Here is a 109,556-nt window from a genome sequence, read left to right on the forward strand (position 1 = left end):
GTTGCGGGTTTTTTAATGCGTGCTTACTAACGGAGTGAAGACTAACTATCAGTGAGTTCTGATAACGCGTTTTCGATGGCCGCTGCTCTGCGCTTCTCTTGTTCTTCTCGAATATCTTTACCTTTAAAACCATCGGCAATGATTGCTTTGACTTCAACTTGAAGTGCCGCTTTATAGGCTGCTTCAAAACGAGCCTTTTGAGGGTAAGGCTGATCTTGTAACCCTTTACGGCCAGCGTGGTCAGCTTGGCAGCAAAGCAAGATGTCGTTAAGTCGATCTGGTTTGCGCCAAACATCGAACTTGTTGAGAACTTTAAGGAAGGTGGTTGGCTTTAACTCACCTGCACGATGGATATTAGAATGCTGCTCGCACACTAACAGCGCAAGATCTCTGAACTCATTAGGTACTCTGACTCGTTCACATAGCTTTTTGATGATCTTAACACCGGTGTGGCAGTGCATTTTGTGGCTTGGCCACTCACTTTTAGGTGTAACGCCTTTACCTAAGTCATGCACTTGAGCAGCAAAGCGTACTGGTAACGATGGGCTTAATAGCGCTGCTTGTTGAGCAACCATCAGCGTGTGAATCCCGGTGTCGATTTCAGGGTGCCATTTTTCAGGTTGAGGGACACCAAATAGAGCGTCAATCTCTGGCAAAACAACCGCTAATGCACCACACTCTTTCAACACTGAAAGGAACACTTCTGGATGTGGCGTACTAAGTGATTTGTGCCACTCTTGCCAAACTCGTTCGGCTGTAAGGTGTGCCAGTTCTCCTGATTCAACGATGGTCGCCATCATGGTCATGGTTTCAGGTGCAATCGTAAAGTTTAGGTGCTGAAGCTTGGCAGCGAAACGGGCAACACGCAGCACACGCAGTGGATCTTCAACAAAGGCATCGGATACGTGTCTAAGAATACGATCGGAGAGATCTCTCTGGCCATGGTAAGGATCGTGAAGGTTGCCTTCATCATCTTGTGCGATGGCGTTAATGGTTAGATCTCGGCGCATCAGATCTTCTTCCAAACTCACGTCTGGAGCGAAGTAACATTCGAAGCCTGTGTAACCAGAGCCTGATTTTCTCTCGGTGCGAGCCAGTGCGTGCTCTTCCTTGGTTTTTGGATGCAGGAATACCGGGAAGTCTTTACCCACCGCAGTGAAGCCAAGGCTTTCCATCTGTTGAGGCGTACTGCCGACCACGACCCAATCTTTATCATAGCTATCAATATTGAGTAGCTTATCGCGCACTGCCCCACCGACTAGATAGCGCTGTAGCCCATTCTCTTCTGGTAGGCTATCGTATATTTGCAACTTATCACCTCGAAATGTTTTATCACTGCTGGACTTTACGGCAAGCAATGGTACTTTCCATTAATCGTAATTATAGGGCAGCACATGTATAAGGAATATTTTGGCTTCGTTGAGATGCCATTTTCGATTGTACCAAATTCTCGCTATTTGTTTTTGAGTCAACGCCATCAAGAAGCGATGCAGAACCTACAAGCCGGTTTAGGCGAAGGTGGGGGCTTTGCAATGCTCACTGGTGAGGTGGGTACAGGGAAAACAACGGTTGCTAAGGCGATGTTGTCTTCTTTGGATCGTCATACTCAGGCTGGCCTTATACTTAACCCTACGTTTTCCAATACGGATTTACTTGAAGCTATCTGCGATGAGTTTGAGGTCGAGTATCCAGAACAAGCATCCTTGAAGCAGCTGAGTCAGGCGATTCACTACTTCTTATTGGATAGCCATGCAGAGGGCATTCAAACCTTATTGGTGATAGACGAAGCTCAACACCTTGCTGCCGATGTGTTGGAGCAGCTTCGCCTTTTAACTAATTTGGAAACCGACAGTCGTAAGCTATTAAAAGTATTGTTGGTTGGTCAACCTGAATTACAACAGCATTTGCAGACCACACAACTGCGTCAATTGGCGCAGCGTATTACAGGGCGTTATCATTTATTGCCTCTCAATATTGAAGAGACCGGTAAGTACATCGCGTTTCGTCTGGAGACGGCAGGTGGCGAGCAGATGTTGTTCTCGAATCGCTCCGTTAAGCTGATCGCCCAATATACTCATGGTATTCCAAGGCTCATTAACTTGGTGTGCGACAAGGCCCTACAGTTAGCTTTTCATGATGGAGAGCAAACACCGAGCAATGAAACGGTCAATAAAGCCTGCCAGCAGGTGATGGCGTTTCAAGCCGAGGTTTACCATGTCGATAAACCTCGCGCAGCGAGCGCGATACCAAAGCTCGTTCAGTACGCTGGTGCAGCTACCTTGAGTGTCGCACTTGCGATGGCAACTTTTAACTTTGCCCCAACGTACATAGATTCATGGTTAACAACCGAGCCTTCAAATGAAGCCCAAACAGTAAGCTCAGCCAAGATGCAGCGGTCGTTAGTGGTGGATATGCCTAAGGCTGTTGCTGAGCCAGAAACAGACAAGTTCGCGCTGCCACCACATATTCAACAACACTTGATGCAAGGGACTAACCGCTCGCTGGCTATCAAGGATTTATACACCCTTTGGGGATACCAGTCTTCATTGCGAGACGGTTTATGTCTAAGCGAGCCGCAAAGTGTTTTCGTATGTGAACAGCAACAATCTAGCTTGGATGATTTACTTGAGTTAGGCGTTCCTGTGGTGTTGAACTTAGACATAGAACAAGAATCTGTGTTTGCGGTGCTTTATGGCGTATCACAAGATTCTGTCGAACTACTGGTTAACGAAAAACTCTTAGTCATGCCGAAGCAATCTCTAGAGCAGATCTGGCAGGGTGATTATGTCGCGATTTGGAAACAGCCGCTGCGAGAGACGCTGAAAGAGGGTTACCAAGGTGAAGCTGTGGCTTTGCTTGATTTGTTGCTTTCTGAGGTGTTGGGAGAGGTTGTGTCTGGTAGTGATGTATTTGATTACGAATTAAAAATGAAGGTTGAAGCGTTTCAAACTTGGCAAAGTATGTCGGTCGACGGCATCGCAGGTCAACGAACATTAGCAAGGTTGCAAAGATTAGCTCAGCTTGATTCTCCGAAGTTGATGTCATTAAGTGGAGGGGCAAGCTAATGTCACGCATTATGCACGAGCTGAATCAGTCTTCGGTTACACAATCATCTATCAATAAACCTAGCTTTAAAGGCTACCAAAATCATCATGTGCCGAACTCGGCAAAGGGCATCAGTAACAAACGTGGTTCGTCGTTAGCCATGGGGTTACTTCTTTTGCTTGTGCCTTCTTTGTTGGTAGGCGGTACCTTGGTTTATCAATCATACAATCAACATCAAACTGCGCCTCAGCTATTATCCGCGACGCTTCCTAATACACAAACACAGCCAGTTATTGAATCTCAAATTTCTGATGTGGATACTGCAGACTTGAATGCTGTGGAAGAGGTTAAAGATGACCCCTTGTTTGTGGTTCGTCCTGCGCCAGTTAGCCAAACTTTGAAAGCTCTGCCACGTCAAGAGATGTATGCACAGGTTGACTCTGAAAGTACAAATGTCGCAGGCGGATCTATTGTGCCTTTGGCTAGCTCAGAGAGCATTGCTCGAACGTCAGAGGAATCAGAACTGTCACTGGCTCAGCCTGAGGTTCAGCCTGGTGTAAGCAATGAAAACACTGCTCTGCAATCGGATAGTGATTTGCTGCAAGGGCTAGATCTCAGTGAGTTACCACCTGATTTAGCATTGAAGCTTGAATCTATCATGGGTGAGCAACAAAGCGCTCCTGAGCCGATGGACTCTAGACCTGCAGGGCAAAGAGGTTCTCAGGTCATTGAATTGGAAACGCACACTAATAGCTTATCAGGAGTGCTACCTAAGTTAGACCTACAAACTCATATGTACTCGAGTAGCGAAACCAAGCGTTGGGTAAAAGTGAACGGCCAAGAAGTGGCTCAAGGAGATTGGATTGGACAAGACATTCAATTACTTGAGATTAAGCCACAATCGGTAATCATAGAGTTCAATCAGCAGAAGATAGAAATCCCAGCTCTGTACGAATGGAAAGGCTAGCGAGTTCTATAAGTATTTAGATAACAGACAAATAAAAAGGAGCACCTAGGTGCTCCTTTTTGATATTCGATACTGAATTTACTGTACCTGATACAAGCGTTAAGTCTACGCCCAACCGTTTGGTGACTTTCTGCGACGAGGCATGATGTGTGGCAGAACCAGGCCAAGAAGTAGACCAATACCCGCAACACCACCACCGTACATGAAGTACTTTAATAGTAGGTCGTCTTTTTGAGTGTCTAGCTTAGCGCGTAGTTCACGGTTCTCTGTTTGAGAGCTCGTCAGCTGCTGGCTAATTTCACTGTAGTTCTGTTCTAGTTCAGCAATCTGCTTGTTACGAGAATCTAGAGAGCTTGCTAGGCCAGCTTTTTCGCTGTCAGCACTCTGACGAGCGTTCGCTAGCTTGCCTTTAACTTCTGTCAGCTCTTTCTCTAGCTTAGGCATGCGCAGTGCCATACTTTCTTTTGTGCTTACAAACTTGCTTTCAACCCAACCTTTACGGCCACGGTTGTCTTGAATTTGGGTGTAACCTGTACTCTTGTTAGTTTGTAGGTATGTAATCTTTTCACCAGCATCAACACTACCTATGATACGGAAGGTGTTGTTTGGGCCAGAATGCATATAAGTAAATAGTTTGTCAGCAATATAACGGTCTTGTGCAAAGGCAGCTGGAGCCGCAAGCATTGCGAACAAAACTAAGCTAATCAGTTTTTTCACAGTAAATCCCTTAACGATTCAAATTGGGTAGGCGTATGAGTCAGCCTCAATCAGCAAATAATATTTAGTTTCTTTATGCGGTGCAACAAAGAAGGGAGGCAAAGCCTCCCTTTCTGTGCGTTTGAGTCAATAATGACATGGCATTTACATATCGTTACTGAAGCTCACACTATTCTGACGCTAGTATTCACTAACGCAGTCGCGATTACATAGTAAACGCAGCTTGAATTCCGTAGAAGAACACAACAGCAAGTAGAGCACCTGCAGGCAGTGTCACAATCCAAGAAGCCACGATATTACGTACAACGCCTAAGTTTAGTGCTGCGATACCACGGGCAAAACCAACACCTAATACTGCACCAACTAGTGTCTGTGTAGTAGAGATTGGAAGGCCAGTACCTGAAGCTAGTACAACCGTACATGCAGTTGCAAGTTGTGCAGCAAAGCCACGGCTTGGTGTTAATTCTGTAATACCAGTACCAACGGTTGCCATTACTTTATGACCCATTGTTGCAAGACCAACAACGATACCGAAACCACCTAGAGGAAGAATCCACCATGCGATAGTACTCTTACCTGTGATTTCACCCATGTGCTCAACGGTTGATACAACAGCAGACAGTGGACCAATCGCGTTCGCAACGTCGTTTGAACCGTGTGCAAATGCCATCGCACAAGCGGTGATAACCATTAGTACCGAGAAGATGCCTTCAACACCGGCAAAGCCGTGGTCTTCTTCGCGGTTAGCAAATTTCTTCTGGATGTATAGGTAACCGCCGATCATAACAAGCGCAGAAACGCCAGCAGCCCAAACCCATGCTTCAGTGTTGCTTAGGTGAAGACCAACGTGTTTAAGACCTTTCTTGATGGTTACAAGTGCAATCACCATCGTTGTGATGAACATGTATACCGGTACAAAGCGCTTCGCGTTGAATAGCGGGTTCTCTGTATCAAAAATCAGTCGTTGAGCACTTACAAATATCACGTAAGCGAAGAAGCCGGAAATAACGGGTGTGATAATCCAACTGCCCACAATACCTTGAACACTGTTCCAGTCTACAGCTTCAGTACCTACAGAAATACAAGCAAAACCGATGATTGCACCGATGATTGAGTGAGTCGTAGAAACCGGCCAGCCCATGTAAGAAGCTAGAAGTAGCCATGTACCAGCAGCAAGAAGTGCTGACATCATGCCGTACACAAGTACATCTGGTTGATGAGCGAATAGAGACGTTTCGATAACACCTTTACGGATCGTGTCTGTTACTTCGCCGCCCGCAAGGTAAGCACCTGCGAATTCAAAGATCATTGCGATAATGATCGCTTGTTTAACGGTTAGAGCTTTAGAGCCTACTGAGGTGCCCATTGCGTTCGCAACGTCATTTGCACCAATACCAATAGCCATCAAGAAACCGAAAGCTGCTGCAACAATAATCAGGACAGTGCCGTAGTTAGCAAGGATATCCATCGTAATACCTAGTTGTTTGATAACAAGCGGAACAAATTTAGACGCAAAAAACCGCTCAGCGAGAGAAATACTCAGCGCATAAGTGGTTTGTTCAAAAAATGCTCTTCGTTATATGGTTAACGTATGATTTAAGATCGAGAAAGCATTACTTCAAGACGAGCGCCTACACGCTGTGCTTGATCTGCAATACCACCAACCCATTCAAGAATTTTGTATAAGAACATGATATCAACTGGATTCAGATCGCCTTCAATCGCCATTAGTTGTTGGCGTAGTTCGATCTGCATCGCATCCGTGTCATCTTCAATTACATCTAATTGATGAATCATTTCGGCAACGAGTGTTACTTCACGGCCTTTAAAGCCAGTCTCAAGTAATTCGTCTAATTCATTGATTACGTTTTGTGCTTGGTTCGCTGCATCTAGACAACGTTTAACGTAAGCGATGAAGTTTTCTTGCATAGGAGCAGGAATGACAAGTTGACGACCATATACACGGCCAGCAATGTCTTTCGCTAGGTTTGCGAGTTTGTCTTGTTGCGTTAATAGCTCCAACATATCGGTGCGATCAACTGGCATAAACAAACCACGAGGAAGTTTAAGGCGAATTTCACGTTTTAGTACGTCAGCTTCTTTCTCAAGGTGAGAAATTTGAGCTCGAATTTCTGATGCTTTTTCCCAGTCACCTTTTGAAGAAACTTCAAAGAAATTAACTAGGTGAGAACAACATTCGTTCACGCATACTACGTGACGCTGCAAAGGTTTAATTGGGGACTTTGCAAATAACCCCATAATTGTATTTACTGGCATGGTCATCCAACCTAATAAATAATAACCTTAAAACAACATACACCATATTCATGGTGAAATGTTAAGCGATGGCTACAAAGTCGCGCATGTTAACCTAATCAATCTCTCATTAAAACTGTTTTAGATCATCATAAGGGCGATATTTCTGACTTGCCGACTTTTCAAATTGGCAATATCCTGTCCCTATCTTCACAGAAAGGTATAACTATGGAAACCGAGATAGAACTGAAGTTTTTTGTTTCTCCTGAATTTTCAGAGACTTTACGCAATAAAATTGCTGAAACTAAAGTACTTCAGCACAGTTGTCGTGAGCTAGGTAACATCTACTTTGACACCGCTGACAACTGGCTACGTAAGCACGATACCGGCTTACGCATTCGACGCTTTGATGACGTATTTGTACAAACCGTAAAGACAGCGGGTCGTGTGGTTGCTGGCCTGCATCAAAGGCCTGAATACAATGCAGAACATGACAGCAACGAACCTAAGCTAGCCCTGCACCCAGAGGATATCTGGCCGGCAGGTAAAGACATAGAAACGTTGCAAGCTGAGTTGACTCCTCTGTTCTCTACCAACTTCACGCGCGAGCAGTGGTTGATTGGTATGCCTGATGGCAGTCAAGTCGAGGTCGCATTCGACCAGGGCTTCGTTGAGTCAGGTGACCTGCAAGAACCGATTTGCGAAGTCGAATTAGAACTTAAATCTGGTCAAACGGATGCGCTATTTACATTGTCTCGCCAATTCTGCGAACAAGGTGGCATGCGTTTGGGCAATCTAAGCAAAGCTGCTAAGGGTTACCGCCTTGCTCAAGGTTATCAAGGAGATGAAGTTACTCCTTTGACTTTAGTTGATACTGATAAAAGTGATACCGTTGAATCGTGTTTCATTCAATCTTTAGAGCACGCTCTCGCTCATTGGCACTATCATGAGCAGATCTTCACCGAGCGCCAATCTATTGAAGCGTTACATGAGATCAGTCACTCACTCAGTTTTATTCGTCAAACCTTTACTATCTACGGTGGCATTGTCCCAAGACGTGCGAGTGCTATTTTACGTCAAGAGTTGAAGTGGCTTGAGCAAGAGCTCGACTGGCTGAAAAGCTATGACCATTTCGAAGACTTGCTGGAAGATAAAGGCCATGTACTACGTAAACTCGATGCACGTAAGTTCTTAGTGGCTGAGCTTAAAGAGATGCAAGAGCAACTGCCAGATCGTGAAGAGCTGCTTACCTTGTTGAGCTCTGCTCGTTACACTGGTTTATTGTTAGATCTGAGCCGCTGGATCTTGTCTCGTGGCTGGCAACCTTTCTTAGATGAGAAAGCGCGTGAACAAATGGGTCGTGGTATCGAATGGTTTTCCGTGCAGCAACTCGATCGCACATGGGCTGACTTGATGGAAGCTTTCCCGCCAGAACGAGTGATGACCAGCCAAGCGTATATTGAACAGCAATACCGTTTGATGCGTAATCTGTATTCTGGTGTTGGCTTCGCGAGTTTATATGATGACGCTGAACGAAACAGCTTCCGCTTGCCATGGGCCGATATGGTGCAAGGTATTGATGACTTGCTGGCACTTAAAACATTAGAGCCTTTGACTGAGAAGTTGGAAGGCGACGAGAAGGTTCAGCTAGAGCGTTGGTTGGCTCGTCAAGAAGTATCTATTCTGCATGCGATGGAACAGACACGCCAAATCAGTGTTGAGGTTGAGCCATACTGGCAAGACTAAACTCAACACCTGTATCAATATAAGTATGAATTTGAAAATAGGGCTCCGGCCCTATTTTTTTGTTTGTTGCTCAAGCTTTTCGAGTCGCTCTAAGATCTTCTGTTGTTGCTCAATGATCTTCTCAAGGTGCTTCTCTTTGTTTTCCGCGCGTTGATTCTCATGATGAGTTGGAGAGGTGATCAAAGAAGTAATCAAGCCTGAAATCATACCAAACACACCCACACCGCAAATGATCACCAGAGAGGCAACTAATTTTCCTGAGCTCGTGACGGGATAATGATCGCCATATCCCACGGTACTGATGGTCACGAAAGCCCACCATAACGCATCTTGTCCAGTGGTGATGTTGGCGTTGGGATCTTTGTGCTCTAACAGCAGTATTGTCCCAGCTCCTATGGTCAGGAGAATGATCAGCAGCAATATAATCGAGGCGAGGGTGGTCTCTTTACGATTGCGAAATAGCTCTCTTAACACTCGTTTACCCGAACGAAGAACAAGAATTACACGTAAGATCTGAAAAATGCGAGCGAAACGAAGTGGTTCGATCATTGGGATGCTTGCTAAGAAATCGATCCAGTGTACTTTTAGATATTCTTTTTTGTTTTGTGATCTGAATAGATCAATTGTGAGCTGAAAAAGAAAAACACTACAGATTATAAAATCGAGGCCGATAAGGACTTGTTTCGATTCTTTGTCGATCGGTACGAACAATAAGCCTGAGATCACAAATAACGCTAAGAAAGAGAGAATCAGTGACAATAAGCTCATCGGCTTGGTGGCGTCTTTGGTATTATTCAACATTCATACGAGGCTCAAAATAAATCGCGAACTTTGACTGACATAGCCACCTCGCGGATATAGAAGCCATCAATATATAAGAATTAATGGAGAACTGACAATGACTAAACTGTCATTCAAGCCGTGGGAAAGGATAATCTCTGACGTTCGTCTCGTTCCAAAAATGGTCATGTTGATGATATTCAGTACAATCCTGATCATTTCGAAGCAGCTATGGGACGCAAGTACGTTTTACGATTCATTGCTTGCTGTAACCAACAATGCGCAAGTCGCACAACAGCATTACGAGACTTACTTAGTTCAAGTGGCTTGGCAAACAGCCTTGATGATTATTGTGTTTGTGGTTCTTCTATTAGCAGCGGCGCGCGTTATGCTGCGCCAGACTCAATACCTTAATGACGCCATTAAAACCATGGCCGACAAGAACTTATCAGTGCCGATTCAAATGGATTGTAAAGATGAATATGGCGATGTGGCACGCGAACTTGAAAAAACTCGCGTTCAACTGAACGACATGATCAAAACTCAGGTGGCCTCTTCTGATGAACTGTTTGCTCTGACGGAAGTGATGACCATCAGCATGTCTGAAACCAAAGAATCAGCTCAAGAAGAGTTCAATGAGATTGATCAGCTGGCAACAGCAATGAGTGAGATGACCTCTACGGTACAAACTGTTGCTGAGCATGCGCAAAGCGCTTCTTCATTGACGGAACAGGCATCAGGCCAAGCTCTTACTGGTCAGAAGTTCGTTCAAGGGTCTGTTTCTAAGATGAGTGAGTTATCTTCAGATATCGCAGCATCTGCAGCAGCGGTAAACCAAGTTGAAGAGCGCGTTGACTCAATTGGCAGTGTGGTTGGTACTATCCAAGGCATTTCAGAACAAACAAACCTATTAGCATTGAACGCTGCGATTGAAGCGGCGCGTGCAGGTGAAGCAGGTCGTGGTTTTGCGGTTGTTGCCGATGAGGTTCGTAACCTTGCACAGCGTACTCAGCAAGCGACTGTCGAGATTCAAGACATGATCAGTCACCTACAAAGCAGTGCTAATTCTGCGGTAGAGCTGATGGAGAAGAGTGTTGTTGAAGCGGCTGAAGGTGTGGACCTTGTGACCAATGCAGGCTCTGAGCTTGATGGTATCGTAAGCCAAGTAAACCAAATTAATGATATGAACTTCCAGATCGCGACCGCTGCAGGTCAACAGAGCAGCGTTGCAGAAGAGATGAGTGTCAACCTGACCAATGTTCGTGAGCTTGTCGAAGCTTCAGTTGTGGTTGTTGGTGAGCTGTTGGAGACCTCTCAGCTTATGGAAAGCAACGCACAAGAACTCGACGGTAAGATTAAGCAATTTAAGGTTTAGTCATGTTCTCTAAATCCTTATTGCTAGAGCCTGTTTTCTAGAGAGAAAGGCCTAACTCGCTAAGTTAACCGATAAAACGCCCACATTGCTAATGTGGGCGTTTTTTATTGGCGTAACTTTGGTATAACTTATCTTTAGTTTTATGAAGACTCGAACCGATAACCCGAACGTTCGTCGCGCAGCTTATACAAGGAAGAAACATGCCATTGCCTTCTCAACTCGTCACTCACTCACAGTCTGCTTTTGAGCAATTACTAGAGCATCAAAGTGAAGCCATCAATACTTGGTCTGAGCCACAGACTGAGGAGCTTAAACGTGTACTCGGTTTAAGCTGTTTTATTGGTGATTGCCTGCAGCGTGATACGGTTTTATGCGGTGACTTACCTGATATGTTGGCATGTGCAGAGCGTGCTGAAGGGTACCGAGAGCGACTGGCTGGATTACTTTCTGGTTGTGCTGATGAAATGAGTGGTCAGCGCGTGCTGCGTCAATTCCGCAATCGAGAAATGACCTATATTGCTTGGCGTGATTTTATGGGCTCATGGGAGTTAGAACAGAGCTTAAGTCACCTATCGATGTTAGCTGAGGCAATGATCTTCGAGACCTATCAATGGCAGTACGATATTTGTTGTAAAGAGTGGGGCATACCATGCAATGAACAGGGTGAAGCGCAGCCGATGCTGATCATTGGCATGGGTAAGCTAGGGGGCGGTGAGCTCAACTTCTCTTCTGATATCGACCTGATTTTTACCTATCCTGAAAATGGCGAGACACAAGGCGCTAGACGCAGTATTGCCAATGCGCAGTTCTTCACACGCTTGGGGCAACGTATTATCAAGGCACTTGACCAGCAAACCTTTGATGGATTCTGTTATCGAGTCGACATGCGTCTGCGTCCATTTGGTGAGAGTGGTCCACTTGTGATGAGCTATGCGGCACTGGAAGATTACTACCAAGAGCAAGGTCGCGATTGGGAACGCTACGCGATGGTGAAAGCGCGAGTGATGGGCAGCGAAATGTACCCTGAATACCAAGAGCTCCGTCAGATGCTGCGCCCATTTGTATTCCGTCGTTATATCGATTTCAGTGCGATTCAATCTTTGCGTCGTATGAAGTCGATGATAAGCAGTGAAGTACGTCGTCGTGGATTATCAAACAACATCAAGCTGGGGTCTGGTGGGATTCGCGAAGTGGAATTTATTGCACAAGTATTCCAATTGATTCGTGGTGGCCGTGAACCTAGCCTTCGTGGTCGAGGGTTACTGGAAACCTTAAGCGCGATTGAATCACTTCACCTGTTAGAGGCAGAAGAGGTAGGGCACTTACGTGAGGCTTATCTGTTTTTGCGTCGCCTTGAGAACCTGTTACAAGCAATGGCCGACAAGCAAACTCAAACCTTACCTGACGGTGAATTCGAACAGTTGCAACTCGCTGTCGCAATGCAATTCACTGATTGGGATAGTTTGATTGAGGCAACTCGTGCTCATATGGCCAATGTACATACCGTGTTCGAAGATCTGATTGGGGTTGATGAAGATGACGCCAACCCGATCGCGAGTCACTTTAGTGAACTGTGGGATATGGCCCATAAGCCAGATGTGATTGAACATGTTCTGGAGCATGATATTGCGATTGCTAACCCACCGAAAGCCGCGAAAACGATTATTCAATTTAAAGCCGATTTGGCTAAGAAGACCCTTGGCCCACGCGGCCGTGAAGTCCTCAATCGATTGATGCCGAAAGTGTTTCAAGCACTGTACACTGCTAAGGATGCCGAGTTTGGTTTGTCTCGAGTACTGCATCTACTGCATAAAATCGTTACCCGTACCACTTACCTTGAACTACTAGATGAGCACCCTGCCGCGTTGACTCAGCTTGTACGCCTATGTACCGCTAGCCCGATGATCTCCGAGCAATTGGGTCGTTACCCAATTCTGTTAGATGAACTTATCGACCCTCAGCAACTCTACAACCCAGTGCCTTTGGAGTCGTATAAAACAGAGCTGCGTGATTACCTAGCCCGTATCCCTGAAGATGATATGGAGCAACAGATGGAAGGCCTGCGCCAGTTTAAGCAGACCTGTATCCTGAGAATTGCAGCCGCGGATATAGCGGGCGCTCTACCTGTCATGAAGGTCAGTGATCACTTGACCTACTTAGCCGAAGCGATTGTTGAGGCGGGGGTCAATCAAGCTTGGTTACAAGTATCGGCCAAGTTTGGTGAGCCGACTCATGTTAAAGATCGCGAAGGTCGCGGTTTTGCGGTTGTTGGTTACGGTAAGGTCGGTGGTTGGGAGCTTGGCTACAACTCAGACCTAGACATTGTGTTTATGCACGACTGTCCGGTACACATCTATACTGATGGTAAGAAAGAGATCGATGGACGCCAATTTTATCTAAGGTTGGCTCAGCGTATTATTCATATTTTCTCGACCAGAACCGCTTCTGGCATTCTGTACGAAGTCGACACTCGTCTGCGCCCTTCTGGTGCATCTGGCCTGTTGGTGAGTCCAACCGATGCCTTTGATGAGTATCAGCACAATGACGCGTGGACTTGGGAACACCAAGCTTTGACTCGCGCTCGTATGATCTATGGTGACGACTTATTGGCCTCAGCATTTAACAAGACTCGCCATGAGGTTCTGTGCTTGGCGCGTGATGAGGCAACACTCAAAAAGTCAGTTGTAGATATGCGTGAAAAGATGCGCGGCCATTTAGGCGGCAAAAAAAACGATCGATTCATGCTCAAACAAGATGCGGGTGGTATTACCGATATCGAATTTTTGGCGCAATATTTAGTCCTTCGGTACAGCAATGAGAAGCCAAAGCTTACTCGTTGGTGTGATAATGTACGAATCTTTGAAAGCCTGCTGTCACAAGGGATTATGGACGAGCAACAAGGCATGGCATTAACCCATGCTTATACAACGTTAAGAGATGAAATCCACCACCGCAATCTACTCAATCTTGATGCGGATGTGGCAATTAATAAGTTTGAAATGGAAAGAGAACACGTGGTTCGAGCATGGAAGCAGTGGATGGAAGCGTAGCTTGTCTTTTGCTTAGCTATCACAGTGCCTATCGAGGTAGGCTTTACTCATTTTTCTAAGGTTTAGCCACTGTAATCAGTGTGCTAGACTCTAGCCAGATTCGATTTTTGGAGCTCAACAATGAAACCAATTCTACCTGACTACAGCCAATCAGGTGTTCTTATTGTCGGTGACGTCATGCTTGATCGTTACTGGTATGGTCCAACTGGCCGTATTTCACCAGAAGCACCTGTACCCGTTGTAAAAGTAGAAAATAACGAAGAGCGTCCAGGTGGTGCTGCCAACGTTGCAATGAACATTGCCTCTCTTGGTGGTCATGCTCATGTTGTTGGTTTAACTGGTAAAGATGAACCCGCCGAGGTGTTAAAAAATACTTTGGGCGCACTAAAGGTTAAGTGTGATTTCGTTGAGTTAGAAGACTATCCAACCATCACAAAACTACGAGTGATGAGCCGTGGTCAGCAGTTGATTCGTCTTGATTTTGAAGACAAATTTGAAAACACTAATCCAGAGCTTATTCTGTCTCGCATGGAGCAAGCACTGCCAAATGTCCGTTCGGTTATCTTGTCAGATTATGCGAAGGGTGCATTAGAGCATGTACAGAGCTTCATTCAAAAAGCACGCGCAGCGAATGTTCCAGTATTCATCGATCCAAAAGGCGCGGATTTAGAGCGCTACCGTGGTGCGACTTTGCTTACGCCAAATATGGCGGAGTTCGAGCTAGTTGCAGGTAAAGTTAAATCAGAAGAAGACCTTATCGAGAAGGGCATTGCCTTGATCGAAAAATATGATTTTGAAGCTTTGTTGGTGACTCGCAGCGAGAACGGTATGACTCTGCTGCGTAAAGGTCAGGCACCGTTCCACTTACCGACTCAAGCCAAGGAAGTGTACGATGTCACAGGTGCCGGCGATACGGTTATCTCTGTCCTTGCAGCTTCTGTTGCTGCTGGTAAACCTCTGGATGAAGCGTGTGCATTAGCGAATGCGGCTGCTGGTGTAGTTGTTGGTAAGCTAGGTACATCGACACTGTCTACGATAGAATTAGCGGAAGCGATTCACGGTAGCCAAGATACAGACTACGGCGTTATCTCTGAAGCAGCACTGGTTGAAGCGGTGAAGCGTGCTCGTGCGAAAGGCGAGAAAGTGGTTATGACCAATGGCTGCTTTGATATTCTGCACGCTGGGCATGTTTCTTACATGAATCATGCTGCTGAGTTGGGCGATCGTTTGATCGTTGCGGTTAATACTGATGAATCAGTAAAACGTTTGAAAGGTCCAGGTCGTCCTGTGAATCCAACTGATCGTCGTATGGCGGTATTGGCTGGCTTAGGTGCGGTTGATTGGGTTGTACCATTCTCTGAAGATACTCCTCAACGTTTAATCTCTGAGGTATTGCCAAGCATTCTTGTTAAAGGCGGTGATTACAAACCTGAAGAGATCGCTGGTGGTGCGGAAGTGATTGCTGCTGGTGGTGAAGTGAAAGTACTTAATTTTGAAGATGGTTGCTCTACCACTGAAATCATTAAAGCGATTAAAGGTGGCCGAGGCTAACCTTCGGTCTTTTAGCTTCTATGCTAGCTTTTGAATAGATAATAAAAATGCCGCTCAATGAGCGGCATTTTTGTAACTTAAGTAATTCTGAATTACTTACTTGCTACTTTTAGACCTGCGTTTACATCAACGATGTCTTGTTCGCTTAGCGTACCAACCGCTTGGCGAAGCTGAAGTACACTTAGGATATAGTTGTAACGAGCATCTGAAAGGTTTTTGTTCGCATCGTATAGACGACGAGTTGAATCTAGTACGTCAACGATAGTACGAGTACCCACATCAAAACCTGCTTCTGTCGCTTCTAGAGCTGATTGAGCAGAAACTACAGATTGTTCGTAAGCGCGTAGCGCACCGATCGAAGCACTGATGTTGTTGTTGAACGCACGTACGTCTTTTACAACGCTACGGTAAGTCGCTTCTAGATCTTCACTTGCTGCAACGTAGTTGTATTCAGCCTGTTTAGTCAATGAAGTTGTGTTGCCACCCGTGTATAGAGGTACAACTAAGTTCAAACCAATGTTTAGGTTGTCTTGGTCGTAATCTTGGGTGCTGTTTGATTGATCTGAAAGAGCGTAGCTACCATCTAGTGTTAAGCTTGGTAGGTGACCAGAGCTTGCTAGAGAGATGTTGTCTTTTGCTACGTCTTGAGAGATACGTGCAGCCAATAAGCTAAGGTTCTTTTGTTCTGCTTGTTCAACAAGCGCAACAGCAGACTCAGAAGATTTGCTTGCTGAGAAACGATCAGTATCTAGGATGCTTAGGTTAGAGTGTTCCTGACCTGTAATCTCACGTAGACCTTCGTAGCTATTCGTTAGGTCGTTCTCTGCAAGAACTTCATCAGCCAAAACGCCATCGTACTGAGCTTGCGCATCATGTACATCGGTGATTGCTGAAAGACCTACTTCAAAACGCTGTTTAGTTTGCTCTAGTTGACGAGCAACTGCTGCTTTCTCTGCACGAACAAATTCTAGGTTATCTTGAGCGCGAAGTACTTCGAAATATGCTGTCGCAACACGAAGAATCAAGGCTTGTTGTTCTGCCGCGTAAGCTGAATCAGATTGACGAGCGGTTTTCTCTGCCGTATCTAGTGTGATCCATGAAGAGCGCTGATAAAGCTCTTGGCTGAAGCCGATAGCAGCTCCCCAAGTGTTGTTATCAATGCTTGAATTACCAACACCTGATGTATCTCGATCACCACGATTAATGTCGTAGTTTGCTGTTAGGTTAATTTGTGGTAGCAAATCACTACGGCTTGACGTTACTGCTTCAAAAGCGGCATCGCGCTGCGCTGCTGAACGAAGAAGTTGTGGATCGTTCTGTTTTGCTTGGTCGTAAACTTCAGCTAGCGTATCAGCAAAAGCTGACGAACTCAGGCTGCCAATTGCTGCACTGATAAATAGTGGAAGCAGTTTTTTCATTTTCCTATTCCTGCCTTTTATGGAATTTTCTTTAAAAGAGTTTAACCCAGTTTGGTGGTAATTTACTCGAAACTTTGCACTTTTTTACAGTTAACTGTCCACTTGTGCAATATTTATTTTTTAAAACTTAACTTTAATTATAAATTTTATATAAAAAGTTGAACCTTATCCTTGGTAGTTAACTCGGACAATGAGTAAACTATAAAGATCACTTAGTGAGGTACCAAATGCAACAGTATGACAATCAACGACATGAGTTTACTCCGCAAGATGTGGAAATAGTCTCAAAAGAGACGCTGTTTCGTGGTTTTTTCAAAATGGTTAAGTACACATTTAAACATAGACTGTTTGAGGGCGGCTGGAGCCAACCAATAGAGCGTGAGATGTTTGAGCGTGGACATGCTGCTGCTTTGCTACCTTATGATCCTGTGCGTGACGAAGTTGTGATCGTCGAACAGATCCGTGTCGGTGCTCTAGAGCATGAGACCCCATGGCAATACGAAATTGTTGCTGGGATCATTGATACCGATGAATCACCACAAGATGTCGCTCGTCGTGAAGCGATGGAAGAAGCCGGGGTCGAAGTCGGATCTGTGTTGCCTATTACTTCGTATTACCCTTCATCTGGTGGTTGCTCAGAAAAGCTTGACGTCTTTGTTGGCTGTGTTGATGCAACGACAGCCAAAGGGGTACACGGATTGGACTACGAAGGTGAAGACATTCGCGTACAAGTGATGAGTCGTGAAACTGCTTATCAGTTGGTAAAAGACGGTGTGTTTGAAAATGGAGCCACGATCATTGCGCTACAGTGGCTACAATTGAACTACCAAGAATTACAGTCAGAGTGGATAGATTAACGTCATGCCAAATATAGCAGTCAAGAAACCGTATCATGTTGATCTTGCTGAATTGATGCGAGTTTACGAGACGAACTATGCCAAACTGAACGCTTTGTTACCGGTTGGGCATGAAGTTGGTGACGTTCGCTGTTACCAAGCCGTTAATATGGTGTATCAATTGACAGTGAATGAGGTCACAAAATACACCACATTAATAGATATATGTCAGAGTGACGCGATGCCAGTGTTTCCTTTGCCAAAAATGTCTGTCAGGCTATACCACGACGCTCGAGTTGCAGAAGTGTGCGCTAGCGGGGATTTTTCAAGAGTCAAAGCGAAATATGACTATCCCAACACTAAGCTTCTGCAAAAGGACGAGAAATTTCAATTGAATAAATTTCTTGGGGAATGGTTAACGTTTTGTTTAAAAACGGGTATCAGCCGAACCCCAATTACCTTTTAATTGAGCCTATTTATCAACACTTTTAAAGTCTAAACAGTAACGTATCTGGATTTGTTATTTTGGAATTATCACACACTTCAAAATTTGATGAGAGCACTATTAAGCTTGTGCAGCTAACGGACACGCATTTGTTTGCGCCGAGCAATGGCAGCTTATTAAGCATCAACACTCAAGATAGCTTTCGTGCTGTAGTCGATGGCATTGTTAGTCAGGGTTTTGACTATCAAGCGATTTTAGCAACCGGTGATATCTCTCAAGATCACAGTGCTGAGTCGTACCAGAAATTTGAGTCAGGGATTCAACCTTTGGAAAAGTCATGCTATTGGCTGCCAGGGAACCATGACTTTAAGCCTAATATGGGCAGTGTTTTACCATCACCACAAATACAGTGTGTTGAGCATGTCTTGCTAGGCGATAACTGGCAGATGGTGATGCTAGACTCGCAGGTGGTTGGTGTGCCTCATGGTCGCCTTAGCGATCAACAGCTTGATCTGTTAGAACAAAAGCTGACGGAATTCCCTGAACGTAATACTTTGGTTCTATTGCATCACCATCCATTGCTGGTTGGCAGTGCATGGTTGGATCAGCATAACCTAAAAGACGCCGATCAATTTTGGGATGTGGTTCAACAGCACACCAATGTCAAAGCAGTATTGTGTGGTCACGTTCATCAAGACATGAATCGAGATCATTATGGTGTACAAGTCATGGCAACACCGTCGACTTGTGTGCAATTCAAACCTAACTCAGATGACTTCGCGGTAGATACTTTGTCTCCGGGCTGGAGAGAGATTGAATTACATCAAGACGGAACGGTCAGCACGCAAGTTCGTCGTTTGCCTCATGGGCAGTTCTTGCCTGATTTTGAAGCCGCTGGTTATTAATGAAGGTTGTTATTGATGTTAGGCTCTAATCAGCAAGCGACTAAGCCATCGCTGCTTCTCTATATTCACGGGTTTAACAGTTCATCACGTTCCCATAAAGCGAATGTGATGGCAGATTACTGTGCGGAGCATCGCGCTGATATTAAAGTCGTAACGCCTCAACTGCCGAGTTTCCCTCAGCAAGCGGCACTTCATTTGCAACAGCTGGTGGAGCAATACAAAGAGCAATATCAGATAGCGTTGGTCGGTAGCTCACTAGGTGGCTATCTTTCAACATGGCTGAATAGCCACTATGGTTTTAAAGCGGTGGTTGTAAACCCTGCAGTGAAGCCGTATGAGCTTCTTGCTGACTATTTAGGTGAACAAGTAAACCCATACACAGATGAACGATATGTACTGGAAACAAAACATATTGATGAACTGAAGGCGTTAGAGGTTTCGGCTATCGCTAAGCCGAGCGACTTCTGGTTACTTCAGCAAACGGAAGACGAAGTTCTGGATTACCGACAAGCGGTAGAGAAGTACCAAGGTGCAACACAGACAGTAGAAGAGGGCGGGGATCATAGCTTTGTTGATTTTGAACGCTACCCACAACAAATCATCACCTTTCTAAATCTTTAATCTGTTCCACCAACCAAGTGATTCTCTCTTGTTTGCCTGTTATTTCATCTATCAATGGTGAAATATCATAGTTTGATGTCTTAGTTTTTGAACTAGCTTGACATCATTACTCAGCTTCCAGACTATATTCCCCAATACTTCGCTCGTTCGCTCTACTATGACGGTTCATAGTAATGATTCTGCTTTAGTGAAACTGGAGCCAGCGAACTGACGCAAACTTTTTGAGTAAACTCCGTATTATGACTGAACAATATAATGCAAAAGACCTCGAGGTACTTGAAGGTCTCGATCCTGTGCGACACCGCCCAGGAATGTATACCGAGACAGAAAGACCTAACCACCTTGCCCAAGAAGTCATTGATAACTCGGTCGATGAAGCACTAGCGGGACACGCTAAGAAAATCAAAGTTGTGCTTCATGCAGACCAATCGTTAGAAGTTACCGATGACGGCCGTGGTATGCCTGTCGATATTCACCCAGAAAAAGGGATCTCAGGTGTTGAGCTGATTTTAACAAAGCTCCACTCTGGTGGTAAATTCTCGAACAACAACTACAAGTTCTCTGGTGGTCTGCACGGTGTAGGTATCTCGGTAGTAAACGCGCTGTCAAAACGTGTTGAAGTGACCGTACGCCGAGAAGGTCAGGTTCACGAGATCGCACTTGAAGGCGGTCATGCAGTAACAGAGCTTACTGTAACGGGCACTTGTGGTCATCGTAACAGTGGTACATCAGTACATTTCTGGCCTGATCCTAAGTACTTTGATAGCCCTAAATTCTCGACACTTCGTCTGATTAACAATCTACGTGCAAAAGCAGTGCTTTGCCCAGGTTTAGAAATTACCTTTATCGACAAAGTCGGTGGCGAAGAGCATAAATGGTTCTATGAAGATGGCCTAAAAGATTACCTTGCCGAAGGCGTGAAAGGTTATACCTTACTGCCTGAAGAACCTTATGTTGGCGAATTCGTTGCTGAAACCGAAATGGCAAACTGGGCGATCATCTGGCAGCCAGAAGGCGGTGATATGATCACCGAGAGTTATGTGAACTTAGTACCGACTAAACAAGGTGGTACACACGTAAACGGTCTTCGCCAAGGTTTGCTTGATGCAATGCGTGAGTTCTGTGAATTCCGGAACTTGTTACCACGCGGCGTTAAGCTAACGGGCGACGATATTTTCGATCGCTGTTCGTACGTACTATCGGTGAAGATGCAAGATCCGCAGTTTGCAGGTCAAACAAAAGAACGCTTGTCTTCGCGTCAAACCGCTGCGTTTGTTTCTGGTGTGGTAAAAGATGCCTTTAGCCTGTGGCTGAACGAAAAGCCACAACTGGCAGAACAGTTGGCAGAAGCTTGTATTGCGAATGCCCACCGCCGTATGCGCGCAAGCAAAAAGGTTGTGCGTAAGAAAATCGCCTCAGGCCCAGCACTGCCGGGTAAGCTAACGGATTGTTCGGTTCAAGATTTAAGCCGTACTGAAATCTTCTTCGTGGAAGGGGACTCGGCGGGTGGTTCTGCTAAACAAGCGCGTGACCGTGAGTTCCAAGCGGTGATGCCACTTCGCGGTAAGATCCTAAATACGTGGGAAGTGTCGGCAGACCAAGTATTGGCTTCGCAAGAAGTGCACGATATCTCGGTAGCTCTGGGTATCGACCCGGACAACGATGACTTATCAGGCCTGCGTTACGGTAAGATCTGTATTCTTGCCGATGCGGACTCGGATGGTCTTCATATCGCGACACTGTTATGTGCATTGTTTACTCGCCATTTCCATGCTTTGGTTGAAGCGGGCCATATCTATGTGGCAATGCCTCCTCTGTATCGTATCGATTGCGGTAAAGAAGTGTTCTACGCACTCGATGACGCAGAGAAAGACGGTGTGCTTGAGCGACTATCGCAGAAGAAAGCTAAGATCAACGTGCAACGATTCAAAGGTCTGGGTGAAATGAACCCACTTCAGTTGCGTGAAACCACCATGGATCCAAACACTCGTCGCCTTGTTCAGTTAACGATTGATGACAGCGAAGCGACTAACGAGATGATGGACATGCTGCTTGGTAAGAAACGTGCAGATGATCGCCGTACATGGCTACAGACTAACGGTGATATGGCCGAGGTATAATGGATGTCTAACGAAATTACATATGATGGCGTTGAACAGCTGCCAATGCGCAAGTTCACCGAAGATGCCTACTTAAATTACTCAATGTACGTGATCATGGATCGTGCATTGCCGTATATCGGTGATGGCTTGAAGCCAGTACAGCGTCGTATTATCTACGCGATGTCTGAGCTGGGCTTATCGGCTGCATCGAAATACAAAAAATCAGCACGTACCGTTGGTGACGTATTAGGTAAGTATCACCCACACGGTGACTCTGCTTGTTACGAAGCGATGGTATTGATGGCGCAGCCGTTCTCTTACCGCTACCCATTGGTAGATGGTCAAGGTAACTGGGGGGCTCCTGATGATCCGAAATCGTTCGCTGCAATGCGTTATACCGAAGCAAAACTGTCTAAGTTTGCTGAAGTTCTGCTGGGCGAGTTAGGTCAAGGCACTGTTGACTGGCAACCAAACTTTGATGGCACGATGAAAGAGCCTCAAATGTTGCCTGCTCGTCTTCCACATATCCTGCTTAACGGTATCACGGGTATCGCGGTAGGTATGGCGACCGATATTCCACCACACAACGTGCGTGAAGTCGCTAATGCAGCCATTCACCTAATTGATACGCCTAAGTCTGAGCTTTCAGATGTGATGGGTTTCATTCAAGGTCCAGATTACCCGACAGAAGCTGAGATTATCTCTCCGAAATCGGATATCGAAAAGATCTACCGTACTGGACGTGGCAGCATCAAGATGCGCGCGGTTTGGCACAAGGAAGGCTCTGATATTGTTATCACGGCTCTGCCTCATCAAGTGTCAGGTGCAAAGTTACTTGAGCAAATTGCTAACCAGATGCGCGCTAAGAAGCTGCCAATGGTTGACGACTTGCGCGATGAATCTGATCACGAGAACCCAACGCGTATCGTTGTTGTTCCTCGTTCGAATCGTATCGATTGTGATCAATTGATGAGTCACCTGTTCGCGTCGACGGATCTAGAGAAAAACTTCCGCGTTAACTTGAACATGATTGGTTTGGATAACCGTCCTCAGGTTAAAGGCTTAGTTCAAATCCTGAAAGAGTGGATCGAGTTCCGCCGCACAACCGTTCGTCGTCGTTTGCAGTACCGTTTAGATAAAGTACTGGCACGTTTGCACATCTTAGAAGGCTTACTTGCTGCTTATCTTAATATCGATGAAGTGATTGAGATCATTCGTACAGAAGACGAACCATGTCCTGTTCTAATGAGCCGTTTCAACATTTCTGAAGTTCAAGCTAATGCGATTCTTGATATTAAACTTCGTAACTTAGCTAAGTTAGAAGAGTTTAAAATCCGAGCTGAGCAAGAAGAGCTTGAAGCTGAACGTGAAAAGCTTGAAAAGCTACTCGGTTCAGAGCGTCGCTTGAATACGCTGATCAAGAAAGAAATCCAAGCAGATGCGGATAAATACGGCGATGATCGTCGTTCACCTCTGATTGAGCGTGCTGAAGCGAAAGCGCTAACAGAGCGTGACTTAGTACCAAGCGAACCAATCACAGTTGTGTTGTCTGAAAAAGGTTGGATTCGTCATGCCAAAGGGCATGAGGTTGATGCTGAAGGCTTGAACTATAAATCAGGTGATAAATTCCTAGCGAGCGCTAAGGGTAAGAGTAATCAACAAGCGGTGTTCCTTGGCAGTGATGGCCGAAGCTACTCCCTTGAATCACACTCATTACCGTCGGCACGTAGCCAAGGTGAGCCAATTACAGGCCGCTTGAACGTCAGCCCTGGTACTTCTATTCGCCAAGTGGTGATGGGAGAGAATGAGCAATTATGGTTAGTCGGTTCTGATGCTGGTTATGGCTTTGTTTGTAAGGGTAGCGATCTGCTGTCTAAGAACAAGAGCGGTAAAGCGTTGGTTAACTTGCCACAAGCTTCTGAAGTGATGATGCCAAGCCCTATTGCTGACTTGGACAGTAACCAGATTCTGGCGATTACTAACCAAGGCCGTATGTTGTTGTTCCCTATTAAAGACCTACCTCAGTTGAGCAAGGGTAAAGGCAACAAGATCATCAACATCCCTTCGGCGAAAGCAAAAGAGCGTGAAGAGTTTGTCTCGCACTTGATGGCTATCCCAGAGAATGCGACGCTGACTATCTACGCCGGTAAACGCAAGCTTGGCTTGAAACCAGCAGATCTTGAAAACTTCCGTGGTGAACGTGGTCGCCGTGGTGGCCTACTACCAAGAGGTTTACAGCGAGTGACTCGCATCGATATCGAAGAGCCAAGTGAATCGTAGAGATACCTGATACTATCTTTAGATAAAAGAAAACCCAGCCTGTGAGCTGGGTTTTTTGTATTTGTTTATTAGCAGCTTAAATCTAGCAGCTTGAACCACTGCTAACAGCGTTTGTTCTACAGGCGAGTATCTTCAGCAATTGTCACTTTGAGGGTTTTGTTTTCACCTTGGCGTAAGATTCCCACATCAATCTCGGTACCTGGACGCAAATCAGTAACAGTATCCATCACACTCTGACGACCATTTACCTGGTTATTATTGATACTGACAATAATGTCTTGAGCTTCAAAACCGGCATCCGCAGCGGGGCCATTTGGATCGATACCTAACACAACAATACCGCCGATATTCTTAGTACCCAACATGCGTGAGGTGACAGAGTTGATGTCTTGTCCATCGATACCGATATAACCACGAATTACACGGCCATCGGCGATGATCTTCTCCATGATTTTATTAGCAAGCGGATAGGGGATAGCGAATGAGATCCCATAGGTTTCCATGTCGGTAGCTTGTTGGAAAGAGGCGGTATTGATACCGACTAGCTCACCTTGTGAATTCACCAGTGCACCACCTGAGTTACCTTCATTGATTGCTGCATCGGTCTGGATAAAGGCTTGATGACCATCAGCACTGATCGAAGAGCGGCCAGTTGCAGAGATGATACCAAAGGTTGTTGTTTGACCTAGGTTATATGGATTACCTATCGCCAGTACCACATCACCAACATTGGCTTTGTAGCTTGGGTTTAATGGGATTACTGGTAGGTTGTCACCGCTGACTCTCAGTATCGCGATATCGGTGCGTTTGTCTGAGCCGACAAGTTGCGCTGCTGCTACTCGGCCATCTTGAAGGGCCACAACTATTTGGTCTGCTTGAGCCACAACATGGAAGTTGGTAATGATGTAGCCTTTCTCGCTAACAATCACCCCAGACCCCAAACCTTGAGTCAGTAGCTTGTTACGATCATCTTCGGCGTATTTACGGCTATAAATATTAACCACAGCAGGTGCCGCGCGGCGTACTGCTTGATTGAATGAAATCTGAAGAGAGCCAATATTGTCGACTTTAGGGTTAGTGACATCTGCAACAATAGCTGGTCTTAAGCTTGGAAAAGCGAGAAGAATCAGAGCCGCTGAAACGAGTCCAAGGGAAATAGAACGAAATAGAAAGGACAGCATGTTTCCCTCTTCAACAAGTAAGGTGTGAAGCCTCCGTAGATGGATGACTGACTTGATTACTAGTGAAGCATAGCATTTTGATTCATCTAAAGAAAAGGGAGACTGAGTAAGTTTAAAGCAAACTTACCGAGCCTCCCTGTTATTACGTTGACGTATGACTATCTAATAACGAGGTAGATAGTTCTGTCGCCACGTTGGATATTTAGCGCTAGTACGCCCGGCTGTTTCTCAAGAATATCTCTAAATTCAGCAAGGTTCTTAACGGTTTGGCGATTGACGCCAATAATGATGTCGTCTTTGAGAAGTTGATAAGCTTCTGCTGGTGAGCCTTGAGCCACACTTGACACTTTCACGCCCGTTGCTGAGTCGCTGTCTGTTGTGTTGGTGAGCTCTGCACCAGCTAAGCCTTCATGCAGTTTTTCAGCTTGTGTCTTGCTGTTGGTTGATTCACCCAGAGTCACATCAAAGGTTTTGTTCTTGCCGTCGCGAACCACGCCCAGTTCGATTTCTTTACCTGCACCGAGTGTAGCGACTTTAGCTCTTAATTCACTGAAAGTATCAATACGTTTACCATTAATAGAGACAATAATGTCACCCGCTTTCAGGCCTGCATCATCGGCTGCACTGTCCGGCACGACTTGGCTAACGAAGGCGCCTTTACTTGATTCATAACCGAGTGCTTCTGCTAGTTCTGAGGTGATCTCTCCACCTTGAACGCCCAGCATGCCGCGTTTTACTTCACCGAAATCGAGAATTTGTTCTGTCAGGTTTTTCATCATATTGGATGGGATTGCAAAGCCGATACCGACATTACCTCCGTTAGGGCCAAGAATGGCAGTATTGATACCAATCAGTTCACCGTTGAGGTTAACTAGCGCACCACCAGAGTTACCGCTGTTGATTGCCGCATCGGTCTGAATGAAGTTCTCAAAGTTCTCTAGATTCAGGCCGCTACGACCAAGCGCAGAAACAATACCTGATGTCACGGTTTGACCAAGTCCAAATGGGTTACCAATTGCGACACTAAAATCACCAACTCTTAACTTGTCTGAGTCTGCCACTTTTATCTGAGTAAGGTTCTTGGCTTCTTCTAGTTTAAGCAGCGCGATATCCGACATCTGGTCGCCACCGATAAGTTCGGCATCGTATTCTCGACCATCATGAAGTTTTACTTTGATATCGTCAGCACCATTAATCACATGGTAGTTAGTCACGATATGGCCTTTCTTGGCATCAATGATCACACCAGAGCCTAATCCGCGGAATGGGCGCTCTCGTGTTTGTTCTGGACCAAAAAAGAATTGGAATTGTTCAGGGATTTGCTGGCGTTGTACCTGTTTGCCTTCTACGGCAATACTAACCACAGCGGGGGTCACTTGTTCAAGCATAGGCGCGAGGCTTGGTAATTGTTCATTACCCACACTTAATGGTAGTGCGGCCGTTGCTTGAATGGGGGTGATGATTGAACTTAAGCTTAAAGTCAGTACTGATAAAGCAAGCAAAGGTTTTTTCATCATAAACTCCTCTCTAGTTAAGGTCTTACCCCTCTCACTACGTGTAATAAGTATGAGAAGTTTCAAATGACCTGAGTGAAAGTTATGACTCAAAAACCTTTGTAAAGTTCACAGAAGTGTTAAATGTTTATGATGCTTTTGCTGTCACTACATCAGGAGCATCAATGATCTCTTTCTTCTGTTCTGTAAATAAACCGGTTGCGCCATTCGCGTAATCTTTCGGTTGTTCCTCAAGTGTCGCTTCTTTAATTGAAGGCTTATCTTGTGATTTGTCCGAATGAGCGGCGGCTGTTTTTACAAACGGGTTGTCTTGCTCTGGCAGGTTAGGAATCAGCTCTGAGCTTGTTTTTTCCATGTGTTGGTACAGTTTCGTGTAGTCCTTACCTAAGGTGTCCAACATTTCTGCTGATTTCGCAAAGTGGTCAGCCAGCTCTTGTCGCTGCTGTTCTAGGGCAAACTTTGCGCTATCTAATTCTTTCTGTACGTTCTTTTGTTTTTTGTATTCAGGTGTCATAAGACGAGAAATGGCGACCCCTAAAATAACTCCGACTAGTAAACCGGCAACGGCATACATCCAAGGCATAACAGCTCCTTATTATTGTTTTTTAACATGTTTGTTACTGCTTAGTTACACGTGATACGGCTCCATGGTACTATGAGAAAGCCGCAGTATAAAGAGAAATGCGTGTGCGCTAGTTAGCAGTTTGATGCTGCATTATTCACCACGTTACGTTATTTCTCGTACTGTTTGGGCTCATTTTTATTTGCTGTCTGATATCGCTTTCATTGTGGAAATGTCGTCATGAATCCCATTAAAAAATACGAACAAGATATAAAAGAACATGGATTTCAAAGAGATCCAGCACAAGAGCAAGCAGTTAAGTCTTTAGATGAACTCTTTCATCAATTCCAAGATTACATGAATACGCCTATTCCTCAACTAACTCGATTCCAGAAATTATTGGGCAAAAAACCAGAATTGCCACAGCCACCGAAAGGTCTCTATTTCTGGGGAGGCGTAGGGCGCGGTAAAACTTATCTAATGGATACGTTCTACGACGCCTTACCGACCACTAAAAAAATGCGGGTTCACTTTCATCGCTTTATGTATCGAGTTCATGATGAACTAAAGGCGCTAGGTAATGTTAGCGATCCATTGCCTTTAGTGGCAGACAAGTTGAAGGAAGAAGCGGACATTATCTGTTTCGACGAATTCTTTGTTTCAGACATCACTGATGCGATGATCCTAGGAACTTTGTTCCAAGAGTTGTTCGCTCGCAACGTTATCTTGGTCGCGACCTCTAATATTCCCCCTGCGGATCTATATCGTAACGGGTTACAGAGAGCGCGTTTCTTACCTGCCATTAAGCTTATTCAAGACAACTGCCACATTCTTAATGTTGATAGCGGTATTGATTATCGTCTGCGTACTTTAGAGCAGGCAGAGATTTACCATTACCCGCTAGATAGCCAAGCGAATATCAATCTCGAAAAGTATTACGCTCAGCTCGTAGGTGAAGATAAAGAGAAGCTTAAGCAGATTGAGGTTAATCACCGTCAATTAGAAGTAGTCGAAGCGAGTGATGGTGTGTTGCATGGTACTTTTGCTCAGCTTTGTCAGTCGGCTCGTAGCCAGAACGACTATATTGAGTTGTCTCGGGTTTATCACACGGTTCTATTGGCGGATGTATTGCAAATGGGGGCGACTTCAGATGATGCTGCAAGGCGCTTCATTGCATTAGTTGATGAGTTCTATGAGCGCAATGTGAAACTGATTATTTCAGCGCAAGTGGAGCTAGAAAAGCTATACACCCATGGTCAGCTAGAGTTTGAATTTAAACGTTGTCAATCGCGCTTAATTGAAATGCAGAGCCATGAATATTTGGCAAAAGAACACTTAAGTTAGCTTTGATTATCTCGAATAAGAAATAGAATTAAAAAAATCGTGATTTTGTTCAAAAAGAGGTGATTTTTTCTTCGCTCTTCTCTATAATCCTGCGACCTACCGTTACTGCGGGCCTCTAGCGATGAGTAAAATCACGTTATGCCAAGAGTTTTCCAACACTCGAAGGGGTGATGAATGGTAACTCTTAGACAGTGGGAATACGCGAGTATTCCTTAAGTGTAAATTTTTTAAATAGGTAATTATTAGCATGAAAACTTTCGTTGCTAAACCAGAAACTGTAAAACGCGACTGGTATGTTGTAGACGCTGAAGGCAAAACTCTTGGCCGTCTAGCAAGTGAAATCGCTTCTCGCCTACGCGGCAAGCACAAAGCAGAATACACTCCTCACGTAGACACTGGTGATTACATCATCGTTGTTAACGCTGAGAAAGTTGCTGTAACTGGTAACAAAGCTAAGGGTAAGGTTTACTACCGTCACTCTGAGTTCCCAGGTGGTCTTAAAACTATCACTTTTGAAAAGCTAATTGCTAAGAAACCAGAAATGGTTCTAGAACTAGCAGTTAAAGGTATGCTTCCACGTGGTCCTCTAGGCCGCGCGATGTACCGTAAGCTTAAAGTGTACGCTGGTACTGAGCACAACCATGTTGCTCAACAGCCACAAGTACTAGACATCTAAGGGGATTATGAAAATGGCAGAGAATCAATACTACGGCACTGGTCGTCGCAAAAGCTCAGCAGCTCGTGTTTTCATCAAACCAGGCTCTGGTGAGATCGTAATCAACAAGCGTAGCCTTGATGTTTACTTCGGTCGTCCAACTTCTCGTATGGTTGTTAAGCAACCTCTTGAGCTAGTTGAACTAACTGAGAAACTTGACCTTTACATCACTGTTTCTGGTGGTGGTATTTCTGGTCAAGCTGGCGCAATCCGCCACGGTATCACTCGCGCTCTTATGGAGTACGATGAAACTCTACGTCCTGCTCTACGTGCAGCTGGCTACGTTACTCGTGACGCTCGTTGCGTTGAACGTAAGAAAGTTGGTCTACGTAAAGCACGTCGTAAACCTCAATTCTCTAAGCGTTAATTTTTCTTTACGAAAAAGTACACGCTCCCAGTTTTACGACTGGAATTGTGGTTCAAAGCTCGGCTATATGCCGGGCTTTTTGTTTTTATATCCCCTCTAAACGCTTTCCCTCCCTCGTTTTATTTCTAAATTCTTATATTTTGAAAGCTTTTGTAACCCAATGTGCGCTTTGCCTCATGATTGTTACAAAAAGGTAGCTTTATCTTGTCAAAAAGTAGGGTTTTATTTATCATTTGCCGTCAATAAATAGAACTAAATACATATTTTGTTAGCCATGCTCTTTAATCGGAATTATTTCAATCCATAAGGAGCAAATGGGAGAATGTTTGGATGAGCAACGCGCCTTTAAATAACGGTCGCAGGCGTTTCTTAACCGCAACAACAGCCGTTGTTGGTGGTTTAGGAGCAGCTGCTGTAGCCGTGCCTTTTATTAAATCATGGAATCCGAGTGCCAAGGCGAAAGCTGCGGGCGCGCCGGTGGAAGTGGAAGTCAGTAAGTTAGAACCGGGACAAATGGTTCGTGTCGAGTGGCAAGGTAAACCTGTATGGGTTGTACGCCGTGCTGAGTCGGTACTAGAGAACCTAAAAGCGATCGGTGGTCAACTTCGTGACCCTCAATCTGAAGCTGAACAACAACCTGAATACGCGCAGAACGAGTTCCGTTCAATTAAGCCTGAATTCTTCGTTGCTGTTGGTTTCTGTACGCACTTAGGTTGTTCTCCAACTTACCTGCCGGATTCTTTTGCAGAGCAAGTTCAGGGTGTTAAGTCTGGTTTCTTCTGTCCTTGTCATGGTTCAAAGTTTGATATGGCAGGTCGAGTATTCCAAGGCGTACCAGCTCCATTGAATCTTGTTGTACCAAAGCATATGTATTTGAGTGACACTAAGATCATGATCGGTGTGGACGAGGGAGACGCGTAATGCAAGGATTGCTTGATTGGGTAGAGAAACGTCTACCCGCGATGAATGCTTATAAAAAGCATTTATCTGAATACCCAATGCCTAAGAACTTTAACTTTTGGTACCTTTTCGGTTCTTTAGCAATGTTGGTACTGGTTAACCAAATTCTTACGGGTATTTGGCTAACAATGAACTACGTACCGTCAGGTGAGGGTGCATTTGCTTCTGTTGAATACATCATGCGTGATGTGGAATACGGTTGGTTACTGCGTTACATGCACTCAACGGGTGCTTCGGCATTCTTCGTTGTTATCTACCTGCATATGTTCCGTGGCCTAATCTACGGTTCTTACCAAAAACCTCGTGAGCTACTTTGGATCTTCGGTATGTTGATCTTCTTAGTGCTTATGGCTGAGGCTTTCATGGGTTACCTACTACCATGGGGTCAAATGTCTTACTGGGGTGCTCAGGTAATCATTTCTTTGTTTGGTGCGATTCCTGTTATTGGTGATGACCTAACGCTTTGGATCCGTGGTGACTACATCATATCTGGTGCAACGCTGAACCGTTTCTTCGCACTGCACGTTATCGCTCTACCAATCGTACTTCTGCTACTTATCGTACTTCACGTACTAGCACTGCACGAAGTGGGTTCGAACAACCCAGATGGTATCGAGACTAAGCTTCCTAAAGGTACAATGGGCGACGATTACAAAACTCAGTTCCCATTCCATAAGGATTACACTAAGAAATACGACATCATCGACTCTATTCCTTTCCACCCATACGGGACGGTGAAAGACATGGTAGGTGTTGCTGGTTTCCTATTCTTGTTCTGTTACGTGCTGTTCTTTAACCCAGAAATGGGTGGATACTTCCTTGAGCCGCCTAACTTTGAAGCCGCGAATCCGCTGAAAACACCTGAGCATATTGCTCCAGTTTGGTACTTCACGCCGTTCTACGCTGTACTTCGTGCTGTTCCTGATAAGCTGCTAGGTGTAGTAGCAATGGGTGCATCTATTGTTGTGTTATTCCTATTGCCATGGTTCGACCGTTGTAAAGTGCGCTCTTACCGTTACCGTAGCAAACTGCATTTGATTAACATCATCCAATTCACAATAAGCTTTATTGCGCTTGGTGTACTTGGTGCGCTTCCAGCAACGCCAACATACACGCTACTGGCTCAAATCTTTAGCTTAGGTTATTTCATGTTCTTCGTTCTACTGTGGTTCTACAGTAAAAATGAAGCGACGAAACCATTACCAGAAAGGGTGACATTCAAATGAAAAAGTGGATTGTAATTTTATTTGCTATGTTGCCGTCATTGGCGATGGCAGCGGGTGCAAACGTACCATTAGACAAAGCGAACAATGACTTAACAGACAAAGCTTCATTGCAAAATGGCGCTAAGATGTTCATGAACTACTGTTTCGCTTGTCACTCAACGCAGTACCAGCGTTATGAACGTGTTGCGAATGATTTAGAGATCCCTGTTGATCTAATGAAGGAAAACCTGATTTTCGACCCAGAGGCGAAAATTGGTAGCTTGATGGTTAACGCTATGCCTTCTGAGCAAGCGGCAAGTTGGTTTGGTGCTCCGCCACCTGACCTAACTTTGGTTGCTCGTGTTCGTGGCGCAGATTGGCTGTACACTTACCTTCGTACATTCTATGAAGATCCGTCTCGTCCGTTTGGCGTGAACAACATTGTTTTCCCAAGTGTAGGTATGCCGCACGTTCTTGAAGAGCTACAAGGTATCCCAACACCAATCTACGATACGCATATGGTAGATGGCGAGGAAGTGACGGTTGTTGTTGGTACTGAAACTGACGGTTCTGGTGAACTAAGTGCTGGTGAATACGACGAAGCGGTTCGTGACCTTGTTAACTTTTTGGTTTACTCGGGCGACCCAGTTCAACTTGAGCGTCACGCTATGGGTTGGTGGGTAATGGCCTTCTTAGTAATATTCACTATCATCGTGATTTTGCTGAAGAAAGAGTATTGGCGTGATGTGCACTAATTGTGCTATAATACCGTGCTAATTCCCAAATTATGTTAATGTTCAATGGAGGCTTTAGGCCTCCATTGTTTTTATTTAAAGTGTACTGGAGGGCTCCATGGCTGTAGCTGCCAATAAACGTTCTGTAATGACTCTTTTCTCAAGTGCTTCTGATATGTATAGCCATCAGGTGCGCATCGTTCTTGCTGAAAAAGGCGTAAGTGTTGAAGTTGAGTTGGTTGATGAAAAAAATCTACCAGCAGAGCTTGTTGAACTGAACCCGTACAAATCAGTACCTACTCTTGTTGATCGTGAGCTTGCTCTATATGACTCAAAGATCATCATGGAATACCTAGATGAGCGTTTCCCTCATCCACCATTGATGCCTGTATACCCGGTTGCTCGTGGTAACAGTCGTCTAATGATGTACCGCATTGAGCGTAACTGGTATTCAGTTGCAGAGAAGATCGTTAAAGGCAATGCTGAAGAATCTGAAGCAGCTCGCGTTAAACTGCGCAACGACCTACTGACTCTTGCTCCTATCTTCGCTGAGTATGAATACTTCATGAGCGAAGAGTTTAGCCTAATTGATTGTTACCTAGCTCCGCTACTATGGCGTTTACCTGAGCTTGGTATCGAACTAATTGGTCCTGGTTCTAAAGAGCTTAAGATTTACATGAACCGCGTATTCGAACGTGATTCATTCCTAGCTTCTCTAACTGAAGCTGAGCGTGAGATGCGACTTGTTCGCTAAGCGTTTATGGATATTTCTAATATGACTCCACGCCGACCATATATGCTTCGTGCATTTTATGAATGGCTGGTTGATAACGAATTAACTCCACACCTTGTTGTTGAAGCAACATTGCCGGGTGTGCGAGTTCCAGAAGAGTTTGTTCAAGATGGTCAGATCATTCTGAACATCGCGCCTCGTGCGGTTGGACAACTTGAACTGGGTAACGAAGCTGTGACGTTTAGTGCTCGCTTTAGTGGTCGTCCACACTCTGTGATCGTTCCGCTTTACGCAGTACAAGCGATTTATGCTCGTGAAAATGGTGCTGGTACCATGTTTGAACCTGAAGAGGCTTACATGGAAGCGTTTGAAGAAGGGATTGAAGAAAGTCCTTTTGAAGAACCAGAAAAAGGCCCATCTTTGAGCGTAGCAACGGCAGACGTAGATGCTGAAGAGCCTGACTCAGATCCTGAGCCACCTCGTCCAGCGAAAGGTCGCCCAAGCCTTCGTGTTATCAAATAACGTTAGTTAAATAACGAATCAAATAAAAAAGCAGCGACTCGTCGCTGCTTTTTCTTTTCTGGTAAATAGCATTTAATTGACTGACTTAAGGCTAGTTAACAGCCGTCTCTTCTTCACCATATTCAAATGCTCGAATGACCTGCTTTACGCCAGATATGTTACGCGCAACTTCTGTTGCGATATCAGCATGCTCTCGAGTGACCAGTCCAAGCAGGAATACTTCTGAGTCCTCAGTAATTACTTTTACTTTGATGCCGTTAAGCTCAGCATTAGCAAGCAGAGCTGACTTCACCTTAGTCGTAATCCAGCTGTCTTTGCTAATCGCGCTAACCGATAATGGCTCTTTCACTCGAATCTGGTTATGTATGCTTTCGACACCGGTTACTTCTTTGGCTTGGCTCTCAAAAGCACGACGTTCAGCGTCTGTTTTTGCTTGCCCCATTAACACCACAGAGCCGCGGTAAGAACTTGCAGTGACACGCACGCTACCACGGTAGGGTTGTTTATTAGTGATAGCTGCAACTTCAAATTCGATATTGTTGTCGTTCCAAATTTCTTTGGTGGTTCGCGTGTCAGTGACTAGATTTGCTGTGGTTGCCGCACCAGCAATGAAAATGCCAGCACAGCCAGACAGAGACAGTGTAAGTAGCGAAACACTAATCAGCTTAAACAGCCTCATAGAGGTTAATGATTTCATTGTGATGCTCCGTATATCACTCTTCGTGAGCAGGGAAGAGTACTTGATCGATTAGGTCACATAGGCAGTGTAGCGTCACCATATGTACTTCATGAATGCGCGCTGTACGGTGTGAAGGAATACGAATTTCTACATCGTGTTCACCAAGCAGACCTGCCATCTCGCCACCATCTTTACCGGTAAAGGCAATGATTGTCATGTCGCGCGTTACCGCCGCTTCCATTGCCTTGATGATATTCTTGCTGTTACCGCTAGTCGAGATAGCCAACAGAATATCGCCAGTTTGACCAAACGCACGCACTTGCTTAGAGAAGATCTCTTCATAGTGGTAGTCGTTAGCCACAGCTGTGAGCGTAGTGTTGTCTGCTGTGAGTGCCATCGCTGGAAGGCTAGGGCGCTCTGTTTCAAATCGGTTGAGTAGGCACGATACAAATTGCTGAGCATTCGACGCTGAACCACCATTACCACAACAAAGAATTTTGTTTCCGTTAAGCAAGGTCGCAACCATTGCTTGAGCGGCATGCGTGATTGCGTCAGGCAGAGCTTCTGCAGCCGCAATTTGGATTTGAATACTTTCTGTGAAACTTTCTTTAATGCTGTCTAGCATGTTTATCCTTGGGTAATCGCGTTTTGAATCCAGTCTATATTGTCATTCGGCCCTTCAATGGCAACAATATCAAACCTGAAATCTGTAGAGTGCACCGACAAGCCTTGCTGCATCAGCCAAACATTGGCTGTTTTGAGTAGCTTCTGTGACTTCTTGGCAGTCACCATTTCAGCGGCATGTCCGTAGCGGGTTTGCTTGCGGTATTTTACTTCAGCAAACACAACCGTATTGTTATGGCGCATTATAAGATCAATCTCACCACATTTTGCTATGAAGTTTTGTTCTATTAACGATAAACCGTGGTTAATCAGATAAGATTTTGCCACGGTCTCGTATTTATCACCCACTTGTTTGTGGGTGATTGTTGGTTTGGATAGGAAATTTCGACTAAAAAGCCCCATGCTCCGCCCAGCTGATTTCACGTTGAACCACACAGTTGTTATCGATGGTTAACACGCCGGTTTCACCTGGAATGCTGTAACCCTGTACGGCTTTCATCTGTGGCAGTGCATCCATTAGGTAGTATGCATCCATTCCCAGTGCTTGCAGACGCTTTTGGCCGTTTGAGTGTGCAGGCCATAGGTCGTTGAGCTCTTGATTAAGCTCGTTTTTATTCTCAACCAATAGTGGGATATCGCTGTAGAACACACCGGTTAGGTCTTCATACTGCTTATCACCGCTGTTGCTGCGTGAGTTTGAGAATAGAGCTGGTTGGCTTGCATCTGGGTTGATTGCAACTTCAATGAAGGGCTTGATGAGCGTTAGCTCTGAGTTCTTAGCCACAATGTAGACAGAATCGATATCACGACGGCTGCGTGGCTCAGTTTCAAGGTCTAGGTTAAGTAGTCCATCCATTTGAGCGATACGCTGTTGGCTCTCTTGCAAGCCGAATACCTGATTCACATTGCGTTGTAGTTGGCGTTTGTCAGAGAACAAGCTGATAGCAACATCGTTGCTGCTGTATTTTTTCCACTCTTCTTTAAACGCTTGCTCAACACGCTCACCTAAGCGTCCTCTTGGCGCAAGGATAAGCGGGTACTTGTAACCTTGAGTAAATAGGTGTTTCGCTGCCTGAGCGACTTCTTGCTCTGGCGATAGAGCGAGATAACAAATATTGGTATCAGGTTCTAGTTGCGTTGGAATGTTCAGAGCTAAAGCTGGAATCGAGTTCTCGTGGTTTTTCTGCGCTTGCTGAAGCTTAGTGATGTTGGTCTTAATCAGCGGGCCAACGATGAAATCAACGTTGTTCTCTTCCAGTGTCGCTTTAATCTCAGCCGCACTTTGCAGGTTGGTATCCATTACCGTCAGCGTTGCATCTTCTTCGCGCTCTTTGTCATTCATCATCGCAAAGATGAAACCGTCACGTACAAGTTGTGCTTGCTTGCCGTACTTGCCGGTTAGAGGCAGTAATAGTGCAGTGCTGGTTGGCTTGCTGATCTCTAGCGCTAAGATGTCCGTGATCGCCTGAGGTGTATATGTCGCTGCTGGGTGCTGAGGATTCTCAGCTAGCCAATCAGACAGGGTTTCCTGTAGGTTTGGAAGGTTCGAGTTCAGCGTCTTCATGTAAATCGCCAGCTGTAACCAACCTTCAAGAACGTCTTCCGTAGGCGACGTCTTAAGCTCTAGAATCTCATATTGAGAGTAGCTATTTAGGTTCTGCCAAATACGGTCAGCAGCTTGCTGTTGGAGCTCGTCGTCAGCGTCTAGATATTCTGAATAAAGAACTAACTCGCGGCTCGCCTCAAAATACTCGCTTTGCATTTCAGAAATGTTCGCGCGTAGCTCGTGATAATCTTTCCACTGCTCGTTCGGAAGTTTCCACCAAGGCTGGAAGTTCAGTTGGCTATAAGCTTGCTCCGGCTGCGAGTTGTTCACTAGCAGTTGAGCGCGCGCTAATTGCCATTCCGCTTGTTGCGTTTCGCTCAGCTCTTGTTTTGCTAAGCGTTTGATCAGCAGAGTTGCTTGATCGGTTTTTCCAGCTTGCACAGAAGCCTTAAGCGCCATGATTAACCAGTCGTTTTGTAGACTTCCTTTGCTACTATCCGCCTGCATCATGTAACTTTCAGTTGATTGCACTGGATCTAGTGTAATATCTACGCTCGTTGGTGTTTGAGGACCTGAAGAACAAGCCGCCAATGTAATTGCTAATGCAATTGGAGTTAGTAAGCGTGGTACACTGAGTCTCTTATGGTTCATCGTTGCCATGAGTTCTTTAAATTCCGTATAAATTTGTATCTATATTAATCGTTGAAGTGATGGTAAACAAATGACAGATAACAAAACCTTGCTCACAGAGAGCCCAACTCTCTACATTGTGCCAACCCCAATCGGAAATTTGGGAGATATCACTCAAAGAGCAATTGAAATTTTATCAAGTGTCGATGTTATTGCAGCCGAAGACACACGCCACACGGGTAAGCTGCTTGCTCACTTCAATATATCAACCAGAACGTTCGCTTTACATGATCATAATGAACAAACTAAAGCGCAAGTTCTAGTCGAAAGGTTATTAGAAGGTCAGTCTATCGCATTAGTCTCTGATGCGGGTACTCCTTTAATTAGTGACCCAGGTTACCATCTTGTCTCACAATGTCGTCAAGCGGGTGTGAGAGTTGTGCCACTTCCTGGTGCTTGTGCTGTTATTACTGCATTGAGTGCTTCAGGTTTACCGTCTGATCGTTTCAGCTTTGAAGGCTTCTTACCGCCGAAGAGCAAAGGCCGTAAAGACAAGTTCTTAGAGATCGCAAAGGCAGAACGCACCTGTATCTTCTACGAGTCACCGCACCGCATCTCAGATTCTCTACAAGATATGCTTGAGATCTTAGGCCCAGACCGCGAAGTTGTGTTGGCGCGTGAGTTGACTAAGACATTCGAAACTATTCAAGGATTGCCATTGGGTGAGCTGATTGATTGGATTGAAGAGGATTCGAACCGTAAGCGCGGTGAGATGGTGTTATTGATTCATGGTCACCGTGAAGAAGCGAGCACAGAACTGCCAGACGAAGCGACTCGCACGCTGGGTATCCTAACCAAAGAATTACCCCTTAAAAAAGCGGCTGCAATGACAGCAGAAATCTATAACTTGAAAAAGAACGCTTTATACAAATGGGGCCTAGAGCATCTAGACAACTAGATACCTATTTATAGAGTAGATAGCCTTTGTTGAAAAAGCTTGTGAGGAATGATGGTGTTGCCGTCATTCCTCTTTTTTTGTCTTAATTGTGTAAAATTCCCGCAGTTGCTTAGAGGTTTGCACCATATTTGTGATCTCGCTAGACACTGCTCCCTAATCTCTATACAATCCGCCCTCGGAGTTGAACGGGTAATCGCTGCTTTGCTGATGTCCTTCGGGAGACTGACGTTGAGGTCCTTCGGGAAACTGACGTTGAAGTCCTTCGGGAGACTGGTAGAGGGGAGGAACGTCCGGGCTCCATAGAGCAGGGTGCCAGATAACGTCTGGGGGGCGCGAGCCCACGACAAGTGCAGCAGAGAGAAGACCGCCGATGGCCTCATTTCTTCGGAAGGGGCACAGGTAAGGCTGAAAGGGTGCGGTAAGAGCGCACCGTGCGACTGGCAACAGTTCGTAGCAAGGTAAACTCCACCCGGAGCAAGATCAAATAGGCCCTCACATTGCGTTGCTCGCGTATGGGGGCGGGTAGATTGCTTGAGCCTGTGAGCGATTGCAGGCCTAGACGAATGGTTACCGCCGCGCAAGCGGAACAGAACCCGGCGTATGTGTCAACTCCACCTATATAAAGAACCCATCATTACTTAACGGTAGTGATGGGTTTTTTGCTTTATATTGACGTAAATTATTTAGATTTCCTTAGAATCCTTCACCCTGATATGAGCTTGGGTCAAAAATTCCCAAAGCCTATACACAATATGGTGGAGATACGGCGTGAAATCAGTACACTAAAACGTTAATAGAACAAATTATTGCCGCACTAATGGCTCAATCCACTCACTGAGAAGACTATGACAGAAGCATTCAAACATATTTCAGTATTGCTTAACGAATCTATTGACGGACTTGCGATCAAACCTGACGGTACCTACATCGATGGTACTTTTGGCCGTGGTGGTCACAGCCGTACAATCCTGTCTAAACTGGGCGAGAATGGACGACTCTTTAGTATCGACCGCGATCCACAAGCGATTGCAGAAGCGCAAAAGATCGATGACCCTCGCTTTACGATTATTCACGGCCCATTCTCAGGTATGGCTGAATATGCAGAGCGTTATGACTTAGTCGGTCAAGTGGATGGTGTTTTACTGGATTTAGGTGTTTCTTCACCACAGTTGGATGACGCTGAGCGTGGCTTTAGCTTCATGAAAGACGGCCCGCTTGATATGCGTATGGACCCAACAACTGGCATTCCTGTGTCTCAGTGGCTACTTGAAGCCGATCTTGATGACATCACATGGGTTATTCGTGAGTTCGGTGAAGACAAACACGCTCGTCGTATCGCGAAGGGCATTATTGCTTATCAAGAGAATGAAGAGAACGAACCACTAACGCGCACTGGTCAACTGGCTAAGCTTATCTCGGATGTGGCTCCAAAAAGCTTCAAAGAGAAAAAGCACCCAGCAACACGTGCTTTCCAAGCCTTCCGTATCTACATCAACAGCGAACTTGAAGAGATCGATACAGCCCTAAAAGGCGCAGCAAGCATTCTTGCTCCTGAAGGCCGTTTGTCGGTTATCAGCTTCCATTCACTTGAAGACCGTATGGTGAAGCGCTTTATCCGTAAAGAGAGCCAAGGCCCGCAAGTACCACATGGCCTGCCACTAACAGAAGAGCAGATCAAAGCGCTAGGCAGTGCTGATCTTAAACCTGTTGGTAAAGCGATCAAACCATCGAAAGGCGAAGTGGATGAGAATACTCGTTCGCGCAGTTCAGTACTACGAATCGCAGAAAAGCTATAGTCAATGAAGACCTCCAAGCCTAACTTAGCCAAGATAATATTTTTTGATTTGATCTCCGTGGGCAAGGTCCCGTTGGTGCTTCTTATCTGTATCTTCGCGAGTGCCATGGGGGTCGTTCTTACGACACATATGTCACGTCAGGCGATCACGCAAAAAGACACGGCGTTGGTGGAGCGAGAACAGCTTGATGATGAGTGGCGAAATTTAATGCTTGAAGAGACGGCTCTAGCTGAACACAGCCGCGTTCAAGCATCGGCAAAAAGAGAGCTAGACATGAAACGTCCAGACTCTGACAAAGAAGTTGTGATCACACTGAAATGACCGGTAAAAAGGAAAAAGCACCCGCAAAACCCGTTAAGAAATCAACGAAAGAGCGTGTGAAGAGCGAAAAGGATTCGGATCCAATTCTGATTAAATGGCGTTTCAACGTCGTTATTGCTTTCGTGTTTCTTGCCTTTGCTGCACTTGTTGGCCGTGTGGCTTACATTCAAATTATTGAACCAGATAACTTAATTCGTCAGGGCGACCTTCGCTCGGTACGTGTTAAGGCAATTCCTTCTGCTCGCGGTATTATCTCAGACCGCAATGGCGAGCCGCTTGCTGTGAGTGTTCCAGTTGAGGCGGTATGGGCCGATCCAAAAACGATTTTCGATAAAAATGGTATGGCTCAAATTGATCGTTGGTACGCGCTAGCCGATGTACTTGGCTTAGAGCGACAGTCGATGATCGACAAGATCTCTAGCAACAAATCCCGTCGATTTATTTACCTGCAAAGACAAGTTAGCCCTGCAATGGCTAAGTATATCCGTGAGCTTAAGCTGGTGGGTGTTGGCCTGAAAGCGGAATCTCGACGTTACTACCCTGCAGGCGAAGTCAGTGCACATCTTATCGGTGTGACAGGAATAGATGGGCACGGTCTAGAAGGCGTTGAGCGCAGCTATGACAAATGGCTTACGGGCGAGGCGGGTAAGCGGACGATTCGTAAAGACCGTTACGGACGTGTTGTTGAAAACATTGCTTTAGAAGAACGTGAAGAAGGCAAACCACTCGAGCTAACGATCGATCAACGATTGCAAGCGATCGCTTACCGAGCGATTAAACAGGCGGTGGCCGATCATAAGGCGACTTCTGGCTCTGCGATTTTGTTGGATGTAAAAACCGGCGCTGTATTGGCGATGGTTAACGCCCCTTCTTATAACCCGAACAATCGTGCTGACTTACAAAGCTTTAAGATGCGTAACCGCGTACTTACCGATGCGATGGAGCCCGGCTCTACCGTGAAACCTTTTGTGGTTTTGGCAGCGTTAGAGAATGGTACTGCTGATCCCGATATCGTTATTGATACCGGCAACGGCATCATGCAGATCGGTGGTAGCCGTGTACGAGACTCTTCTAAAGTGGGTAAGGCTGATTTAGCTTTAATCCTTAAGAAGTCGAGTAACATCGGTGTGGCGAAATTAGCACTTAACATGCCACTTGAAGCCTTGCTTGGAATGTACAGCTCGGTTGGTCTTGGCGAGATGTCTGGGTTAAATCTAATTGGTGAAACCAGTGGCATTTTCCCGAATCGTCGTCGTTGGTCTAAGTTTGAAATTGCAACATTATCATTCGGTTATGGCTTGTCAGTTACGCCGATGCAGTTAGCGCATGCTTATGCGACGCTAGCCAACAAAGGCATGTATGAACCGATTCATATTATTAAGAGTAACGACCAAGACTTTTCTAAGCAGATCATCAAGCGTGAAAACGCGGAGCTGGTGTTGAATATGCTAGAGGGGGTGACTCAAAAAGGCGGTACGGCAACAAGAGCCGCAGTCCCAGGTTACCGAGTTGCAGCCAAAACTGGTACATCTCGTAAGGCTGAAGCGGGCGGATACAGTGATGAATACATTGCAATTACCGCAGGTTTTGCCCCTGTTAGTGACCCAAGAGTCGCGCTGGTTGTTGTGGTTAACGAACCTCAAGGTGACCTTTACTATGGCGGTTCAGTCGCAGCTCCCGTTTTTTCTGAAATCATGAAGGGGGCACTGCAAATTCTCAATGTCCCTGCTGATGAAAACAAATTTCAAGAATAGAGCCAATCAGGATTCAATATGAGTAATAGCCTCACGCTGTCATCTTTACTTTCTCTTTGGGGAGACTTCAGTTCTTCTGAGCTAGATGCGATTGCTGTTGAGCAATTGGAGTTGGATAGCCGTGCGATCAAGGACGGTGATATCTTTGTTGCCATTGTTGGACATGCCGTTGATGGTCGTCGCTTTATCGACAAAGCTATCGCTCAAGGTGCGAAAGCCGTCATTGCACAAGCGGGTGATGATAAAGCTCATGGCTTGGTTGAGTGGTTGAATGCAGTTCCTGTTGTTTATGTGGCAGAGCTAAACTCAATTCTCTCTAAACTGGCTGGTCGAGTTTATTCTTCTCAAGCGACCAAACTAATTGGTGTTACTGGCACCAATGGCAAAACTACCATCACTCAATTGATTGCTCAGTGGCTAGACCTAGTCGGTCAACGCTCAGCAGTAATGGGCACCACAGGTAATGGTTTCTTAGATAATCTAAAAATAGCGGCTAACACCACAGGCAGTGCGATTGAAATACAGCGCACGCTGAGTGAGTTGGCTGAAGAAAAAGCCGTTTATACTGCGATAGAAATCTCTTCTCATGGTTTGGTGCAAGGTCGCGTTAAAGCCTTGGACTTTGAAGTGGGTGTATTCACTAACTTGAGCCGTGATCATCTTGATTACCATGGCACGATGGAAGAGTACGCTTTGGCTAAGAAGAGCCTGTTTACTGAGCATAAATGCAAGCACGCTGTGATCAATGTGGATGACAAAGTCGGCAAAGCGTGGATGTCAGATTTGTCCAATGCGATAGCTGTTTCATTACTTCCTCTGTCTGGTTACCAACAGTCGGTATGGGCATCTGATGTCGCTTATGCAGAAACAGGTATTCAGATGTCTTTCGATGGTAGCTGGGGGCAAGGTCAGCTTTCGGTTCCTTTAATTGGTCAATTCAACGCATCAAACGTATTGGTTGCTTTCGCGACTCTGCTGTCATTGGGCATCGACAAGCAAACCTTGGTCGACACTGCATCTCAACTTCAACCGGTTATTGGTCGCATGGAATTGTTCCAAGTACCAAACAAAGCAAAAGTCGTTGTCGATTACGCGCACACACCAGATGCTCTAGAAAAAGCATTAGCAGCATTGCGAGTTCACTGCTCTGGAAAATTGTGGGCTATCTTTGGCTGCGGTGGTGACCGTGACACTGGTAAGCGCCCAATGATGGCGGTAACGGCTGAGCAGTTCGCCGACAAAATTATTATTTCAGATGACAATCCTCGCAGCGAAGATCCTGCTTTGATTGTTAAAGACATGCTAGCTGGCTTAAGCGAACCTGAATCTGCATTCGTCGAACACGATCGCTATCAAGCGGTTAAGTTTGCCCTAGAACAGGCTGGCAGTAATGACATTATTCTTTTGGCTGGTAAAGGCCATGAGGATTACCAAGTATTGAAAGACAAAACGGTACATTACTCAGACCGAGAGTCTGCGCTTCAACTTTTAGGTATTTCATAATGATTGATGTATCACTCGAACAGATTTGTTCAGCGGTCAGCGGTGAATTGATTGAGGATGCTAACTCAAACAATGCCGTAATTAATGCCGTTTCTACCGACACTCGCACCGTTGAAGAAGGCGCATTGTTTGTCGCTATCGTCGGAGAACGCTTCGATGCGCATGACTTTTGTCATCAAGCGGTTGAGGCAAATGCGAGCGCGTTGTTAGTCGAACGAAAACTTGACCTAAATATTACTCAAGTTGTTGTTGAAGACACTAAACTTGCTTTAGGTCAGCTAAGTGCTTGGATCCACAAACAATGTGACGTGCCAACCATGGCGATAACAGGAAGTTGTGGCAAAACGACCGTCAAAGAGATGGTCGCGAGTATTCTACAACAACGTGGCAAAGTGCTGTTTACAGCGGGTAACTTCAATAATGATATTGGAGTACCACTAACATTGCTGCGCAGTGAACCCAATGACGACTATGCTGTGATAGAACTGGGCGCGAACCACATTGGTGAAATTGCCTATACCACCCAGCTTGTGAAACCACTGGTGGCATTAGTTAATAACGTCGCAGCGGCGCATCTAGAGGGCTTTGGCTCAATTGATGGTGTTAAACAAGCGAAAGGTGAAATCTTTCAGGGGCTTGCTGCTGGTGATACTGCTATTGTTAATCTAGAAAGCAACGGTGGCGACTTTTGGAATGAAGTACTTGCAGATAAAACGGTACTGACATTTTCAGAAAGCGACAACACGGCGGATTACTTTGCTAAGAATATTCGCATTAATGAGCAGGGCGAAGCTTGTTTTGAGATGCAAACACCGCAAGGCGCTATGCCTGTTGAGCTTGGCATTATTGGTCAGCATAACGTAGCGAATGCGTTGGCTGCAGCAGCGTTGAGTATCCAATTTGGTGCCACGCTTGAAGAAGTAAAAAATGGTTTAGCGAATCTTATCTCTGTCAAAGGGCGAGTTGAGGTTCAACAATTAAGTCAGAATATCAAGCTGATAGATGACAGTTATAACGCCAGCGTACCCGCGATGAAGGCGGCAGCTAAACTACTGTCTAGCTTCAAAGGTCAGCGTTGGTTGATTTTAGGCAATATGGCTGAATTAGGCGACGAAAGCCTTGCACTTCACCGTCAAGTCGGTGAATATGCTGCCCCATTCGCTTTTGAGCATGTACTCACTTACGGTGATGATACCAAGGTGATTAGTGAGGTCTGTAATGGTACCCACTTTGCAACGCATCAAGCGATGATCGCGCACATAGAGCAGCACTTAAGCTTGCCAGAAAACGCGCCACATACCTTGTTGGTAAAAGGCGCGAATAGTGCAGGAATGAGTAAAATAGCCGCTGCTTTAAAGGAGAACTTTTCATGATAATTTGGCTTGCAGAGCTACTACAGCCACACTTTTCTTTTTTCCGTTTGTTCGAATACTTATCGTTTCGTGCAATCGCGAGTATTTTGACGGCTTTATGTCTGTCGTTGTGGATGGGACCTCGTTTAATTGAGCGTCTGCAAATGCTACAAATTGGCCAAGTTGTTCGTAACGACGGTCCTGAATCTCACTTTAGCAAACGTGGTACACCAACCATGGGCGGCGTGATGATCCTAGCTGCCATTATTATTACGGTATTAATGTGGGCTGATCTTTCTAATCCTTACGTTTGGGCGGTATTGGTTGTGCTTGGCGGTTACGGTGCGGTTGGCTTTGTTGATGACTACCGTAAAGTGGTTCGTAAAAACACTGATGGCTTGATCGCTCGCTGGAAGTACTTCTGGCAATCAGCGATTGCATTGGTTGTGGCGTTTGCTCTGTATGCTCACGGACACGATACTGCGGCAACCCAACTGGTTGTTCCTTTCTTTAAAGATGTGATGCCACAATTAGGTTTATTGTACATCGTACTGACTTATTTTGTTATTGTGGGTACCAGTAACGCGGTAAACCTAACAGACGGCCTAGATGGTTTGGCGATTATGCCGACGGTTATGGTTGCTGCTGGTTTTGCTGTGATTGCATGGGCGACAGGTAACGTTAACTTCGCGGCATATCTACACATTCCATACATCCCGTACACTTCTGAGCTTGTGGTTGTATGTACTGCTATCGTCGGTGCAGGCCTAGGTTTCCTATGGTTCAACACCTACCCAGCTCAAGTATTCATGGGCGATGTTGGTTCGCTAGCACTGGGCGGTGCATTGGGTGTGATTGCTGTGTTAGTTCGCCAAGAGTTGGTACTGGTTATCATGGGCGGTGTATTTGTAATGGAGACCCTGTCAGTGATTCTGCAGGTGGGCTCTTACAAATTGCGTGGTCAGCGTATTTTCCGCATGGCACCGATTCACCACCACTATGAACTGAAAGGTTGGCCAGAGCCGCGTGTTATCGTGCGTTTTTGGATCATCTCAATGGTATTAGTACTGGTTGGCCTAGCGACACTGAAAGTTCGTTAATCCTGTGTGAGCCTCTGAGTAGGGGCTCTTTAAAACTATTAAGAGCATCTTGTTTAAATGGAACGTTGGCAAAATATTCAAAATGTAGTGGTTGTGGGGCTCGGTATTACCGGGCTCTCTGTCGTTAAACATCTCGTAAAATATCAGCCTCATACGCATGTGAAGGTAATTGATACGCGAGAGCTACCACCAGGAAAGGAATCTTTACCTGAATCGGTAGAGCTGCATTCTGGAAGTTGGAATAGCCAATGGTTAGCGGAAGCTGATTTGGTGGTAGCTAACCCAGGTATCGCACTCGCGACCCCTGAAATACAAGATGTTATTCAAGCGGGAACCCCGGTTGTTGGCGATGTTGAACTATTTGGCTGGGCGGTAGACAAACCCGTTGTAGCTATCACGGGTTCTAACGGCAAGAGCACTGTGACCGACCTTACTGGCGTACTTGCAAAGGCTGCAGGTTTGAATGTCGGTGTGGGTGGCAACATCGGTATTCCTGCCTTAGATCTTCTAGAGCTTGATGCTGATTTATATGTTCTTGAGCTTTCAAGCTTTCAGTTAGAAACAACATCAAGCCTAAACTTAGCAGCAGCAGCATTTCTGAATCTGTCAGAAGACCATATGGATCGCTACCAAGGCATGGCCGATTACCGCGATGCCAAGCTAAGAATCTTTAATAATGCTCAATATGCGATTGTAAACCGCGACGACAAAGAGACGTATCCAGACCACAACATGTCATTAGTAACATTCGGACTCGATGACCAAGAGTTTGGTGTCGCGACAGTTGACGGCATTGAATGGCTCATGGACAACGGTAAGCCTGTACTTGCTACCCAAGATTTAACATTGGTTGGACGTCACAATGTGGCAAATGCGTTAGTCTCGCTTGCACTGCTTAAACAAGTCGGTATTGATTACAGCAAAAGCCTTGAAGCCTTGAAGGCCTACAATGGTTTGACGCATCGTTGCCAAGTGGTGGCTGACAAGCGCGAAATCAAATGGGTTAATGACTCAAAAGCGACCAACGTAGCCAGTACATTAGCGGCTCTGTCGGGTTTAGAGTGCCAAGGTACTTTGTATCTTCTGGTTGGTGGGGTTGGTAAAGGTGCCGACTTCAGTGAGCTTAAGCCTGTGTTGTCGCAACTAGAGCGCGTTCAATTGTGTTGTTTTGGTGAAGATGCCGCGCAATTTATGCCGTTGCACCCATCGTCTGAGACGTTTGAAACTATGCGTGACATTATTGAGAGTATCTCGAAGCAGTTAGTTGCCGGTGATATGGTGATGTTGTCCCCAGCGTGTGCCAGCTTCGATCAATTTAATAACTTCATGGCAAGAGGTGATGCGTTCACTGAACTTGCTCATGAGTATGCCTAACGTGTTGAAGGACTAACATTCAGTGCAAAGAGTGAAAGTGATTAATCAATCCATTTGGCAATGGCTTAACCGTGCCACACCAGAGGCGCTTTACGATCGTCAATTGGTATGGATTGCTCTTGGACTGATGCTGACGGGCTTAGTGATGGTAACGTCGGCTTCGTTTCCTATCAGTGCTCGTTTAACCGATCAGCCGTTTCACTTTATGTTCCGTCATGCCATCTTCCTTGTGTTGGCGTTAGGTGTCTCCAGCGTCATATTGCAAATCCCGATGCAGCGCTGGTTTCAATACAGTATGTATCTACTGGGCTTGTCCTTCTTCTTGCTGATTGTGGTATTAGCCGTCGGTAAGTCGGTTAATGGCGCATCGCGTTGGATCCCTTTAGGGCTATTTAACTTACAACCTGCTGAAGTCGCCAAGTTATCGCTGTTTATCTTTATGGCGGGCTACTTGGTTCGTAAACAAGACGAAGTGAGAAAAACCTTCTTCGGTGGTTTTGCAAAACCCATCATGGTGTTCGGCGCTTTTGCCGTGCTGCTGCTGGGCCAGCCCGATTTAGGTACAGTGGTCGTAATGCTAGTTACCCTGTTTGGCATGCTGTTCATTGCGGGAGCCAAGCTTTCACAGTTTATCGCCTTGATGGTGGCAGGTATTGCCGCGGTCGTCGGTTTGATTGTTATAGAACCTTATCGTGTTCGACGTGTTACCTCATTCTGGGAACCTTGGAACGACCCGTTCGGCAGTGGTTACCAGCTAACTCAGTCATTGATGGCGTTCGGCCGTGGTGATTGGATGGGGCAAGGGCTGGGTAACTCAATTCAGAAACTCGAATACCTACCGGAAGCGCACACCGATTTTGTATTTGCTGTGTTGGCAGAAGAATTGGGTTTTGTTGGCGTAACCTTAGTGTTGATGCTGATCTTTAGCTTGGTTTTTAAAGCCATTCTTATTGGTAAAAAGGCTTTTGAAAACGACCAAGTATTCAGTGGTTATCTGGCATTTGGTATTGGTATTTGGTTTGCATTTCAGACGCTTGTTAATGTGGGGGCTGCTTCAGGTATCGTCCCAACCAAAGGCTTAACCTTACCGCTGATCAGTTATGGTGGTTCAAGTCTTATCGTGATGTCGGTGGCGGTGTCTATGCTACTGCGTATCGATCACGAATGCCGAATGCAGCAGAAAGAACAAGCCGATAATCAAAACGAATTAGTAGAATAAGAATCTAACGTTATGAAACAAAACAAAAAACTTTTAGTGATGGCTGGTGGTACTGGCGGTCACGTTTTTCCAGGGTTAGCGGTAGCTAAAAAGCTTCAGCAACAAGGTTGGGAAATTCGCTGGTTAGGAACAGCAGATAGAATGGAAGCGGATTTAGTGCCAAAGCATGGCATTGAGATCGACTTCATCAAGGTGAAAGGCCTGCGTGGTCAAGGCATTAGCAAGTTAATTAAAGCGCCGTTTCAGATTATTAATGCCATACTTCAAGCAAGACAGCACATTAAAGCTTGGCAGCCTGATGTGGTACTTGGCATGGGTGGTTACGTAAGTGGCCCGGGTGGTATCGCGGCATGGTTGTCCGGCATTCCAGTGGTTCTGCATGAACAAAATGCAGTGGCAGGTTTAACTAACCAGTGGCTGTCTAAGATTGCCAAAAAGGTTTTCCAAGCCTTCCCTGGTGCATTTCCTACTGCAGAAGTAGTGGGTAACCCAGTACGTGAAGATGTGGTTGCCTTAGCTGAACCAGAGCAACGCATAGCAGAGCGTGACGGTGACATCCGTATCTTGGTTATGGGCGGTAGTCAGGGTGCAAAAATCCTCAACGATACCTTGCCAGTGACGATGGCTCAGCTTGGCGAAGGCTTCACAGTGATGCACCAAGCGGGTAAGAACAATCAACAACAAGTGATTGAACAATATAAATCACACTCTGTAGATAATGTTCAAGTGACTGAATTTATTGATGATGTGGCGCAAGCTTATGAGTGGGCAGATCTATTAGTGTGTCGCTCAGGAGCATTAACTGTATCTGAAGTCTCTGCGGCGGGTGTAGGTTCTATCTTCGTTCCGTTTATGCACAAAGACAGACAACAAGCACTGAACGCCGATCACTTGGTTGAGTGTGGCGCAGCGCTAATGATTGAACAGCCTCAACTGACGGCTGATAAGCTAGCGAACACCATCGCCGAGCTTGATAGAAATGAATTAAAAATGATGGCTACAAAAGCGCGTCAAGCTGCCAAGCTTGATGCTGATGTGACCGTCGCTGAAGCGATTAAAGCTTTAGCAAAATAATGAGATTGAATTGATGACGATTGAACATACCCAAGACTTAGCGCAAATCCGTGCAATGGTGCCAGAGATGCGCCGTGTTAAATCTATCCACTTCATTGGTATTGGTGGGGCCGGCATGAGCGGGATCGCTGAAGTCCTGTTGAATGAAGGCTACCAGATCACGGGTTCTGATATTGCTCAAAACCCAGTGACCGATCGTTTAGTTAGCAAGGGTGCGACCGTTTATATCGGTCACCAAGCGAGTAACGTTGCCGACGCAAGTGTGGTGGTGGTTTCAACCGCTATCAACGAAGAAAACCCAGAAATTATTGCAGCTCGTGAAGCGCGCACACCTATCGTTCGCCGTGCCGAAATGCTGGCTGAGCTGATGCGTTTTCGTCACGGCATTGCTGTGGCAGGTACGCACGGTAAGACAACCACGACTGCGCTAGTGACACAGATTTACTCGGAAGCAGGACTAGATCCAACCTTCGTAAACGGTGGTTTGGTGAAAAGTGCAGGTACTAACGCACGTTTAGGCTCAAGCCGTATTCTTATCGCTGAAGCCGATGAGAGTGATGCGTCATTCTTACATCTGCAACCGATGGTTAGTATCGTGACTAACATTGAAGCGGATCATATGGATACTTATGGCGGTGATTTTGAAACGCTAAAGCAGACGTTTATTGATTTCTTACACAACCTGCCATTCTACGGTCAGGCTGTGATGTGTGTTGATGATCCAGTCGTGCGCGAGCTTATCCCTCAGGTAAGTCGCCAAGTGATTACTTACGGTTTCTCAGAAGATGCGGATATCCGTATTGAGAACTACGTACAAGAAGGTCAACAAGGTAAGTTCACGGTGGTACGTGAAGGCAAAGCGAACTTAGATATTACGTTGAATATTCCAGGTCGCCACAACGCACTGAATGCATCAGCGGCGATTGCGGTTGCAACAGAAGATGACATCTGCGATGAAGCGATTCTAAAAGCGATGGCGGGAACCGAAGGCACAGGTCGCCGTTTCGATCACCTAGGTGAGTATGAAACGGGTAAAGGCGTGGCGATGTTGGTCGATGATTACGGTCATCACCCAACCGAAGTGGATGTGACGATTCAAGCGGCTCGCAGTGGCTGGACTGACAAACGCCTTGTAATGATCTTTCAACCGCACCGTTACAGCCGAACACGCGATCTTTATGATGATTTTGCGAACGTTCTTGAACAGGTTGATGTCCTAATTCTGTTAGATGTTTATTCTGCAGGTGAGAAACCCATTGCAGGGGCTGACGGACGTTCATTAAGTCGAACCATTCGCGGGCGTGGTAAGATAGATCCAATCTTTGTTGCCGATATCAACGCACTGCCATCGGCTTTAGCCAACGTAATTCAAGGCGGTGACCTTGTTTTAACGCAGGGTGCAGGCGATGTTGGTCGAGTGGCGAAGCAGTTGGAATCGTTACAGTTAGACATTAATAAAATGCAGAACGCGTAACAGAATAGCGTCTACATACTGTGGTCGATCGCTCGTTTCTTGCGATTGACCTAAAATTGACCAAAAATCTTATTATCAACGTTTGATAGTTTGATTTTGCTCAGTATAATTCATAGGTTAAAGTAAGTGCTTTTACCTCTATTACGAAGATAGGGAATAGAATTGCGAACCAACGACAGGGAATGCGGGCTTTGGTAGAAAGTACTTTTAGCGAAAACCGCCACCTATTCAGTTTACCGTCGCTCAAGAAACACGCTTTAGGCGGGTCTTTTTTTGTCATGGTATTGCTATTCATTGGGTTTCTTTTCTATACCACACTGACTTGGATGTGGGACGATCAGCGATTGCCTCTCTCCAAAATAGTACTTCAAGGCGACTTAACTTACGTAACCGCTGGTGATGTCCAACATGCCTTTGGCGAGTTAGAGCATATTGGAACATTCATGTCGCAAGACATCGGTGTGTTGCAAGACAGTTTAGAAGCGTTACCTTGGGTTTCAGTGGTCTCCATTCGTAAGCAGTGGCCAGACACAATAAAAGTATTTTTGACTGAGTACCATGCAGCAGCAATCTGGAACGGCAACATGCTGTTGAATGACGATGGTCAGGTGTTTAATGGTGATATCGGCCTGTTGAAGGGCGATAGAGTTAAGCTTTACGGCCCAGACGGCACCAGCCAAGAAGTGATAGAAAAGTGGCGACAGATAACCCCTTTGATTAACAGTCTAGGGTTAACCGTTACCTCACTCGTTCTCAATGAACGTCGCGCTTGGCAAATAATCCTAGATAACGGTATCCGTTTAGAACTAGGTAAAGATTCTTTAGATGAGCGTGTTGAACGCTTCATTTCGCTTTACAACGAACTTGGTAGTAAAGCGAATCAAGTGAGCTACATCGACCTCAGGTATGATACGGGAGCCGCTGTAGGCTGGTTTCCAGAGCAAGAGTTAGAAGAGAGCACAGATGACTAAGACCGCAGATGACAACATAATCGTTGGTCTTGATATAGGCACTGCGACCATATCAGCTCTGGTTGGTGAAATATTGCCTGATGGTCAAATCAATATCATTGGTTCTGGGCAAAGCCCATCCAGAGGTATGGATAAAGGTGGTGTAAACGACCTAGAGTCGGTAGTTAAGTCGGTTCAGCGAGCTATTGATCAAGCAGAGTTGATGGCGGAATGCCAAATCAGCAATGTATTTATCTCGCTATCGGGTAAACATATCGCAAGCCGAATTGAAAAAGGCATGGGCACTATCTCTGATGAAGAGGTGTCTCAAGACGATATGGATCGAGCGATCCATACCGCGAAATCAATTAAAATTGGTGATGAGCAGAGAATTCTGCACGTGATCCCACAAGAATTTACCATTGATTATCAAGAGGGGATTAAGAACCCACTTGGCTTATCTGGTGTTCGAATGGAAGTCAGTGTTCACCTAATTTCTTGCCATAGCGACATGGCGAGAAACATTATTAAAGCTGTTGAGCGATGTGGTCTCACAGTAGAACAAATCGTGTTTTCAGGACTTGCCTCAAGCAATGCGGTAATTACTGAAGACGAGAGAGAGCTTGGAGTCTGTGTTGTAGATATCGGTGCAGGTACGATGGACATTTCCATTTGGACTGGCGGCGCATTGCGACACACAGAAGTCTTTTCCTACGCAGGAAATGCAGTAACCAGTGATATTGCCTTCGCTTTCGGCACGCCAGTGAGCGATGCTGAAGAGATAAAAGTAAACCATGGTTGCGCTCTGAGTGAACTCGTAAGCAAGGATGACTCTGTTAACGTCCCTAGTGTTGGTGGTCGCCCATCGAGAAGTTTGCAAAGACAAACTTTGTCGGAAGTGATTGAACCACGTTACACTGAACTTATGGGTCTCGTTAACCAAACTATTGATACGGTTCAATTACAGCTACGCGATGAAGGTATTAAACACCACCTTGCAGCTGGCGTCGTTCTCACTGGTGGAGCGGCACAAATTGACGGATTGGTAGAGTGTGCGGAACGTGTTTTCCGCAATCAAGTTCGAGTTGGTAAGCCGTTAGAAGTTAGTGGCTTAACTGACTATGTTAAAGAGCCGTATCATTCTACGGCGGTTGGTTTACTTCATTACGCAAGAGATTGTCAGATCAGTGATGAAGGTGATTACAGCGAACCTAAGCGTTCAGCACCTTCTATGTCTGGTTTATTTGGTAAATTGCGTAATTGGATACAAAAAGAGTTTTAACCTGAGTTGCAGGAAAAAACGGAGATAACACATGTTTGAACCGATGATGGAAATGTCTGACGATGCAGTAATTAAAGTCGTTGGAGTTGGTGGCGGTGGCGGTAACGCTGTTGAGCACATGGTACGTGAATCAATCGAAGGTGTAGAATTCATCAGTGTTAACACTGATGCACAAGCACTTCGTAAAACGAGCGTGAGCAGCGTGATCCAAATTGGTGGTGATATCACTAAAGGTTTGGGCGCTGGTGCAAACCCACAAGTTGGCCGTGATGCAGCTCTCGAAGATCGAGAAAGAATTAAAGAAGTTCTAACTGGCGCCGATATGGTATTTATCGCAGCTGGTATGGGCGGTGGTACTGGTACAGGTGCTGCTCCAGTTATTGCTGAAGTTGCGAAAGAGTTGGGTGTGCTAACGGTTGCTGTTGTAACTAAGCCATTTAGCTTTGAAGGCAAAAAGCGTTTAGCGTTTGCTGAGCAAGGTATTGAAGAGCTTTCTAAGCATGTGGATTCTTTAATTACGATTCCAAATGAGAAGCTACTTAAAGTACTTGGCCGCGGCGTAACTCTGCTAGAAGCTTTCGCAAGTGCAAATGATGTACTTAAAAACGCTGTACAAGGTATCGCTGAGCTAATTACTCGCCCTGGTATGATTAACGTCGATTTCGCGGATGTTCGTACCGTAATGTCTGAGATGGGTCATGCAATGATGGGTAGCGGTATCGCAAAAGGTGAAGACCGTGCTGAAGAAGCTGCTGAAACGGCAATTTCTAGCCCACTACTAGAAGACATCGACCTAGCTGGTGCGCGTGGCGTTCTTGTGAACATCACTGCAGGCCTAGATATGCGTCTAGATGAGTTCGAAACAGTAGGTAATACAGTTAAGGCATTCGCATCTGATAACGCAACAGTTGTGATTGGTACTTCTCTAGACCCTGATATGACGGATGAAATCCGTGTAACTGTTGTTGCAACAGGTATCGGTACAGAGAAAAAACCAGACATTACATTAGTTGCTGGTGGTAAAGCTAAGGTTGCACCAACTCCTCAACCACAGGTAGCGGCTCAGACTGCACCAAAAGTGGAAGAGAAAGTGGCACAGCCATTGCAAGAAAAAACTGAGGTTAAACCTCAAGTTAAGCCGCAGCCAACAACGTCTCCTGTTTCTTCAGGTACAGGCGCTAGCCAAAGTGCAGCACCTAAGGCTGAGAAAGAGAGTGGATACTTAGATATTCCAGCATTCTTACGACGTCAGGCTGATTAACAAATACCCAAAATTTGACTATCGTCGAATTAATGGTAAAATTCGCGGTCGGTAAATACTGACCGTGATTTGTAGCACTGATAACGAGGCAAGCAGATGATCAGACAACGTACTCTGAAAGAAATTGTGAAAACAACTGGTGTGGGTCTCCACTCTGGTCGTAAAGTCACACTTACTCTTCGCCCGGCAGCTGCAAATACAGGCATTGTTTATCGTCGTACAGATGTAAATCCACCTGTAGATTTCCCAGCTGATCCAGCGTCAGTTCGTGACACTATGCTATGTACAGCTCTTGTTAATGACGAAGGCGTACGTATCTCTACAGTGGAACACCTTAACGCAGCTCTAGCGGGTATGGGCATCGACAACATTATTGTTGAAGTAGATGCTCCTGAGATCCCAATTATGGATGGTAGCGCAAGCCCATTCGTATACTTGCTACAGCAAGCGGGTGTAGAAACACTGAATGCAGCGAAGCGTTTTATTCGTATCAAAAAGCCTATCCGTTTTGAAGATGGCGATAAGTGGGCAGAGTTTGTTCCATTTAACGGCTTCCGTATGGACTTTGAGATCGACTTTAACCACCCAGCAATTGAATCTGATGAGCAACGTTTGTTGTTTGATTTCTCTTCACAAGGCTTTGTGAAAGAAATCTCTCGCGCTCGTACTTTCGGCTTCATGCGCGATATTGAGTATCTACAATCTCAAAACCTAGTACTTGGCGGTAGCTTCGATAACGCTATCGTTCTAGACGAATACCGAATTCTTAATGAAGAAGGTCTACGTTTTGACAATGAGTTCGTAACTCACAAAGTACTGGATGCGATTGGTGACCTTTACATGTGTGGACACGCTATTATTGGTGAGTTCCGTGCATACAAATCAGGTCACGGCCTAAACAACCAACTACTACGTGCAGTACTTGCTGACGCAGAAGCTTGGGAATGGGCAACATTCGAAGAAGAAGTAGGCTCTCCTGTTGCATTTGCTGAGCCAGGAATGGTTCTAGCGTAATTGTTGTTTACAACAATATAAGATTTCGAAAACCAGGTCATTGACCTGGTTTTTTTGTATCTATTTTCCAGATACAGTGTCGTCAACATCCGAAAGTTGACTACCAATGGGCTACAGTCTGGCTAATTCGTCAGCAATTAGAAAGAAAAGTTCCAAGCACATCAAACAAATGGGGTTATAAATGGTCGTTGGTGTGATAATTACTTACACTAAAGGGCATTAATTTTAACTCAAGCCTTGAAAACTCTACTCTCAAGTACAATATCAAAGATACTAGATTTATCTCAGTATCCTTGGTTAGTAACTGAAGACTAGTTCATAGCTAGTAGAGACTGACGGCATTTAAAATAGATCGCGGACGATCTGAGAACGAAGAGATTCCAAGCACATGATTACTAAGCTGCTGACAAAGGTAATTGGCAGTCGCAATGACAGAACACTGCGCCGCCTTAGAAAAATTGTAAAAGAAATTAATAACTACGAACCAACGTTTGAAGCACTTTCAGACGAAGAGCTAAAAGCAAAAACGGTTGAGTTTCGTGAGCGCTTAGATAAAGGTGAATCGCTAGACCAGCTTCTACCGGAAGCATTTGCTACGGTACGTGAAGCGTCTAAGCGTGTTTACGGCATGCGTCACTTTGACGTGCAAATGATTGGCGGCATGGTTCTAAATGCTGGCCAAATTGCAGAAATGCGTACTGGTGAAGGTAAGACTCTTACAGCAACCTTACCAGCTTATCTTAACGCCCTACCTAGCAAAGGTGTTCACGTAGTAACGGTGAACGACTACCTAGCGAAGCGTGATGCGGAAACAAACCGCCCATTATTTGAATTCCTTGGTATGACGGTTGGCGTGAACGTGCCAAACATGGCTCCGCCAGAGAAAAAAGAAGCGTACCAAGCTGACATCCTATACGGAACAAACAACGAGTTTGGTTTCGATTACCTACGTGACAACATGGCTTTCCGTGCTGAAGATCGTGTTCAACGTGAACGCTTCTTCGCTGTTGTCGATGAAGTTGACTCAATCTTAATCGATGAAGCTCGTACTCCACTTATTATCTCTGGCCCAGCTGAAGATAGTTCAGATCTTTACACGCGTATTAACACGTTGATTCCTAACCTTGAGCGCCAAGATAAAGAAGATTCTGAAGAGTACCGTGGTGAAGGTCATTACACCATGGACGAGAAATCGAAGCAGGTTCACCTGACTGAAAACGGTCAAGAATTTGTAGAAGAGCTAATGGTGAAAAACGGTCTGATGGAAGAGGGTGACACGCTTTACTCTCCAACAAATATCAGCCTATTGCACCATGTTAATGCAGCGCTGCGTGCACACGTATTGTTTGAGAAAGACGTCGATTACATCGTTACTGAAGAAGGCGAAGTGGTTATCGTTGATGAACATACTGGTCGTACTATGCCAGGTCGTCGTTGGTCTGAAGGTTTACACCAAGCTGTTGAAGCTAAAGAAGGAGTGAAGATTCAGAATGAAAACCAGACGCTAGCATCGATTACATTCCAGAACTTCTTCCGTCTATACGAAAAACTGTCAGGTATGACAGGTACTGCCGATACTGAAGCTTTCGAATTCCAGTCTATCTACGGCCTAGAAACAGTGGTTATCCCAACCAACAAACCTATGGTGCGTAACGATATGCCAGATGTGGTTTATCGTACTGAAGAAGACAAGTTCAACGCGATCATTGAAGACATCAAAGACCGTGTCGCAGCTGGTCAGCCATCACTGGTTGGTACGGTTTCTATCGAGAAGTCTGAACTACTGTCTAATGCACTGAAAAAAGCAAAAATTAAGCACAGCGTTCTAAATGCTAAGTTCCACGAAATGGAAGCAGAGATCGTTGCACAAGCTGGTATGCCGAGTGCGGTAACTATCGCAACTAACATGGCCGGTCGTGGTACCGATATCGTGTTAGGTGGTAGCTGGCAGGCACAAGTTGAGAAGCTAGAGAATCCAACCAAAGAGCAGATCGAGAAGATCAAAGCTGATTGGAGAGTAATCCACGATAAAGTACTTGAGTCAGGTGGTCTGCACATCATAGGTACTGAACGTCATGAATCTCGCCGTATCGATAACCAGCTACGTGGTCGTTCTGGTCGTCAAGGTGATGCGGGTTCTTCTCGTTTCTACCTATCAATGGAAGATTCTCTGCTACGTATCTTTACATCGGATCGTATGGCTGGTCTTATCCAAAGTGGTATGGACGAAGGCGAAGCGATCGAATCTAAGATGCTTTCTCGCTCAATTGAAAAAGCACAACGTAAAGTTGAAGGTCGTAACTTCGATATCCGTAAGCAGCTTCTTGAGTACGATGATGTAGCCAATGACCAACGTAAAGTGGTTTATGAGCTTCGTGACGAACTGATGAGTTCTGACGACATCAGTGAGATGATCGAACACAACCGTGAAGATGTACTGGCATCAGTCATTGATGAATACATCGCACCTCAGTCTCTTGAAGACATGTGGGATATCGCGGGTCTACAAGATCGTCTGAAGAATGACTTTGATCTAGACTTTGATATTCAAGGTTGGTTAGACGAAGACGACAAGCTTTATGAAGAAGCTTTGCGTGAGCGTATTCTTGGCATGGCGGTTGATTCGTACAAACAGAAAGAAGAAGTGGTTGGTGCTCAAGTACTGCGTAACTTCGAGAAATCTGTGATGCTACAAACGCTAGACGGTCTTTGGAAAGAGCATTTGGCTGCGATGGATCACCTTCGTCAAGGTATCCACCTGCGTGGTTATGCTCAGAAGAACCCGAAACAAGAGTACAAGCGCGAGTCGTTTGAACTGTTTGAAGGCCTACTAGATGTACTAAAAACAGACGTTGTTACCATCCTTTCTAAAGTTCGCGTTCAGCAACAAGAAGAAGTTGAAAAGATGGAAGCTCAACGTCAAGCTCAAGCTGAAGAAGCGGCGCGTCGTGCACAGGCACAACATGCAACGGCTGAAAACCAGCTAGGTGACAATGAAGCTGAAGCGGCATCTCCACAAACGGTAGTACGTGATGAGCGTAAAGTGGGTCGTAACGAGCCATGTCCATGTGGAAGTGGCAAGAAGTACAAGCAGTGTCACGGTAAAATCGCGTAAGTTTAATGAATCGTTGTTGTAGCGCATGATAGCTGCGTTGGTGGTACTCACTTACAGTCGTAAGCTCTGTGCCACCGCCTTGCTCTCAAGCACTACAACTTAGCTTCATAAAACTGATAAATAGAATATAAAGAGTCGCTTAGGCGGCTCTTTTTGTATGTAAATTTCGTGGCTTACTTTGTTACGCAAGGAAGTCGTCATTCCCTATAGCGAGGAACGAGCGTAGTAGGGAATCTCGTTTAGTTAGGCTCACGTTGTTTTATATCCCCAACTCAGTCGTTCCTCCTTCTGGAGGATGACGTATTCAGGGACTATGTGAGTTAAGCGTTTTATTAAGGAACACCAACACATGAAAAGAATCCATATTGTAGCTGGCATTATCTTTAACCAAGATAAGTCACAGGTATTTATCACTAAACGTCCGGACGACAAACACAAGGGCGGTTTTTGGGAGTTCCCTGGTGGCAAGGTTGAAGTGGGCGAAACCATTGAACAAGCTATGACTCGTGAGCTTGATGAAGAGATTGGCATCAAGGTGACAGAACAGTCTCTGTTTGAGCACCTTGAGTTTGATTACACCGATAAGTCGCTTAAGTTCGACTTCATCCTTGTGACTGACTTTGAGGAACAACCTTATGGCAAAGAAGGTCAACAAGGTGAATGGGTAAGCCTAGAATCATTGAATCAATACGCTTTCCCAGAGGCAAATGTGCCAATTTTAGAGCGAGTGATAAAAGAGTTTTCGTAATTGCTAGCCTGAGTTTGAGATTGTTGTTAGTTTAAAGAGATTAATCGATTGAACGTTGCTGCAAGAGATAAGCGGCAACCGTAACCAAAACAATGGAGATATTCGCAGTGGTAAGAATTGCAATTGCAGGAGCAGCGGGCCGCATGGGTCGCAACTTGGTGAAAGCCGCTCATCATAATTCAGAAGCAAGTGTTGGTGCTGGCTCGGAACGTCCAGAGTCATCTTTGGTCGGCGTAGATGTCGGTGAGTTATGCGGTGAAGGTCGTTTTGATGTTGCTCTAGTCGATGACCTGTCTAAAGCCATCGAAGAGTTTGACGTGATCGTCGATTTTACAGCCCCTGTTAGCACATTAGCGAATATTGAACTTTGTAAACGTCACGGTAAAAAACTGATTATCGGTACGACGGGTTTCTCTGAAGAAGAGAAGCAGGTGATTGATGCTGCTTCAAAAGAGATGGCTATCGTAATGGCACCTAACTACAGCGTTGGTGTGAACCTGGTCTTTAAGCTGCTAGAGAAGGCCGCTAAAGTGATGGGCGATTACTGTGATGTCGAGATCGTTGAGGCGCACCACCGCCATAAAGTCGATGCACCTTCTGGTACTGCGATTGGTATGGGCGAAGCGATTGCTGGTGCGATGGGCAACGAGCTGAACGATGTAGCTGTATGGTCACGCGAAGGTATTACTGGCGAGCGTACTAAAGATGAGATTGGTTTCGCGACGATTCGTGCCGGTGACATTATTGGTGAACACACCGCTATGTTTGCTGATATCGGTGAGCGAGTGGAAATTACCCATAAAGCCACTGATCGAATGACTTTCGCTAATGGCGCAATCAAGGCTGCAGTCTGGTTAAATGATAAACCAGCCGGCTTTTATACCATGACTGATGTCCTAGGTTTGAATGACCTGTAAATAGATATTTATGCGCTGGCAATTGCCGGCGCTTTCTTTATTTGATACATTTCCCTTCGTAATATCCCTTTTACAAACCTCCCTATAGTTTCTTCTTATCGTCGATTTTCTCTTATTTAACTGTCTTTTTTAATGCTTATAATGTGTTTTTTGTTTTAGGTCTTTAAATTACGATCTTTTCTCTTTGTATTTATCGATTGCGTTTTGTTGCTGATATTTTTATTACTCTATGGTTGGCTAAAATGAGGGGTGAAAATTAGAAAATCGTAATATTCGGCCGAAATGAGCATGAAAGTTGAACTTTTGAAGCTTTGATGGCATAAATTGAATTAGTCCTTACAAATGTTTAATTTCTTTTGCGTTAAATGTTGACACGTATCACGCACATCACTAAAATACCGCCAATTTGTCTAATTTCCATAAACACGCAGTTTCTGGTGTTGCAGGAAGGTAGATTTGCAAATTAAATCAATTTTAATGCATTTTTATTTCTGGAGGTTGTCTTGAAGAAGTCAGCACTACTCGTCCTAGAAGATGGGACAGTATTTCACGGTGAAGCCATTGGCGCTGTAGGTTCTGCAGTTGGTGAAGTCGTTTTTAATACCTCGATGACGGGGTACCAAGAAATCCTCACTGATCCTTCCTATTCTCAACAAATCGTTACCCTTACTTACCCTCACATTGGCAATACCGGAACCAATTCCGAAGACGAAGAATCCTCTTCAATCCACGCTCAAGGCCTTGTGATTCGCGATCTCCCTCTAATCGCTTCTAACTTCCGTAATGAACAATCCCTTTCTGATTACCTTAAGTCGCAAAACGTTGTTGGTATCGCTGATATCGATACTCGTAAACTGACGCGTATTCTTCGTGAAAAAGGCGCTCAGAACGGTTGTATCGTAGCGGGTAACAATTTAGACGAAGCTTTGGCTCTAGCTAAAGCAAAAGAATTTCCTGGCCTGAAAGGTATGGACCTTGCGAAAGAAGTTACAACAAAAGAAGCGTATCAATGGAAACAAGGTTCGTGGACGCTTACGGGTGGACTTCCTGAAGCAAAAGCAGACTCTGAATTGCCATACCACGTTGTTGCTTATGACTTCGGTGCAAAACGAAACATCCTACGAATGCTTGTTGACCGCGGCTGCCGCCTAACGGTTGTTCCTGCTGAAACTTCTGCTGAAGAAGTACTAGCTCTGAACCCAGACGGTGTTTTCCTTTCAAATGGCCCTGGTGACCCAGAACCATGTACTTACGCAATTGAAGCGACAAAAGTGTTCCTAGAAAAAGGCTTACCAATCTTCGGTATTTGTCTAGGTCACCAGATTCTTGCTCTTGCGTCAGGCGCTAAGACAGTGAAGATGAAGTTTGGTCACCACGGTGCAAACCACCCGGTTAAAGATTTAGATCGTGATGTTGTGATGATTACTTCGCAAAACCACGGCTTTGCTGCTGACGAAGAAACCCTTCCAGAGACACTACGTGCAACGCACAAATCACTATTTGATGGTTCTCTACAAGGTATTCACCGTACAGACAAACCAGCATTCAGCTTCCAAGGTCACCCTGAAGCAAGCCCAGGTCCAGAAGACGCAGCGCCGTTATTCGACCACTTTATTGAACTAATCAAACAGCACACAGCGTAATTCGGAGTAGTAGACAATGCCAAAACGTACTGACATTAAAAGTATTCTTATTCTAGGTGCTGGCCCGATCGTTATCGGCCAAGCATGTGAGTTCGATTACTCTGGTGCTCAAGCTTGTAAAGCGCTTCGCGAAGAAGGTTACCGAGTTATTCTTGTAAACTCGAACCCAGCGACAATCATGACTGACCCAGATATGGCCGATGCAACTTACATCGAACCTATCCAATGGGAAGTTGTGCGTAATATCATCGCTAAAGAGAAGCCTGATGCAGTTCTACCTACTATGGGTGGCCAAACTGCATTGAACTGTGCTCTAGACCTAGAAAAGCACGGTGTTCTTGAAGAGTTCGGTGTTGAAATGATTGGTGCAACGGCTGACGCTATCGATAAAGCAGAAGACCGTTCACGCTTCGATAAAGCAATGAAAGCAATTGGCCTTGAGTGTCCAACTGCTGATACAGCGAAAACGATGGAAGAAGCTTACAAAGTTTTAGACATGGTTGGCTTCCCTTGTATCATTCGTCCATCGTTCACGATGGGTGGTACTGGTGGCGGTATCGCTTACAACAAAGAAGAATTTGAAGAAATCTGTCGTCGTGGTTTGGACCTATCTCCAACTAATGAACTTCTTATCGATGAATCACTTATCGGTTGGAAAGAGTACGAGATGGAAGTGGTTCGTGACAAAAACGACAACTGCATCATCGTATGTGCGATTGAAAACTTCGACCCAATGGGTATTCACACAGGTGACTCAATCACTGTGGCTCCAGCTCAAACGCTGACAGATAAAGAATACCAACTAATGCGTAACGCATCTCTAGCAGTATTGCGTGAGATTGGTGTTGAAACAGGTGGTTCAAACGTACAGTTTGGTATCAACCCGAAAGATGGCCGTATGGTTATCATCGAGATGAACCCACGTGTATCTCGCTCTTCAGCACTAGCTTCTAAAGCAACAGGTTTCCCAATCGCTAAGATTGCAGCGAAACTGGCTGTTGGCTTCACGCTAGACGAGCTAATGAATGACATCACTGGCGGCGCAACGCCAGCATCATTCGAACCAACAATCGACTACGTAGTAACTAAGATTCCTCGTTTTAACTTCGAGAAATTTGCAGGTGCTAACGACCGTCTAACGACGCAAATGAAGTCTGTTGGTGAAGTTATGGCTATCGGCCGTAACCAACAAGAATCTCTACAAAAAGCACTTCGCGGCCTAGAAGTTGGCGCGACTGGTTTTGACGAAATGGTAGACCTAGATGCACCAGATGCTCTAACGACTATCCGTCACGAACTGAAAGAAGCTGGCGCAGAGCGTATTTGGTACATCGCTGACGCATTCCGTGCTGGTATGTCGGTAGATGGTGTATTCAACCTAACGCAAATCGACCGTTGGTTCCTAGTTCAAATCGAAGACATCGTTAAGCTAGAGCAAGAACTTAAAGCGAAAGGCTTTGCTGGTCTGAACAAAGACGAGCTAAACAAGCTTAAGCGTAAAGGTTTTGCTGATGCGCGCCTATCTAAGATTCTAGGTGTAGCGGAAAGCGAAATCCGTCGTCTGCGTGACCAGTACGATATCCACCCAGTGTACAAGCGTGTAGATACATGTGCGGCTGAGTTCTCTTCTGATACAGCTTACATGTACTCTTCTTACGATGACGAGTGTGAAGCGAACCCAACAGACAAAGACAAGATCATGATTCTAGGCGGCGGTCCAAACCGTATCGGCCAAGGTATTGAATTTGACTACTGTTGTGTACATGCATCACTAGCACTACGTGAAGATGGTTACGAAACTATCATGGTTAACTGTAACCCTGAGACAGTTTCTACAGACTACGATACATCTGACCGTCTGTACTTCGAACCAGTAACTCTGGAAGACGTACTAGCAATCGCACGTGTAGAGAAGCCAAAAGGCGTTATCGTTCAGTACGGTGGTCAAACACCACTTAAACTGGCTCGTGCTCTTGAAGCTGCTGGTGTACCAATCATCGGTACTAGCCCAGACGCAATCGACCGTGCAGAAGACCGTGAGCGTTTCCAAGTTGCTGTAGACCGCCTAGGCCTACTTCAGCCAGAGAACGCGACAGTAACAACGATGGAGCAAGCGGTTGAGAAATCTCGCGAAATCGGCTTCCCACTGGTTGTACGTCCTTCTTACGTACTTGGTGGTCGTGCGATGGAAATCGTATACGACGAGCAAGATCTACGTCGCTACTTCAACGAAGCAGTTAGCGTATCAAACGAATCTCCAGTACTACTTGATAGCTTCCTAGACGACGCTGTTGAAGTCGACGTTGATGCGATTTGTGACGGTGAACGCGTTGTTATAGGCGGTATCATGGAGCATATCGAGCAAGCGGGTGTTCACTCAGGTGACTCAGCATGTTCTCTTCCTGCATACACGCTAAGCCAAGAAATCCAAGACGTAATGCGCGAGCAAGTTGAAAAGCTAGCGTTTGAGTTGGGTGTTCGTGGTCTGATGAACACGCAGTTTGCTGTTAAGAACAATGAAGTGTACCTAATCGAGGTTAACCCTCGTGCAGCACGTACGGTTCCATTCGTATCTAAAGCAACTGGCGCGCCAATCGCTAAGATTGCAGCTCGTGTAATGGCAGGTCAATCTCTAGAGTCTCAAGGCTTTACGAAAGAAATCATCCCACCTTACTATTCAGTGAAAGAAGTTGTACTTCCATTCAACAAGTTCCCTGGTGTTGACCCACTGTTAGGCCCAGAAATGCGCTCTACTGGTGAAGTTATGGGTGTTGGCGCCACATTCGCAGAAGCATACTCTAAAGCTGAATTGGGTTGTGGTCACATCTACCCTGAAGGCGGTCGTGCATTGCTTTCTGTTCGCGAAGGCGACAAAGAGCGTGTTGTTGACCTAGCATCTAAGCTATCTAAGCTTGGTTACCAGCTAGACGCAACTCACGGTACTGCGGTTATCCTTGGTGAAGCGGGTATCAACCCACGTTTAGTAAACAAGGTACACGAAGGTCGTCCTCACATTCTTGACCGTATCAAGAATAACGAGTACACGTATATCGTGAACACTGCAGCTGGCCGTCAAGCGATTGAAGATTCTAAAGTTCTTCGTCGTGGAGCACTTGCTGAGAAAGTGAACTACACGACTACGCTAAACGCTGCATTCGCGACTTGTATGGCGCACACTGCAGACGCGAAAACTTCAGTAACTTCAGTTCAAGAGCTACACGCTCAGGTTAAAGCTTCTCAAGCTTAATCACCTAAAGTGTATCGCTGTTAAGCGGATATAAATGCTCAAAGCCCACTCTTCGGAGTGGGCTTTTTTATGCCTATTAGATAGCATGAGTTAAATGATGAAAATTAGGAATAGGTTAGAATCTTGTGTTTCGTTATTGCTCGTCTGGCGTGAGTGGTAACTTGTCGCTACACAGGACTTTAAGGCGTTGGGTATATGGAAATCACTCTAGAAATATTGGCTATCTTGTTTGTTGTTGCAACGGCAGCAGGCTTTATTGATGCAATGGCTGGCGGCGGTGGGTTATTGACTCTACCGGCATTGCTAGCGGCTGGAGTTCCACCAACGCAGGCACTGGCAACCAATAAACTCCAAAGCTCCTTCGGCAGCTTCTCTGCGAGTTGGTATTTCGTGCGCAATGGTATCGTTAGTATTAAGGAGATGCGCCTCGCTATCTTTTGTACCTTTATTGGTTCTGCAATTGGTGCCGAGCTAGTCCAACACATTGATGCGAGCTTACTGACCAGTGTTATCCCGTTGCTGCTCATCGCTATCTCTCTCTATTTCCTGTTAGCCCCCCCAACTAGAGCATCTGAAGGAAAACAGAAGATCTCTGAGGCGATGTTTGCTCTGTGTGTTGGTGGCGGTGTGGGTTTCTATGATGGCTTTTTTGGCCCAGGAACAGGTTCTATCTTCACCGTCTGCTTTGTTGCGATTGGTCACTTCTCGTTAGTCGATGCAACGGCGCGCACTAAGGTACTTAACTTTACCTCGAATATCGCGGCCTTAATTTTCTTTATTTTGGCTGGTTTGCCAATTTGGGAGTTAGGATTAGTGATGGCGGTTGGTGGCTTTATGGGCGCTCAGCTTGGCGCTAAAGTAGTAGTGACAAAAGGGCAGAAATGGATTCGCCCTCTTGTGATCGTGATGTCGATGCTAATGGCGTCTAAACTGCTTTGGGAACAGCATCAACAATGGATTCTATCAGTGTTTTAACTCGCGGAGACTGGTAGCTATTCGGTCTGACACAGATATGAATTGGTCGAATTAAACCTGTTAATTCGTGGAAGCTAAACAGGTATTGAGACTTAATATTGAGTGTTTTTACGATTGAGAGTGGGATTAAGGCTGGTCCAGTCCCACCCAATGCAAGTTGCGCTGCTGCGGTGTAGGCATCCATCTCCATCAAGGGTTTAATTCCAAACTTTTCTAACACTGAGAGCTGATAAGAGTTGGCAGGGTTGGTCATATCGTTGGTAATCACCAATGGAGGAAGCTCCGTTAACGGCGACTTACTCACTATGTAAAACGGCTCATCAAATAGATGAAAGGTCATCAACCCATGATGCGGTGGCAACAAGCCAGCACACAACCCCAAGGTCGCCTTGCCAGATTGCACTCGCTCTATGATTCTTGGCGTGTGGTTGGTGGTTATTGTGATGTATTTATCTTGCTGGATAAATTGGCCCATCATCTCACCTAAATAACCGGCTATCAGAGACTTAGAGCTGTCTAGGGTGATGAGAGTGGTATCTTCCAACTCTTGCTGTTCATAAATAAGCCCGCGAAGTTCATTGAATGTAGGGCCAATACTCTCGATTAATGCAAGCGCATCTGGCGTGAGTTTTATCTGTCGGCCACTCGGCTCAATGAGCTTTTTACCTAGCTTCTTTTCTAAATTCGCAATCCGTTTACTGACCGCTGATTGGCTGATATAAAGCAAACTGCCTGTGCGGCTCATGGTCTTTGCTTTACTCAATACCAGTAGAGTTTCGATTCCTTCGAGTAGCATTGGGGTATATTCATGAAAGTTGGGAATGATTGAATCAAGTTACCTGAAACGACATTCATTCTCTAGTCTTGAGCTCATAGATATCAAACAAGCTAGGAGTTTTGAAGCTAGCCCGTCAGTTAATTAGTCAGTTACTTAGGTTCTCTTAACTAGGCTCGCGATGCGTTGGCCGAAATAGAAAGCAGTCTGAAGATCGTTGCTGTTGATGTGATTACTGGTGCTATCTGCCATCTCATCTTCACTGGCGACCAAACCAATGCTTGATCCTGTGCGATTCAAACCTAAGTTATCAATGTGCTTTGAGATATCAAGCCCTGCCCAAATCATGCCATGCTGACAAGCCAGAGTGAAAAAGCTCAACAAGGTTTGTTGTTGCTCACCGTTAAGGCTGCCGCCAGTGGTAAAGCCTGCTGCGAGTTTATTTCGCCACGCTTTCTTACAGTAGCTATCACTGCTTGCATCCATAAAACTCTTAAACTGCGCGGCTGGTGAACCCATGTAAGTCGGGGATCCAAAGATAATGGCGTCACAGTTATCTAATGACTTGAGCTTATCGTCATTGTCATACCTTCCTTCGACCACTTCAGAAGATAGCACTTCGACAAGGAGTACTGAGTTAGGTTGTTGAGTGTTAATACCTTCAGCGATTGTCTCTGCAACTTGCTTAGTTGCTCCATTCTTAGAGAAGAAAACAATGCCCACTTTACCAATACCCATCTTGAACTCCCGTTTGCCAATGTTAGTAAATAAAATCTTTTATAAAGCTATTTGTTTATTAATATAGCCTGTGGACTAGATAAGTAAATAAAAAACATTACTAAATTGGTGGGCTAATGGACTAACTAAATTGAGTTTTAGGAAAGGAGGGGATCTTTGATGAGTGGAAATAGAGGGTATAGTGATTTGAAACCGGATCAAAAAAGGCTCCTTTACGGAGCCTTTCTCTTTGTAATGATAGCTTATTTGATGGCGAAGGTCGGCAATGATAAATGCCAGCGAATAGCGCCAAGTCTAATCAATAGTGTTGAGAACACGCCGGCCAGAAATGCAGTTTCTGAGTCGTGCCCCATACTGATCGCCATGGTGTGGAAAGCGCCACCAATGATACAAGCGGTCGCGTAGACTTCACTTCTTAGAATCATTGGCACTTCACGGGCAAGTACGTCACGGATAATACCGCCACCGCAGCCGGTGATGACACCCATGATGATAGCAACTAATGCAGAATCTTGATAAATCAGTGCTTTTTCTACACCAATGCCAACAAATACCGCTAAGCCTATCGCATCACATACTGGCAGGATCCACCAAGCCAGGCGTTTGGGGCGTCTTACTATAATCATGGTCAGCAAGCAGGTGGTGATGATGACCCAAAGATAGGTGGTGTCGGTGATCCAAAACACGGGAGTTGCACCCAGAGCCATGTCTCGAATTGTACCGCCACCAATTGCGGTTACACTGCCTAAAACGGCTACGCCAAAGGGGTCCATCTTAAGACGGCCAGCGACAAAAACGCCTGAGACGGCAAAGATGGCAGTGCCAAATAAATCGATAATATAAAGCAGCATGGAGTCCATGATACTGGTGCTCTTATGGTTAAAATTGTAGGGACAGGTCGGTGGCGAATTGTACGAAAAAACGCAGCAAATAGTTAGTGATTTTGCCTAGCTCTATCGAAGAAATCGCACACTTGTTGGATCGCTTGCAAAGTTCTCGTTGTTGGGCGATTAATCCAGTCAGAATTGAGTGACCAAATCTGATTTTGAGCAACTGCTGGGATCTCATTTTGCCAAGTTTGCCACATGGTTCCATTCTCAATCGCGTGCTGAGACGTGAAGATCACTTGCGGTTTCCTTAATACAACTTGTTCAATACCAACTTGCGGATATGGGGAGGCGCTGTCTTCAAAAATATTGTGGCCACCACAAAACTCAAACACCTCACTTGGCCAGTGCCCTTGAGCAACAGTGATGATCGGCTTCTCACTGAGTTGGTAGAAGTAGTTTACTGGCTCGGCATCTTTGTATTTTAGTCTCAACGCGTTGAGCTGCTCTCTGTATTGCTGAGCATTATTTTCGCCAATACTTGGATCGCTAGCGTATTGGCTCAGTTGTTCAATATTGGTTGCGATACTGTCTAGGCTTTTGGTCTTGGAGTAGTAAATATTAAAACCAAATTGCTCTAGTTTCGCGAGCTCTCTGGGCGGGTTTCCGGCTGGCCACGCAAGAATCAAATCAGGCTGAAGAGCGATGATCTTCTCAACCTTGATACCTTGATAGTTTGCCACTTTTTCAAGCTTATCGGCTTGTGGTGGGTAATCACTTCGTTCACTTACGGCAACAAGGCTGTTGCCTAAACCTGCGCTGTACGCGAGCTCAGTGGCATGAGGAGCAAGGCTGACCACGCGTTGAGCTGGCTGTACTTTTTCTTGAGTCCGTGGTGCTTCTTCTGCAAATGATAAAGGCAGCCATAAGCTGGAAGACAAAATAGTAAGGCTTGTAACAAGTGCTGAAGGTTTCACTCTAAATCCCTTGGTGAATAAATAGTAAGGCTAGGCTTTGTAAAAATATCCAGATAGCGATGCGACCAAAGAGTAGTTTCTGAACCTGAGACAGATGCAGAGCTGACGGTGCGATTCTTCCGCCTAATTTCGCGCGAATGGCTTTAGTGTTGTCGTAAATCGCAGGACCACCTAATGATAACTCCAGCTTGTTGCCAACGGCCGTGATCAACCAGGCAGGGCCGGGCAGTGGCCAAGAGCGACTCTGAACTAACATCATCTTAAACGTGTGTGTGGCTTTATCACCACATACGATCATCAAAGCAAAAAAACGCATCGGTATAAATTCGAGAATCGCGACTATCTTGATCGCCGTTGAGCCGAACGGAGAAAACTGCTTGCGACTTGGCGACCAAGCTCGAGCTAATTCGACCACAAGGCGATACATTAACGCGGCGATTCCACCACCAATGGCGTAACAGAACAACACACAAACTACGTTACGAGCGTAGCCCATGATGATGGTTTCTGTGGCGGCTTTGCCTAGGCCAAGTGACGAAAGTGATTCAGTTTGACGATTGATAATCGGAGCCAGTAACTGACGAGCAGCAGCTTTATCTTCTCGGCCTAATGCTTTGATTAACTGATTTGCCAGCTTTTCATTATTGCGCCAATCAATTGCGAGTAATAACAGTGCTAATTCAAATAGTTGAGATTGCCAAACCAATGGTTGCAGTGCCAGAAGAATAACCAGAGTCGGCAGTACCATTAACCCCCAGGCTAATGTGCCTGAGATTAAACTTTGGGAATAGTTGTGGTTGTTATTAACCTTGCTTGCTAAAAGCTCAGCAAACTTATGCCATAAGGTCGTGGGGTGTGCGGCATGGGGGATAGGTAAAATTAAATGAAAAAGCAGTGCTCCCCACATCACAAGGAGCACGCCATTTGCAAATACCTGATCAAACAGTGTTTGCATGTCTAGTCGCTTACTTTAGTAGGGCAACCATCTTGATAACCATTTCAGAAGAGCTTTGCGCTGCTAGTGGCAGGAACTCTTCGAAGCTCATTGGTGATTCTTTGTCTGCAACGTCAGAGATTGCACGAACAACCACGAATGGTACTTGGAATTGGTGACAAGCTTGAGCGATAGCCGATGCTTCCATCTCTACAGCAACGACAGATGGGAAGTGCTTGCGGATGAACTCTTGGCGTTCTGCTGTGCAAACAAATGCGTCGCCAGTACAGATAAGACCGCGAACGGCATGCTTATCTTCCATTTGTGCTAGCGCTTGTTCAGCAACAGCCATCAGTTTGTCGTCAGCTTTGAACGCTGCTGGTTGACCTGCCATTTGGCCAATTTCGTAACCGAAAGCTGTAACGTCTGCATCGTGGTGACGAACTTCAGTCGAGATAACCACATCGCCAAGGTTCAGTGTTGAATCAAAACCGCCAGCAGAGCCTGTGTTTAGAACGACATCTGGTTGGTATTCGCTTAATAGGATTGAAGTACCAACAGCTGCTGCTACTTTACCAATGCCAGATTGAAGCAAAACAACGTCAACACCATTTAGCTGACCAGAGAAAAAGGTACAACCGCCTTTATTAACTTCAGTAATGTCTGAAATTGCTGCTTTTAGGATCGCAACTTCTTGCTCCATTGCGCCAATGATGCCGATTTTCATGTGTAGTCTCTTAATAAATAATATTTAAACAGTAGAGCGAAATTGTAGCATGGATAAGAAGTATCGAGCGACTGCCCATAGGCACTTCTCATCCGAATAGCAGCGATTTATCTGCGTATTCTTTTATCTACTTGATTAGGCCTTCGCTTTTCAAGCTAGCACGAAGTTGTTCAGCTCGTTTCCGGTTTACGCCAAAATCAGAATGGCCAGTACGAGACTCTGAACGCACGATCAGTTTGCCATCGGTGATTTTAAGTTCTAAGTCATCGACAAAGCGCATGATGCGAGAGGTACATTCAACACGCAGATAATCTTCTGTTTTACTCGCGGTTTTCGATCCCGGTAAGGTTAGTGCAACCTGCTCAATCGCATCTAAGTTCGCTGAATCTGACAACTCAAACGCGGCCAATGCATGTTGCTCACGGTCATCTTGAGTTGATACGCAGTTTGGTTTGTCTCCACAAGGTGATGAAGTTCTATCTTTCATGTCCGTGATTCCTTGGCTGCAAGCGGTTAACGTTAAAAGTGATAGCGAGAGGAGAGCGGCTTTTTTCATAGTGTTTCCTATGGCGTTGTTTTAATTTTAATTGTAGTTTTCGGTATTCGTTAATTTGCGATTGTTTTACGTATTCTTTGTTATGCCGTTGGTAAAACGTATCGAACTTAAAAAAGGATCCATATACGGATCCTCTTTTTATAGTAATGGCTTGATTAATAGCGGAAACTTTAGATTAGTCACACTTCTAGGTAATCCAATATTCCTTCTGCGGCTTTGCGGCCTTCATCGATAGCGGTCACCACCAAGTCAGATCCTCGAACCGCATCACCACCTGCAAAGATCTTGCTGTTGGTGGTTTGGTATTGAAACTCTTGTTTGCCGGAGGCTTTGATTCGCCCCCATTGATCGAGTTCCACACCGAAAGGTTCTAACCATTCCATCGCATGAGGTTGGAAACCAAATGCCATGATCACAGCATCGGCTTCAAGAACATGTTCACTGCCTTCGACAGGTTCTGGACGACGACGACCAGCTTCATCTGGCTCACCCAAAGCAGTTTTCACGACTTTGACACCAACCACATGACCAGCGTTGTTAAGCTCTAAGCCAATAGGTTGTAGGTTGAACTTGAACTTCACACCCTCTTCACGTGCATTTTTTACCTCACGGCGAGAGCCCGGCATGTTCGCTTCATCTCGGCGATAAGCACACACAACATTCGCGGCATGCTGACGTATCGAAGTTCGGACACAGTCCATCGCCGTATCACCACCACCAAGCACGACCACTTTTTTGCCCTTCATGTCGATGAATGGCGTTGGGTTATCCAGTTCCATTACCTTATAGGTATTGGAAACAAGGAATGGTAGAGCATCATAAACGCCCGGTGCGTCTTCGTTGTCTAAGCCAGCACGCATGTTTTTGTAGGTACCGACACCTAAGAAGACAGCGTCGTAGTCATCGACAAGTTGCTGAAGTTGAACGTCTTTACCGACTTCGGTATTCATTTTAAATTCGACACCCATTCCACTAAAGATACGGCGACGGTTTTCCATGATGCCTTTTTCAAGCTTGAACGATGGGATACCAAACGTCAGCAGGCCACCGATCTCGGGGTAGCGGTCAAATACCACGGCCTTCACACCGTTTCGAACTAAGATATCAGCTGCAGCAAGCCCTGCGGGGCCAGCGCCGATGATAGCGACTTTTTTGTCGGTCCATTCAACGTGAGACATGTCTGGCTTCCAGCCCATCTCAAACGCTTTGTCATTGATGTATTTTTCAATGTTGCCGATGGTTACTGCGCCGAAATCATCATTGAGGGTACAAGATCCCTCGCACAGTCGGTCCTGAGGACAAACTCGTCCACACACCTCAGGTAAACTGTTGGTTTGGTGAGACAGTTCAGCGGCTTCGATAATGCGTCCTTCATTGGCAAGCTTAAGCCACTGAGGGATGTAGTTGTGAACAGGACATTTCCATTCACAGTATGGGTTACCACAGTCTAAACAACGGTCTGCTTGTGCTTTGGCTTGCTGTTTAGTGAAAGGTTCGTAGATCTCTACAAACTCAATCTTACGAATCTTGATTGGTTTCTTCGCTGGATCTACGCGATTCACATCAATAAATTGGTATACATTCTGGCTCATGATTGGCTCCTTCCAATTATTGCGCTTGAACACGAAGTTCAGCAGAGCTACGGCTTTGGTGACCGAGCAAGGTGTTGAGATCCGCCGTCTTCGGCTTCACTAGGTAGAACTTCGGAATCCATTCATCAAAGTTCGCCAGAATCGCTTCAGCGTGTACTGAACCTGTCTCTTCTAAGTGCTCTGCAATCAAACCACGCAGATGTTCTTGGTGGATGTATAGGTCAGATAGAGAAAGTGCCTCAACCGATTCGTTGTTCACACGGCCTTGGAAGTCTTCATTCTTATCCATCACATAAGCGAAGCCACCCGTCATACCTGCGCCGAAGTTGACGCCAGTTGCGCCAAGAATGGCCACAATACCGCCTGTCATATACTCACAAGCGTTATCACCTGCACCTTCAATCACAGCGACGGTACCTGAGTTGCGCACGCCAAATCGTTCGCCTGCGGTGCCTGCAGCAAATAGCTTACCGCCGGTCGCACCATACAAACAGGTGTTACCAATGATGGTCGCTTCGTTACAAACAAAGGCTGTTCCTTGGTGAGGCTTGATAACCACTTTACCGCCAGCCATGCCTTTACCAACATAGTCATTGGCATCACCTGTTAGGTAAAGCTCTACGCCACCTGCGTTCCAAACCGCAAATGATTGGCCTGCTGTACCATCGAGGTACAACTTAATTGGTGAGCCCGCCATCCCTTGGTTGCCGTAACGCTTCGCTATTTCACCTGAGATACGAGCGCCAATAGAGCGATCTGTGTTGATCACGTTGTAGTAGAGACTGGTGGACTGTCGTTTCTCAATCGCATCGAGTGCATCATCAAGAATCTGCTGGTTGAGCTGAGCTTTATCAAATGGTGCGTTTGGCTCGGTCCAAAACAGCGGGTGACCTTCCGGAGATACTGGAGCTTCGAGTATTGAAGATAGATCGAGTTTGCTCTGTTTCGCCGTGAGGCCTTGAACGGCTTCTAGTAAGTCCGTACGTCCAATCAGGTCTGTAAGTTTTTCTACACCAAGCTCCGCAAGGTATTGGCGAACTTCATCGGCTAGGCCAGTAAAGTAGTTCACCACCATGTCTGGCAGGCCTTTGAAGTATTCACGGCGTAGCGTTTCATCTTGAGTCGCAACACCCGTTGCACAGTTGTTTAGGTGACAAATTCGTAAGAACTTACAACCCATCGCGACCATTGGCGCAGTCCCGAAACCAAAGCTTTCAGCACCGAGAATCGCGCCTTTAATCACATCAAGGCCAGTTTTCAGACCACCATCGACTTGTAGACGGATCTTATGACGAAGCCCGTTAGCAACCAATGCTTGCTGGGTTTCCGCGAGCCCTAGCTCCCAAGGACAGCCAGCGTATTTCACCGAAGTCAGTGGGCTTGCCGCGGTACCGCCGTCGTAACCTGAAATAGTGATCAGATCCGCATAGGCTTTTGCCACACCTGTTGCAATCGTGCCGACACCCGGTTCGGATACTAACTTCACTGAAACTAAGGCTTTAGGATTCACTTGTTTAAGGTCGAAAATCAGCTGTGCTAAATCTTCGATGGAATAGATATCGTGATGTGGAGGAGGGGAAATCAGCGTGACCCCTTGAACTGAGTATCTCAGTTTGGCGATTTCTGCCGTGACTTTATGACCTGGCAGCTGACCACCTTCACCGGGTTTCGCACCTTGCGCGACCTTGATTTGCAGAACATCTGCATTGGTTAAGTAATGCGGCGTTACGCCAAATCGACCAGACGCAATCTGTTTGATGCGCGAGTTGCGGTCAGTCCCAAAGCGTCGTGGGTCTTCACCACCTTCACCAGAGTTGGAGTAGCCTCCTAATCGGTTCATCGCCATAGCCAGTGCTTCATGAGCTTCTGGGCTCAAAGCTCCAATCGACATCGCAGCCGAGTCAAAGCGCTTAAACAGATCGCTACTTGGCTCTACTTGCTCAAGTGTTAGTGGTTTATCGGCTTTTTTCAGGCTCATTAAGTCACGTAACATTGCTGCAGGGCGAGCATTTACCTGTTTAGCAAAAGATAGGTAATCCGACGTTTCGCCAGTTTTAACTGCGGTTTGCAGTGTGCCAACTACATCTGGGTTGTAGGCGTGATATTCACCGCCATGGACGTATTTCAGTAAACCGCCGTGTTCGATCGGTTTGCGCTTAGTCCACGCTTTACGAGATAAGTTATAGATATCTTGTTGGAAATCGCTAAAGCTTGCGCCTTGGATTCGTGTGGTAACTCCGCGGAAACAGAGCTTAACAACATCGGAATGTAGGCCAACGGCTTCGAAAAGTTGCGAACAACGATATGAAGCAATCGTAGAAATACCCATCTTCGACATGATCTTATACAGACCTTTGTTGATGCCGTTTTGGTAGTTCTGCATCGCGGTACGATAGTCTTTATCTAAAGAACCATCATCCAACATTTTACCTAACGCTTCATAAGCAAGGTATGGATAAACCGCGGTCGCACCGAAGCCAAGTAGAACTGCGAACTGATGTGGGTCACGAGCAGTGGCTGTCTCAACCACGATGTTGGCATCACAACGTAGGTTAGTATCAGCAAGCCTTGTTTGAACCGCGCCAACCACCATGGCTGCAGGGATCGGTAGTTTGCCTTTTTCTAAACCTTTGTCCGATAGCACAACTAAAACCGCACCCTCACGGACTTCTTGTTCCGCGCTATCACATACCGCTTTGATCGCTTGTTCGAGATCTTGATGATTCGGGTCGTAGTGCATGCTGAGAATGACATGACGGTAATGTTTCTGACTTAACTGCAGAAGCTGTTGCATGTCTGAGTAAAGCAGTACTGGTGAATCAAACGTCACACGATAGGCGTGACCGTCTGTTTCACAGAACACGTTCATCTCTTTACCGATACTGGTCGCCAAAGACATCACGTGTTTTTCACGCAATGGATCAATCGGAGGGTTGGTGACCTGTGCAAACTTCTGACGGAAGTAATCAGTAACCAGACGCTCTTTTGAAGAGAGAACAGCCATCGGCGTATCATCGCCCATTGAGCCTACTGCTTCTTGCCCCATATCACCAAGTACACGCAGTACTTGGTCGGACTCCTCGTTGCTCATCGCAAACTGTTTTTGGTAGGTCTTGAGCGTGTCATCGTCAAAGCTACGCTTACCGACTTGGTCATCTTGCAACGCAGAAAATGGCGTTAATTTGTGAACATTCTTTTCCATCCACTCTTTATATGGATGGCGGCTTTTGAGGTCATTATCGATTTCATTAGATTGCCACAGTTTGCCGCGGCGAGTATCTATCACCAGTAACTCACCTGGACCAACACGACCTTTTTCTGCAACTTCATCCGGTGCGTAGTTCCAGATACCGACCTCAGATGCCAGTGTGATTAGATTGTCTTTGGTAATCACATAACGCGCTGGTCGCAGGCCATTTCTATCAAGGTTACATGCGGCGTAACGACCATCAGAAAGTACGATGCCAGCAGGGCCATCCCACGGTTCCATGTGCTTGGAGTTGAAGTCGTAAAAGGCACGCAGATCTGGGTCCATGTCTGGGTGATTTTGCCAAGCGGGCGGCACAAGCATGCGCATCGCTCGGAACACATCCATACCACCGGCAAGGAACAGGTCGAGCATGTTATCTAGGCTTGATGAATCTGAGCCTGTCTCATTCACAAAGGGTGCAGCCGTTTGTAAGTCGGGCAGCAACGGTGAAGAGAATTTATAGGCACGAGCCTTGGCCCATTGGCGGTTACCTTCGATGGTATTGATCTCACCATTGTGCGCCAAATAGCGGAATGGTTGAGCCAGTGGCCAGCGTGGTTGCGTGTTAGTTGAGAAACGCTGGTGGAACAGACATATTGCCGATTCCATACGTAAGTCTGCAAGATCGAGGTAAAATCGCGGAAGATCGGCGGGCATACACAGACCTTTGTAGACCATTACTTGTGTTGAAAGGCTACAAATATAGAAATCTTTGTCTTCGGTGATCTGCTTTTCAATTCTGCGACGAGCAATGTATAGGCGGCGTTCGATATCACGCTCACGCCAGCCTGCAGGTGCTGAGATAAACACCTGTTGAATGTTGGGAACCGAGTCTTTCGCGATGGGACCCAAAACGTCGGTGTTAGTCGGCACGACACGCCAACCTGCAACGGTGAGTGTCTCTTGAGCGAGCTCTTTATTGACGATGTCTTGCGCGGATTGCGCCTTGATTGGGTCTTGGCTGAAGAAAATCATGCCGACAGCGTATTGCTTGCCGAGCTTGAAGTTATTCTCTTCTGCGATTATTCTGAGGTAAGAGTCTGGCTTCTGTAGTAATAAGCCACAGCCATCTCCGGTTTTACCATCCGCAGCGATACCACCACGGTGTGTCATGCGATCTAGGGCTGAAATAGCAGTTCTTACCAACTTATGACTAGGTTGGCCTTCCATTTGCGCTATTAAACCAAATCCACAGTTGTCTTTTTCAAGACTAGGATCATATAGAGCCATTGCAATTCTCCCTTTTGCTTCTCTGTCATCCAGACAGTAAATGACTAACTATTCATGTACTTGTTGTTTTTTATAAACTGATAGTTTGCTTTAGCCAGTTAAAACGTTATTGGTTGTGTTAACAAAACCGATTGATTTTATTTTCATCAGCTTTACAACGTATAGCTAATTGTGTTTAAGGTCAAGTTCATGGTTAATTATCATGCATAAACGCGATTAGCCACTTAATAATCTAAAATAGTCGATGGATATCAATGAGATATACAAGGTGGATGTTAACGGGATTTAACATATACAACCGGGGGATTTTGAAAGCGCCAGAAAGCAGATAGAAAAAAGGCTAGCATCGAGTGCTAGCCAAATATAAAAGTTAGGAAGGGTGTTGCTTTTCCTCTAGGCTAACGTCATTGACGTTAGCCCGAGAAATATTATGCGGAAAGCATGAGTGAATCAGCTTTCGCTTCTAAGTTTGAGTTACCCATTAAGAAGTCATCAATAGCAATTGCACATTCACGACCTTCATTAATACAACGTACCACTAGAGACTGACCTGTACGCATATCACCAGCAGCGAAAACGCCTTTCTGGTTAGTTGCGTAACCTTCAGAAGCGACGTTACCGCGCTCGTCCAGTTTAATGTCTAGTTGAGCTAGCACACCTGTTGGCTCTGGGTGTAAGAAACCCATTGCTAGGAATGCCATATCACAAGGGATAACACGTTCTGTGTTCGCCACTTCATCAAAGCTTGGACGCTCACCTGGTTTCGCATCTTGCCAAACGATGTCAGCAATACGTAGACCCGTCACTTGACCTTGGTCGTTACCGATGAACTCTTTAGTCAAGATGTTCCAGTGACGTTCACAACCTTCCTCGTGAGAAGTCGTTGTTTTCATGATCATTGGGTATTGAGGCCAAGGCATATTTGCAGGGCGCTTCTCTGGTGGGATCGGCATGATCTCTACCTGAGTAATGCTTGCTGCTTTATGACGGTTTGAGGTACCTACACAGTCAGAACCAGTATCACCACCACCGATAACCACAATGTGCTTATCTTGAGCGTGAATCTCTTCTGTTTTGAGGTCTAGGTCGTTGGCACGACGGTTGTTTTGGCCAAGGAATTCCATCGCAAAATGAACGCCTTTTAGCTCACGACCTGGAATTGGTAGGTCACGAGGAACCGTAGAACCACCTGTTAGCAGGACTACATCAAACTCTTGACGTAGTTGCTGAGCGTTAACATCAACACCGATGTGTTGGTTCACTTTAAACTCAACGCCCGCTTCAGCCATTAGATTGATCTTACGATCAATCACGTCCATACCCAGTTTGAAGTCTGGGATTCCGAAACGCAGTAGGCCGCCAACTTTCTCGTCACGTTCAAATACTGTTACTGAGTGACCAGCACTGTTCAGCTGCTCAGCAGCGGCTAGGCCAGCAGGACCTGAACCGATAACAGCCACGGTTTTGCCTGTGCGAGAACGAGGTGTTTTAGGTTTTGCGTACCCTTCGCGGTACGCAGTTTCTACAATCGTTTTCTCGATATTACAGATAGTGATTGGGTCTTGGTTGATACCTAGTACACAAGCACTCTCACAAGGAGAAGGGCACACACGACCTGTAAATTCAGGGAAGTTATTGGTCGAGCTTAGGATGTTCCAAGCCTCTTCCCAGCTGTCACGGTAAACCGCGTCATTGAATTCTGGGATGATGTTACCAATCGGACAACCGCTGTGACAGAAAGGTACGCCACAGTCCATACAACGAGATGCTTGAGTATTGATCTTGTCACCAAACTCTTCGTTAAGTACGAACTCTTTGTTGTCTTCGATACGAACTGACGGGTCGAGCTTCTTTGGAAGCTCACGACCGTGTTCTAAAAATCCAGTAGGCTTACCCATTATACTGCCTCCACTTCTTCCGTTTGTGCCTGTTGTGCTTCAGCTTTACGCTTCTCAAGAACTGCTTTGTAGTCGCGTGGCATTACTTTAATTAGTGATGCAACACTTGCTTCAAAGTTGTCTAGGAAAGACTGAGCAACTTCACTTCCTGTGAATTCAACGTGCTTCGTTAGCATATCTAGTAGAAGATCTTTATCTTCTTGTTCAATTGGATCTAGGTCGACAAGTTCAGAGTTAAGCTTGGTTTCGAAGTCGCCCGCTTTATCCCAAACATAAGCGACACCGCCACTCATACCCGCAGCAAAGTTACGACCCGTTGAGCCAAGGATAATAGCAACACCGCCAGTCATGTATTCACAACCGTGGTCACCAACGCCTTCAACAACAACCTTCGCACCTGAGTTACGAACACAGAAACGTTCGCCAGCCATACCGCGAATGAAAGATTCACCTGAAGTCGCACCGTAGAAACATACGTTACCTACCACGATGTTATCTTCAGCAACGATAGATGATTTCGCATCTGGGTACAGTACCAAAGTACCGCCAGACAGACCTTTACCCCAGTAATCGTTCGCGTCGCCTTCTACTTCGAACTTAACGCCTTTCGCAAGGAAAGCACCGAAAGATTGGCCAGCACTACCGTGGAACTTAACGTTCATTGGCTGTGGTAAACCTTGGTCTTTGTAAACCTTCGAGATTTCGTTCGACAGCATGGTACCTGCAGAGCGGTCCGTGTTGATGATAGGGAAGCTTGCACTTACAGCTTCGCCTTTCTCAAGTGCAGGAATCGCAGCTTGAATCAACTTACGGTCTAGAACATCTTCTAGGTTGTGGTTTTGTTGTGTCTGGTTGTAGATACCATCTTCTTCACGCGCCTGCTCAATGTGCAGTACCGGCGTTAGATCTAGGTTCTTGTACTTCCAGTGACCGATGTCATCACGCACTTTCAGTTTGTGCGATTGACCCACCATCTCATCGATAGAGCGGAAGCCGAGCTCAGCCATTACTTCACGCAGGCCTTCTGCCATGTATTGGAAGAAAGTCACTACGTCTTCTACGCGGCCGTCGAAACGTTCACGCAGAGTCTTGTTCTGTGTTGCGATACCAACAGGACATGTATTCTTGTGACACTTACGCATCATGATACAGCCTTCAACAACCAATGCTGCTGTTGCTACGCCCCATTCTTCAGCACCAAGTAGTGTTGCTACTGCAAGGTCACGTGGTGTTTTCATCTGACCATCAGACTGAACAACGATACGGTTACGTAGGCCGTTTTTCAGTAGTGTTTGGTGCGTTTCTGCTAGACCCAGTTCCCAAGGCAGACCAGTGTGACGGATAGAAGACATCGGAGATGCACCCGTACCACCATCAAAACCTGCGATAAGTACCACGTCAGCTTTCGCTTTCGCTACACCCGATGCAATCGTACCTACGCCAGCTTCTGATACTAGCTTCACGTTTACACGGCCATTACGGTTCGCGTTTTTCAGATCGTAGATCAGCTGAGCCAAATCTTCGATTGAGTAGATATCGTGGTGTGGCGGTGGCGAGATAAGACCGACGCCCGGAGTCGAGTGACGCGTTGCGCCGATCCAGTCATCAACCTTATCACCAGGTAGTTGACCACCTTCGCCCGGTTTCGCACCTTGAGCCATCTTGATTTGTAGCTCATCAGCGTTAGATAGGTAGTAAGACGTTACACCAAAGCGACCAGAAGCCACCTGTTTGATTGCTGAACGTTCCCAGTCGCCGTTTTCTTTACGTTCGAAACGTGCTGGATCTTCACCACCTTCACCTGAGTTTGATTTCGCGCCAATGCGGTTCATCGCAACAGCCAGTGTTGAGTGAGCCTCATGCGAGATTGAACCAAAGCTCATTGCGCCAGTAGCAAAACGCTTAAGGATGTTCTCGATTGGTTCTACTTCTGCTAGAGGAATAGAGCCTGCAGGGTTTTTGATGAAGTCCAGTTGGCTACGTAGCGTTGCTGCGTTGTCGCCTTGGTCATCAACTGCTTTTGCGTACTTCTTGAACTGACCGTAATCTTTGTTACGCGTCGACTCTTGAAGTAGAGAAATCGTTTCAGGGTTGAACAGGTGCTTCTCACCACGTTGTTTCCACTGGTAAACACCACCAACATCAAGGATCTGAGCTGGGATTTCACGAGCTGGGTAACCAACACGGTGACGAACCAGTACTTCTCGCGCGATATCGTCGATCGTTAGACCTTGGATACGAGAAACAGTACCTGTGAAGTATTTTTCAACCACTGATTTGCTAACACCAAGTGCTTCAAAGATTTGTGCACCGTGGTAAGACTGCAGCGTAGAGATCCCCATCTTAGAGAAGATCTTAAGTAGACCGCCGTTAACACCTTTACGGTAGTTATCGAATAACTCACGTGGGTGTACGTTTGGATCTAGCTTCTTCGTACGTTGCAGTTCAACAATCGTTTCAATAACTAGGTATGGGTTAACTGCGTTCGCACCGTAACCGATAAGCGTTGCAAAGTGGTGTGTCTCACGAGCGTCGCCCGTTTCAACCACGATGTCACACTTAGCACGTAGACCTTTACGGATTAGGTGGTGGTGAACCGCGCCAACAGCCAGCATTGCTGGAATAGCGGCATGGTTAGAGTTAACCGCACGGTCAGTTAGTAGGATGATAGAGTAGCCATCAATCACTGCGTCTTCTGCGTATTGGCAGATACGCTTAAGTGCGCGCTCTAATTTACCTTGGTCGCCATTTGCTTGGAATACGATATCCAGCGTCTTCGCTTGAAGGTGCTCGTTATCGATTGCACGCAGTTTTTCTAACTCAGAGTTAGACAGTACTGGAGACTCAAGCTCTACTTTTTGACAGTGTTCAGGTGTTTCAGCAAGTAAGTTCTGATCTTTACCTAGGTAAGTGTTCAGAGACATAACCATACGCTCACGAATCGGGTCGATCGGCGGGTTGGTTACTTGTGCAAACAACTGTTTGAAGTAGTTTGAAAGGTGCTGTGATTGATGAGAAAGAATCGCTAGCGGCCAGTCAGCCCCCATTGCAGAAAGTGGCTCGTAGCCTGTTTTCGCAAGAGGTAGAATGATTTCGTTGACTTCTTCAGAGCTCACACCAAACGATTGTTGTTTGTGGAGAAGTTTCTCTGGAGAAGGTTGACTAAATTCGTTGCTCGCATCTGGTAGCTTTTTCAAGCTCAGAAGGTTCTCTTCAACCCACTTTTCGTAGGGTTGTGCTTTAGCAATGCTGTCTTTCACTTCTTCATCAGAAATGATGCGGCCTTGCTCAAGGTCAGCAACAAAAATACGACCTGGTTGCAGGCGACCACGGTACTCAACGTTTTCAGGTGCAATCTCAACAACACCAGACTCAGACGCCATTACTAGGAAATCGTCTTTTGTTACTGTGTAGCGAGAAGGACGCAGACCGTTACGGTCTAGCGTTGCACCTACTTGAACACCATCGGTGAAACATACAGATGCTGGGCCATCCCATGGTTCCATTACGTTCGCGTGGTACTGGTAGAACGCACGACGAGTTGGGTCCATGTTTTTGTTTTCTTGCCATGCTTCCGGGATCATCATCATCAACGCATGTGGCAGAGTACGACCTGAAAGAACAAGTAGCTCAAGTGCCATATCGAAGTTTGATGAATCCGAACTACCTTCCTGACAGATAGGCAGTAGCATGTCGATTTCAGCTTGTGTAAACAGATCCGATTCTAGGATTGCTTCACGCGCTTTCATCCAGTTCAGGTTGCCGCGAACCGTATTGATTTCGCCATTATGCGCGATGTAACGGAAAGGCTGAGCTAGACGCCAACGTGGGAATGTATTGGTAGAGAAGCGAGAGTGTACCAGTGCTAGAGCTGTCACCATGGTTGGGTTTTGCAGGTCTAGGAAGTACTGAGGAACTTGTTCAGTTGTTAGCTGACCTTTGTACACCAATGTCTTGTAAGACATAGAGTTGATGTAGAAGTCATCACCGATATTTGAAACGCTTTCTAGGCATACACGAACCGTGTAGTTACGTAGAACATACAGTTTACGCTCAAGTTCTTCTGGTGTGATACCAGGGCCGCCAGAAATAAATACATGTTCAAATTGAGGTTCAGTGCTTAGTGGGTCAGCACCAATCATTGAATTGTCAGTTGGAAGTTCACGGTAACCGATCACTTCTAACTCAAGGCGTTGTGCATTGCGTTCTAGAATGTCACGACACTGTGCACGTTTGTGTTCATCTTTAGGGAAAAGTACAACACCAACACCATATTTTTCAAAAGATGGCAGCTTAATTCCAAGCTTTACGGCTTCTTCTAGTAAGAATTCGTGCGGCTTCTGTAGCAGGATACCTGCACCATCACCAGAACACGGATCGCAGCCTTGGCCGCCACGGTGTTCCATACGTGCAAGCATATCGAGTGCTTGAGTTACTACATCATGAGATTTGCGATTCTTTAGATGCGCAACAAAACCGATACCACAAGCGTCATGCTCCAATTCAGGAGTATACAGACCCTGTGAGTTCTGCTCTTGATCTACCATAGATACATCCTTCCAGTTAAATCTAGGCGCAACTTATTTGTATAAAGTCAGCCTTGTCCTTTTATATTTATGGGTCTAAACCTGCCTATGCTGGCGGTTTGAATCCTTTCCGTATCTCGCAGGAAAAGTATTGCGAGAAAAACAATCCTTAGTGATACCTGTTTATTTTTAACCACAAACTAGTGGTTTATATAGGTGGGAGTTAGATATCACCGACTTATTAGCAAGTTTTCGTTGTAAGTAAATACTCAAAAATAGCCAATATGTGTAAGTATCCTACAATTTTGTCTAGGCGAATTGCAATGAAAGTTGACCCATGTAGACCATTTTTTTCGTTTTATTTTGAATTTAATGCCTAACAAATGTGCAACATTAGGCAAATAGAGCCGATTTTTTGCATGTTTATTGATATTTGTTAGGTTGCTCGCAAAAAGCCTTGAGTAAACTAATTGGTCGAATTTTGCAGGGATGTAATTTTTTTTCAAAAAAAGACTGATATTCATTCTTATTTACTTGAGTGCTTTGAAAATATGCAATTACACGAGTTGGTCAATACTATCGGCCAAGACCTTCAACGCCGTTATGGCGAGAAAGTCCACAAGCTGACGCTTCACGGTGGTTTCAGCTGCCCAAACCGAGACGGGACCATTGGTCGTGGAGGTTGTACGTTTTGTAACGTGGCTTCCTTTGCCGATGAACAAACTCAAATTCAAAGTATTGCTGACCAGTTAAAAGATCGCGCGGGTGAGATTGCTCGTGCCAAGAAGTATCTGGCTTACTTTCAGGCGTACACCAGCACTTATGCTGAGGTACAAGTGCTTAAGAATATGTATGAAGAGGCGTTAAAAGCACCTGGTGCAGAGATCGTCGGCCTTTGTGTTGGCACAAGACCAGACTGCGTGCCTGATGCGGTGTTGGATCTGTTAGCGGGTTACGTTAAACAAGGCTATGAGATTTGGCTCGAGCTTGGCCTGCAAACCGCCAATGATAAAACCCTCAAGCGAATTAACCGCGGACACGACTTTGCGGTGTATGAAACGATCACCCAGCGTGCACGCGCTTTAGGCATCAAGGTGTGTACCCACCTGATTGTTGGTCTACCAAAAGAGACTAAGCCGGATAACCTTGAAACCTTAGACAAGGTATTAGCGGTTGGCACTGATGGTATTAAGCTGCACGGCCTGCATATAGTAGAGGGCAGTACCATGGCTAAGGCGTGGAAAGCCGGAAAGCTAGAAGCCCCAAGCCTTGAAGAGTACATCGATATCGCGAGTGAGATCATTCAACGCACGCCTGCGGACGTGGTTTATCACCGTGTTTCTTCAGCGGCGAGACGGCCAACGTTACTTTCTCCTTTATGGTGTGAGAACCGCTGGTTAGCGATGACTGAAATAGGCCGTTCGCTCGATAAAACCGGTGCTCAAGGCATCAAAACTGGCTCTGCATTCGAGTACACGTTGCCTGTTTTAAACGCAGCCAATTAATAGAAATGGGTGACTGTAGGTAACAGCAGATAAAACCAACAAATAGTGGTAACATTTCCCTCACAGATTTTATGGTATAGATTGAGAGCAGATGGAACTGGTAATGACTTGGTTGTGGGACAGGGCGTATGGCTACGGTATTTATATCGTTGTTGTATTGCTGATTGCTCTCATCTGCTGGCATCTCTATTCTCGTTATCAATCGCATATCGAAACGCTTCTACTTGCTACCCCGTCGCCACTCTACTTTGTTGATGTTCGAAGTGGCGAAATACTCTATGCCAATCGCCAAGCAATGCAGTTGCTTGGTATTCGACAAATTGGTGTTAACTTTCGATTCCCTACCGTTGAAAGCGAGAATAGCTTTCGCCACTACTTAACCAATCACATCAACTCTCGAGCCTTCGAGCAGGTCTCCCTGTGGGCGCTTTCTGAATTTGAGTCGTTTAAGATCAACTTAGTCGGTCGTAAGGTTCATTTTAGAAATAAGCAGGCTTGGATGATTCATGCTTCACCTTATAAGAATACTAACGAAGAAATGTCCCAAGAAGTTCGAGAGTTGAATGTTGCTCGTACCGCTTTGGATTCTTTGTCTGAGTTGATCTACGTGAAAGATCAGAAAGATCAGTTAGTGACGAGTAATCGCTCGTTTAAAAAGTTTTGGCATGGTCGTGCTGAAGAGGGCACCCTGAGTGTTTCTGGTGGAGTATTAAAAGGTCGTGTAAGTGAACGCTCTTGGACTACAGATCAAGATGGAAAAAGCTGCTTGCTTGAAACCTACCAAAGTGTCTTGCTCTCACAAGATGGATCAACCATAGGTACGCTCTCTATTAGCCATGATGTGACCGATTGGCATGACATGCAGCAGCAGCTTCGTGGCGAAATGGAGAAGCGAAAAGATACCGAAGTGGCACTTGCGCAGCGTGACACCATCTTGCAAAACATCTTGGAGGCCAGCCCAGACTCGATTGGCATCTTTAATGAAAACATGGTTTATCAAGCGTGTAATAAGCCATTTGTGGCTGCGCTAGGTATCTCTGAAGTGAGTGACTTGATCGGTAAACGCTTACAAGATGTGGTGCCACATAGTATCTATACGCGAATATCAGAAACCGATCATCAAGTGCTTCATCAAAGTAAATCGCTGCGTTATATCGACAAAGTGGTCTCAAGTGATGGAGCATTTACTTGGTATGATGTAGTCAAATCACCGTTTAGAGATCCAGCATCGAGCACTAATGGTGTGTTGATCATGGCGCGTGATATTACAGAGCGTTATCTAGCAGAACAAAAGCTTGAAGAAGCCAACCTTGAACTTGAACGCCTCAGCTTTATGGATAGCCTGACTAAAGTTTCTAACCGACGTCGTTTCGATGAACAGCTCTCGACACTGTGGCATTATCATGTGCGTGAGAAGTTACCGCTGACGATCATGCTGTGTGACATCGATTTCTTTAAAGGCTACAACGACTATTACGGACACCAGCAAGGTGATGATGCCTTGGTCCAAGTTTCTCAGGCATTTAAGCAGGTGTTGAATCGTTCATCGGACTGTGTAGCTCGTTATGGTGGTGAAGAATTCGGCTTTATTCTGCCGAATACAACGACCGAAGGTGCTCAGCTGGTGGCGCAGCGTATTCATGACGAAGTCCTAAAGTTGGAACTTGCGCATGAGAAGTCGACGGTCTCTGAATTCATCACCGTGAGTATTGGTATTGTCTCTTACATTCCGAAACCTGATGACGAGATGGAGTCGGCCGTTGCTTTGGCTGACAGTGCTCTGTATCAAGCAAAGTCTGACGGTCGAAACCGTTCTATGGTGCACCCATCCTCAATTTGCTAACTCTATAAAATCGGTGATTTTCCCACCTTCGTCTGTTTTGGTTGTTCGGTATTTATATTAATTGGATTAACCTTCGATATTGCCGCTGATCTCTTGCTGCGTGTGATGTAGCTAGCTTACCTCCTATCTTCAAACAGGGTAGAATGTTGCTAGTCTTATCGCATGGAGCGTTAAATGAAACCCATGAAAAATCTTGCCCAGTATTACGTGGATCTACTCGTAAAGCTGGGGATTGTCCGCTTTTCTATCTTACTCGCCCTAGCGCTTGTTGCCCTCGCTGTTGTTGTGCAAGTCGGTATCACCCTCGCACTCAAAGGTAATGTTGATGATATCGATATTGTCCGTTCAGTTTTCTTTGGTTTAGTGATAACGCCTTGGGCGGTTTACTTCCTATCTGTAGTCGTTGATCAGCTGGAAGAGTCTCGTCAAAGGTTAGCGAAACTGGTCTCTAAACTTGGCGACATGCGTGAGCGAGACCAAGAGCTCAACAATAAACTGCAGCTCAATATTGAGAAGCTTAATCAAGAAATTGAAGAGCGTGAAAAAGCGGAAGAAGCGCGTGCAGAAGCGATGCACGACCTTGAGAACGAGGTGTTTCAACGTGAGCGAACTCAGCTTGAACTTGCAGAACGTACGGCACTGCTACGTTCATTTATTGATGCTTCTCCTGACCTTATTTACTATCGTAATGAAGATGGTGTGTTCTCTGGTTGTAACCGTGCTGTAGAAGAGCTCACCGGCAAAACAGAAAAAGAGCTGGTTGGTTTGACTCCTTGGGATGTCTACAGTAAAGAGGTAGCCCAGCAAGTTGTTGAAACCGATAAGAAAGTCTTTTCTGATAACCAAGCGCTGACCTATGACCAATGGCTTGAATACCCTGACGGACGTAAGAGTTACTTCGAACTGCGTAAAGTTCCTTTCTATAGCAAAGATGGCCGTCACTTGGGTTTAGTCGGTTTTGGTCGCGATATTACTGAACGTAAAGAGCATCAAGAGTCGTTAGAAAAAGCTAGCCGCGATAAGACCACCTTTATCTCAACCATTAGCCACGAGTTAAGAACACCGCTCAATGGCATCATCGGCTTGAGCCGCATGTTGTTGGATAGCCAACTAACGACCGAGCAGCGTAAGCAGATGCAAACCATTAAGGTAAGCGCAGTGACATTGGGTAATATCTTTAACGATATTATCGACATGGATAAGTTCGACCGCCGTAAGCTTGAGCTCTTCCCAACCCCTATCAATTTTGAAGATTTCGTTGTCGAGATCGAGAGTATTTCTGCGTTAATGGCAGAGCAGAAAGGACTAAGGTTCGATCTAGAAAGATTGTCTGATCTTCCAGCTGCTGTTGAGGTGGATGGTACTCGTCTTAGACAGGTATTGTGGAACCTTGTCAGCAACGCGATGAAGTTCACCAAAGATGGTGGTGTGGTGATGACAGTCAGCGCCGACATTGATGGCGACTTTGCCAACATAACGATGGAAGTAGAAGACACCGGGATTGGTATCCCTGAAAGTGAAATCGAGAAGATCTTCGCGATGTACTATCAGGTGAAATCGGGCACGGACAACTTGCACGCTGTCGGCACGGGCATTGGCCTCGCGGTCTCACAGCAGCTGATCAATATGATGGATGGCCACATTGAAGTCACCAGTGAAGAGGGCTTTGGTAGCACCTTTACGGTTTCGATTCGAGTTCCAGTGAATCACGATACTCAGGCACTGATCAAAACGCCAAGAAAGCAGTCGAATCTTAAGATCTTCATGGTTGAAGATATTGAACTCAATATCACAGTGGCTCGCTCTCTACTTGAAAGTCTGGGTCATGAGGTGACCGTAGTAATGACGGGTAAAGAGGCTCAGATTGCTTTCAACCCGGAAGACTATGACTTGGTACTGTTAGATATCCAACTGCCAGACATGACAGGTTTCGATATTGCTCAATACTACCGCGAGAAATACAGCCAACTACCGCCTTTGGTGGCATTAACTGCCAACGTGTTAAGCAACAAGCAAGAGTATTTCCAGAAAGGCATGGACGAAGCGATCAGCAAACCTTTGTCAGTTCGAGCTATTCAAGATGTCATCAGCGAGCTGATCGAAGATGCGCCAGAGGTAATTGAGAAAGTAGCGGGTACGGAGAAGGTTGAAAGCATTGAGAAAGTCGACGCCACTAAGTCTGTTCTTTCAGCTATTGATACCACTTTGCTTGATATTGATATGCTAGAGTCTTATGTTGACATTGTTGGACCAAAACCGGTTTTGGATAGCATCGTGATGTTTGAAGATATGATGCCGGAGTATATGGAAATATTGAACTCCAACATGGTCGCGAAAGATAAAGCCAGTATCGTTTCTGAAGCACATAAAATTAAAGGTGCAGCAGGTTCTATCGGCCTGAAACGCATTCAACAAGTTGCTCAGAAAGCTCAATCTCCTGACCTACCAGCTTGGTGGGAAAACATTTCAGATTGGGTCGATGAGATTAATAACGAATACCAGAATGACATTGAAGTCTTAAAGAGTTGGTTAAATCAAAGGTAGAAGAAGAATGAAAAAATTAGCATTCGCCGCATGTGTAGTGGCATTAGCGGGTTGTTCTACGCCCCAAGTAGAATGGCAGCAAGATAATCAAGTAGAAGTATCTGCAGCAACAGTCACAATGAAAAGCAACCTTTGGCACAACAAGATGCCAACGATTGGAGAGACCCAAGATAAGACTCTGCATGGTGCAATCTACCTAGAGTCAGACTCACAACTGCCAGCAACGCTTGCGGTTGAGAGTGTTACCGTTAAACAGGGTGCAGACACCTTATTGGTAACAGCTGACGATCTTGATTTAAGAACACATAGCGAAACTCAATGGGAAGTCGCTTTTGTGTGGCAACTAGAGATCGACAGCGACAAGCCTGTTGATGTGGCGGTTGAACTGAAAGATGGTGAAACCGTGAAGTGGCTAGTAGAGAAAGACGTTAAGGTTGATACGGTTTACTAAACCTTAGCGAACAATGAACAACAAAAAAGGGAGAATGCGTTGGCATTCTCCCTTTTTAATAACTATTGATTGCGCTTCTACTGTTCAAACACTAAGTGCTAAACGACTCGAAACGCGAATCGAATTAGTCTTCTAGGTCACCACAAAAGCGGTAGCCTTCACCGTGAATCGTTGCGATGATTTCTGGCGTACCAGAAACAGATTCAAAGTGCTTACGAATACGACGGATTGTTACGTCTACAGTACGATCGTGTGGCTTAAGCTCACGACCAGTCATCTTCTTAAGAAGGTCTGCACGTGTTTGGATCTTACCTGGGTTCTCACAGAAGTGAAGTAGAGCACGGAACTCTGAACGAGGTAGCTTGTAGCCTTCGCCATCTGGGCTAACCAGAGAACGACTGTTGATATCTAGTACCCAACCGTTGAACTCATACTTTTCAACGCTACGCTTTTCTTCTTGAACAGAGCTTGTGCTCATTGAACGGTTAAGAAGGTTGCGTGCACGGATAGTCAGTTCACGAGGGTTGAAAGGCTTCGTGATGTAGTCATCAGCGCCGATCTCTAGGCCAAGGATCTTATCAACTTCATTATCACGACCAGTTAAGAACATAAGCGCTACGTTTGCTTGCTCACGTAGTTCACGCGCAAGTAGTAGGCCATTCTTACCTGGAAGGTTGATGTCCATAATTACAAGGTTAACTTGGTTGTCAGATAGCACTTGGTGCATCTCTTCACCGTCGCTAGCCTCAAAAACAGCATATCCCTCTGCTTCAAAAATACTCTTTAGAGTGTTACGAGTTACTTGCTCATCTTCAACGATAAGAATCTGCGGGGTTTGCATTTGGCGGTACCTAAATTTGTGACGAAACTGTGCTAATAGAATAAATTCTAGGCAAAAACATAACATACAGGTAATGTATTTTTGATGATAACTTAAAGTTTTCAAAAAAACACTTACTTCCAGCTATCTGCCTTCCTTGAAGTATTGCCCAATAACGTAGATCCAGTACGCCTTTCAATCATTCTTTTAGTGATTGGAGAGGATTCTATAATGTTAACAGCATGCTAACAACGCGAGAATGTTAATTCCATTCACTTTGTTGATTTACATCAATTGCCGTATCGCAACAAACTTTAATAGTATGGCTACAACTTAACCAATGTTATGGTGATTATTTAGCACCAAAACAAGAATGATTATTCGAGATGTTTCGCACATCTTGCCTGCTAAAGACCGGATTATGAACCAAGGAAGCTGAAAGCTGTCCTAAGAGTCTAGTAGATAAATATGCTCAATCAACTTTTATTGAGTAATAAATTGAGCATAGAGCAATGAAAACAAAGGATTAATTTTAATAACATATAAAAGCATAGAGGTTAGCCTGACTAAACAGGTAACGCCTTACTCACGGAGGATATATGCACGATATAACACCCGACTTATGTGATGAGTTTGAAAGCGAAGTCACCCTACTGAACATGCCATTGCAGAACTTCGGTCAACGTGGTGCGTTCTTTGGAAAAATTGTAACAGTTCGTTGTTACCACGATAATTCCAAGGTTCGCGAGATTTTAGAGACCGATGGCTGTGGCAAAGTGCTTGTCGTTGATGGAAATGGCTCATGCCAAAAGGCGCTGCTTGGCGATCAGCTCGCTATTCTCGCGATAGAGAATGGTTGGGAAGGCGTGATTGTGAACGGTGCGGTGCGTGATGTTGGCATGATGTCGCAAATGGACCTTGGTGTTCAGGCGCTGGGTGCATCGCCATTCAAGACCGAGAAACGCGGCGTCGGACAAGTGAATGTTACGCTCTCTATACATAATCAACTGATTCAGCCTGGTGACTATATTTATGCCGATTGGAATGGCGTATTAATTTCATCTGAGTTGTTAATTGAGTCGTAACTAACTCAAATTTAATTCCGTTGTTAGATTAGATTGGGGAATGGTTTGTGATGTGCTGAAAGCTTGGGGCTCAATTCGGACTAATCAGTAAATAAAGAACAAGCGAAAGAGATTAAAAGCGAAACCCTAATCCCACTTCAACACCTTGCTGCCACTCTTCATAGTCAAGGGTGGCATGCAAATCTAGATTATCAGTCAGTTGCACTCGGCTGGAAACCTCTGCGGCTACCGATTTCTCATTGTCTTCGGTTTCATCTTTATAGGTGTGTAAAGAACTGTTGAAAGAGACTCTTTCTGAAAACTGATAACTGACACCACTTAAGAATCCACTTTCCTGTTTCAGTGCCGCACTATTGATACGTGTACCCACGTAAAGATCCACATCTGAAAACAAGCTATAAGAATAGCCACTGTCTATTTTCCAAGTATCGAAGCTTTCACTTGACGCGTTTTGTGTGGAGATAAAAAATTTATGAGAAGAACGATCTATTTGAGAAGGAAGTAGAGGCAAACTATTCGCTGAACAAACAACAGGCATAGCAAAAGCCAAAAGAATAAGTAATCTCTTCATTTCCCACTCCTGATGTCATTATTATTGTTCTTCGAACGTTATCGTTCAATTAAAGCACAGAACTTGTGCGTTCGCTGCACAATCGATATAGCATTTTGTTATGACTATATATGCAATTGATCACTCTTGCTTGTTCAATGAGTAAATCCAGTATCTTAAGTGAAGGTTTATACAGGGTGTTTTATCCCTTAAATGACGGTTTGCTCTGAAAAACGGTGCGAATGTAAAAAAAACGCAACTTTTCATTGACGTCCAGTGGTAAAAATTGATACACGTAGAGTAAAGCACAAGCAGAGAATTTGATATGCAGCACGTAAGCCACCTAGTAATGACCACAACCATTATTATTACCGACATTAACATTGTTGGGGCAGGCTGCTAAGTAACGGATTTTAAAAAAAAGGCCTGTATCCAACAAGATACAGGCCTTTTTTTGTACCATTTTTATGACTTATGGAGAAAGGGATGCGCGTTTTAAAGTTTGGAGGTTCATCATTAGCTGATGCAGATCGTTTTTTACGAGCGGCTGATATCATCGCTAATAATGCCCAGCAAGAAGAGCTAGCTGTTGTACTATCGGCTCCAGGAAAAACAACCAATAAGTTGGTCGCTGTAATTGAAGCTGCACTTAAAAATGGTGAAGCAGATGCACAGATTACAGAGATCGAATCCTCATTCGCTGCACTGTTTGCAGATATTCAAGCCGTTGTTCCTTCTATTGACGGTTCTGCGTTCCAAGAGCAGGTGGATACTTCTCTTGCTCAGCTAAAACAGTTCGTGAACGGCATTAACCTACTGGGTATGTGCCCGAATCATGTTAATGCTCGCATCATCAGTAAAGGTGAGCGAATCTCAATCCAGTTGATGAAAGCGGTACTTGAAGCGAAAGGCCAACCAGCAAGCCTGATTGACCCAGTTCAATACCTATACGCTAAAGGTGATCACCTTGAAGCTATGGTCGATGTGGATGTTTCAACTCAGAACTTCCGTCAATCGCCACTTCCTAAAGGTCACGTAAACATCATGCCGGGCTTCACTGCTGGTAATGATAAAGGTGAGTTAGTAACACTTGGCCGTAATGGCTCTGACTACTCAGCGGCAGTTCTAGCGGCATGTCTACGTGCTGATTGCTGTGAAATCTGGACTGATGTAGACGGCGTTTACAACTGTGACCCACGCTTAGTCGATGATGCACGTCTGCTTAAATCATTAAGCTACCAAGAAGCGATGGAGCTTTCTTACTTCGGTGCTTCGGTTCTGCACCCGAAGACTATCGCGCCTATCGCGCAATTCCATATTCCTTGTCTGATCAAAAACAGCTTTAACCCACAGGGTGCGGGTACTTTGATTGGTCAAGACACTGGCGAAGATAACCTAGCAATTAAAGGTATTACTACGCTAAGTGACCTAACAATGGTTAACGTATCAGGCCCTGGTATGAAAGGCATGGTTGGCATGGCAAGTCGCGTATTCGGCGCGATGTCTTCGGCTGGCGTTTCTATTGTCCTTATTACTCAATCGTCTTCTGAGTACAGCATCAGCTTCTGTATTGAATCGGCTGACAAAGTGAAAGCGAAACAAGTGTTGTCAGACGCGTTTGAACTTGAGCTCAAAGATGGTCTATTAGAGCCAGTTGAGTTCATGGACGACGTAGCGATTGTAACGCTGGTGGGTGACGGTATGCGTACTTCACGCGGTGTTGCTTCTCAGTTCTTCTCTTCTTTAGCTGAAGTGAACGTCAACATTGTTGCGATTGCTCAAGGGTCATCTGAGCGTGCTATCTCAGCGGTTATCCCTGAAGATAAAATCTCTGAAGCAATCAAAGCGTGTCACGAGAACCTATTTAACTCTAAGCACTTCCTTGACGTATTCGTTGTGGGTGTTGGCGGCGTTGGTGGCGAACTTGTTGATCAGATCCAACGTCAGCAAGGTAAATTGGCTGAAAAAGGCATCGTGATTCGCGTATGTGGTTTAGCAAACAGTAAAGGTTTGTTGCTAGACAGCGATGGTCTACCGTTAGAGCAGTGGCGTGACCGTATGTCGAGTGCGACTGAAGAATTCAGCCTAGCTCGCTTAGCGGCTCTTGTTCAACGTAACCACATCATCAACCCAGTATTGGTTGACTGTACGTCTAGCGAAGATATTGCTGCGCAGTACGCTGATTTCCTAGCGGCTGGTTTCCACGTGGTAACACCAAACAAGAAAGCAAACACAGCAAGCATGGCTTACTACCATCAGCTTCGTGAAGTTGCACGTAACTCACGTCGTAAGCTGATGTACGAAACAACCGTAGGTGCAGGTCTACCAGTAATCGAAAACCTTCAGAACCTTATCTCTGCAGGTGATGAACTTGAGAAGTTCAACGGCATTCTTTCAGGTTCACTGTCTTACATCTTCGGTAAACTTGATGAAGGTATGACACTAAGCCAAGCAACCAATATTGCTAAAGATAACGGCTTTACTGAACCGGATCCTCGTGACGATTTATCTGGTATGGATGTGGCGCGTAAGCTGCTTATTCTTGCTCGTGAAGCAGGCATGGCGCTTGAACTTGAAGATGTTGAAGTTGACCAAGCTCTGCCCCCAGGTTTTGATGACTCAGGCACGGTTGAAGAGTTTATGGCTCGTCTGCCAGAAGCGGATGCTTACTTCCAAGAGCAGTCGGCTATCGCAGCAGAAGAAGGCAAAGTACTTCGTTATGTTGGCGAAATCGCTGAAGGTAAGTGTAAGGTTCGTATCGCTGCTGTTGATGGCGATGACCCAATGTTCAAGATTAAAGATGGCGAGAACGCATTAGCATTCTACAGCCGTTACTACCAACCAATCCCTCTAGTACTACGTGGCTACGGCGCGGGTACTGAAGTAACAGCAGCTGGCGTATTCTCTGATGTGATGCGTACTCTTGGTTGGAAATTAGGAGTTTAGGAATGAGTTCAAGTGATATGGATGTTGTCGTTTATGCTCCTGCATCAATCGGTAATGTCAGTGTAGGGTTTGATGTGCTGGGGGCCGCTGTGTCTCCAGTGGATGGCACACTGCTGGGTGACCGAGTAATGGTTAAAGTAGGCGATGAATCATTCTCGCTAAAAACAGCAGGCAGCTTTGTTTCTAAGCTGCCGACTGAAGCCAAAGAAAACATCGTCTATGACTGCTGGGTGGTGTTCTCTAGAGAGCTTGATAAAAAAGGCGTTGCGCTAAAGCCTTTAGAAATGACACTCGAAAAGAACATGCCTATTGGTTCTGGTCTAGGTTCAAGTGCATGTTCAATTGTCGCGGCACTGGATGCGCTAAATCGTTTTCATGGCCAGCCACTGAATGAGACTGAACTGCTTGCTCTAATGGGCGAAATGGAAGGTAAGATTTCAGGCGGTATCCATTATGATAACGTTGCTCCATGTTACCTTGGTGGTGTGCAGTTAATGCTTGAAGAGTTAGGTATCATTAGCCAAGAAGTACCGTGTTTTGATGACTGGTATTGGGTAATGGCGTATCCGGGTATTAAGGTTTCAACGGCTGAAGCTCGCGAAATTCTTCCTTCTCAATATCGTCGTCAGGATGTGATTGCCCATGGCCGTCATCTAGCGGGTTTTATCCACGCGTGCCACTCTGGTCAGCCAGAGCTAGCAGCGAAGATGATCAAAGACGTGATTGCTGAACCATATCGTGAGAAACTGCTTCCAGGGTTTGCTGATGCGCGTAAATACGCCACTTCAGCAGGAGCACTGGCTACTGGGATCTCCGGTAGCGGTCCAACTCTATTTAGCATTTGCAAAGAACAAGATGTCGCCGAGCGTGTTGCACGCTGGTTAGAACAAAATTACGTACAAAATGAAGAAGGATTCGTTCACGTTTGTCGCCTAGATAAGCAAGGTTCGATCGTTACAGGAAGTGAGTTATGAAGCTGTACAACATCAAAGAAAATGACGAGCAAGTCTCTTTTGGCCAAGCCGTTCGTCAAGGTTTAGGTCGTAATCAAGGTCTATTTTTTCCATCTGAGCTACCAAAGTTTGATGATATCGATGCGCTGCTAGCAGAGGACTTTGTCCCTCGTAGCTCAAAGATTCTGTCAGCATTGATTGGCGATGAATTACCAAAAGAACAGATCGACCAAATGGTGGATGCAGCGTTCCAATTCCCTGCACCAATCAACCAAGTAAAAGACGGCGTTTACGCGCTTGAGCTTTTCCACGGCCCTACACTGGCGTTTAAAGATTTCGGTGGCCGCTTTATGGCTCAGTCTTTAGCAGCCGTTTCAGATGGTGGTCAAATCACTATCTTAACAGCAACATCAGGTGATACTGGTGCGGCGGTCGCACATGCTTTCTACGGCATGGAAGACATCAATGTTGTGATTCTTTACCCGAAAGGCAAGATCAGCCCATTGCAAGAGAAGCTTTTCTGTACGCTGGGTAAGAACATTCACACTGTCGCTATCGATGGTGACTTTGATGCGTGTCAGGCTCTGGTTAAAGACTCATTTGATGATGCTGAACTGCGTAAAGAGATTGGTCTTAACTCGGCAAACTCTATCAACATCAGCCGTTTAATGGCTCAGATCTGTTACTACTTTGAAGCGGCTTCTCAGCTGACTAAAGAGCAACGTGAAAACCTAGTTATTTCTGTACCAAGTGGTAACTTTGGTAACCTAACGGCGGGTCTATTGGCTAAAGCACTAGGTTTACCTGTTAAGCGTTTCATCGCAGCAACCAATGAAAATGACACGGTTCCTCGCTACCTAGAAACAGGTCAATGGGATCCAAAACCGACCGTTGCGACAACATCGAACGCGATGGACGTAAGCCAACCAAATAACTGGCCTCGTATTGAAGAGCTTTGCCAACTCAAAGGTTGGGGCTTAGATACACTAGGCAAAGGTAAAGTATCTGACGAGCAGAGCGCTGAGTCAGTTCGCGACCTAAAAGCACAAGGTTACCTATGTGAACCACATGGTGCGATTGCTTACCGTCTATTGGAAGAGCAATTGCAAGAGAATGAAACTGGCTTGTTCCTGTGTACAGCACACCCAGCGAAATTCAAAGAAGTGGTTGATGACATCCTAGGTTCTGATATCGAACTGCCAGGCCCGCTAGCAAAACACGCGGCAATGGAGTTGTTGTCTGAAGATCTTGATAACGATTTTGAAGCGCTAAAAGCAGTGCTTCGTCGAGTTCAACCGTAACGTCCATTTGTTTTTCGAACAAATAAAAACGGCGCTCAATGAGCGCCGTTTTTGTATTCTAATTTAAGCTCTAAAAATTATAGAGACTCAGTGAACGTACGTGCGATAACGTCACGTTGCTGTTCAGTTGTTAGAGAGTTGAAACGTACAGCGTAACCCGATACACGGATAGTTAGCTGTGGGTAGTTCTCTGGGTGAGCAACTGCGTCTTCTAGCGTTTCACGCTTAAGAACGTTAACGTTTAGGTGTTGGCCACCTTCGATGCGTGGTGCTGCTTCGATTGCAACTTCACGGCTTTCGTACTCGCCTAGGTCTGCAGCTGAGATAACTTGGTCAGCTTCGAAACCTGCAGTAGCAACAACACAACGAGCTTCATTCTTCTCGCTATCTAGTAGCCAGATTGAGTTTAGTAGGTCATCGTTTGCTGCTTTAGTAATTTGAATACCTTGGATCATAACTATCTCCTAGTCCACTGAATGTGGTTTGATTATGGTGTTAACTTTCGATTTTTATTGAGCTGAGTAATATATACCTAATATTAGTAAGGTTAACATTGATTTAAGTCAAAAAACAACCAAAAACCATATTTTTACAAAGGTGATTATCTTGAGGTAAATCAACAAAACCTTTGAAAACAAAGTAATTACAAAATATTTTAAAGTATAAAAAATATTTAACAGTTGTATTTGTTGTAAATTTACTACATTTGTTGTGTTTTTATTGAACAGCAACCGATACAACCCTTTATTTATTAAGCATTATGAAAGTGTAAAGTGATTTAATGACAAACAATAATTCATCCTCAAAACCGGAAACAAATATGAAGTTTATTGGCGCTCATGTGTCGGCTGCTGGTGGTGTTGATCAGGCGCCTATGCGTGCACGTGAAATAGGTGCCAATGCGTTTGCACTGTTTACCAAGAATCAGAGACAGTGGGCGGCAAAACCGCTAGAAGCGAAAACCATTAGTGCCTTCAAAGCCAATTGCAAAATGTTGGGCTTCGGTGCTGAGCACATTCTTCCTCATGACTCCTACCTTATTAACCTAGGAGCACCAGAGGAAGAGAAGCTAGAGAAATCACGCGCGGCTTTTATTGATGAGATGGAGCGTTGTAATCAACTTGGGTTAACGCTTTTGAATTTTCACCCTGGGAGTCATTTGAAGAAAATCTCAGAAAGCGAATGTTTGGCTAAGATCGCCGAGTCGATCAACCTAGCTCATCAAGCTGTACCTGACGTAATCGCGGTGATCGAGAATACGTCAGGGCAGGGCACTAACCTTGGTTGGAAGTTTGAACATCTAGCTGAGATTATCGAGCAGGTAGAAGATAAGTCACGTGTTGGCGTGTGCTTAGACACCTGCCATACGTTTACTGCTGGCTATGACTTACGTACAAAAGAGGCGTGTGAGCATACTTTTGCTGAGTTCGACCGCATTGTGGGTATGCACTATCTAAGAGCAATGCACATCAATGATTCAAAAGCTGAGTTCGCGAGTCGAGTTGATCGACACCATTCTTTAGGAAAAGGTGAAATTGGCTGGGATTGTTTTGAGTATATTGCTTCTGATTCTCGCTTTAATGGTATCCCTCTTATCTTGGAAACGATTGATTCGACGATTTGGAAAGAGGAAATTCAACAACTTAGAATGTTTCATCGCTCAGCAACGGTAGTCAGCGAAGAAGCGTAATAATAGAAGGGAAAATTTATTTCCGTCTATTTCTAAAAATTGGCACCTTTCTTTCATAACATTAAAGTGAATATGTAGTTCACGATGTCTTAGAGGAGGTGCCTTTATGTATTCAATCACCCAAACTTCAACTGTTGCTGTCGCAAGTCGTTTACCAACACCAAACCGTCACGTGCATAACCATGGCCACCATCGTACACAACAGAAAAGTGGTTAATCGAGATAAACACAACTTGAACTGATTATTATGATTCATCAACAAGTGAACCCTACACATCATGTTTATTGATAGCTGTATGAGGTATAACTAGATCCTTATTTAGGAGAGTTAGCCGATACAGCTATTTTTTTGTCTGGCGAAAGCCGCTAGAAACCTTGATGATTGGGAAGTAAAACGATGAGCGCACCAAAAACTTGGGAATCCATTATTAATGATGAACGTGACAAGGAGTACTTTCAGAGTGTCCTCGCGTTTGTTGAGCAGCAACGTAATAATGGGAAAACCGTCTACCCGCCACAAGATCAGGTGTTCAGTGCCTTTGATATGACGCCTTTCGAATCCGTGCGAGTAGTTATCTTAGGGCAAGATCCTTATCACGGTGCTAACCAAGCTCATGGTTTAGCATTCTCAGTCCTTCCTGGCGTGAAAATCCCCCCTTCTCTACGCAATATGTACAAAGAGCTTGCACAAGATATAGAGGGCTTTGAGATTCCTAGTCACGGTTATCTCGATTCTTGGGCATCGCAAGGGGTGTTGATGTTGAACACCGTTCTTACAGTAGAAGAGGCAAAAGCACACTCACATGCGAAATGTGGTTGGGAAACTTTTACTGATGCCATGATTGCTGAGCTCAATCAGCGTTCTGAACCGATCATCTTTTTGTTGTGGGGCGCACACGCCCAGAAGAAAGGCCAAGCGATTGATGAAGACAAACATCAAGTGTTGGTTGCACCTCACCCATCGCCATTATCGGCACGTCGTGGCTTCTTCGGTTGTCAGCATTTCTCAACAACCAACAAGTTACTTTCTTCTATGGATCAACAACCTATTGACTGGTGTTTACCAACAGAAGTGTAGGTTGGTGGTTTTCTGAGCCGGGTCAAATCATAAATCAGTATCTTCGTATACACTTATAAACAGTGGGTGTAATGGAGTGCAATACTATGATGATTGAAAGGATAAGACGAGAGCATGGCTATATGGCTCGTTTGCTCGCGATACTCAACAATAAGTTAGAGCTTCTAAAACAAGAGCGAGAAATAAACTATAGCTTGATCGCAGAGGTGGTTGATTACCTGATGAACCATTCGGACAAAGTGCATCACCCTAAAGAAGACGTTATTTATCGCTACTATCTTAAACAATATGGCAGTGATCAAGCGATTGAAGACTTGGAGTTAGAGCATCAATTGCTTTCTGAGAAAACGGCGGACTTTTTAGGCGTGGTCGATATGATCCTTCAAGATGCGGTGGTTCCTCAGCAAGTCTTTATTGAGCAGCTTGAAGCGTTTGTTAAGGCTCAGAGAAAGCACATGGAATATGAAGAGAAGCATGTGCTACCAATGATTGTTGAGGCGTTCACGGTTAAGGATTGGCAAGAGGTTGAGTCACAGTGGCTTCAACCAGAAGACGACCCTGTTTTTGGGGACACGATTGCTGACCAATATCGCCAGCTCGCAGCTCGCGTTCGACAAAATGAGCAAGAGTGCGTTTAGTTAATATTAAGAGTGAGTCACACCTATTTCGAAGTGCCTTCTATATTAAGAGGTGACTGTTTGAGACTCCCTCTATATTAGTTGATTAGTTCTTAGTGCGGCGCTTTGAACGGATGCGATAGTCTAAACAATAAAAAAGGCACCTTTATAGGTGCCTTTTGCTATCTGATTTCTTATCGTGCTGATTAAAGCTTTATATCGTCAAGGCTAAAATCGAGACCGAGATTCATCTCTCTTAGCTCTTTCTCAAGCTGCCTGCGATCGTTGATGGCTTCGATTTCACGCCACTTACGCTTAAGTGGTTTCGAGCGTGTTTTTTGAGTTGCACGAGGCATTTCTAGTTCTGATACTTCATCGAATTGAAAGCTATCCATAAGCCATATCTCCTTCCGTGGGACTAGTTCTTACGAACCATTAAATATCATATTTAGGTTCACCATAACCTTGATTTATTTCTCATTTGTTTCAAATCTATGAAGTTTTTGTTCTGTTTTTTTATGCATGCTCACACATTGAGGGACTTTTTATGTATAAAAAACAAGCAAACAAACCTAAGTAAACGATTAAATTAGGGGTTATTGAATGTTAATTCATTGTGCGAATGGAATAGTGTTTTGCCTATAATGCATTGAAGTGCACATAGTGCTATGCGGTATAGGGATCTCATTGGCCTAGAAAAAAACGAAGATCTTCACTATACCTTGTAAAACCTAGGCTGACGTCATTTTTATGGGATGGTGTTCTTGTTGGGGCGGAGCCGTGGCTGTTGTTGATATTATGTCCCGATAATGTGACTTTTATTGGGCTGTATTGTTGAAAGTTGTGTTAACAAAAGGTGTGTTATTAGTGAAATGTCATTTTAATATAAATGCATTTGCATATTGATTTTTAAGTCGTCTCGCTGCATTATCCGCCCGTCAAAAAATACACTGATACGTAAAATGGATGCATGAAGCGACATTTACAATCTAGATCGCAGCAAATAAATATAAAACGAATGCCGACACAACATTGACACTGGCATAGGCGATTTAGAGGAAGGCTAGGAAGCATGATCGGTGCTTAAACTCAATTACGAGGTTCACGTGACAGACTTAATCAATTTGATGAACGATCTCCTTTGGGGATCTATCTTAGTTTACTTACTGGTTGGTGTGGGTATCTACTTCACTGTACGACTAGGCTTCATTCAATTCCGCCATTTCGGCCACATGTTCTCTGTTCTGAGAAACAGCCGTAAAGCAGACAGTGCTGGTATCTCTTCTTTCCAAGCTCTTTGTACTAGTCTCGCTGCTCGTGTAGGTACGGGTAACATGGCAGGTGTTGCTGTAGCTCTAACCGCAGGTGGCCCTGGTGCTATCTTCTGGATGTGGCTAATCGCCATGCTAGGTATGGCAACATCGTTTGCTGAAAGTACACTGGCACAGCTATACAAAACGCGTGATAACGACGGTAACTACCGCGGCGGCCCTGCATACTACATGGAGAAAGGCCTAGGCATGCGTTGGATGGGGGTTCTATTCTCTATCTTCCTAATCATTGCATTCGGTCTTGTATTCAACGCGGTTCAAGCAAACGCGATTGCAAGCGCAATGAACACAGCATTTGACCTTGAGCGTAGCTACGTTGGTGTTGGTATCGTAATTATCTCTGCATTCGTTATCTTCGGTGGTATCCGTAAGATTGCACGTACTGCAGAAATCATCGTTCCAATCATGGCATTGGCTTACCTAGCGATCGCTATGTACGTGATGTTCGCGAACATCGAGAAAGTGCCTGAAGTATTGGCTCTTATCTTCAAGAGTGCATTCGGTCTGCAAGAAGCAGCGGCGGGTGGCCTAGGTTACGCAATCGCACAAGCGATGATTAACGGTATCAAACGTGGTTTGTTCTCGAACGAAGCGGGTATGGGTTCTGCGCCAAACGCAGCAGCTTCTGCTACGCCTTACCCACCACACCCAGCATCACAAGGTTACGTGCAAATGCTAGGCGTGTTCATGGATACCATTGTTATCTGTTCAGCAACAGTAGCAATCATCCTGATGTCTGGTGAGTATGTACCACACGGTGAAGTTACGGGTATCGAACTAACGCAACGTGCACTAACAGCACAAGTTGGCGAATGGGGTGGCATCTTTGTAGCGGTAGCGATTTTCTTCTTCGCTTTCACTTCAATTATTGCAAACTACTCGTACGCTGAAACGAACCTTATCTTCCTAGAGCACAACAACAAGAAAGGCCTAGTGCTGTTCCGTATTGTTGTACTGGGTATGGTTATGTTCGGTTCTCTAGCGACACTACCAACGGTATGGGCCCTGGCTGACGTATCGATGGGCCTAATGGCGATTGTTAACTTGGTGGCGATTATCCTGCTATCAGGCATCGTGATTAAGCTAGCGAAAGACTACAACCGCCAACTAGACGCGGGTAAAGTACCGACATTCGATTCGAATGACTTCCCTGAGCTTAAGTCTCAACTGGAAGACGGTATTTGGGACAACAACAAGAAATAATCTTGTTGGAGCGATAAACCGCTCATCCTAAAATGATTAGAAAGGCTAAGGTTTCGACCTTAGCCTTTTTCTTTGCCTGTCATTTGTCTCATTCTGTCTATCAAAGCTTATTCTCCCTATCGAAGCTCATTCTTCCTATCAAAGTAATAGGAAGAGTCATAAAGACAAGTTGATGTTTTTTCTATACTCTAGCAGCATCCAGTTAGATAACCGATTAGGGTAAAGTTATGTTAGTTGTCGTTTCTCCAGCCAAAACACTTGATTACGAATCACCATTAGCGACTGAACGCTTTAGTCAGCCTGAGTTTGTTGAACACTCTGCTGAACTGATTGAAGAGTGCCGTAAACTGACGCCAGTCGATATTTCTGCACTGATGAAGGTGAGCGATAAAATCGCAGGGTTGAACGTAGCGCGCTTTGAGCAGTGGAGCGAGACCTTTACCCAAGACAACGCACGCCAAGCAATCCTAGCCTTTAAGGGCGATGTATACACTGGCTTAGATGCTGAGACGCTATCGGATGAAGATTTTGACTACGCACAAAATCACCTGCGCATGCTTTCTGGGTTATATGGCTTGCTTAAGCCGTTAGATTTGATGCAGCCTTACCGTCTAGAGATGGGCACACGCTTGGCGAATGCTCGTGGTACTAACTTGTACCAGTTCTGGGGCAACATCATTACAGACAAGCTGAATGAAGCGTTGAATGCTCAAGGCGACAATGTGTTGATCAACCTAGCATCTAACGAATACTTTAAAGCTGTGAAGCCGAAGAGCTTGGATGGCCAAGTGATTACCCCTGTATTCAAAGACTGTAAGAACGGTCAATACAAGGTGATCAGTTTCTATGCGAAGAAAGCGCGTGGCATGATGGCTCGCTACATTATCGAGAACAAGATCAACTCGGTCGAGGCGTTGACCCAGTTTGATACGGCGGGTTACTACTTCGTTGAAGAAGAGTCGAACGCGAAAGAGTTAGTCTTCAAGCGTGAAGAGCAAAACTAGACGTTATTGATTAATGGTCGTCACGCTCTGTGGCGAGATACCAACCAGATAGAGAAAAGCCCCATGCAGCGAACTGCATGGGGCTTTTTATTGAATCGTTGAAGCAGTTAGATTATTTCTTCTTTGCTGCTTTCTTTTTCTTCGCGATTTTTTTCTTTTTCGCGATTTTTTGTTTCTCTACCGCTTTCTTATCTTCTTTCTTCGGCTTCTTTTTCTTAGTCACGGCCGCTTTCTTATGCGTAGGGCGCATGCCTTCGATGAAGCGTTCTTTGATTGGTTCGTCTGTGTAACGAGCCACACGTTCAATCATCAGTTGATCGTGCGCTTCAATGATAGAAACCGCGTTACCTTTTTTACCAGCACGAGCAGTACGGCCAATACGGTGTAGGTATACATCAGCAGTACGTGGCATGTCGTAGTTGATTACGTGGCTTACGTCTGGAAGGTCGATACCACGCGCCGCAACGTCAGTCGCTAGTAGTACGTTTACAGAGCCGTCACGGAAACGAGCAATCGCGTTGTTACGACGATCTTGAGGCATTTCACCTTGGATCCATGCACATGGGATTTGCGCGCTTTCAAGTTGAGCTCGTAGATCACCTAGACGATCACGCGTCTTCAAGAATACGATGCTGCGCTCAGCTTGCTCTGTGATGACGTGCTTTAGGATGTTCAGCTTGTGCTCTGCTGTGTCTGCACGGTGGTACCACTGAGTGATCTTCTTACGCTCACGAAGTGATGATTTCGCATCGATCTCCGCTGGGTTTTTAAGTAGATCTTCAGTGAAGCCTTCAATGCCTTTACCTTCTAGCGTTGCTGAGAACAGTAAAGTTTGTTTACGCCAGCGACACTCTGCAGACAGACGGTCAACAACAGGACCAAAGCCCATGTCTAGCATACGGTCGGCTTCATCTAGAACTAGCCATTCAATTGCACGACAGTCAAAACGCTCGCCTTCAATGTATTCCATCAAACGACCAGGTGTTGCTACTACGATATCTTGAGTTGTGCTTAAGATATCTGCGTGTTCTTGGTACATAACACCGCCCGTGATCGTGAAGATATTTAGGCTAGTGTATTTAGCAAGCTCACGTGCTTGTTCGGTGATCTGCATTGCTAGCTCACGCGTTGGCGTCAGGATAAGCATACGAGCAGGGCCAGATTTCTTACGTGGGAAATCCAGTAGGTATTGCAGTGCTGGCAATACAAATGATGCTGTTTTACCAGTACCTGTTGGCGCAGAAGCCAAAACGTCTCTTCCATCTAACGCTTGTGGGATTGCTTCAGCTTGTATCTGTGTTGGACGTTCGTAGCCCATTTCGTCAATTGCTTTAAGCAGCTCTTGGTTTAGATCGAGTTCTGCAAAGGTTCTGATCACTGTTGTTTCTCCACAAGCAATAAATGTTTCTGCCTCAAAAAGCAGACGATAAAAAAGAGTAGTCGGACATTATAGAAGCATTAGTGATTAGGATCACATGGTATTTGCTACATCTTGAGATAAAAATCTTTCGTGAGCGCAATAAATGCTTCGCTATAACCACCTTGATGGTGAATTGTAAGCGATTCGCGCTGCAAATCTTGCTCGCAGGCAGGATCTTTAGATAACTCAAATAGAATTCGGCTAGCCGGTTTCTTGTCTGTTGTTCTCACATCAAGGCGTTTTGCTAGATACCAACCACATTGCTCGGCAAGCTTGATAAAACCTTCCCCCTCAGGCGTCGGTAGGATGAAACTGGCCGTCGCGGCTTCGGTTGTGATCTCGAAACAACGTTGAGCAAGCGCTAGGTGATCCAAGCTGTCGGTGTGTCTGGCGGTGGCTCTTTGGCTTTGCTGCGCCTGTTCTCCAGAGTTGAAGTAGGGCGGGTTACAGATGATCGCATCAAACTTCTGTGGAAAGCTTGCCGATAACACACTGTCGTGATGAAGCGAGACACGATTTTGCCAAGGCGACTGCTCAATATTGACAGTGGCAGCATCAATGGCGTGTTGATCAATATCTATCGCAGAGATTGAAGCATCCTCAAAACGCTGCGCAGCCATCAAGGCCAGCAGACCTGTTCCTGTTCCAATATCGAGTACACATGATCTTTGTGGCAGGCTTACCCACGCGCCAAGTAACACGCCATCGGTACTGACTGGCATACCGCTTTGCCCGCCGTAAATTGAGAATTGCTTAAAATTGAAGCTTTTAGTTTGCACTGTTTTGTCTTTCATTAATGTTCTGAGTATCAAGATATTTTAAGTGATTAGCTCTAATGTTAACCGCTTGTATGAATCAATGTTCTGCTTGGTAAACTATTGTTGTGAATTATGGTTAGTTTATAATTGCGACTATTTTTCCATAGCCAGTGTAATCCACTGCTTTTTGTTCTCATATGCAAATTTATATGGTGTTTTTGTGTGGTGACTTGCAGCTAGCCAAGTGTTTCGTCATTATGCGCGACTATTTTATAGATTGATTGGCAGCTTTTAGCTGTAACATTCATGTAAGCACAACATAAACTCATAAATATAATTAAGGATTATCTGTGAAACAGAGTCTAAAACTAACAGATATAATGGCATTGGGCTTCATGCTTTTTGCGTTTTTCTTGGGTGCGGGTAACATCATCTTCCCACCTCTAGCTGGCCAATTAGCCGGTGATCACTTCCTTCCAGCGATGTCTGGTTTTCTGCTGACTGCCGTTGGTCTGCCGTTAATCACTATCGTCGCGGTCGCTGTGGCTGGTGGCTCTTGGGGTCACTTAACTAAAGATCTTCCTAAGCAAGCTGCAACCATTATGGCTGTGCTGATCTTTATCATTATCGGTCCTGCATTTGCAGCACCACGTACTGGCCTTGTTGCCTATGAAATGGCGGTGAAACCCTTCTTCATCGATGCCTCTCAAGCTCACCTAACTCTCTTTTCGATTGCATTTTTTGTAGTAGCGATGTTCTTCTCATGGTCGCAAGGTAAGCTTATTGACGTCATTGGCAAGGTACTGACACCTGTATTATTCGTTGGTTTGGTTGTACTGGCGATTGCTGTATTCGTTAACCCTCAAGGTGATGTTCTTGCGGCTCACGGTGAGTACATTACTCAGCCATTGACTAAAGGTTTCCTTGAAGGCTACAACACCATGGATACTTTTGCTTCTTTGATGTTTGGTATGCTGATTGTTGATGCGATTCGTAGCAAGGGCATTACTGACCGTGCTGCGACGACTAAGTACCTAATTAGCGCGGGTTGTATTGCCGCAGCGGGTCTAGCGTTTGTTTACATCTCTCTATTCTTCCTAGGCGCAACAAGTGCAACAGTAGCAGCCGGTGCAGACAATGGCGGTGCTATCTTAAGCCTATACGTTCAATCGTTGTTTGGTCCTTCTGGTCAGCTAGTGCTTTCTGTGATCGTACTATTAGCGTGTCTAACAACTGCGATTGGTCTTGTGTCAGCATGTTCGGATTACTTCAGCTCGCTAACGCCTCTGTCTTACAAGACTTGGGTAATCATCAACGGTGTGGCTTGTGCAACCGTTGCAAACGTTGGTCTTTCTCAACTGATTTCTCTGTCTGTTCCAGTACTATTTGCATTGTACCCAGTCGCTATCGCGTTGGTTGCTCTGACATTCTTGCGTAGCCGTTTCCCTAATCCAAAAGTGGCTTACCGCGTAGTAGTATTAGTGTCACTGCTGTTTGCTCTTATTGATGGCGCTAAAGTAGCGGGTGTAGACGTGTCTGCACTTAAGATGCTGCCACTGTTTGAGATCGGTATGGGTTGGTTGCTTCCAACGACTGCTGCAATCATCTGTATGTTCTTCGTTGGTAAATCAACAGAGCAAGAGATGGCTGAGGAGACTGTTTAATCTTCCGTTGAGATTAGATTGTTCTTCGAGATGTGTCTCGTCCTAAAATACGTTGACAGTTTTTTACTAAGCCAACAGCGCCAGCTGTTGGCTTTTTTCATGCACCTCATTTGGAGTTTTCATCATGAGACTGAGATGGGGCCTCATATTGTTATAGATATTGATAGACTCTTTTACTAGTCGTTTAAGCTCCTCAAGATTCTTACACCTATCAAGTAAGAACTCTTGTTTCAGGATCCCATTTATTCTTTCTGCTAAGGCATTTTGGTAGCAGTC

Annotated in this window: 86 protein-coding genes, 1 other RNA gene, 1 pseudogene and 1 other annotated feature; of the genes and pseudogenes, 56 read left to right on the top strand and 32 right to left on the bottom strand. The window is 45.4% G+C overall.

Annotation, left to right across the window (positions count from 1 at the left end; translation table 11 throughout):
• Positions 1-41 precede the first annotated feature (41 nt).
• The gene (locus CWO08_RS10665; RefSeq protein WP_108020420.1) at positions 42-1,358 is read right to left on the bottom strand and encodes a multifunctional CCA addition/repair protein; all 1,317 of its coding nucleotides are present in this window, start codon (positions 1,356-1,358) and stop codon (positions 42-44) included.
• 36 nt (positions 1,359-1,394) lie between these two features.
• Between CWO08_RS10665 and CWO08_RS10670 the strand changes: the two genes are divergently transcribed.
• Entirely contained in the window at positions 1,395-3,065 is a 1,671-nt protein-coding gene (locus CWO08_RS10670; RefSeq protein ID WP_181360045.1) for an ExeA family protein, read from the top strand.
• On the top strand, positions 3,065-4,012 hold the full coding sequence (locus CWO08_RS10675) for a general secretion pathway protein GspB (RefSeq protein ID WP_107898910.1): 948 nt from the start codon (positions 3,065-3,067) through the stop codon (positions 4,010-4,012). Before CWO08_RS10670 ends, CWO08_RS10675 begins: the two co-directional genes overlap by 1 nt.
• A gap of 105 nt (positions 4,013-4,117) precedes the next feature.
• Here the strand turns inward: CWO08_RS10675 and CWO08_RS10680 are convergent, their stop codons facing one another.
• From CWO08_RS10680 to CWO08_RS10690, 3 genes are all read right to left on the bottom strand, one after another.
• Positions 4,118-4,729 (bottom strand): TIGR04211 family SH3 domain-containing protein, encoded by a 612-nt coding sequence (locus tag CWO08_RS10680; protein ID WP_019826861.1) that lies wholly within the window; start codon positions 4,727-4,729, stop codon positions 4,118-4,120.
• Between the two features lie 205 nt (positions 4,730-4,934).
• On the bottom strand, positions 4,935-6,197 hold the full coding sequence (locus tag CWO08_RS10685; protein WP_017061418.1) for an inorganic phosphate transporter: 1,263 nt from the start codon (positions 6,195-6,197) through the stop codon (positions 4,935-4,937).
• Between the two features lie 128 nt (positions 6,198-6,325).
• Positions 6,326-7,006, bottom strand: a complete 681-nt coding sequence (locus CWO08_RS10690; RefSeq protein WP_010434644.1) for a TIGR00153 family protein — start codon at positions 7,004-7,006, stop codon at positions 6,326-6,328.
• A gap of 207 nt (positions 7,007-7,213) precedes the next feature.
• On the opposite strand from CWO08_RS10690, the gene CWO08_RS10695 reads away from it, so the two are divergent.
• On the top strand, positions 7,214-8,731 hold the full coding sequence (locus tag CWO08_RS10695; RefSeq protein WP_048609673.1) for an inorganic triphosphatase: 1,518 nt from the start codon (positions 7,214-7,216) through the stop codon (positions 8,729-8,731).
• Between the two features lie 51 nt (positions 8,732-8,782).
• On the opposite strand, the gene CWO08_RS10700 is transcribed toward CWO08_RS10695, so the two are convergent.
• Positions 8,783-9,532, bottom strand: a complete 750-nt coding sequence (locus CWO08_RS10700) for a potassium channel family protein (protein ID WP_102433159.1) — start codon at positions 9,530-9,532, stop codon at positions 8,783-8,785.
• Positions 9,533-9,629: 97 nt separating this feature from the next.
• Between CWO08_RS10700 and CWO08_RS10705 the strand changes: the two genes are divergently transcribed.
• From CWO08_RS10705 to hldE, 3 genes are all read left to right on the top strand, one after another.
• Positions 9,630-10,886, top strand: coding sequence for a methyl-accepting chemotaxis protein (locus tag CWO08_RS10705; RefSeq protein ID WP_048658011.1), 1,257 nt, complete (start codon positions 9,630-9,632; stop codon positions 10,884-10,886).
• Between the two features lie 200 nt (positions 10,887-11,086).
• Positions 11,087-13,936: a bifunctional [glutamate--ammonia ligase]-adenylyl-L-tyrosine phosphorylase/[glutamate--ammonia-ligase] adenylyltransferase gene (gene glnE / locus CWO08_RS10710; RefSeq protein WP_108020422.1), complete on the top strand. Its 2,850-nt coding sequence runs from the start codon at positions 11,087-11,089 to the stop codon at positions 13,934-13,936.
• 120 nt (positions 13,937-14,056) lie between these two features.
• Positions 14,057-15,487 carry a bifunctional D-glycero-beta-D-manno-heptose-7-phosphate kinase/D-glycero-beta-D-manno-heptose 1-phosphate adenylyltransferase HldE gene (hldE, locus tag CWO08_RS10715; RefSeq protein ID WP_048658013.1) on the top strand — a complete coding sequence of 477 codons (1,431 nt, stop codon included), beginning with the start codon at positions 14,057-14,059 and terminating at the stop codon, positions 15,485-15,487.
• Between the two features lie 92 nt (positions 15,488-15,579).
• Here the strand turns inward: hldE and tolC are convergent, their stop codons facing one another.
• Positions 15,580-16,905 (bottom strand): outer membrane channel protein TolC, encoded by a 1,326-nt coding sequence (gene tolC / locus CWO08_RS10720; protein ID WP_048658014.1) that lies wholly within the window; start codon positions 16,903-16,905, stop codon positions 15,580-15,582.
• A gap of 227 nt (positions 16,906-17,132) precedes the next feature.
• On the opposite strand from tolC, the gene nudF reads away from it, so the two are divergent.
• The 6 genes from nudF to parC all read left to right on the top strand — a co-directional run bounded on the left by nudF (position 17,133) and on the right by parC (position 24,094).
• Positions 17,133-17,762 carry an ADP-ribose diphosphatase gene (nudF, locus tag CWO08_RS10725; protein WP_048658015.1) on the top strand — a complete coding sequence of 210 codons (630 nt, stop codon included), beginning with the start codon at positions 17,133-17,135 and terminating at the stop codon, positions 17,760-17,762.
• Between the two features lie 4 nt (positions 17,763-17,766).
• Positions 17,767-18,207, top strand: a complete 441-nt coding sequence (locus tag CWO08_RS10730; protein ID WP_004736016.1) for a DUF1249 family protein — start codon at positions 17,767-17,769, stop codon at positions 18,205-18,207.
• A 59-nt stretch (positions 18,208-18,266) separates the two neighbouring features.
• Positions 18,267-19,091, top strand: a complete 825-nt coding sequence (gene cpdA / locus CWO08_RS10735) for a 3',5'-cyclic-AMP phosphodiesterase (RefSeq protein WP_102432172.1) — start codon at positions 18,267-18,269, stop codon at positions 19,089-19,091.
• A gap of 15 nt (positions 19,092-19,106) precedes the next feature.
• Complete coding sequence (gene yqiA, locus CWO08_RS10740; protein ID WP_108020423.1) at positions 19,107-19,712, top strand: esterase YqiA; 606 nt, start codon at positions 19,107-19,109, stop codon at positions 19,710-19,712.
• A gap of 239 nt (positions 19,713-19,951) precedes the next feature.
• Positions 19,952-21,832: a DNA topoisomerase IV subunit B gene (gene parE / locus CWO08_RS10745; protein WP_017061428.1), complete on the top strand. Its 1,881-nt coding sequence runs from the start codon at positions 19,952-19,954 to the stop codon at positions 21,830-21,832.
• Positions 21,833-21,835: 3 nt separating this feature from the next.
• Complete coding sequence (parC, locus tag CWO08_RS10750; RefSeq protein ID WP_048658018.1) at positions 21,836-24,094, top strand: DNA topoisomerase IV subunit A; 2,259 nt, start codon at positions 21,836-21,838, stop codon at positions 24,092-24,094.
• A gap of 116 nt (positions 24,095-24,210) precedes the next feature.
• Here parC and degS read toward each other — a convergent pair whose 3' ends face one another.
• The 3 genes from degS to zapG form a co-directional block, all read right to left on the bottom strand.
• Positions 24,211-25,275 carry an outer membrane-stress sensor serine endopeptidase DegS gene (degS, locus tag CWO08_RS10755; RefSeq protein WP_102480615.1) on the bottom strand — a complete coding sequence of 355 codons (1,065 nt, stop codon included), beginning with the start codon at positions 25,273-25,275 and terminating at the stop codon, positions 24,211-24,213.
• 158 nt (positions 25,276-25,433) lie between these two features.
• Entirely contained in the window at positions 25,434-26,789 is a 1,356-nt protein-coding gene (locus CWO08_RS10760; RefSeq protein ID WP_102480616.1) for a Do family serine endopeptidase, read from the bottom strand.
• 127 nt (positions 26,790-26,916) lie between these two features.
• Complete coding sequence (gene zapG, locus CWO08_RS10765; RefSeq protein WP_017629363.1) at positions 26,917-27,372, bottom strand: Z-ring associated protein ZapG; 456 nt, start codon at positions 27,370-27,372, stop codon at positions 26,917-26,919.
• A 219-nt stretch (positions 27,373-27,591) separates the two neighbouring features.
• Here zapG and zapE point away from each other — a divergent pair, with 219 nt between their 5' ends.
• From zapE to sspB, 8 genes are all read left to right on the top strand, one after another.
• Entirely contained in the window at positions 27,592-28,695 is a 1,104-nt protein-coding gene (zapE, locus tag CWO08_RS10770; protein WP_048662655.1) for a cell division protein ZapE, read from the top strand.
• A gap of 247 nt (positions 28,696-28,942) precedes the next feature.
• A complete protein-coding gene (gene rplM / locus CWO08_RS10775; RefSeq protein ID WP_010434689.1) occupies positions 28,943-29,371 on the top strand; it encodes a 50S ribosomal protein L13 in 429 nt (142 codons plus the stop codon).
• A 13-nt stretch (positions 29,372-29,384) separates the two neighbouring features.
• Positions 29,385-29,777: a 30S ribosomal protein S9 gene (gene rpsI, locus CWO08_RS10780; RefSeq protein ID WP_004740758.1), complete on the top strand. Its 393-nt coding sequence runs from the start codon at positions 29,385-29,387 to the stop codon at positions 29,775-29,777.
• A gap of 330 nt (positions 29,778-30,107) precedes the next feature.
• Positions 30,108-30,698 carry a ubiquinol-cytochrome c reductase iron-sulfur subunit gene (gene petA, locus CWO08_RS10785; protein WP_010434692.1) on the top strand — a complete coding sequence of 197 codons (591 nt, stop codon included), beginning with the start codon at positions 30,108-30,110 and terminating at the stop codon, positions 30,696-30,698.
• Positions 30,698-31,963 (top strand): cytochrome bc complex cytochrome b subunit, encoded by a 1,266-nt coding sequence (locus CWO08_RS10790; RefSeq protein WP_009848941.1) that lies wholly within the window; start codon positions 30,698-30,700, stop codon positions 31,961-31,963. The genes petA and CWO08_RS10790 overlap by 1 nt, the downstream gene beginning before the upstream one ends.
• A complete protein-coding gene (locus tag CWO08_RS10795; RefSeq protein WP_048658023.1) occupies positions 31,960-32,697 on the top strand; it encodes a cytochrome c1 in 738 nt (245 codons plus the stop codon). Before CWO08_RS10790 ends, CWO08_RS10795 begins: the two co-directional genes overlap by 4 nt.
• 97 nt (positions 32,698-32,794) lie before the next feature.
• Positions 32,795-33,430 (top strand): stringent starvation protein SspA, encoded by a 636-nt coding sequence (sspA, locus tag CWO08_RS10800; protein ID WP_009848943.1) that lies wholly within the window; start codon positions 32,795-32,797, stop codon positions 33,428-33,430.
• Between the two features lie 6 nt (positions 33,431-33,436).
• Positions 33,437-33,931 carry a ClpXP protease specificity-enhancing factor gene (gene sspB, locus CWO08_RS10805; protein WP_017072808.1) on the top strand — a complete coding sequence of 165 codons (495 nt, stop codon included), beginning with the start codon at positions 33,437-33,439 and terminating at the stop codon, positions 33,929-33,931.
• 91 nt (positions 33,932-34,022) lie between these two features.
• On the opposite strand, the gene CWO08_RS10810 is transcribed toward sspB, so the two are convergent.
• Genes CWO08_RS10810 through CWO08_RS10825 form a run of 4 tightly spaced genes read right to left on the bottom strand, consistent with a single transcriptional unit; the run spans position 34,023 to position 37,440 of the window.
• Entirely contained in the window at positions 34,023-34,628 is a 606-nt protein-coding gene (locus tag CWO08_RS10810) for a BON domain-containing protein (RefSeq protein ID WP_048658024.1), read from the bottom strand.
• A 16-nt stretch (positions 34,629-34,644) separates the two neighbouring features.
• Positions 34,645-35,235: a phosphoheptose isomerase gene (locus CWO08_RS10815; protein ID WP_004729817.1), complete on the bottom strand. Its 591-nt coding sequence runs from the start codon at positions 35,233-35,235 to the stop codon at positions 34,645-34,647.
• Positions 35,236-35,237: 2 nt separating this feature from the next.
• A complete protein-coding gene (locus tag CWO08_RS10820; RefSeq protein ID WP_102432167.1) occupies positions 35,238-35,636 on the bottom strand; it encodes a YraN family protein in 399 nt (132 codons plus the stop codon).
• Positions 35,623-37,440 carry a penicillin-binding protein activator gene (locus CWO08_RS10825; protein WP_108020424.1) on the bottom strand — a complete coding sequence of 606 codons (1,818 nt, stop codon included), beginning with the start codon at positions 37,438-37,440 and terminating at the stop codon, positions 35,623-35,625. Before CWO08_RS10825 ends, CWO08_RS10820 begins: the two co-directional genes overlap by 14 nt.
• A gap of 61 nt (positions 37,441-37,501) precedes the next feature.
• On the opposite strand from CWO08_RS10825, the gene rsmI reads away from it, so the two are divergent.
• The 22 genes from rsmI to CWO08_RS10940 all read left to right on the top strand — a co-directional run bounded on the left by rsmI (position 37,502) and on the right by CWO08_RS10940 (position 66,487).
• Complete coding sequence (gene rsmI, locus CWO08_RS10830; RefSeq protein WP_048609684.1) at positions 37,502-38,368, top strand: 16S rRNA (cytidine(1402)-2'-O)-methyltransferase; 867 nt, start codon at positions 37,502-37,504, stop codon at positions 38,366-38,368.
• A gap of 177 nt (positions 38,369-38,545) precedes the next feature.
• An RNA gene (gene rnpB / locus CWO08_RS10835) (RNase P RNA component class A) lies at positions 38,546-38,985 on the top strand.
• A 228-nt stretch (positions 38,986-39,213) separates the two neighbouring features.
• Complete coding sequence (gene rsmH / locus CWO08_RS10840) at positions 39,214-40,164, top strand: 16S rRNA (cytosine(1402)-N(4))-methyltransferase RsmH (RefSeq protein ID WP_076651094.1); 951 nt, start codon at positions 39,214-39,216, stop codon at positions 40,162-40,164.
• A 3-nt stretch (positions 40,165-40,167) separates the two neighbouring features.
• A complete protein-coding gene (gene ftsL / locus CWO08_RS10845; RefSeq protein WP_017056040.1) occupies positions 40,168-40,485 on the top strand; it encodes a cell division protein FtsL in 318 nt (105 codons plus the stop codon).
• Positions 40,482-42,239, top strand: coding sequence for a penicillin-binding transpeptidase domain-containing protein (locus CWO08_RS10850; RefSeq protein ID WP_048658027.1), 1,758 nt, complete (start codon positions 40,482-40,484; stop codon positions 42,237-42,239). Before ftsL ends, CWO08_RS10850 begins: the two co-directional genes overlap by 4 nt.
• Positions 42,240-42,257: 18 nt before the next feature.
• The gene (gene murE / locus CWO08_RS10855) at positions 42,258-43,742 is read left to right on the top strand and encodes a UDP-N-acetylmuramoyl-L-alanyl-D-glutamate--2,6-diaminopimelate ligase (RefSeq protein WP_108020425.1); all 1,485 of its coding nucleotides are present in this window, start codon (positions 42,258-42,260) and stop codon (positions 43,740-43,742) included.
• On the top strand, positions 43,742-45,115 hold the full coding sequence (gene murF / locus CWO08_RS10860) for a UDP-N-acetylmuramoyl-tripeptide--D-alanyl-D-alanine ligase (RefSeq protein WP_108020426.1): 1,374 nt from the start codon (positions 43,742-43,744) through the stop codon (positions 45,113-45,115). Before murE ends, murF begins: the two co-directional genes overlap by 1 nt.
• Positions 45,112-46,194 (top strand): phospho-N-acetylmuramoyl-pentapeptide-transferase, encoded by a 1,083-nt coding sequence (gene mraY, locus CWO08_RS10865; RefSeq protein WP_048658030.1) that lies wholly within the window; start codon positions 45,112-45,114, stop codon positions 46,192-46,194. Before murF ends, mraY begins: the two co-directional genes overlap by 4 nt.
• A gap of 57 nt (positions 46,195-46,251) precedes the next feature.
• On the top strand, positions 46,252-47,568 hold the full coding sequence (gene murD, locus CWO08_RS10870; protein ID WP_108020427.1) for a UDP-N-acetylmuramoyl-L-alanine--D-glutamate ligase: 1,317 nt from the start codon (positions 46,252-46,254) through the stop codon (positions 47,566-47,568).
• A 22-nt stretch (positions 47,569-47,590) separates the two neighbouring features.
• Positions 47,591-48,787, top strand: a complete 1,197-nt coding sequence (gene ftsW / locus CWO08_RS10875; protein ID WP_108020428.1) for a cell division protein FtsW — start codon at positions 47,591-47,593, stop codon at positions 48,785-48,787.
• Between the two features lie 12 nt (positions 48,788-48,799).
• Positions 48,800-49,861 (top strand): undecaprenyldiphospho-muramoylpentapeptide beta-N-acetylglucosaminyltransferase, encoded by a 1,062-nt coding sequence (gene murG, locus CWO08_RS10880; protein WP_048658033.1) that lies wholly within the window; start codon positions 48,800-48,802, stop codon positions 49,859-49,861.
• Between the two features lie 13 nt (positions 49,862-49,874).
• Positions 49,875-51,335: a UDP-N-acetylmuramate--L-alanine ligase gene (murC, locus tag CWO08_RS10885; protein ID WP_102432159.1), complete on the top strand. Its 1,461-nt coding sequence runs from the start codon at positions 49,875-49,877 to the stop codon at positions 51,333-51,335.
• 278 nt (positions 51,336-51,613) lie between these two features.
• Positions 51,614-52,306 (top strand): cell division protein FtsQ/DivIB, encoded by a 693-nt coding sequence (locus CWO08_RS10895; protein WP_017629344.1) that lies wholly within the window; start codon positions 51,614-51,616, stop codon positions 52,304-52,306.
• Positions 52,299-53,567, top strand: a complete 1,269-nt coding sequence (gene ftsA / locus CWO08_RS10900) for a cell division protein FtsA (RefSeq protein ID WP_010434747.1) — start codon at positions 52,299-52,301, stop codon at positions 53,565-53,567. Before CWO08_RS10895 ends, ftsA begins: the two co-directional genes overlap by 8 nt.
• A 31-nt stretch (positions 53,568-53,598) precedes the next feature.
• Positions 53,599-54,828, top strand: coding sequence for a cell division protein FtsZ (gene ftsZ / locus CWO08_RS10905; RefSeq protein WP_017059291.1), 1,230 nt, complete (start codon positions 53,599-53,601; stop codon positions 54,826-54,828).
• A 96-nt stretch (positions 54,829-54,924) separates the two neighbouring features.
• Entirely contained in the window at positions 54,925-55,842 is a 918-nt protein-coding gene (gene lpxC, locus CWO08_RS10910) for a UDP-3-O-acyl-N-acetylglucosamine deacetylase (RefSeq protein ID WP_010434751.1), read from the top strand.
• A gap of 388 nt (positions 55,843-56,230) precedes the next feature.
• The gene (gene secA / locus CWO08_RS10915; protein WP_048658034.1) at positions 56,231-58,957 is read left to right on the top strand and encodes a preprotein translocase subunit SecA; all 2,727 of its coding nucleotides are present in this window, start codon (positions 56,231-56,233) and stop codon (positions 58,955-58,957) included.
• 349 nt (positions 58,958-59,306) lie between these two features.
• Positions 59,307-59,705, top strand: coding sequence for an 8-oxo-dGTP diphosphatase MutT (mutT, locus tag CWO08_RS10920; protein ID WP_017098312.1), 399 nt, complete (start codon positions 59,307-59,309; stop codon positions 59,703-59,705).
• A 92-nt stretch (positions 59,706-59,797) separates the two neighbouring features.
• Positions 59,798-60,622 (top strand): 4-hydroxy-tetrahydrodipicolinate reductase, encoded by an 825-nt coding sequence (gene dapB, locus CWO08_RS10925; protein WP_020628676.1) that lies wholly within the window; start codon positions 59,798-59,800, stop codon positions 60,620-60,622.
• Positions 60,623-61,125: 503 nt separating this feature from the next.
• A complete protein-coding gene (gene carA / locus CWO08_RS10930; RefSeq protein WP_048609692.1) occupies positions 61,126-62,265 on the top strand; it encodes a glutamine-hydrolyzing carbamoyl-phosphate synthase small subunit in 1,140 nt (379 codons plus the stop codon).
• Between the two features lie 16 nt (positions 62,266-62,281).
• Complete coding sequence (gene carB / locus CWO08_RS10935; RefSeq protein WP_019823635.1) at positions 62,282-65,512, top strand: carbamoyl-phosphate synthase large subunit; 3,231 nt, start codon at positions 62,282-62,284, stop codon at positions 65,510-65,512.
• 195 nt (positions 65,513-65,707) lie between these two features.
• Positions 65,708-66,487 (top strand): TSUP family transporter, encoded by a 780-nt coding sequence (locus CWO08_RS10940; protein ID WP_019825246.1) that lies wholly within the window; start codon positions 65,708-65,710, stop codon positions 66,485-66,487.
• Here CWO08_RS10940 and CWO08_RS10945 read toward each other — a convergent pair.
• From CWO08_RS10945 to gltB (CWO08_RS10995), 11 genes are all read right to left on the bottom strand, one after another.
• Complete coding sequence (locus CWO08_RS10945) at positions 66,438-67,283, bottom strand: LysR family transcriptional regulator (RefSeq protein ID WP_019825244.1); 846 nt, start codon at positions 67,281-67,283, stop codon at positions 66,438-66,440. The two genes, CWO08_RS10940 and CWO08_RS10945, sit on opposite strands and share 50 nt — an antisense overlap.
• 135 nt (positions 67,284-67,418) lie before the next feature.
• Positions 67,419-68,000, bottom strand: coding sequence for a flavodoxin family protein (locus CWO08_RS10950; protein ID WP_102478680.1), 582 nt, complete (start codon positions 67,998-68,000; stop codon positions 67,419-67,421).
• A gap of 242 nt (positions 68,001-68,242) precedes the next feature.
• The gene (locus CWO08_RS10955) at positions 68,243-68,860 is read right to left on the bottom strand and encodes a TRIC cation channel family protein (RefSeq protein ID WP_016789753.1); all 618 of its coding nucleotides are present in this window, start codon (positions 68,858-68,860) and stop codon (positions 68,243-68,245) included.
• Between the two features lie 74 nt (positions 68,861-68,934).
• Entirely contained in the window at positions 68,935-69,804 is an 870-nt protein-coding gene (gene btuF, locus CWO08_RS10960) for a vitamin B12 ABC transporter substrate-binding protein BtuF (RefSeq protein WP_048662665.1), read from the bottom strand.
• A 1-nt stretch (position 69,805) separates the two neighbouring features.
• Positions 69,806-70,759 carry a cobalamin biosynthesis family protein gene (locus tag CWO08_RS10965; protein ID WP_108020429.1) on the bottom strand — a complete coding sequence of 318 codons (954 nt, stop codon included), beginning with the start codon at positions 70,757-70,759 and terminating at the stop codon, positions 69,806-69,808.
• A 10-nt stretch (positions 70,760-70,769) separates the two neighbouring features.
• On the bottom strand, positions 70,770-71,465 hold the full coding sequence (gene mtnN / locus CWO08_RS10970) for a 5'-methylthioadenosine/S-adenosylhomocysteine nucleosidase (RefSeq protein WP_012603226.1): 696 nt from the start codon (positions 71,463-71,465) through the stop codon (positions 70,770-70,772).
• A gap of 127 nt (positions 71,466-71,592) precedes the next feature.
• Positions 71,593-72,021 carry a DUF1499 domain-containing protein gene (locus CWO08_RS10975; RefSeq protein WP_017070085.1) on the bottom strand — a complete coding sequence of 143 codons (429 nt, stop codon included), beginning with the start codon at positions 72,019-72,021 and terminating at the stop codon, positions 71,593-71,595.
• Positions 72,022-72,200: 179 nt separating this feature from the next.
• Positions 72,201-73,613: an FAD-dependent oxidoreductase gene (locus tag CWO08_RS10980; RefSeq protein WP_108020430.1), complete on the bottom strand. Its 1,413-nt coding sequence runs from the start codon at positions 73,611-73,613 to the stop codon at positions 72,201-72,203.
• Between the two features lie 16 nt (positions 73,614-73,629).
• Positions 73,630-78,093 carry a glutamate synthase large subunit gene (gene gltB / locus CWO08_RS10985; RefSeq protein ID WP_108020431.1) on the bottom strand — a complete coding sequence of 1,488 codons (4,464 nt, stop codon included), beginning with the start codon at positions 78,091-78,093 and terminating at the stop codon, positions 73,630-73,632.
• Positions 78,094-78,521: 428 nt separating this feature from the next.
• Positions 78,522-79,991 carry a glutamate synthase subunit beta gene (locus CWO08_RS10990; protein ID WP_048658042.1) on the bottom strand — a complete coding sequence of 490 codons (1,470 nt, stop codon included), beginning with the start codon at positions 79,989-79,991 and terminating at the stop codon, positions 78,522-78,524.
• The gene (gene gltB, locus CWO08_RS10995; protein WP_048658043.1) at positions 79,991-84,538 is read right to left on the bottom strand and encodes a glutamate synthase large subunit; all 4,548 of its coding nucleotides are present in this window, start codon (positions 84,536-84,538) and stop codon (positions 79,991-79,993) included. Before gltB (CWO08_RS10995) ends, CWO08_RS10990 begins: the two co-directional genes overlap by 1 nt.
• Before the next feature lie 530 nt (positions 84,539-85,068).
• Between gltB (CWO08_RS10995) and CWO08_RS11000 the strand changes: the two genes are divergently transcribed.
• The 4 genes from CWO08_RS11000 to CWO08_RS11015 all read left to right on the top strand — a co-directional run bounded on the left by CWO08_RS11000 (position 85,069) and on the right by CWO08_RS11015 (position 90,860).
• On the top strand, positions 85,069-86,022 hold the full coding sequence (locus CWO08_RS11000; RefSeq protein WP_102432151.1) for a TIGR01212 family radical SAM protein: 954 nt from the start codon (positions 85,069-85,071) through the stop codon (positions 86,020-86,022).
• Positions 86,023-86,113: 91 nt separating this feature from the next.
• Positions 86,114-87,865 (top strand): diguanylate cyclase domain-containing protein, encoded by a 1,752-nt coding sequence (locus tag CWO08_RS11005; RefSeq protein WP_102432150.1) that lies wholly within the window; start codon positions 86,114-86,116, stop codon positions 87,863-87,865.
• Between the two features lie 174 nt (positions 87,866-88,039).
• Positions 88,040-90,409: an aerobic respiration two-component sensor histidine kinase ArcB gene (arcB, locus tag CWO08_RS11010; protein ID WP_102478685.1), complete on the top strand. Its 2,370-nt coding sequence runs from the start codon at positions 88,040-88,042 to the stop codon at positions 90,407-90,409.
• Positions 90,410-90,416: 7 nt separating this feature from the next.
• Positions 90,417-90,860, top strand: a complete 444-nt coding sequence (locus CWO08_RS11015; RefSeq protein ID WP_048658047.1) for a hypothetical protein — start codon at positions 90,417-90,419, stop codon at positions 90,858-90,860.
• A 124-nt stretch (positions 90,861-90,984) separates the two neighbouring features.
• Here the strand turns inward: CWO08_RS11015 and arcA are convergent, their stop codons facing one another.
• Together arcA and CWO08_RS24375 are read right to left on the bottom strand one after the other, a co-directional pair.
• Positions 90,985-91,701 (bottom strand): two-component system response regulator ArcA, encoded by a 717-nt coding sequence (arcA, locus tag CWO08_RS11020; RefSeq protein WP_004741534.1) that lies wholly within the window; start codon positions 91,699-91,701, stop codon positions 90,985-90,987.
• Between the two features lie 429 nt (positions 91,702-92,130).
• Positions 92,131-92,232, bottom strand: a pseudogene (locus tag CWO08_RS24375) (ribonuclease activity regulator protein RraA); the annotation flags it as partial.
• Positions 92,233-92,279: 47 nt separating this feature from the next.
• Between CWO08_RS24375 and CWO08_RS11025 the strand changes: the two are divergent.
• Positions 92,280-92,765 carry a putative 4-hydroxy-4-methyl-2-oxoglutarate aldolase gene (locus tag CWO08_RS11025; RefSeq protein WP_048658048.1) on the top strand — a complete coding sequence of 162 codons (486 nt, stop codon included), beginning with the start codon at positions 92,280-92,282 and terminating at the stop codon, positions 92,763-92,765.
• A gap of 112 nt (positions 92,766-92,877) precedes the next feature.
• Here CWO08_RS11025 and CWO08_RS11030 read toward each other — a convergent pair whose 3' ends face one another.
• Positions 92,878-93,336 carry a hypothetical protein gene (locus CWO08_RS11030; RefSeq protein ID WP_048662672.1) on the bottom strand — a complete coding sequence of 153 codons (459 nt, stop codon included), beginning with the start codon at positions 93,334-93,336 and terminating at the stop codon, positions 92,878-92,880.
• 317 nt (positions 93,337-93,653) lie between these two features.
• Positions 93,654-93,772: a sequence feature (Thr leader region), on the top strand.
• A 29-nt stretch (positions 93,773-93,801) separates the two neighbouring features.
• On the opposite strand from CWO08_RS11030, the gene thrA reads away from it, so the two are divergent.
• The 3 genes from thrA to thrC are packed head-to-tail and all read left to right on the top strand — an operon-like array spanning position 93,802 to position 98,515.
• Positions 93,802-96,261 carry a bifunctional aspartate kinase/homoserine dehydrogenase I gene (gene thrA, locus CWO08_RS11035; protein ID WP_108020432.1) on the top strand — a complete coding sequence of 820 codons (2,460 nt, stop codon included), beginning with the start codon at positions 93,802-93,804 and terminating at the stop codon, positions 96,259-96,261.
• Between the two features lie 17 nt (positions 96,262-96,278).
• Positions 96,279-97,235: a homoserine kinase gene (gene thrB, locus CWO08_RS11040; RefSeq protein WP_102480910.1), complete on the top strand. Its 957-nt coding sequence runs from the start codon at positions 96,279-96,281 to the stop codon at positions 97,233-97,235.
• The gene (gene thrC / locus CWO08_RS11045; protein WP_017059314.1) at positions 97,232-98,515 is read left to right on the top strand and encodes a threonine synthase; all 1,284 of its coding nucleotides are present in this window, start codon (positions 97,232-97,234) and stop codon (positions 98,513-98,515) included. Before thrB ends, thrC begins: the two co-directional genes overlap by 4 nt.
• A 77-nt stretch (positions 98,516-98,592) precedes the next feature.
• Here thrC and grcA read toward each other — a convergent pair whose 3' ends face one another.
• On the bottom strand, positions 98,593-98,970 hold the full coding sequence (grcA, locus tag CWO08_RS11050) for an autonomous glycyl radical cofactor GrcA (protein ID WP_017059315.1): 378 nt from the start codon (positions 98,968-98,970) through the stop codon (positions 98,593-98,595).
• Positions 98,971-99,296: 326 nt separating this feature from the next.
• Between grcA and nfo the strand changes: the two genes are divergently transcribed.
• From nfo to CWO08_RS11065, 3 genes are all read left to right on the top strand, one after another.
• Positions 99,297-100,205 (top strand): deoxyribonuclease IV, encoded by a 909-nt coding sequence (gene nfo, locus CWO08_RS11055; protein WP_048658052.1) that lies wholly within the window; start codon positions 99,297-99,299, stop codon positions 100,203-100,205.
• A gap of 397 nt (positions 100,206-100,602) precedes the next feature.
• Entirely contained in the window at positions 100,603-101,283 is a 681-nt protein-coding gene (gene ung, locus CWO08_RS11060; RefSeq protein ID WP_057621958.1) for a uracil-DNA glycosylase, read from the top strand.
• Between the two features lie 86 nt (positions 101,284-101,369).
• Positions 101,370-101,921 carry a hemerythrin domain-containing protein gene (locus CWO08_RS11065; RefSeq protein WP_048658054.1) on the top strand — a complete coding sequence of 184 codons (552 nt, stop codon included), beginning with the start codon at positions 101,370-101,372 and terminating at the stop codon, positions 101,919-101,921.
• Positions 101,922-102,106: 185 nt separating this feature from the next.
• Here the strand turns inward: CWO08_RS11065 and CWO08_RS11070 are convergent, their stop codons facing one another.
• Complete coding sequence (locus CWO08_RS11070) at positions 102,107-102,295, bottom strand: DUF3545 family protein (protein ID WP_008224353.1); 189 nt, start codon at positions 102,293-102,295, stop codon at positions 102,107-102,109.
• Between the two features lie 711 nt (positions 102,296-103,006).
• On the opposite strand from CWO08_RS11070, the gene CWO08_RS11075 reads away from it, so the two are divergent.
• The gene (locus CWO08_RS11075) at positions 103,007-104,434 is read left to right on the top strand and encodes a sodium:alanine symporter family protein (protein ID WP_032545312.1); all 1,428 of its coding nucleotides are present in this window, start codon (positions 103,007-103,009) and stop codon (positions 104,432-104,434) included.
• A 227-nt stretch (positions 104,435-104,661) separates the two neighbouring features.
• Entirely contained in the window at positions 104,662-105,438 is a 777-nt protein-coding gene (gene yaaA / locus CWO08_RS11080) for a peroxide stress protein YaaA (RefSeq protein ID WP_102432245.1), read from the top strand.
• Positions 105,439-105,550: 112 nt separating this feature from the next.
• Here the strand turns inward: yaaA and srmB are convergent, their stop codons facing one another.
• Together srmB and CWO08_RS11090 are read right to left on the bottom strand one after the other, a co-directional pair.
• The gene (gene srmB, locus CWO08_RS11085) at positions 105,551-106,816 is read right to left on the bottom strand and encodes an ATP-dependent RNA helicase SrmB (RefSeq protein WP_017059323.1); all 1,266 of its coding nucleotides are present in this window, start codon (positions 106,814-106,816) and stop codon (positions 105,551-105,553) included.
• A 107-nt stretch (positions 106,817-106,923) separates the two neighbouring features.
• Positions 106,924-107,652 carry a tRNA1(Val) (adenine(37)-N6)-methyltransferase gene (locus CWO08_RS11090; RefSeq protein ID WP_048662677.1) on the bottom strand — a complete coding sequence of 243 codons (729 nt, stop codon included), beginning with the start codon at positions 107,650-107,652 and terminating at the stop codon, positions 106,924-106,926.
• 314 nt (positions 107,653-107,966) lie between these two features.
• Here CWO08_RS11090 and brnQ point away from each other — a divergent pair, with 314 nt between their 5' ends.
• Positions 107,967-109,280, top strand: a complete 1,314-nt coding sequence (gene brnQ / locus CWO08_RS11095; RefSeq protein WP_061019034.1) for a branched-chain amino acid transport system II carrier protein — start codon at positions 107,967-107,969, stop codon at positions 109,278-109,280.
• A 66-nt stretch (positions 109,281-109,346) separates the two neighbouring features.
• Here brnQ and CWO08_RS11100 read toward each other — a convergent pair.
• On the bottom strand, positions 109,347-109,556 hold a 210-nt coding region (locus tag CWO08_RS11100; RefSeq protein WP_146161759.1), incomplete at its 5' end, for an integrase core domain-containing protein.

The organism is Vibrio sp. 10N.286.48.B8, assembly GCF_003050085.1.
Taxonomy (GTDB): domain Bacteria; phylum Pseudomonadota; class Gammaproteobacteria; order Enterobacterales; family Vibrionaceae; genus Vibrio; species Vibrio crassostreae.

Bases quoted from the DNA above. Each gene is read 5' to 3' on its own strand.
- CWO08_RS10975 (WP_017070085.1), bottom strand. From the start codon at position 72,021: ATGAAAAAAGCCGCTCTCCTCTCGCTATCACTTTTAACGTTAACCGCT.
- ftsA (WP_010434747.1), top strand. From the start codon at position 52,299: ATGACTAAGACCGCAGATGACAACATAATCGTTGGTCTTGATATAGGC.
- CWO08_RS11025 (WP_048658048.1), top strand. From the start codon at position 92,280: ATGCACGATATAACACCCGACTTATGTGATGAGTTTGAAAGCGAAGTC.
- CWO08_RS11000 (WP_102432151.1), top strand. From the start codon at position 85,069: ATGCAATTACACGAGTTGGTCAATACTATCGGCCAAGACCTTCAACGC.
- murG (WP_048658033.1), top strand. From the start codon at position 48,800: ATGAAACAAAACAAAAAACTTTTAGTGATGGCTGGTGGTACTGGCGGT.
- gltB (WP_048658043.1), bottom strand. From the start codon at position 84,538: ATGGTAGATCAAGAGCAGAACTCACAGGGTCTGTATACTCCTGAATTG.
- ung (WP_057621958.1), top strand. From the start codon at position 100,603: ATGAGCGCACCAAAAACTTGGGAATCCATTATTAATGATGAACGTGAC.
- secA (WP_048658034.1), top strand. From the start codon at position 56,231: ATGATTACTAAGCTGCTGACAAAGGTAATTGGCAGTCGCAATGACAGA.
- sspB (WP_017072808.1), top strand. From the start codon at position 33,437: ATGGATATTTCTAATATGACTCCACGCCGACCATATATGCTTCGTGCA.
- tolC (WP_048658014.1), bottom strand. From the start codon at position 16,905: ATGAAAAAACTGCTTCCACTATTTATCAGTGCAGCAATTGGCAGCCTG.
- thrB (WP_102480910.1), top strand. From the start codon at position 96,279: ATGGATGTTGTCGTTTATGCTCCTGCATCAATCGGTAATGTCAGTGTA.
- CWO08_RS10815 (WP_004729817.1), bottom strand. From the start codon at position 35,235: ATGCTAGACAGCATTAAAGAAAGTTTCACAGAAAGTATTCAAATCCAA.
- CWO08_RS10700 (WP_102433159.1), bottom strand. From the start codon at position 9,532: ATGTTGAATAATACCAAAGACGCCACCAAGCCGATGAGCTTATTGTCA.
- rsmH (WP_076651094.1), top strand. From the start codon at position 39,214: ATGACAGAAGCATTCAAACATATTTCAGTATTGCTTAACGAATCTATT.
- rplM (WP_010434689.1), top strand. From the start codon at position 28,943: ATGAAAACTTTCGTTGCTAAACCAGAAACTGTAAAACGCGACTGGTAT.
- murF (WP_108020426.1), top strand. From the start codon at position 43,742: ATGATTGATGTATCACTCGAACAGATTTGTTCAGCGGTCAGCGGTGAA.
- arcB (WP_102478685.1), top strand. From the start codon at position 88,040: ATGAAACCCATGAAAAATCTTGCCCAGTATTACGTGGATCTACTCGTA.
- rsmI (WP_048609684.1), top strand. From the start codon at position 37,502: ATGACAGATAACAAAACCTTGCTCACAGAGAGCCCAACTCTCTACATT.
- parE (WP_017061428.1), top strand. From the start codon at position 19,952: ATGACTGAACAATATAATGCAAAAGACCTCGAGGTACTTGAAGGTCTC.
- murE (WP_108020425.1), top strand. From the start codon at position 42,258: ATGAGTAATAGCCTCACGCTGTCATCTTTACTTTCTCTTTGGGGAGAC.
- lpxC (WP_010434751.1), top strand. From the start codon at position 54,925: ATGATCAGACAACGTACTCTGAAAGAAATTGTGAAAACAACTGGTGTG.
- grcA (WP_017059315.1), bottom strand. From the start codon at position 98,970: ATGATCCAAGGTATTCAAATTACTAAAGCAGCAAACGATGACCTACTA.
- zapE (WP_048662655.1), top strand. From the start codon at position 27,592: ATGAATCCCATTAAAAAATACGAACAAGATATAAAAGAACATGGATTT.
- glnE (WP_108020422.1), top strand. From the start codon at position 11,087: ATGCCATTGCCTTCTCAACTCGTCACTCACTCACAGTCTGCTTTTGAG.
- CWO08_RS11090 (WP_048662677.1), bottom strand. From the start codon at position 107,652: ATGAAAGACAAAACAGTGCAAACTAAAAGCTTCAATTTTAAGCAATTC.
- nfo (WP_048658052.1), top strand. From the start codon at position 99,297: ATGACAAACAATAATTCATCCTCAAAACCGGAAACAAATATGAAGTTT.
- CWO08_RS10685 (WP_017061418.1), bottom strand. From the start codon at position 6,197: ATGGATATCCTTGCTAACTACGGCACTGTCCTGATTATTGTTGCAGCA.
- CWO08_RS10705 (WP_048658011.1), top strand. From the start codon at position 9,630: ATGACTAAACTGTCATTCAAGCCGTGGGAAAGGATAATCTCTGACGTT.
- CWO08_RS10965 (WP_108020429.1), bottom strand. From the start codon at position 70,759: ATGCAAACACTGTTTGATCAGGTATTTGCAAATGGCGTGCTCCTTGTG.
- arcA (WP_004741534.1), bottom strand. From the start codon at position 91,701: ATGCAAACCCCGCAGATTCTTATCGTTGAAGATGAGCAAGTAACTCGT.
- CWO08_RS10945 (WP_019825244.1), bottom strand. From the start codon at position 67,283: ATGCTACTCGAAGGAATCGAAACTCTACTGGTATTGAGTAAAGCAAAG.
- CWO08_RS10950 (WP_102478680.1), bottom strand. From the start codon at position 68,000: ATGGGTATTGGTAAAGTGGGCATTGTTTTCTTCTCTAAGAATGGAGCA.
- yqiA (WP_108020423.1), top strand. From the start codon at position 19,107: ATGTTAGGCTCTAATCAGCAAGCGACTAAGCCATCGCTGCTTCTCTAT.
- degS (WP_102480615.1), bottom strand. From the start codon at position 25,275: ATGCTGTCCTTTCTATTTCGTTCTATTTCCCTTGGACTCGTTTCAGCG.
- mtnN (WP_012603226.1), bottom strand. From the start codon at position 71,465: ATGAAAATCGGCATCATTGGCGCAATGGAGCAAGAAGTTGCGATCCTA.
- CWO08_RS10895 (WP_017629344.1), top strand. From the start codon at position 51,614: ATGGTATTGCTATTCATTGGGTTTCTTTTCTATACCACACTGACTTGG.
- CWO08_RS10695 (WP_048609673.1), top strand. From the start codon at position 7,214: ATGGAAACCGAGATAGAACTGAAGTTTTTTGTTTCTCCTGAATTTTCA.
- CWO08_RS10955 (WP_016789753.1), bottom strand. From the start codon at position 68,860: ATGGACTCCATGCTGCTTTATATTATCGATTTATTTGGCACTGCCATC.
- CWO08_RS10820 (WP_102432167.1), bottom strand. From the start codon at position 35,636: ATGGGGCTTTTTAGTCGAAATTTCCTATCCAAACCAACAATCACCCAC.
- yaaA (WP_102432245.1), top strand. From the start codon at position 104,662: ATGTTAGTTGTCGTTTCTCCAGCCAAAACACTTGATTACGAATCACCA.
- dapB (WP_020628676.1), top strand. From the start codon at position 59,798: ATGGAGATATTCGCAGTGGTAAGAATTGCAATTGCAGGAGCAGCGGGC.
- ftsZ (WP_017059291.1), top strand. From the start codon at position 53,599: ATGTTTGAACCGATGATGGAAATGTCTGACGATGCAGTAATTAAAGTC.
- petA (WP_010434692.1), top strand. From the start codon at position 30,108: ATGAGCAACGCGCCTTTAAATAACGGTCGCAGGCGTTTCTTAACCGCA.
- nudF (WP_048658015.1), top strand. From the start codon at position 17,133: ATGCAACAGTATGACAATCAACGACATGAGTTTACTCCGCAAGATGTG.
- thrC (WP_017059314.1), top strand. From the start codon at position 97,232: ATGAAGCTGTACAACATCAAAGAAAATGACGAGCAAGTCTCTTTTGGC.
- CWO08_RS10825 (WP_108020424.1), bottom strand. From the start codon at position 37,440: ATGGCAACGATGAACCATAAGAGACTCAGTGTACCACGCTTACTAACT.
- CWO08_RS10670 (WP_181360045.1), top strand. From the start codon at position 1,395: ATGTATAAGGAATATTTTGGCTTCGTTGAGATGCCATTTTCGATTGTA.
- gltB (WP_108020431.1), bottom strand. From the start codon at position 78,093: ATGGCTCTATATGATCCTAGTCTTGAAAAAGACAACTGTGGATTTGGT.
- mutT (WP_017098312.1), top strand. From the start codon at position 59,307: ATGAAAAGAATCCATATTGTAGCTGGCATTATCTTTAACCAAGATAAG.
- CWO08_RS11065 (WP_048658054.1), top strand. From the start codon at position 101,370: ATGATGATTGAAAGGATAAGACGAGAGCATGGCTATATGGCTCGTTTG.
- parC (WP_048658018.1), top strand. From the start codon at position 21,836: ATGTCTAACGAAATTACATATGATGGCGTTGAACAGCTGCCAATGCGC.
- thrA (WP_108020432.1), top strand. From the start codon at position 93,802: ATGCGCGTTTTAAAGTTTGGAGGTTCATCATTAGCTGATGCAGATCGT.
- murD (WP_108020427.1), top strand. From the start codon at position 46,252: ATGGAACGTTGGCAAAATATTCAAAATGTAGTGGTTGTGGGGCTCGGT.
- CWO08_RS11070 (WP_008224353.1), bottom strand. From the start codon at position 102,295: ATGGATAGCTTTCAATTCGATGAAGTATCAGAACTAGAAATGCCTCGT.
- CWO08_RS10790 (WP_009848941.1), top strand. From the start codon at position 30,698: ATGCAAGGATTGCTTGATTGGGTAGAGAAACGTCTACCCGCGATGAAT.
- ftsL (WP_017056040.1), top strand. From the start codon at position 40,168: ATGAAGACCTCCAAGCCTAACTTAGCCAAGATAATATTTTTTGATTTG.
- CWO08_RS11015 (WP_048658047.1), top strand. From the start codon at position 90,417: ATGAAAAAATTAGCATTCGCCGCATGTGTAGTGGCATTAGCGGGTTGT.
- CWO08_RS10690 (WP_010434644.1), bottom strand. From the start codon at position 7,006: ATGCCAGTAAATACAATTATGGGGTTATTTGCAAAGTCCCCAATTAAA.
- carB (WP_019823635.1), top strand. From the start codon at position 62,282: ATGCCAAAACGTACTGACATTAAAAGTATTCTTATTCTAGGTGCTGGC.
- CWO08_RS10730 (WP_004736016.1), top strand. From the start codon at position 17,767: ATGCCAAATATAGCAGTCAAGAAACCGTATCATGTTGATCTTGCTGAA.
- CWO08_RS10980 (WP_108020430.1), bottom strand. From the start codon at position 73,613: ATGAGCCAGAATGTATACCAATTTATTGATGTGAATCGCGTAGATCCA.
- hldE (WP_048658013.1), top strand. From the start codon at position 14,057: ATGAAACCAATTCTACCTGACTACAGCCAATCAGGTGTTCTTATTGTC.
- CWO08_RS10940 (WP_019825246.1), top strand. From the start codon at position 65,708: ATGGAAATCACTCTAGAAATATTGGCTATCTTGTTTGTTGTTGCAACG.
- rpsI (WP_004740758.1), top strand. From the start codon at position 29,385: ATGGCAGAGAATCAATACTACGGCACTGGTCGTCGCAAAAGCTCAGCA.
- CWO08_RS10990 (WP_048658042.1), bottom strand. From the start codon at position 79,991: ATGGGTAAGCCTACTGGATTTTTAGAACACGGTCGTGAGCTTCCAAAG.
- sspA (WP_009848943.1), top strand. From the start codon at position 32,795: ATGGCTGTAGCTGCCAATAAACGTTCTGTAATGACTCTTTTCTCAAGT.
- CWO08_RS11030 (WP_048662672.1), bottom strand. From the start codon at position 93,336: ATGAAGAGATTACTTATTCTTTTGGCTTTTGCTATGCCTGTTGTTTGT.
- CWO08_RS10850 (WP_048658027.1), top strand. From the start codon at position 40,482: ATGACCGGTAAAAAGGAAAAAGCACCCGCAAAACCCGTTAAGAAATCA.
- CWO08_RS11005 (WP_102432150.1), top strand. From the start codon at position 86,114: ATGGAACTGGTAATGACTTGGTTGTGGGACAGGGCGTATGGCTACGGT.
- zapG (WP_017629363.1), bottom strand. From the start codon at position 27,372: ATGCCTTGGATGTATGCCGTTGCCGGTTTACTAGTCGGAGTTATTTTA.
- mraY (WP_048658030.1), top strand. From the start codon at position 45,112: ATGATAATTTGGCTTGCAGAGCTACTACAGCCACACTTTTCTTTTTTC.
- CWO08_RS10810 (WP_048658024.1), bottom strand. From the start codon at position 34,628: ATGAAATCATTAACCTCTATGAGGCTGTTTAAGCTGATTAGTGTTTCG.
- CWO08_RS10675 (WP_107898910.1), top strand. From the start codon at position 3,065: ATGTCACGCATTATGCACGAGCTGAATCAGTCTTCGGTTACACAATCA.
- murC (WP_102432159.1), top strand. From the start codon at position 49,875: ATGACGATTGAACATACCCAAGACTTAGCGCAAATCCGTGCAATGGTG.
- CWO08_RS10760 (WP_102480616.1), bottom strand. From the start codon at position 26,789: ATGAAAAAACCTTTGCTTGCTTTATCAGTACTGACTTTAAGCTTAAGT.
- CWO08_RS10795 (WP_048658023.1), top strand. From the start codon at position 31,960: ATGAAAAAGTGGATTGTAATTTTATTTGCTATGTTGCCGTCATTGGCG.